The sequence below is a fragment of the Salinibacter altiplanensis genome, from assembly GCF_002894645.1.
GTDB lineage: Bacteria > Bacteroidota > Rhodothermia > Rhodothermales > Salinibacteraceae > Salinibacter > Salinibacter altiplanensis.
Genome location: NZ_NCQY01000020.1, coordinates 299145 through 382715, shown reverse-complemented (window position 1 = coordinate 382715; position 83571 = coordinate 299145). Strand labels below are relative to the sequence as shown.

66 protein-coding genes and 1 tRNA gene (1 of these 67 cut by a window edge) are annotated in these 83571 nt (G+C 65.3%); 26 read left to right on the top strand and 41 right to left on the bottom strand.

All coding sequences use genetic code 11. The features are described from left to right. The first annotated feature begins 87 nt into the window (after positions 1-87). The 5 genes from B7R93_RS09110 to B7R93_RS09090 all read left to right on the top strand — a co-directional run bounded on the left by B7R93_RS09110 (position 88) and on the right by B7R93_RS09090 (position 4486). The gene (locus B7R93_RS09110; RefSeq protein ID WP_232798239.1) at positions 88-489 is read left to right on the top strand and encodes a helix-turn-helix transcriptional regulator; all 402 of its coding nucleotides are present in this window, start codon (positions 88-90) and stop codon (positions 487-489) included. Positions 490-604: 115 nt separating this feature from the next. Next, positions 605-1249 (top strand): sporulation delaying protein family toxin, encoded by a 645-nt coding sequence (locus B7R93_RS09105; RefSeq protein WP_103020450.1) that lies wholly within the window; start codon positions 605-607, stop codon positions 1247-1249. 124 nt (positions 1250-1373) lie between these two features. Further along, on the top strand, positions 1374-1976 hold the full coding sequence (locus B7R93_RS09100) for an SdpA family antimicrobial peptide system protein (protein ID WP_103020449.1): 603 nt from the start codon (positions 1374-1376) through the stop codon (positions 1974-1976). Beyond that, positions 1970-2962: a sporulation-delaying protein SdpB family protein gene (locus tag B7R93_RS09095; protein WP_103020448.1), complete on the top strand. Its 993-nt coding sequence runs from the start codon at positions 1970-1972 to the stop codon at positions 2960-2962. Before B7R93_RS09100 ends, B7R93_RS09095 begins: the two co-directional genes overlap by 7 nt. 132 nt (positions 2963-3094) lie before the next feature. Next, complete coding sequence (locus tag B7R93_RS09090) at positions 3095-4486, top strand: CPBP family glutamic-type intramembrane protease (RefSeq protein ID WP_103020447.1); 1392 nt, start codon at positions 3095-3097, stop codon at positions 4484-4486. Between the two features lie 141 nt (positions 4487-4627). Here the strand turns inward: B7R93_RS09090 and B7R93_RS09085 are convergent, their stop codons facing one another. The 3 genes from B7R93_RS09085 to B7R93_RS15310 all read right to left on the bottom strand — a co-directional run bounded on the left by B7R93_RS09085 (position 4628) and on the right by B7R93_RS15310 (position 8010). Continuing rightward, the gene (locus B7R93_RS09085) at positions 4628-6181 is read right to left on the bottom strand and encodes a MoxR family ATPase (protein ID WP_103020446.1); all 1554 of its coding nucleotides are present in this window, start codon (positions 6179-6181) and stop codon (positions 4628-4630) included. A 450-nt stretch (positions 6182-6631) separates the two neighbouring features. Continuing rightward, positions 6632-7492, bottom strand: a complete 861-nt coding sequence (locus B7R93_RS09080; protein WP_232798238.1) for a hypothetical protein — start codon at positions 7490-7492, stop codon at positions 6632-6634. Positions 7493-7719: 227 nt separating this feature from the next. Then, positions 7720-8010 (bottom strand): hypothetical protein, encoded by a 291-nt coding sequence (locus B7R93_RS15310; protein WP_198598631.1) that lies wholly within the window; start codon positions 8008-8010, stop codon positions 7720-7722. Between the two features lie 571 nt (positions 8011-8581). Here B7R93_RS15310 and B7R93_RS09070 point away from each other — a divergent pair. Then, positions 8582-9055 carry a hypothetical protein gene (locus B7R93_RS09070; RefSeq protein ID WP_103020444.1) on the top strand — a complete coding sequence of 158 codons (474 nt, stop codon included), beginning with the start codon at positions 8582-8584 and terminating at the stop codon, positions 9053-9055. A gap of 6 nt (positions 9056-9061) precedes the next feature. Here the strand turns inward: B7R93_RS09070 and B7R93_RS09065 are convergent, their stop codons facing one another. Next, positions 9062-10201 carry an NHL repeat-containing protein gene (locus B7R93_RS09065; RefSeq protein WP_157942258.1) on the bottom strand — a complete coding sequence of 380 codons (1140 nt, stop codon included), beginning with the start codon at positions 10199-10201 and terminating at the stop codon, positions 9062-9064. Between the two features lie 388 nt (positions 10202-10589). Between B7R93_RS09065 and B7R93_RS09060 the strand changes: the two genes are divergently transcribed. From B7R93_RS09060 to B7R93_RS09050, 3 genes are all read left to right on the top strand, one after another. Continuing rightward, positions 10590-12989: a TonB-dependent receptor domain-containing protein gene (locus B7R93_RS09060; protein ID WP_232798237.1), complete on the top strand. Its 2400-nt coding sequence runs from the start codon at positions 10590-10592 to the stop codon at positions 12987-12989. Between the two features lie 163 nt (positions 12990-13152). Further along, complete coding sequence (locus B7R93_RS09055; RefSeq protein ID WP_103020441.1) at positions 13153-14319, top strand: sensor histidine kinase; 1167 nt, start codon at positions 13153-13155, stop codon at positions 14317-14319. Positions 14320-14346: 27 nt separating this feature from the next. After that, positions 14347-15198, top strand: coding sequence for a LytR/AlgR family response regulator transcription factor (locus B7R93_RS09050; protein WP_103020440.1), 852 nt, complete (start codon positions 14347-14349; stop codon positions 15196-15198). Between the two features lie 9 nt (positions 15199-15207). Here the strand turns inward: B7R93_RS09050 and B7R93_RS09045 are convergent, their stop codons facing one another. The 4 genes from B7R93_RS09045 to B7R93_RS09030 form a co-directional block, all read right to left on the bottom strand. Then, a complete protein-coding gene (locus B7R93_RS09045) occupies positions 15208-16257 on the bottom strand; it encodes an LLM class flavin-dependent oxidoreductase (RefSeq protein ID WP_272482665.1) in 1050 nt (349 codons plus the stop codon). Positions 16258-16302: 45 nt separating this feature from the next. Then, positions 16303-17250, bottom strand: coding sequence for an ATP-grasp domain-containing protein (locus tag B7R93_RS09040; protein WP_103020438.1), 948 nt, complete (start codon positions 17248-17250; stop codon positions 16303-16305). Positions 17251-17541: 291 nt separating this feature from the next. Beyond that, positions 17542-19023, bottom strand: coding sequence for an FAD-binding domain-containing protein (locus tag B7R93_RS09035; protein WP_232798236.1), 1482 nt, complete (start codon positions 19021-19023; stop codon positions 17542-17544). A gap of 222 nt (positions 19024-19245) precedes the next feature. Beyond that, positions 19246-19914, bottom strand: a complete 669-nt coding sequence (locus tag B7R93_RS09030) for a class I SAM-dependent methyltransferase (RefSeq protein ID WP_103020437.1) — start codon at positions 19912-19914, stop codon at positions 19246-19248. A gap of 128 nt (positions 19915-20042) precedes the next feature. On the opposite strand from B7R93_RS09030, the gene B7R93_RS09025 reads away from it, so the two are divergent. Next, on the top strand, positions 20043-21227 hold the full coding sequence (locus B7R93_RS09025) for a CaiB/BaiF CoA transferase family protein (RefSeq protein WP_232798235.1): 1185 nt from the start codon (positions 20043-20045) through the stop codon (positions 21225-21227). Between the two features lie 44 nt (positions 21228-21271). Here B7R93_RS09025 and B7R93_RS09020 read toward each other — a convergent pair whose 3' ends face one another. From B7R93_RS09020 to rho, 4 genes are all read right to left on the bottom strand, one after another. Continuing rightward, a complete protein-coding gene (locus B7R93_RS09020) occupies positions 21272-22711 on the bottom strand; it encodes a glycine--tRNA ligase (protein ID WP_198598644.1) in 1440 nt (479 codons plus the stop codon). Between the two features lie 153 nt (positions 22712-22864). Further along, positions 22865-23239, bottom strand: coding sequence for a four helix bundle protein (locus B7R93_RS09015; RefSeq protein ID WP_103020435.1), 375 nt, complete (start codon positions 23237-23239; stop codon positions 22865-22867). 59 nt (positions 23240-23298) lie between these two features. Beyond that, complete coding sequence (gene radC, locus B7R93_RS09010) at positions 23299-24078, bottom strand: RadC family protein (protein ID WP_103020434.1); 780 nt, start codon at positions 24076-24078, stop codon at positions 23299-23301. A 136-nt stretch (positions 24079-24214) separates the two neighbouring features. Further along, complete coding sequence (gene rho / locus B7R93_RS09005) at positions 24215-25336, bottom strand: transcription termination factor Rho (protein ID WP_232798234.1); 1122 nt, start codon at positions 25334-25336, stop codon at positions 24215-24217. A 677-nt stretch (positions 25337-26013) separates the two neighbouring features. On the opposite strand from rho, the gene B7R93_RS09000 reads away from it, so the two are divergent. Together B7R93_RS09000 and B7R93_RS08995 are read left to right on the top strand one after the other, a co-directional pair. Further along, complete coding sequence (locus tag B7R93_RS09000; protein WP_103020432.1) at positions 26014-26790, top strand: alpha/beta fold hydrolase; 777 nt, start codon at positions 26014-26016, stop codon at positions 26788-26790. A gap of 117 nt (positions 26791-26907) precedes the next feature. Continuing rightward, on the top strand, positions 26908-28539 hold the full coding sequence (locus tag B7R93_RS08995; protein WP_103020431.1) for a UDP-N-acetylmuramoyl-tripeptide--D-alanyl-D-alanine ligase: 1632 nt from the start codon (positions 26908-26910) through the stop codon (positions 28537-28539). 143 nt (positions 28540-28682) lie between these two features. On the opposite strand, the gene B7R93_RS08990 is transcribed toward B7R93_RS08995, so the two are convergent. The 3 genes from B7R93_RS08990 to B7R93_RS08980 all read right to left on the bottom strand — a co-directional run bounded on the left by B7R93_RS08990 (position 28683) and on the right by B7R93_RS08980 (position 31707). Next, positions 28683-29819 carry an acetoin utilization protein AcuC gene (locus B7R93_RS08990; protein WP_103020430.1) on the bottom strand — a complete coding sequence of 379 codons (1137 nt, stop codon included), beginning with the start codon at positions 29817-29819 and terminating at the stop codon, positions 28683-28685. 423 nt (positions 29820-30242) lie between these two features. Continuing rightward, positions 30243-30656: an acyl-CoA thioesterase gene (locus tag B7R93_RS08985; protein WP_103020429.1), complete on the bottom strand. Its 414-nt coding sequence runs from the start codon at positions 30654-30656 to the stop codon at positions 30243-30245. A 43-nt stretch (positions 30657-30699) separates the two neighbouring features. Then, a complete protein-coding gene (locus tag B7R93_RS08980) occupies positions 30700-31707 on the bottom strand; it encodes an acetyl-CoA carboxylase carboxyltransferase subunit alpha (RefSeq protein ID WP_103020428.1) in 1008 nt (335 codons plus the stop codon). Between the two features lie 222 nt (positions 31708-31929). On the opposite strand from B7R93_RS08980, the gene B7R93_RS08975 reads away from it, so the two are divergent. After that, entirely contained in the window at positions 31930-32772 is an 843-nt protein-coding gene (locus B7R93_RS08975) for a TIGR02757 family protein (RefSeq protein WP_103020427.1), read from the top strand. Here the strand turns inward: B7R93_RS08975 and B7R93_RS08970 are convergent. From B7R93_RS08970 to hrcA, 4 genes are all read right to left on the bottom strand, one after another. Then, on the bottom strand, positions 32697-33239 hold the full coding sequence (locus B7R93_RS08970) for a flavin reductase family protein (RefSeq protein ID WP_103020426.1): 543 nt from the start codon (positions 33237-33239) through the stop codon (positions 32697-32699). The two genes, B7R93_RS08975 and B7R93_RS08970, sit on opposite strands and share 76 nt — an antisense overlap. Positions 33240-33374: 135 nt before the next feature. Continuing rightward, positions 33375-34547 (bottom strand): molecular chaperone DnaJ, encoded by a 1173-nt coding sequence (gene dnaJ, locus B7R93_RS08965; protein ID WP_103020425.1) that lies wholly within the window; start codon positions 34545-34547, stop codon positions 33375-33377. A 107-nt stretch (positions 34548-34654) separates the two neighbouring features. After that, positions 34655-35296 (bottom strand): nucleotide exchange factor GrpE, encoded by a 642-nt coding sequence (locus B7R93_RS08960; protein ID WP_103020424.1) that lies wholly within the window; start codon positions 35294-35296, stop codon positions 34655-34657. A 119-nt stretch (positions 35297-35415) separates the two neighbouring features. Further along, on the bottom strand, positions 35416-36507 hold the full coding sequence (hrcA, locus tag B7R93_RS08955) for a heat-inducible transcriptional repressor HrcA (protein WP_232798233.1): 1092 nt from the start codon (positions 36505-36507) through the stop codon (positions 35416-35418). Between the two features lie 305 nt (positions 36508-36812). On the opposite strand from hrcA, the gene sppA reads away from it, so the two are divergent. Continuing rightward, entirely contained in the window at positions 36813-38717 is a 1905-nt protein-coding gene (sppA, locus tag B7R93_RS08950; protein ID WP_103020423.1) for a signal peptide peptidase SppA, read from the top strand. A gap of 46 nt (positions 38718-38763) precedes the next feature. Here the strand turns inward: sppA and gpmI are convergent, their stop codons facing one another. Both gpmI and nth read right to left on the bottom strand, forming a co-directional pair. Continuing rightward, on the bottom strand, positions 38764-40335 hold the full coding sequence (gene gpmI, locus B7R93_RS08945; protein WP_103020422.1) for a 2,3-bisphosphoglycerate-independent phosphoglycerate mutase: 1572 nt from the start codon (positions 40333-40335) through the stop codon (positions 38764-38766). Positions 40336-40442: 107 nt separating this feature from the next. Then, positions 40443-41291: an endonuclease III gene (nth, locus tag B7R93_RS08940; RefSeq protein ID WP_232798231.1), complete on the bottom strand. Its 849-nt coding sequence runs from the start codon at positions 41289-41291 to the stop codon at positions 40443-40445. Positions 41292-41396: 105 nt separating this feature from the next. Between nth and B7R93_RS08935 the strand changes: the two genes are divergently transcribed. Next, positions 41397-42638, top strand: coding sequence for an Lnb N-terminal periplasmic domain-containing protein (locus B7R93_RS08935; protein WP_103020421.1), 1242 nt, complete (start codon positions 41397-41399; stop codon positions 42636-42638). A gap of 111 nt (positions 42639-42749) precedes the next feature. On the opposite strand, the gene B7R93_RS08930 is transcribed toward B7R93_RS08935, so the two are convergent. The 4 genes from B7R93_RS08930 to B7R93_RS08915 form a co-directional block, all read right to left on the bottom strand. Beyond that, entirely contained in the window at positions 42750-43199 is a 450-nt protein-coding gene (locus B7R93_RS08930) for a hypothetical protein (RefSeq protein WP_232798230.1), read from the bottom strand. Positions 43200-43435: 236 nt separating this feature from the next. Beyond that, a complete protein-coding gene (locus B7R93_RS08925) occupies positions 43436-43882 on the bottom strand; it encodes an Hsp20/alpha crystallin family protein (protein ID WP_103020420.1) in 447 nt (148 codons plus the stop codon). 300 nt (positions 43883-44182) lie between these two features. Next, positions 44183-45472 (bottom strand): fumarylacetoacetase, encoded by a 1290-nt coding sequence (gene fahA, locus B7R93_RS08920; protein ID WP_103020419.1) that lies wholly within the window; start codon positions 45470-45472, stop codon positions 44183-44185. An 87-nt stretch (positions 45473-45559) separates the two neighbouring features. Further along, the gene (locus B7R93_RS08915) at positions 45560-46564 is read right to left on the bottom strand and encodes a hypothetical protein (protein ID WP_103020418.1); all 1005 of its coding nucleotides are present in this window, start codon (positions 46562-46564) and stop codon (positions 45560-45562) included. A 677-nt stretch (positions 46565-47241) separates the two neighbouring features. Between B7R93_RS08915 and B7R93_RS08910 the strand changes: the two genes are divergently transcribed. Together B7R93_RS08910 and B7R93_RS08905 are read left to right on the top strand one after the other, a co-directional pair. Further along, positions 47242-48798, top strand: coding sequence for a tetratricopeptide repeat protein (locus tag B7R93_RS08910; protein ID WP_232798229.1), 1557 nt, complete (start codon positions 47242-47244; stop codon positions 48796-48798). Positions 48799-48965: 167 nt separating this feature from the next. Further along, on the top strand, positions 48966-50153 hold the full coding sequence (locus tag B7R93_RS08905; RefSeq protein ID WP_103020417.1) for a cystathionine gamma-synthase: 1188 nt from the start codon (positions 48966-48968) through the stop codon (positions 50151-50153). A gap of 16 nt (positions 50154-50169) precedes the next feature. On the opposite strand, the gene B7R93_RS08900 is transcribed toward B7R93_RS08905, so the two are convergent. The 4 genes from B7R93_RS08900 to glmM form a co-directional block, all read right to left on the bottom strand. After that, positions 50170-50661: a DUF427 domain-containing protein gene (locus B7R93_RS08900; RefSeq protein WP_103020416.1), complete on the bottom strand. Its 492-nt coding sequence runs from the start codon at positions 50659-50661 to the stop codon at positions 50170-50172. A 62-nt stretch (positions 50662-50723) separates the two neighbouring features. After that, complete coding sequence (locus B7R93_RS08895) at positions 50724-52253, bottom strand: AMP-binding protein (RefSeq protein WP_103020650.1); 1530 nt, start codon at positions 52251-52253, stop codon at positions 50724-50726. Positions 52254-52319: 66 nt separating this feature from the next. Further along, a complete protein-coding gene (locus B7R93_RS08890; protein WP_232798228.1) occupies positions 52320-52619 on the bottom strand; it encodes a hypothetical protein in 300 nt (99 codons plus the stop codon). Between the two features lie 163 nt (positions 52620-52782). Further along, positions 52783-54192: a phosphoglucosamine mutase gene (gene glmM, locus B7R93_RS08885; protein WP_103020415.1), complete on the bottom strand. Its 1410-nt coding sequence runs from the start codon at positions 54190-54192 to the stop codon at positions 52783-52785. Between the two features lie 221 nt (positions 54193-54413). Here glmM and B7R93_RS08880 point away from each other — a divergent pair, with 221 nt between their 5' ends. The 4 genes from B7R93_RS08880 to B7R93_RS08865 all read left to right on the top strand — a co-directional run bounded on the left by B7R93_RS08880 (position 54414) and on the right by B7R93_RS08865 (position 58271). Beyond that, positions 54414-55406, top strand: coding sequence for a COX15/CtaA family protein (locus tag B7R93_RS08880; protein ID WP_103020649.1), 993 nt, complete (start codon positions 54414-54416; stop codon positions 55404-55406). 57 nt (positions 55407-55463) lie between these two features. Then, positions 55464-56414, top strand: coding sequence for a heme o synthase (gene cyoE, locus B7R93_RS08875; RefSeq protein ID WP_103020414.1), 951 nt, complete (start codon positions 55464-55466; stop codon positions 56412-56414). Positions 56415-56482: 68 nt separating this feature from the next. Next, complete coding sequence (locus B7R93_RS08870; RefSeq protein ID WP_103020413.1) at positions 56483-57448, top strand: ABC transporter ATP-binding protein; 966 nt, start codon at positions 56483-56485, stop codon at positions 57446-57448. A gap of 40 nt (positions 57449-57488) precedes the next feature. After that, positions 57489-58271 carry an ABC transporter permease gene (locus B7R93_RS08865; RefSeq protein WP_103020412.1) on the top strand — a complete coding sequence of 261 codons (783 nt, stop codon included), beginning with the start codon at positions 57489-57491 and terminating at the stop codon, positions 58269-58271. Between the two features lie 32 nt (positions 58272-58303). On the opposite strand, the gene B7R93_RS08860 is transcribed toward B7R93_RS08865, so the two are convergent. After that, positions 58304-58906, bottom strand: coding sequence for a ribonuclease HII (locus B7R93_RS08860; RefSeq protein ID WP_103020411.1), 603 nt, complete (start codon positions 58904-58906; stop codon positions 58304-58306). Between the two features lie 353 nt (positions 58907-59259). Between B7R93_RS08860 and B7R93_RS08855 the strand changes: the two genes are divergently transcribed. Together B7R93_RS08855 and B7R93_RS08850 are read left to right on the top strand one after the other, a co-directional pair. Next, positions 59260-60675, top strand: coding sequence for an APC family permease (locus tag B7R93_RS08855; RefSeq protein ID WP_103020648.1), 1416 nt, complete (start codon positions 59260-59262; stop codon positions 60673-60675). Positions 60676-60727: 52 nt separating this feature from the next. Next, a complete protein-coding gene (locus B7R93_RS08850) occupies positions 60728-61390 on the top strand; it encodes a potassium channel family protein (protein WP_103020410.1) in 663 nt (220 codons plus the stop codon). A gap of 181 nt (positions 61391-61571) precedes the next feature. Here the strand turns inward: B7R93_RS08850 and B7R93_RS08845 are convergent, their stop codons facing one another. The 8 genes from B7R93_RS08845 to B7R93_RS08810 form a co-directional block, all read right to left on the bottom strand. Continuing rightward, complete coding sequence (locus tag B7R93_RS08845; RefSeq protein WP_103020409.1) at positions 61572-63005, bottom strand: phytoene desaturase family protein; 1434 nt, start codon at positions 63003-63005, stop codon at positions 61572-61574. Positions 63006-63054: 49 nt separating this feature from the next. Continuing rightward, complete coding sequence (ade, locus tag B7R93_RS08840; protein WP_103020647.1) at positions 63055-64701, bottom strand: adenine deaminase; 1647 nt, start codon at positions 64699-64701, stop codon at positions 63055-63057. A gap of 156 nt (positions 64702-64857) precedes the next feature. Next, the gene (locus tag B7R93_RS08835) at positions 64858-65592 is read right to left on the bottom strand and encodes a COG3650 family protein (protein WP_232798227.1); all 735 of its coding nucleotides are present in this window, start codon (positions 65590-65592) and stop codon (positions 64858-64860) included. A 66-nt stretch (positions 65593-65658) separates the two neighbouring features. Continuing rightward, complete coding sequence (gene thrC, locus B7R93_RS08830; RefSeq protein WP_232798226.1) at positions 65659-66975, bottom strand: threonine synthase; 1317 nt, start codon at positions 66973-66975, stop codon at positions 65659-65661. Positions 66976-67278: 303 nt separating this feature from the next. Next, the gene (locus B7R93_RS08825) at positions 67279-67773 is read right to left on the bottom strand and encodes a hypothetical protein (protein ID WP_103020408.1); all 495 of its coding nucleotides are present in this window, start codon (positions 67771-67773) and stop codon (positions 67279-67281) included. 281 nt (positions 67774-68054) lie between these two features. Next, positions 68055-68128, bottom strand: a tRNA-Pro gene (locus tag B7R93_RS08820). Between the two features lie 147 nt (positions 68129-68275). Next, complete coding sequence (locus B7R93_RS08815) at positions 68276-70174, bottom strand: AMP-dependent synthetase/ligase (protein WP_103020407.1); 1899 nt, start codon at positions 70172-70174, stop codon at positions 68276-68278. A gap of 86 nt (positions 70175-70260) precedes the next feature. Continuing rightward, positions 70261-71361: a quinone-dependent dihydroorotate dehydrogenase gene (locus B7R93_RS08810; RefSeq protein ID WP_103020406.1), complete on the bottom strand. Its 1101-nt coding sequence runs from the start codon at positions 71359-71361 to the stop codon at positions 70261-70263. Positions 71362-71483: 122 nt separating this feature from the next. On the opposite strand from B7R93_RS08810, the gene B7R93_RS08805 reads away from it, so the two are divergent. Further along, complete coding sequence (locus B7R93_RS08805) at positions 71484-72296, top strand: PhzF family phenazine biosynthesis protein (RefSeq protein ID WP_103020405.1); 813 nt, start codon at positions 71484-71486, stop codon at positions 72294-72296. A gap of 12 nt (positions 72297-72308) precedes the next feature. Here the strand turns inward: B7R93_RS08805 and B7R93_RS08800 are convergent, their stop codons facing one another. Continuing rightward, positions 72309-75407 carry a basic secretory protein-like protein gene (locus B7R93_RS08800; RefSeq protein WP_232798225.1) on the bottom strand — a complete coding sequence of 1033 codons (3099 nt, stop codon included), beginning with the start codon at positions 75405-75407 and terminating at the stop codon, positions 72309-72311. Positions 75408-75824: 417 nt separating this feature from the next. Between B7R93_RS08800 and mrdA the strand changes: the two genes are divergently transcribed. Then, on the top strand, positions 75825-77762 hold the full coding sequence (gene mrdA, locus B7R93_RS08795; RefSeq protein ID WP_103020404.1) for a penicillin-binding protein 2: 1938 nt from the start codon (positions 75825-75827) through the stop codon (positions 77760-77762). After that, positions 77759-79021 (top strand): rod shape-determining protein RodA, encoded by a 1263-nt coding sequence (rodA, locus tag B7R93_RS08790; protein ID WP_103020403.1) that lies wholly within the window; start codon positions 77759-77761, stop codon positions 79019-79021. Before mrdA ends, rodA begins: the two co-directional genes overlap by 4 nt. A gap of 180 nt (positions 79022-79201) precedes the next feature. On the opposite strand, the gene B7R93_RS08785 is transcribed toward rodA, so the two are convergent. Next, a complete protein-coding gene (locus tag B7R93_RS08785) occupies positions 79202-80575 on the bottom strand; it encodes an ammonium transporter (RefSeq protein ID WP_103020402.1) in 1374 nt (457 codons plus the stop codon). 191 nt (positions 80576-80766) lie between these two features. Next, positions 80767-83571, bottom strand: partial view of an excinuclease ABC subunit UvrA gene (locus tag B7R93_RS08780; RefSeq protein WP_103020401.1) — the 3' portion only. Its footprint extends 246 nt past the window's final position; the window shows 2805 of its 3051 coding nt (coding positions 247-3051); its start codon lies off the right edge, out of view; it ends in the stop codon at positions 80767-80769.

The following is an 83571-nucleotide window of genomic DNA, read 5'->3' as shown; positions in this document are numbered from 1 at the left end:
TTTTTTTTTTTTGGACTACATAAAACCTACATATTCTTGGATTGGCACCTATTTCCTTGTCGAATCGTACTCCACAAGTGAATGGATGTGGCAGAGCGAGTCGCGCTTATTGAGGACGAACTGGCGGCCTTCCGAGAGGGCCTCTCGGTCAGCGATGAGGCGCCGGACTCCGTTCGGCTGGCAACAGCCCGGACCCACGGGAGCCTGTTCGATCCTGCGCTTACCGTAACGGACATCCGGGAAGACCTTAGCCTCACCAGTACCACGTTCTCCGCCCGCTTCCGGCGCCACCACGGCTGCACGCCCGCTTGCTATATCCGCCGACGCCGGGTGGAGGCGGCCAAGTCTCTCCTTCGATACAATGAGTTGCTTATCGCTGACATTGCCTTCCATGTCGGGTACGAGCACTACCGCACCTTTGCCCGGGTCTTCAAGCGCGTGACCGGGCGGTCGCCGCAGGGGTTTCGAGAGCGCGTCGGATCGGTGTGAGGAGAATTGTCCATCGTCATTGTCCAGGCAAATCGTCTACGGCACAGCTCCGCGACGACCATATCTTTTTATTAAGTGTCTCGTTATACTCTCATTCAACCAAGCAACGGAAACAATGATCAACTTCGTTCGAATGTCGGCGCTGCGCTGGCTCACCGTGCCTCTGATATTCTGCGTGATGGCGCTGAGCATCACGGCCTGCGACTCCAGCGGCATAAGTGTCAAGGAGAAGACGCCTCAGCAGCCGACTACGCAGGCCTATAGCGGCAAGACGATCTTCAAGGGGCTGTTCTTCGCCGAAGGTCCGGTGGCGAAGAAATACCCGGAGATCTGGAAGAACCCGTCAGTGACCCAGCAGCTGTCGAAGATGACGACGGAGCAGCAGGCCGAGGCCGAAGAACTGGAGACCAAGATTCTGAACTGGATCGGGGAAGAGCGTCCGCAATTCTTCGGTGAGTTCAGGCAGGCGATTCAGAGTGGGGACCACCTGCAGATTCGAAAGGCGCTTGACAGGTCTTCGACCCTCACGCTGAATGCGATCGAGGACATTACCGGGATAAACCCGGAGAAGGCTGTAGCTAATCCGGCAAAGTCTGCTGGAGAGGGGACGTGTGCTGTCGTCGTCTTTGCAGCCGTGGCAGCTGTCGTGGTGGCTCTCGCGTTCTACGTTGCGGAGATAAGCAAGTCGACCGATTCTTCGCTCCGCGTCGAAGAGTTCGTCGACGAGATTGCGGCGCGTCTGCACAGGCCAGCGGCCTGAGGCGCACCCTGTGAAAACCTGTGGCCTTACCCTGGTGGCACGGTGCCGAATCGCACCGTGTCGCCCTGGACGGCCACCTTCCGCAGCGCGTCCACGACTGAACCTGAGCTCATCCCGTGAACCCATGATGCAGAAGAGAACCACCCTCGAGGAGCAAAACGACGTAGAGCCTGCCGTCGTGAGGAACGTATCCAACACGGCCGCTGTCGCGATTGGACTCGTGATCCTGTTCCTCTGGGGAACGTTCGGGGCCTACATCCTCCAGGCGTCGATGCCCTACAACCCAATCGACCTTCCGTACTCCGATGTCGTGGATATGAGGACGGTGATACCGGAGGGATGGGCGTTCTTCACGCGCAATCCGCGCGAGCCCTCCTCCCGGTTCTACGAAAAGCGCGACGGGACCTGGCAGAGCGCGAGGCTCGGTGCAAATGCTTCTCCGGAAAACCTCTTCGGCCTTAGTCGCCGAGGACGGGGACAGGGCATCGAGGCGGCCCGCCTCATCGAGCAGGCTCCCGACTCGGCGTGGACGAAGTGCAAGGCGTCAGCACGGTCGTGCCTCAAGAGCATCTCGCATGTCCCTACCGTCGAGAATCCATCGCCGCTTCCCACCTTCTGCGGCACAGTTGGGTTCGTTCGCCGCCCGCCCGTTCCGTGGGCGTGGAACGAATCGCGACTAGACATTCACATGCCGGGTCAAGCGTTGAAACTAGACATCCAATGTTAGCAATGGTAGAACGCCTCGGAACTCACTTTCGTAACTTCGCAAGTGCAGACCCTTGGACCAATGCTTACGGTCTAGCCCGAACCTTACTCGCCGTCGGTACGCTGCTCACGTTTCTGTTTAACTCCTCGGCGGGCCTGTTCCGGGAGGCAGTCGGCATCGACAAGATGCCGCCGTGCGACGGGCTTGGGAGCGCGTCCCTATTCTGCCAAGTACCCGGCGACGAGCTGTGGATCGGGCGCATCGCCGCCGTCGTCATTCTGCTGGTCGTCGCCTCCGGCTGGCGTCCCCGCGTCACCGGAGTTCTACACTGGTGGGTGTCGTTCAGCTTCATGACGTCGTCGATCCTGGTGGACGGCGGTGAGCAGATTACGGCCGTCCTTACATTCCTCCTTCTCCCGATTACCCTGACCGACGCTCGGAAGTGGCACTGGTCGACGCGGTCGACTGAGGAGATGGGGGCGTCGACGTGGGAGATGTCGAAGCGCTTCTTGGCGATGAGTGCCTGGATTGTCATCCGGCTTCAGGTCGCTGGCATTTATCTCCACGCCGCCATCGGGAAGATGGCCGTCGACGAGTGGGCCAACGGCACGGTCCTCTACTACTGGTTTACCCACCCGTCCTTCGGGGCGCCCATCTGGCTGGAGCCAGTCGTTATGCCCCTGGTCTCCAACGGGGTCATCGTGTCCCTCCTGACGTGGAGCGTGATCCTGTTCGAACTGACGCTGTTTACCGGGCTAGTCATGGCAAAGCACTGGTGGGGAAAACTGCTGGTTGCCGGCGTCCTGTTCCACACTGCAATCGCGGTCTTCCACGGCCTCATCACCTTCATGTTTGCAATGCTGGGGGCTCTCGTTCTCTTCCTCCGCCCGATTTACGTGCCGTTCGATTTGCCGGAGGTACAGGCGGTCGTCGAGTGGATCCGGTCGGCCATCCGGACCGAAGAAACGGAGGAGCTCGATCTGCCGGAGGTGTCGAAGACCGCTTAGGATTCCTCGCCTTGCCGCCGCTCGCGTCCCCGTCCGCGCACTCCAACGTGTTGACCCGGGCGGATTGCCGCGACGTCGAACCGGAAGGACAATGACCCTCCAGACTCGTTTTGAACCAATAGCCCGCACCGCATGCAGAAGACCTTTTCTGCTGTCCGTACGTTCATCTTCAGCGTTCTTCTTCTCACATGGGGGGTGATGGGAGGACTGCTCTTCGGTCTCCGGCCCGAACCACTGAGCATCGAGTTCATCGCGATTCTCAGCGCCAGCATGCTTCTTCCAGGCCTCGTCGCCGGAGGGGTTCTCCTCGCGAAGGAAGGAGAAACGATTCGCGACCTAGTCCCCTCCATCTCGCTGAGTCCGTGGTTGCTCGTCGCCTGGATCATCCCCGTTCTCGTATGTGCACTCGCCGTCCTCATCGGGGTGAGCACGACTGAGGCGACCTTCACTACGGACCTGTCGGGTCTCGTTAAAAGCCTGAGGGGAGAGGTCTCGCCGGAGCGTATGGAAAGCCTGCGGGCGGAAAACGAGGCGCTTCAGGACTCGTGGCTGGGGCGCCCGTCCGTATTTCTGGCTGTCTCGTTCGTACAGGTGCTAGGGGCTGGCGCCACACTGAATCTCGTCTTTGCGCTCGGCGAAGAGATCGGATGGCGAGGCTTTCTGCATCGCCGACTGGAGGGACTCGGGTTCTGGACAGCGTCCGGCGTCGTGGGCGTCGTCTGGGGTGTCTGGCACGCCCCGGCCGTGTACTACGGCTACAACTTCCCCGATCATCCCTACCTCGGGATCGTGATGATGACGCTTCTGACACTCCTGATGTCGCCGGTTCTGGCCCATCTTCACGCGCAGGCGAGAACGGTGCTTGCTCCGGGCCTGTTCCACGGCACGTTCAATGCCGCAGCTGGCCAGTTGAGCATCATGATCGAGGGGGGGAGCAATCTCGTCGCAGCGCCCATGGGCGCTGCTGGAATAGTCGTCCTTCTGCTGCTGAACGCAGGGGTGTGGGCCCACCGAAACGGGCGGATCTCTTTTCTCACAGCATCCAGTTCAGCCATGCACGACGCTCTGTACAGCCTCTTTCTTGCGGGACTGGCCGCCACGGTGCTGCTCGGGAGTTGCGGCCTCGTGGGAAGCGACGAAAAACCAAAGACTCAGGCCGACAGCACCTTCTTCCGGACCACGCTCAACGGGGAGGAGATATGGAGTGGCAAGCCGGATGCTGCCTTCTCTAAACAGGGAAGATTTGACTGGCTCGCCCTCTTCACCGATTCAATGTACTATCCTGGACTCTACAGGGAAAGTCTATCTTTTCATACACCGTTTCAGGGAACCGGCGAGTACTCAACGGTTGAAATCAAGCGCAAATTGGAAGAGGGTCGATTCCGAACCTCAGGTGCCAGCTTCCATGTGAGCGATGGAGATGCTTTAGTCTCCACCTACTTCCCGACCGAGTGGACGAACCCGGTGAGCCGCCCCGCCGCCGGCCCGACACCCTTCGCTTTACCGATGGAGAGTTCCGCGTGAAGGTGGAGGACCTACGCGACCGGTAGCTCTTCGCGACATCGGGAATGTGTTAATGGGCGGCTCCCATACACCGCAACTCCGAGACGCTCCCTGGCGCGAGCCGTCGCAAATCTCAGCCTTCAACGTGCCATCGTTCCAACGCTACCGGTACCGGCTGAGCGGGTCGTCGTCGTCATCGTCGTCCCCGAAGTCGCCCTCGTCGAAGTCGTCGTCCGGCATGCCGCCATCGCCGATGGAGGAGAGCATCGAGCCCATGATGTCGTCGTAGGTCTGCCCCCCATCGCCGATTTCCTTGCCGACGAGGGAGTGCTGGTGCAGGGCCTCGACGACAAACTCCATTCCCACCCGCGTCTCGCCCTCGGCGTCCGGGGACAGGTGCTCCTCCACGAGCGCCTGCAGGCCATCGATCTGCCCAAGCGTGTCGGCGTAGGCCTGGTTGCTCATGTCCTGATCGATCTCGACGGTGTTCCCCTCCGAGAACCAGCCGAGTACAGCCTCGTACTCGGGCCGCCCTTCCTCCTTGTCGCTTGGGTCGGGAAAGTACTGATTGAAGAGTGCCCGGATGGCCTGTCCGATGAGGGAGAGCGCCACGCTCTCGGCCCCCTCCTGCTCCCCTTCGTAGACGAGCTCCACCTTGCCGGTGATGGCCGGGGCCACGTGCATCAGGTCGCTAACGCGAACGGTGGTCTCGTCTTCGCCATTCAGGAGCGCCCGCCGTTCGGCCGCGGAGATGAGCGCTTCCAATGCCGCCCGCGTCACGCGGACCGAGACGCCAGAGGTCTGGTCGATGTACTCGCTCCCCCGGGCCTCAAATGCCACCTGCTCCACAATTTCGCGGAAGAAGCGCGGGATGTGGACGTCCACCGCCGCCTCGCCGTCGGCACGATCCTGCCACGCCTCCTGCTCGGTGATCGTCATTCCCGTCTCGATCGTCTTCGGGTAGTGGGTGGTAATCTGGCTGTCGATCCGGTCCTTCAGCGGCGTCACCAGGTTGCCGCGGCTTGTGTAGTCCTCCGGGTTGGCGGAGAAAACCATCATGACGTCGAGCGGGAAGCGCACGTTGAACCCGCGGATCTGGATGTCCTGCTCCTCCATGATGTTGAAGAGACCCACCTGAATGCGCGGCTGCAGGTCCGGCAGCTCGTTGATCGCGAAGATACCGCGGTTGGTGCGCGGGACGATGCCGAAGTGGATGACCTCCTCGTCGGCGTAGGTGAGCCGCTCGTTGGCGGCCTTGATGGGGTCGATGTCGCCGATGAGGTCGGCAATCGTGGTGTCCGGGGTCGCCAGCTTCTCGCCGTAGCGCGCCTCTCGGGGCAGCCACTCGATCGGCGTATCGTCCCCATGCTCGTCGACGACCTCACGCCCCTGCTTCGTAATTGGGTTGAAGGGATTCTCATTGAGGGGCGTGTCCGCAATCACGGGGATGTGATCGTCCAGAAGCCGCGGCAACAGGCGAATGAGGCGACTCTTGGCCTGCCCGCGCAGCCCCAGCAGGATGAGGTCGTGCTTCGCAAGGATGGCGTTCTGGATCCGCGGGATGACGGTCTCGTCGTAGCCCAGAATGCCAGGAAAGACCTCTTCGCCGGCCCGAAGCTTCTGCATCAGATTGGCCCGCATCTCATCCTTGACAGAGCGGACCTGGTAGTCGGCCTCTTTAAGTTCGCCAAGCGTCGTGCGATCGGTGAGGGCCATGGAGAAACAACGGTTCGTGGGGAAAGGCAACGACCAAACTAAGACGAGAATGGCACCACAGCCCCCCCTCTGCTGTTCCTCTCATGCGCCGGATGAGCCGCGTATTCCTCCCCAATCCTGTAACGAGTGGACGGCGGTCCCCAGCCCGGACGAGAGCGCCCGATCGAGCCGATCGGCGAGGTCCACGTGGCCGGGCCAGAAGGAGCGGGCCCCTGGCCGTCGCGTGACCGCTGCACGTGCGTGTCACGTGGCGAAAGGGCCTCTGTGATGCGTGGACGAATGCAGGGGACTGCGGCCCGCCGCACCCGCCTCCGCAAACCGCACCCGCTGAGACTTAATTGGGGCTCGGAAAACCGGACATGGCCCCCGAGAGGGCGTTCAGGGCCGGTCTTTCAGAGTCAGTGTTCGGACAAGCGAGGATCCTTCCCCCGGCACGGGTCGGGCGCCACTTTACTGCCCGAACGGAATGGTTACGCCCAGCCAGGGAAGCCCGATGAAGTCCCCCTCGGTTTCTAGCGGCCGTGCCAGGGCAACGTCCACCGCAAAATTCTCAGGGGCCCATCGAACGCCAAACGAGACGAGATTGGCGTCGTCCACGCCCGGGAAGAAGTAGTTTTCGGTAATGAGATAGGTCGTTCGCCCTACACGCGTCATGCCACTCACGTTAATCGCGGGTCGGTCCCCAAATCCACCGTCCGTATAGCCGTAGCCGAGCCCTACGGTGACATTGTGGTCTCGCCCCCCCACCGTGGCGGATCCGTAGACAAGGCCAGCCCCTTCACTATCCCTGGCCCCCAAGACCCCGCCGAACACAGCCCCACCTGCGAGGTGAACGTCGTCGCGAGGCATCGGGATAGACACTTTGGGAAGGAACCAGATCGGTAGGGCCTCTGCGCCGAACAGAAAGATCGGGATCGTCCCGGCCCCCACCGAAAAATGGTCGGTAGCGCCGTAGTTGACATTGTTGAAGAGAATCCAGGTGTTCTGGTAGTACCCTTCTCCCTTTGGAATCTCAAGGGCATTCGGGGCAAAGAAGTAGCGGGTCGACTGCGGGTTCTGAAACCAGTACTCTCCGTCCCGCAAACGACCGGGATCGAGCTCTTCCAGGCGCTCGATGTTCGTCCGCTGGATCGTCACTTCTCCGAGCTGCCGCACGTCGAGGACCACCTCCCCATCGGTCTCGGACACCAACGTGCCCCGGAGGACCTGCCCGTCGGCCGTCTCGACCCTGTACACCGGTCCCTGGGACGTATCCGGCGCCTGAGCATGGACGGAAGAGCCGAGGGCACCGAGAACGAGCAATAATCCCACAACGGCCCACCTGCCCAGTGCGCCCCGAGTGAACCGTACAGTCGTGCCGAGAGACAACGAACATGACATGGATCCTTTGGAATCTATGAGAAGACGGGACCGCAGTGTTATAGTCGCACGGCACAGGATCTTGAGTAACGACTGTGCCGCGATGCACGCTCATAGATGTTCGGCGTCGACCTGAAACACCGGTCACTTCTCCGTAGAGTTCGGCCGTGTCCGGTCTTTCAGGAACCGATGTCCATTTTCTCGAATGCCTCGGACTCCTGCTCGCCGCACTTGGTGAGCAAGCAGCCGATGGTCTCGCGGAAGAGGGGCGAGATGCAGCTCGGGGCGCGGTGGCCCATGGCGTCGGCCACCTCCTCACCCGCCGCGCCTGATGCTGACGACCACGCACCGCGGAGAGCAGGATCGACACGCCGGTCAGGACCACAGTGACGAATCTCGTGCGCATGGGAGGCGCCGCCCTCCTCCGGATCTGCGACCGGCCGCCCGAAGAGCCCTGCGTTGACGGGCACAAGAGCCAGAACCTCGAGAACGCGAAGCAGGCCGCCCCATTGCAGACGCGTCGTGCTCGCTCGATGGATCCGCACGGCTCCAGGATGCCCAAGAACCTGTTTCAATTTCTGTCTCGGGGCTCCGAGCCGCAGTGAGGGCCTGCAAATCGCCTCCGGTCTCAGGCGGTAGCCCCGACCATGACCCGCTTTTCGGCCCATCGATTCTCGCTCTCCCAATCCGATCCAAAATCAACATATAAGGTTCTAAGAGAAGTGGAATTCGTTTCCACACTACACGACAAAAATTCTGAGCAGAGGTCATCCTGAGCGGAGCAACGTCGAAGGACCTCTTTGGCGTCAGCGGAGACAAGACCCGGGACGACGTGCCTCTTTCTGCAGATTCCGCGCTCTTCAAGGAGATTCTTCAGTCGCAGGAGATGAACGTTCGGTCGAGATCCACGGCCCAAGGATCCTTCTCCCCTCGACCGCCGTGACGTCCCGAGGTTTTGCCATCATTTCAGGCACAAACGACGAGACCAAGCCGGCCTGCTCGCCTCTCCCCTCCACCTGCTTCATTCCCCCACTTCCCCTCATGAACTCCTCCTCCCGTGCGATTCTCGGTGCTCTGCTCATTGGATTGTGCGTGGGCGCGCTGCCGGCACAGGCCCAGCGGACCCCTGGTGCCGCCGGGCTCGGAGTTCAGGCCGGCGAGCCGTCGGGCGTGACGCTCAAAATCTACAACGCCGACGGCCCCTCCTACGACGTCCTCGCGGCCTGGAGCTTCGACGACTTTCTCTTCTTGAACGCCCACGCCCTCTTCGAACGACCTCTCGCCATCGAAAACGTGGAGCAGCCGGTGCACTGGTTCGTCGGCCCCGGCGCGTACGTCGGCATCTACGACGATGGGGGGTCGGAGGCAGGCCTGGGCATCAGCGGCACAGTCGGACTCGACATCCTCTTGGCCGAGCAGTTTGAGGTTTACATCCAGGCCACCCCCCGGTTCGAGCTTGTCCGCGAGACGGAGCCCGACATCGGCGGCGGCCTCGGGCTTCGGTACTACTTCTGATTGGTACTACTTCTCCGGAGAGCGCGGCGGGACAGCGCCTGCAGTTCCCGGTCCCGAAGTGCCCGGTGGAGACTGTCCGTGGTCCGTGGGGCCGGGAGGCTTCGGTCGCCACTCCAGCACCTTCAGGCGAGGCTTTGGCGACCGGAGTGTGACGGCGAAGGCGTAGCCGTCCTCCGTGCGGCGCGCATCGAGGTCGAGCGGATAGAAGTTGGGATTGGTCTCCTCGTTTCGCTCCACGAGGCGACGCTGCAGGCGCCCGCGCCGGTCGTAGGCGTCGATCTGGACCCAGCCGGGGCGCAGGTTGAGCACGAAGAGCGTATCGCCGACCGGCGCCGCGGCAGGGCTCAGGAGCGGGGCCTCCGTGGCGTCGCCCTGCCCGAAGGCGTAGCGGCGCTCTAGCATCGGCGAGTCGAACCCCACCAGCGCGAGGCTGTCGGGCGTCGCCTCATCCCGAAAGCCTCGCCGGAGCAGGTCCACTGTGGGCCGAAAGCCCGACAGGCTCACCAGCGTGTCTCCCCACGCCCGGAGAAACCCAGCGTACCGCCAGTGCGGCCCCCGCAGCGGCGCACGGGCCGTCGGCTGTGCATCGGCCCCGAGCCGGGCCACGAACGAGTTTGTGTTCTGTCCTACAACCTTCGCGTACGTCGTCGTATCGGTCGCCAGCATGTAGACGAGGGTCTCCGGGGCGGGGCGCTCGTACGACACCGATCGCTCGACTGAGCGTCGGCCATCGACGACGTAGTCGAGTCGGTTCGACTCGGCGTTGAAGACGACCAGCGTGTCTTCGCGCGTCCCAATTAGGTACGGTGTACGAAACCCTTCGTCCGCCACCTCACGCATGAGGGCCCCGTCGGAGGCAAAACGAAGCAGGCTGTTGCGCTCTACGTCGCTCACGGCCAGCCCCCCGTCTTCCACAAACCGAACCGTTCGCGGATGGGCGAGGGCATGGCCCTCTGTTCCGGTGGTCTGCCAACGCCGTTCCAGGGTGTCCGCCGGCGTGTCCTTCACCACCCGTCGCGAGAGCGAGTCGCTTGGGTACAGGGCCTCACTGGGCTGAGGCTGACAGCTGTACGGCAGGCAGCCCGGAAGGAGCATGCCGCCGACCACAACGACCAAAAGCCCCCGACCAAGGGCGGCAGGGTTCATGAGAAGAGGAAGATTAGAAACGGGTTTACCGTGAAGACTGGGCACTGTACAGCCTGGCCGGGTTGAACGCGTGCACCACCGCTCGTTTCGCCGGTGCAGCCGACACACAGGATTTTCGCTCCGCCTGCATGGGAGCCTCCTGGTTCCTCAGAATATGCAGTTCATCGGCCCGTTCGTGCAGCTCATTCATCAGCCCACTCGGGCGGTGCAGGCCGTAGCGTCCATGTGCACTTCGTAGAACGGGCCGAATCCTCCGACTCGGCTCTCCATCGCACATACTGCATTGACTCGATGAACTGCCCACGGACTCGCCGTGCCGCCCCGCATGCCCACGACTCGTTCCTGGTGCTCTTGGTCCCGATGCATTGGAGCAATCGGAGGCACAGTCATGCTCCTCGGCCTCGCCTCCTGGGTGCCAGCCCTGGCCCAAAACGCGCCGACCGGGACCCTTTCTGGCCGGGTACTGGACGCGGAGGCGGAGGCGCCCCTTGAAAACGCGACCGTCGCACTGTGGAACGAAACCGAGGACGACTCGACGCTCGTCCGGGGGACGGTCACGGGGCCGGAGGGGCGGTTCACCCTTGAGGATGTGGCCGTTGCCTCGTACACCCTCCGGATCAGTTTTGTTGGGTACACGACGCGGCGTGTCCCCGACACGCGGCCGGCCCCGGCCGCCGGCGAGGCCGACCTCGGCACGATCCAACTGGCCCCCAAGACGACTCAGCAGGAGGAGGTGGAGGTCACGGCCGACCGCCCCGCCGCTCGCATTGAGACGGACCGAAACGTCTACAACACGTCCGAGCGGGCCCTGAGTGCCGGCGGCTCGGCCCGCACGGTGCTCGAAGATCTGCCGTCCATCCGCGTCGACATGGACGGGAGCATCAGCTTCCGCGGCAACGAAAGCGTCTCGCTCCAGATCAACGGCGAGCCGGCCTCGCTCCAGGGTCAAAGCCTCGTCAGCTACCTGGAGAGCCTGTCGGCGGACGCCGTGGAGCGCGTGGAGGTCATTCCAAATCCTTCGGCCAAGTACGAGCCCGAGGGGATGTCGGGCATCATCAATATTGTGCTCAGCCGCGACCTCGAGGCGAAATGGAACGGCGGGTTCACGCTCGGGGGCGAGCGCGACGCGAACGACCGGTACGGCGGCACCGGCTCGGCAAACGTGGGCGTCCAGGCCGGGGGCTGGCGCGTCGTGGGCACCTACTCCCATCGCCGCGACCGCGAGGAGGACACCGACTCCCGAATTGTGGAGCGGTTTGCCCAAAACGAAGCAAACACCTGGGTCGACCAGAGCGGGCGCGAGGAAGAACAGGACCGCTCCCACTCCTTCCGGACTAAGGTCGACTACAACTTCGCCGAGGGCACATCTTTGGGCCTGGAGACGAGCGTTAGTCTCCGCCGCGACGAGGAGAACGGACGCACGGACTACTGGGAGTACGCCGGCGGCACCCCCACCGCAGCGACCCGAACGGACCGGTACGTTCGCATCCTGGACAACTCGTCCTCCGACGAGAGCGTGGACGGACGGCTTGACTTCGGGCACGACTTCTCCGAGGACCACAGCCTGGAGGCCCAGGTGCGGTACGACCGGGACTTCGAGACCGAGGACGGCCTCTACAACGTCTACGACATCGAAAATGGAACGCGCCTCGCCTCTCCGCGCAACCAGGAGGTCGACATCGTGAATGAGGACGAGCAGGACGGCTCCCTCGAGATTGACTACTCGCGGCCCCTCGGGGTCTTCTCCCTGGAGACCGGCTACAAGGGCACCCTGCGTCGGCTCGATAGCGATCAGACCTACGAAGACCGGACGACCGTCTTCACATTCGACGAGCAGATCCACGCCGCCTACGGCACGCTGAGCAAGGGCCTCGGCGACTTCCAGCTGGAGGCTGGACTGCGGGCCGAGGCGGTGAACACGACCTTCGACCTCTCCAGCGAAGACGAGGTCACCAACAGCTCGTACGTGAGCGTCTACCCCAGCGCGTTCGTCACGTACAAGCCCACCCCCAAGCAGCAGGCCCGTCTCTCGTACAGCAAGCGCGTGGACCGGCCGAACCTCTGGGACATTAATCCCATCGAGGACAACGAAAACCCAACCTTCCGGGAGCGGGGCAATCCCGGGCTCGACCCAGAGTACATCCACTCCTTCGAGTTGAGCGTGACCCGCCGCTGGGGCATCGGGTCGGTCTCGGTGACTCCGTACCTCCGGCACACCGTCAATGAGATCGAAGAGGTGCGGTTTGAGGAAGAGATCAACGGGCAGACGGTCATTGTCCGCCAGGCGCAGAACCTCTCGACCAGCACCTCCTACGGCACAGAGCTGGTCACAACGTTCAATGCCGGCGACCGTCTGGAGGGCACGATCAGCGGGAACCTGTACCGCTCGGTCACCGACGGCTCCAACGTGACCACCGACCTCAGCCAGGACGCGATCCTGTTCTCGGGCCGTGGCAGCGTCCGCGCCAAGCTGCGGGACGGCCTGCAGCTGGAGCTTAGTCAGTTCTACCGGCCCGCCCGCGACATTCCCCCGCAGGGCCGGATCGACCGCTTCACGAGCACCGAGCTTGCCCTCCAACAGGCGCTGTTCGGAGGGGACGGGAGCCTCACCCTCCGCGTCGACGATCTCCTCAACGACACGAACATGAACATGTGGTACCGGGATCAGGACCTGTATCAGGAGTCGAACATGCAGTGGGGCGCCCGGGAGGTCTCGCTCTCCGTCCAGTACACGTTCGGCTCGGGCTCGAGCGACGACCGGGGAGGACGCAACCGGGACTACCGGTAGGCATTGTTCGGCTCCAGGCAACATGCCCGCACGTCAATGAAGCGGCCGCGCGCGTCCGCCCTGCCTCGTTCACTTCTTCTTTCTGATGCCTCCCCGGAACAGAGCCAGTCTGTTCCCCATCGGGTGTCTTCGATCGCCTCTCCCCCACGGATCCGTTTCGAGAATGAGTGACCGTTCGGGTTTCACATCGCCGAGCCGGGTCGAGTGGGGCCTCGTCGCCGCGTTCTGGGCGACTGTGGCCCTGCTCTCGGTGGGGCAAACCCTTCTCGGCGATGTGTCTGGCGAGGTGCACTGGGGACGGATGGCAGGGGAATTGATTGAATACACCTTGTGGGGCCTCTTCACCCCGGTCGTGTTTTGGTTTGCAAAGGCCCTCCCCGTCGTAGAACCGACCGATACAAAGCAACTGACGGTGGCACGGAACGCGAGCCTACACCTGGCGGTCGCGCTTGCCACGTCCGTCGTGGTCGACCTGAGCGAAGACGCTGTCGAGGCCGCGTTGGGGGAGCGGTCCATCGCCTTTGTCCAGTCGCTGAGCCAATTCTGGTTCACCGACGAGCTGGTCGTCTATCTCGTCATTCTCATGGCTGGCTTTGCCCGGAGCTACTACTTCCAGCAAAAGGCGCGGCAGGAGGAGGCCGCACGCCTAGAAGAGCGCGCCGAGGCCCTCCAATCCCAGCTCACGGAGGCCCGCCTGGAGGCCCTCCGCATGCAGCTCAATCCACATTTTCTGTTCAACACCCTGCACGCAGTGAGCACGCTCGTGGACCGCGACCCGGCCGGTGTGCGGCGCATGATTGCGCGCCTTAGTGAGCTCCTGCGCCACGTGCTCGACGAAGAGGCTCCTCAAGAAGTCCCCCTCTCTCAGGAGCTCGAGTTTCTCGACGACTATTTCGAGATCCAGTCCATCCGCTTTCAGGGACGGCTCGACACGGCGGTGGACGTGCCCTCGTCCCTTCGCGACGCACAGGTGCCCAACCTCATCCTGCAGCCCATCGTCGAGAACGCCATCAAGCACGGGGCCAGTCAGGTGCGCGGCGTGGGGCGCATTGAGGTGCGCGGCCGCCGCGAGGACGATCGGCTCGTGCTGACGGTCACGGACAACGGCCCGGGGCTGCCTGCCTCGCAAGAAGACGGGCTTGGCCTGCGCAACGTCCGGGCCCGGCTGGAAGGGCTCTACGGCGAGCCCCAGACGCTCCACCTGGAGACGGTGCCGGACAAGGGGACGCGGGCCGTGCTCAAATTGCCGTACCACACGCGCGCTTCACTATATGCCGCCGCAGGAACCTCTCCCCCCCCTCCCTCCGTGCCTGACTCCGACCTCGACTAACTCGTCGCACCGTCGTTTCCCTCCGACATGGCCCCCGACGCGACGCCCATCCGTGCCCTCCTCGTCGACGACGAGCCCCTGGCCCGCGAACGCCTGCATGAGCTTCTGGAAGACGCCCCGACGGTCACCGTAGTCGGCGCGGCCGAGGACGGTCTCGAGGCCGTCGAGGCCATTCGGGAACGGGCCCCCGACCTCGTCTTTCTAGACGTGCAGATGCCCGGCAAGAACGGGATCGACGTGATCGAGGAGATCGGGACGGGCGCCATGCCCGTCACCGTGTTTGTGACCGCCTACGACCAGTACGCCATCCAGGCATTCGACCTGGCGGCGGTGGACTACCTGCTCAAGCCGTTCGACGACGAGCGCTTCGAGCAGGCCCTGCGGCGCGCCCGCGAACAGATCGCCAACCAGGCGGATGAGGCCGTGTCCGAGCGGCTCCTGCACCTGCTGCAGGAGCGAGACCCGTCACTGCTAAACGAGGAGCGGTCAAAAGAGAAGCAGTCCCACGACGAGCCCTACCTGCAACGGATCGCCGTACAGGGCCGCGGCAAGGCCCGCATCGTGCCCGTCGACGACCTGACTCACATCACCGCCGACGGCTCCTACGCGGAGCTGCACACCGGCGAGGACACCTACGTCATCCGCGAGCGCATGAAGACCCTCGCCGCCCGCCTCGACCCCGACACGTTCGTGCGGGTGCACCGGTCGGCCATCGTCCGGCTCGACGAGATCGAGATGATCCTGCGGGGGGGCGGGGGCAACTACGCCGTGCGCCTCAAGGGCGGCACACGGGTCAGCGTGAGCCGCAGCCGGGTCGACGAGCTGCAAGACCGCCTCGGCGTCGACGTGCTTCAACGCAACGATGCAGACAACCCGTAGTCCCCAGCGCTATCCCCGCACCGGCGTGGATTTGAGCCGCGGAATGACCTCTCGGCCAATGCGCTGTACCTCCTCCAGCATGGGACTGCATTGCAGCAGCACCAGGTCGAGGCCCGCGTCGGCGTACGCGTTCAGCTTCTCCACGATCTGCTCCGGCGTGCCGACCAGGTCGGGCCGCAGGCCGCGGTTGGAGACGGAGTAGTCCTTCAGGTCCACCTCCGAGTCGAGTTCGGAGTGCTCCACGAAGTCGTCGTAGCTGTCGAAGCCCTCCGCCTCGTGGTCGACCGTGGTAATGCGGTCCAGCTCCTCTCGGGCCTCCTGCTCACTCTCGCGGCAGATCATGTACGCCGCCATCCCGAACTTCATCTCGTCAGGGTCGTGGCCCATCTCGGCGCGGCGCTCACGCAGGTCGTCGATGTCGCCGGCAATCTTGTCGACCGTGCCGCCGTGCATGAGGTAATGGTCGCAGTGGGTGGCGATCATGTTGCGCCCCTCCTCGGAGCCGCCCCCCGCATAGACGGGCACGCCGCCGGGCTGAACGGGCTTGGGCTGCAGGATCGTGTCCTCGATGGTGTAGAAGTCACCGTCGAATGAGAAGCGCTCCTGCGACCAGAGGCCCTTCAGGATCTGCACAAACTCGGCGGAGCGGTCGTAGCGGTCGCTGTGGTCGAGCCAATCGCCGACGTACATCTTCATCTCCTCCTCCCACCAGGCCGACACGAGGTTGATCTCAAACCGTCCGTCGGAGATGTGATCGATGTTGGAAGCCATCTTGGCGGTGACGGCCGGCTCGCGAAAGCCGGGCCGGATGGCGGCCATGATGCGGATGTTGTCCGTCACCGGGGCAAGGGCCGAGGCGGTGGTCCAGCACTCCAGGGCCGGGTGCGACGGGCCGTTGATGTCGTTCAGGTTGAGCTCGGCGATGAGCATCGTCGAGAAGCCGGCGGCGTCGGCCGCCTGCGCGACCTTTCGGTTGTACGCGAACGTGGGCGGCATGCCCTCGTCGTCCACGTTGCGGAGCCAGCCGCCGAAGACGGGAAGCCAGATGCCAAGATCGATCATCGGTGGGTTGAAGGTTAGAAGGTTGGGGATTGGAAGAGGTGATCAGGAAGGAACGTGTTCGCCGGTCGCCGCAGCCTCCAGCTCGCGCTTCAGGAACTCGGCGACGGCGGCCATGCCACTCAGGTCGTGCTCGTCTTCGACCTCGGGCGAGTAGTTGGTGGTGCCGTTGATGTCGTAGGTCCAGCTCTGTCCGTCGGCGTCCTCGATGAACTCGATGCCGGCAATGTCAATCTGCTCGTGGTTGAGGAAGGTCTTGTAGCGGTCGATGAGAGCGGCGGGCACGTCCTCGCGGAGGGCGAAGAGGGAATCGTCCCCGTCCACGGCGCAGCGGTCCGCGTCGGTGCGGCAGGCGTCGGCCGGGCACAGCTCGAAGCCGTCGCTGGTGTCGGACGTGATGGCGTACAGGAACTCGCCGTCCACGAACTCGCAGCGCGTGATGAACGGCTCGGCCGCCTCGATGAACTGCTGCAGGAGCGTGATGTGGGCCGGCGGCGTGGGAATATCGCCGGCGTGCACCGCCTCCTCGAACGCCTCGTGGGTGCGGAAGAGCTGCACCCCAAGTCCCTTTCCGCCCCGATTGTGCTTCGTGACGAACGGCGTGGGCATGTCCTGTGCAGCGTCCAGCAGCGCCTCTCCTCCCCCCGCGACGGCCCGTGTGGCCGGGGTCCGCAGCCCCGCTTGCTCCAGCGCGGCATGCTGCTGCACCTTGCTGATCTCCAGCTCGAAGGCGTGGGATCCGTTCACGACACGCCGCCCGTGCCGCTCCAGCCACGCGATCAGCTGGCGCGTGTGCTCGACGGCTGGGGTGTGCCCCCGCGTGTGGGAGGAGGCGCTCATGCGGTTCAGGAAAACGCCCTCGGGCGGCGTGCCGGTGACGTCGAAGTGCCCGTCGTTCACGAACCACTCCTCGTAGGGCACCCCCGCCGCGTCGAGCGCCGAGCGCAGGGGCGGCATCCAGTCTTCGTTTTCGTAGATGATGTAGGCATTCATGACGTGGGCGATGGCTCGTCGAAGGGAACAAAACTAAAAAAGCCCCCGGCAGAACCGGTGGGCAGAGGCAGCAGTGCCGACCGTTGACCACGCGGCTCACACACGACACGCGGCTCACACACGAGAGGACGGGCAGCAACAACAGTACATGTGCAGGCGGGTGAGCATTGGGGCAGGGGTAATTTGAGAAGACTACCTTCAGCTATCTTCGGGGGCTGTTTGGGTTCCTGTCCGTTACACAGACTTCAGCTTCTCGCTCTCCGGAGATGCCCCATTCCGGCCGACCGCTTCTCAGGCCCGACTTCCGTGCTGCTCCAGCACCGTGTCGGCCTGCGCCTGGATTTCGGGCCGTTGCCGAAGTGCGTGGATGGCGTCCTGGGCGTGGTGGTAGGCGTCGTTGTGGTCCACGACCCGCTCCGGGTAGTCCTTGCCCACCACACACCCGGCGGCGCGCTGCTCGATGGGCGACATCTTCCAGGGCGCATGGACATACGCAGTCGTCTCAAGGGAGGCCAGCTCCGGGACCCAGCGCCGAATGAACGTGCCGTCGGGGTCCTGCTCCCTGCCTTGCTTCACGGGATTGTAGATGCGGACGCGATTGATGCCGGTGGTTCCGGACTGCATCTGCACCTGCGGGTAATGGATCCCCGGCACGTAGTCGGCCATGAGGCCGCCGTAGGGAGGCGCAAAGCGGCGCCAGTCGAGCCAGCAGTCGTAGGCCGCGAACGAGCAGAGCATCGCCCGCATGCGGAAGTTGAGCCAGCCCGTGGTGCGGAGGCAGCGCATGCAGGCGTCGACCATGGGAAAGCCCGTGCGGCCGTGAAGCCATGTGTCGTAGAGCGCCGGGTCCCAGTCGTCGGCGCGAAGATTGTCGAAGGCGGGGATGTAGCTCTCGTTCTCGATCCGGGGAGCGTCCTCCAGCTTCTGCGTGAAGTGGCTGTGCCAGTGCAGGCGGCTGTCGAAGCTGCTCAGTCCTTTGCGTCGTGCCACGGCGGCCGGGCCCCTCTGTCCCTGGAGCTCCTCCTGCCGGCGTCGCAGCTCATAGACCACCCGCCGCAGGCTAATCGTGCCGTAGGCCAGGTGCACCGAGATCCGCGAGCACTCCGTCTGCGCGGGGGCCGGGCGCGACATGGCCCGGCGGTAGGTGCGCCCCCGTTCGCGAAGGAACGAGTCGAGGGTCCGGTGGGCCTCCGCCTCCCCAATCCGCTGAAGGGCGGCGGTCGACGGCCGGAGGCCCAGGTCGGCGTGGGACGGCATGGACCCGGGCTCTACGTTGTCGATCGGTTGGAGCGCATCGGGCGGGTGCACGAGCGGCCGATTCATGAACGACGCCCACTGGTCGGCCCATTCGTCACGGTCGTGCGGCCCGCGCACAACGCCCCGGCTCGGCACCTCCGTGAACGGGACCTCGTGGACGCGGGCCCAGTCGCGCACACGTCGATCCCGTGCGAACGTGCGCTGATTGCCGGTTTCTTCGTGGGCCCAGAGCCGAAGAGGGCCAACGGCCGCCCGCAGCGATTCGAGGACGTCCGGCATCTCGCCACAGCGCACGACTAGCGGCTGCCCTCGCTTCGCAAGACGGGCCCGGAGTTCGATGAGGGCCTCGCGGATCAGGGTCCAGTGGCGTGGGTGGTAGTCCGCCCCCGCCGCAATGGACGGCTCCGCCACGTAGAGGGGCAACACCGGTCCCCGGTCGGCGGCCTCCGCAAGAGGACGATGGTCACCGACCCGCAGGTCCCGTTTGTACCAGACAACGTGCGTGCGTGACGGCATGGATAGAAAGACGGACTGGCGTAAGTGCGACTGTTATACCGCCTCCAGCCTCCCCCGATTCTCCGAAACTCTTCCCATTCTGCAAGATCTGTCGGCGGTCCCCCGAGGACATCGTAGGACAGAGGATCACTGTCCGACCAGGGCCTTTCTGTTTGGCGACCTCCCTCCCCCGCACGTCCCTCTGACGCCGCTCTGAAGCCGGTGGACCGCCCTTCCAGATTCTCAGCCCCCCTGTCCCCCAGGGCCTAGACGCACGACGGAGGCCGTATACAGCCCCCAAAGTCCGGCGTCCCGGTGCGCCACGAGGTGGAGGTCCGTCCCCGCAAGCATCGGCCGCAGCCGCCGGTTGAAGTCCGAGACGAGCACCCGGGCCGCTGGATTGAGCGCCCGGCGCGGCAACGAGGGCGACGTGTCTGGCGGCAGAAATTTGTCGTAGATCGAGACGCGCCCACCCGGGGCCAGCACGCGGGCCGCCTCGGCCAGAACCGCCTCCGGATCCGGGAGCACCGACAGCAGCAGATGGAGCAGGACGACGTCGAACGCGTCCTCCTCAAAGGGGAGTGCGTGCGCGTCCCCGACGTGGGCATCGACTGTTAATCCGAGCGTCCGTGCCCGCGCCTCTGTACGACGCACCATCGCCGGCACCGCGTCGAGGGCTGTGATGGGCGTTTCGGGGGACAAATACCTGAGGTCCAGTCCAGTGCCGCATCCGGAAAGCAAAATGCGGGCGTTCGGAGCTGGATCGAGCCACTCGATGGCCCGCCGCCGCCCGCGCTCCATCGGCCACGCAAGCGCGTCATAGACCGGCGCATAGAGCCGATACCGGGTCCGATTCCACCAGCGTGCCCATGTTCGGGGCGGCGGCGGAAGATCCGTGGGATCCGTGGGCATATCGCGGGGCACGTCGTGCCGGCTTGATCGAACTCAGCAGGGCACTTTCAATTCAAAGGAGGCCAATTGTTCGCCGTGGCGCGCCTCCGGGTGGCCCGATCACACTTCTTCCAAGATACACTTCCCCCGTGCTCGATGATCTCGTCGTTCTGGAACTTGCCTCCGTCCTTGCCGGCCCCAGCGTCGGCCAGTTTTTCGCCGAGCTGGGGGCGACGGTGCTCAAGGTCGAAAATCCCCGCACAGACGGCGACGTAACCCGCCAGTGGCACGCGCCAAACGTCGAAGGCAATGGGCGCGAAGACCGATCGGCCTACTTCTGCTGCTGCAACCACGGGAAGCAGTCGATTGCCCTCGACCTGTCGACGGAGGCGGGGCGGACGCTCCTGCACGAGCTGGCGGAGGACGCCGACGTGGTGCTCGCCAGCTACCGGCCCGGCACGGCGGAGGCACTGGGGGCCGACTACGAGACACTATCCAGCCTCAGCCCCGATCTCGTTTACGGACACGTCACCGGCTACGGCCCCGACCGGGAGCGCGCCGGCTACGACGCCGTCATCCAGGCCGAGAGCGGCTTCATGCACATGAACGGCCCCGCGGACGGCCCGCCGACGAAGTTGCCGGTGGCCCTCATGGACGTGCTGGCGGCACACCAGCTCAAGGAGGGACTGCTGGTGGCGCTCCTGAACCGCGAGCAGGGCGGGGGCGGCGCGTACGTGCCGGTGTCGCTCTTCCAGGCAGCGGTAAGCGGCCTCGCCAACCAGGCCACCAACTGGCTCGTGGCCGGCCACAGCCCGCAGCGCATGGGCTCGGCGCACCCAAACATTGCCCCCTACGGCACGCCGTACGAGACCGCCGACGGTCCGTCCGTCGTGCTGGCGGTGGGCACCGACCCCCAATTTGCGGCCCTCTGCGACGTGCTCGGGCGGCCCGACCTGGCGGACGAGCCACGGTTCGCCACGAATGCCGACCGCGTGGCCCACCGCGACGCACTGCATGCCCTACTGGCGGACCAGATTCAGCAGTTCGACCACGATGCCCTTCTGGCAGAGCTCCACGAACGCGGCGTGCCGGTCGGAACCGTGCGCGACATGCCCGCTGTCTCTGAGCAGCCCGCAGCCGGCGCGATGGTCCTCGCCCCGGACGACGGCCCGCCCGGACTCCGGCAGGTGGCCTTTCCACACTCCAACGACGGTTCTACGTCGCTCCGCCCACCGCCCCGCTACGCCGAGCACACCGCCACAATCCTCCATGAGCAGCTTGGCTACTCTCCGGAACGGATCGATGTGCTGGAAACCGAAGGGGGCGTCCGCTGAAGCGCTCTCGCGTCTGGAGGTGCCGCGCGCCGTCTTCTGAGAGTCTATCTCTTCGCCTCCCAGGTCCGGGTCTGGTCGAAGATGTAGGTGGCGAGCTGGTCGATCGCCACGCGGTCCTGCTCCATCGTGTCCCGGTCGCGGACCGTCACCGTCTGGTCGTCGAGCGTGTCAAAGTCGACGGTGATGCAGAAGGGCGTGCCCGCCTCGTCCTGACGGCGGTAGCGCTTGCCCATCGAGCCGCGGTCGTCGTAGCGGACGTTGAAGTGCTGGTTCAGGTCGGCCTCGATGTCGCGGGCAATGTCCGGCAGGCCCTCCTTGTCCGTAAGCGGGAAGATGCCGGCGCGGACGGGTGCCACCTCGGGGTGGAACTGCAGCACCGAGCGCGTGTCGCCCTTTACCTCCTCCTCGTAGTAGGCGTCACAGAGCACCATGAAGAGCGTCCGGTCGAGGCCCGTGGAGGTCTCCACGACGTACGGCGTGTAGCGCTCCTCCTCCCACGGGTCGTAGTACGACATCTTCTTGCCCGAGTACTCCTCGTGCCGGCTCAGGTCGTAGTCGGTCCGGGAGTGGATGCCTTCCAGCTCCTTCCACCCGATCGGGAAGTCGTACTGAATGTCGACCGCCGCGTTGGCGTAGTGCGAGAGCTGGTCGTGCTCGTGGAAGCGGAGGTTCGACGGGTCGATGCCGAGGCTCTCGTGCCACGCCATTCGGCGCTCCTTCCACTGTTCGTACCAGTCGAGCTCGGTGCCCGGCTTCACGAAGTACTGCATCTCCATCTGCTCGAACTCCCGCATGCGGAAGACGAACTGGCGGGCCACGATCTCATTGCGGAACGCCTTGCCGATCTGGGCGACCCCGAACGGGACGTGGAGGCGCGCCGGCTCGCGGGCGTTGTGGAAGTTTACGAAGATGCCCTGCGCCGTTTCGGGCCGCAGAAACACCGTTTGCCCGTCCACCGGCCCCATCTCCGTCTCGAACATGAGGTTGAACTGGCGCACGTCCGTCCAGTCGAACGCGCCGGACTCGGGCGCCGGAATCTCTTCATCCATGACGATGTCGTGGAGCGCGTCGTTCATCTCGTCGCCCGCGTTGAGCGCCTCCACCAGCCGCTCATGGACCTCCTTGGCGTGCTCCTCTTCGCCCTCTTCGCGCAGGTCCCGGATGTAGTCCTCAATCAGTTCGTCGGCGCGGTAGCGGTGGCCGGAGGCCCTGTCGTCAATAAGTGGGTCATTGAAGGCCTCTGTGTGCCCGGACGCATCCCACGTCTCCGGGTGCATCATGATGGAGGCATCCAGCCCCACGATGTCGTCGTTCTGGTAGACCATCGACTGCCACCACTTCTCCTTCACGTTGCGCTTCAGCTCGACGCCCATCGGGCCGTAGTCGTAGGTGGCGCTGAGGCCGCCGTAGATCTCCGACGACTGCACGATGAAGCCGCGTTGTTTGGAGAGGGAGACGATGGTGTCGAACAGGTCGTCGCTCATGGAGTCGGTGGGCAATCGGTGAGTGCGCGCGGAGACAGGACTAGAACGGAAAGGTATCAACCGTCTTTGCTGGATGCAACGGGCGCCCGCCATTGTTCATTGATCATTGGCGAGCCGAAGCCCAAGCAGAGTAGCTTTCCCCCACCTCCTTCCTCACGAGCGCCGTCCTCCGGTTCGGGCCGTGTGAATCGATTTGGAGAGGATGGCACAGAGCTGGTCGGCTTCGTCGGTAATGTCGGAGAGCCGGTGCGCAGGAAGCAGGTCGGCCTTTCGGATAAACCGGAGCCAGGTTTTGGTCTCACGCAACTCTTTGAGACCGATGCTGAGCTTGTGGGCAAAATCGCGGCGACTTTCTGCAGCACAGCCCTCCGAATAGTTCGGCGCCGGCGAGGTCCCACTCCGCACAATTTGATCTGCTACGTGTCGTCCCATTCTTGTATCCGGCAGTGCATCCGCCACCTTCCCAACTCGCACCGCAAAGTCGATGAGGCGATCTTCCAAGTCCTCCGGCGAGAGATCATCGCTCATTGGCCCATCTTTCCATTTGAATGAACAAATGAAGAAATGCATAGATGACCAATGATCGTCTATCCAATGACGCCGCGCTCCGCCAACGACGTGTGCTGGGTGCCAGCGATGATCAGGTGGTCGTGTACCGGAATGCCCATCGTGTTGCCGGCCTCGGCGAGCTGCCGGGTGATGCGGATGTCCTCGCGACTGGGCTCGGGGTTTCCGGAGGGGTGGTTGTGGAGACAGATAACGGCGGCCGCGTCGTCGAGGATCGCCTGCTCAAAGACCCCGCGCGGCTCCACGACGCTGGAGGAGAGGCCGCCCTCGCTCACGGTGTAGTTGCCAATGATGACATTGGCCGTGTTGAGGTGAACGACCTTAAACACTTCCTTATCCAGATCACACAGGAGCGGGCCGTACACGTCCGCCACGTCGGTGGGGCAGGTCACCTGCACGCGGTCGTCCTGCTGGCGTTGGGACTCAACGCGACGCCCGGCCTCAAACGCAGCGGCCAGCTTGGTGGCCTTGGCCGGCCCCACGCCCTGCGTGCGCGTCAACTCCTTCGGCTTGCGCTGCGAGACCTCGTGCAGCGAGCCGTACAACTGGAGCAGGGCGCGCCCAAGCTCGACGGCAGAGACGGGGCCGTCGTTGGTACGGGTGCCCGACCCGAGCAGAAGTGCCAGCACCTCTGCGTCGGAGAGAACGGTGGGCCCGTGCGTCAGCAGCTTTTCGCGCGGCTGATCGGACTCATCCCACTCGTGGATCGGCACGTGGTACAGCAGGGCGGGTTCTTCCGATCCCTCAGGGGACGACGGGCCCTCGGCGGAAGCGTCAGGGGCAGAGTCGGGGGACGCCATGGGAAGCAGACACAGGACGAGAGTTTGTGTACTCCCCAGACACGTTCCCCCCCACGTTTATAACTGTCAGCCACGATGCATTCTGCCCGTGTCGGCGGACCAGCCTCGCTCCTCCGCCCCGCCGGTGCGTCCCTGGCTACTCAGGAACGAGCTCGTTCAGCAGGTGGGCGTTGGACGGGCTGTTGCGCAGGTGCCGAAGCAGGGCCTGCATCGCCTCGATCGGGGCCCGCGAGTTGAGCGCTCGGAACAGCTGGTTGTGCTTCTTGCGCCGCACCTCGCCCAGGAGCCGCTCCTCGTTCCGGGTTCCACTCTCGCGGAGGTTGACGGCCGGGAAGATGCGCTTGTCGGCCATCTCGCGGTCGAGCACGATCTCGGAGTTGCCTGTGCCCTTGAACTCCTCGAAGATGACCTCGTCCATCCGGCTTCCGGTGTCGACCAGCGCGGTCGCAATGATGGTCAGTGAGCCGCCCCCCTCAATGTTGCGCGCCGACCCGAAAATCTGGCGCGGCACCTTGAGCGCCTCCGCGTCCAGGCCCCCAGACAACGTCCGGCCGCTGCCGTCCACCCACAGGTTGAAGGTGCGCCCGAGACGAGTGAGCGAGTCGAGCAGAACGACAACGTCCTTCCCGGTCTCGACGAGCCGCTTCGCATGCTCCATCGCCAGGGTCGACACGCGAACGTGGTTGTCTTCTCCACGATCGTTGGAGGAGGCAAATACCTGCGCCTCCGTCGTGCGGCGGAAGTCGGTCACCTCCTCGGGCCGCTCATCCACCAGTAGCGAGACGAGTTCGACCTCCGGGTGGTTCTCCGTAACGCCCGCCGCGATGTCTTTTAGCAACACCGTCTTTCCGGCTCGAGGGGGCGACACAATCAGGGCCCGCTGCCCCTTCCCCAGCGGCGCAACCAGGTCGAGCACCCGCATCGACTCGTCGCCGGTTCCGGTAATCAGGTCCAGCTTTTCGTCCGGGTACACGCTCGCTCCCTGCTCGAAATCCTTGAGCTGGGCCCACTCTTCCGGGGGCAGTCCCATCACGGTATCAATCCACCCAACCTGCATGCCCCCCTTGCGGCCTGGCTTCAGGTCGCCCTCGATGACAACCCCGTCGCGAAGATTAAACTTGCCGATGAGCGGTGGCGGCATGAAGGGATCGTCCTCATCCTTCGGCAGGTCCGGCCGCAGCTCGCGCATGAAGCCGTACTTCTTTTCGCCGATGAGTTCGAGGAGCCTCCGAAATGAATCGTTGTCCTTTTCTGACATGATCGGTTCTTCGGTGAGTGATGAAGCCGACAAGCCCCGCTCCAACGGAGCGTGCCTGCCAATACGCAATGCGGTGGCGACAACGTGCCGCCCCTGAACACCAGGCATCCCACAAGCTCAGTGGGCCTTCCCCTCTCGGGGCCTTCGAGGAGACAGTTCGGCCTCGGGGCCCCCAGCGTGCGCAGGGCCAAGGACCAACTCAGCACGCGGGGATGCTGCTTACGGCCGGACGAGAATCTCCAGAGGGGAGAGCACTCGACGCCGTCCCGCTGAATTGCACGGTTGGAGGTCAGCAGTGGGACCAACATCAAAACGGATGTCCCCTGTCCATCACAGCCTTCCCGCAGGACCCGTGCCGCCGATGATGTGCCTTCAGCTCAGCCCGAAGAAGTGGGAGCAAACAGTCCTCCGCTCCTCGGTGCTCCTCTCAGACTGACATGACTCATACGAGGGCCAGCAGCCGCCAGCACCCGTAAATCGACGTGAGGGCGTAGTGCATCTCCACGCTGGTGAGAACCATTCCCGGTGCCTCCGATCCGTAGAGAACCGGGCACGGGAGGAGACTTGGCAGAAAGCCAGGAGACAAGGTGGCATTCGAAAATCGGAACGCCGCCATATACAGATGGTTTCCCGGAAGGCTGCACCACTGCTCTCTTCATCCGACGTTCGGCGTTTCTGTGACGGATTCCAATTTGAACGTCGAGGTTCGGGGAAACCCCGACGATCCCCCCGTTCTTCTGTTGCACGGCTGGGGCCGAAGCCTGCAGGACCTGCGCCCCCTCGCTCAGGCCCTCACCGACGCCTGCTGGACACACGCCGTTGACCTGCCGGGCCACGGCGCATCCCCGCCCCCTCCTGAGCCCTGGGGCGTGCCCGAGCACGCACGGCTGCTGCACGACTACATCCGGACGGAGATTCAGTCGAGTACAACCGTGGTGGGGCACTCGAATGGCGGGCGCATCGCGCTGTACATGGCCGGCACGCCGGAGCACGCCTCTGCCATCGACCGGCTCGCGCTCGTCAGCCCCTCCGGCGTTGAACCCAATCGGTCGTGGGCCTACCACGTGCGGTCGGGGCTGGCCACGGCCCTGAAGACCCCCGTCCGGGCACTCCCGTCGTCTCTCCAGGCCCCAGCCGAGGATTGGCTTCGCCATTCCCTTGCCTGGCGCCTACTCGGCTCCGCAGACTACAACGCTCAGACAGGGGTCATGCGCACAACGTTCGTCAAAACCGTGAACGACCACCTCGACGAAGAGCTGGAGCACATCCAGGTCCCCACCCTTCTGTTCTGGGGAACCGAGGACGAGGCAATCTCGCGGCGGCAAATGGAACGGATGACGGCGAAAATCGACGACTGTGGGCTCGTGGAGCTTGACGGCGCCGACCACTTCGGGCACCTCGACCAGCCAGAAACCGTCCAGGCTGGGCTCCGTCATTTCCTGGAGAACTCGTAGGGCCTCGCCCGATGCGTCTTGCACGGACGCGGCATGCCCCCGATGTTGAGTGTGGATGGATCCCAGGTTCCATGCGTCCACGGGGCCGCACCGTCTTTCCCACCCATCTTCGGCAGCATGACGAGTGCGCTTCTTTGTTTCGGCATCATCGCCACCCTGTTTGCCGGGTGGCGGGTCGGGCGCCGGGTCCGATTTTTCCTCCACATCTTCCAGCTGGAAACATACAAGTTCGGCCGGTATGGACACTGGTTGGCCGAGCACGTGCCGTCGCTGATCGTCCGTCCCTCCCATGGCGCGGGCGCCACCCTGCTCCTCGGCGGAGGACTTGCCCCGTCCGTCGTCGAGACAGGGTGGGGGATGCTCATCCTCCTCCTGGCGTGGACGGGTGCCTTCCTCTCGTCGCGCCGCTACCGAAGCGATCGGGAGAAAACGCCGCTCGCGTTCACGGACCGCATGGTGCGCCTCGTCCTCCCCACGGCCCTTCTGGCCCTTCTGCCCATCGCCGGCGGCGGGCTGTACGGATGGACGCTTGGCGTCCCGACGGGCGTGCTGTGGTACCTGGGCGGCCTCCTCCTGGCCGACCTGGGAGCGCCCGTCTGGGTGGGCCTGGGCGCAGCCCTCGTGCAGCCCGTCGAAACGGCCATCCAGAGGGGCTTCAAGCGGCAGGCCCGGCGGCGGCTCCAGGCACGCCCGGACCTCTCTGTGGTCGGCATCACGGGCTCGTACGGCAAAACGAGCACGAAAGTCATCGTTGCCGAGCTTCTCCGACAGACGTACAACGTGTACGCCACCCCGAGCTCCTACAACACGCCCATGGGGCTCTGCCTCGCCATCAACGAACACGTGAAGCCCGAGCATCAGGTCCTGGTGCTGGAGTATGGCATTCGCTACCCCGGCGATATGGACGAGCTCTGCAACATCGCCGAACCGGATGCATCGGTCGTGACCACCGTGGGGGTGGCCCACCTCGAAACGATGAAGACCCAGGACAACATCGCGGCAGAGAAGGGAGGGCTCGTGGAGCGGACGGCATCGGGCGGCCCTGCCGTTCTCAACGTAGATGATGAGCGCGTGGCCGCCATGGCCGAGCGCGCCCCCGGTCCGGTCTGGCGGGTCTCGACCGACGGACACCCCGACGCCGACATTGCGGTCCACGAGATCCAGTATGATACCGGGGGCACCGCCTTCGACGTAACGGACGACACGGGCACCACGGCAACGTTCGAGACCCAGCTCTTGGGCCGTCACAACGTGCTCAACGTGCTCCTGGCCGTCGCCGTGGGCCGCTCCATGGGACTTCGGCTCCGACAAATGGCCCATGCAATCCGGCGTGTGGAGCCCATCGAGCACCGTCTTCAGCTTCGCAGCCGGGGCGGCGTGACGATCATCGACGACGCTTTCAATTCGAACCCCGTGGGGGCCCGGAATGCGGTTGAGATTCTAGGGGAGATGGGCGAGGGTCAGCGCGTGATCGTGACGCCGGGCATGGTGGAGCTTGGCGATCGGCAATGGACCGAAAACAAACGCTTCGGCCACTTCCTCGCCCGGCCCGACCTCGACCTCGTGGTCCTGGTCGGCGAGGAGCAGACGGCCCCGATCCAGGAGGGGCTCTCAGAGGCCGGTGCTCCGGAGGAGCGAGTGAAGGTCGTCTCCTCACTTGCGGAAGCGCAGGAGGTCCTCAAACAGCAGCTCACCCCGGGCGACGTAGTGCTGTACGAAAACGATCTGCCCGACCAGTACAGCGTGTAGGGCAGTGCGGCGTGCACGGGTCGTCTCTGCCTCAGTCACAGAGCTCCTCAGAACCCATTTCAGTTTGCGCCTCGGGGCTCCGACCCACCGGCCGAGGGGGCTTCGCCTCCACCCCACGTCCATGCCTCAGCGCCCCGCGCCCGCTAGGCATAGCGCCAGTGCGACGCCACCTGTTCCAGGACCTGTTCGCTCGTGCGTCGGTTTTGCGTCTCGATAGAAGATTGCTGGTCCACCTCAAAGTCTCGCGCAGAATCGTGGAGGGTCGGCGTCAGCGAACTGTCAAGGCGCGCCTGCCACCGCTCGCGGTAGTTCTCGGGAAGGGCATCCGGAAGTTCACAGCCAAGAACAAGCAGCGCGAGGAGGCCCCAAACCCGCGACACCGTATCGAGCCGGTATCCCCCACCAAGGGTGCAGAGCAGGCGTCCTTCGGCGTGGTCGTCGGCGAGGGACAGGAGGCGACGAAAGATGGTCTCGTAGGCCTGCGTCGTAAGGAGGAGATCGGCCAGCGGGTCCTTGAAGTGTGCATCGGCTCCGCACTGAGCCACAATTACGTCCGGCTGAAAATACCGGAGCGCAGGCGGGACCACGCGCTCGAAGGCATCGAGGTAACTGCCCGACTCGGTGTACGGCGCCAACGGTACGTTCAGGGCAAAACCTTTGCCAGCCCCTTCGCCAATCTCGTCAGTGTATCCGGTGCCCGGAAAGAGGGCCCGGCCGGTTTCGTGAAGACTGATCGTGAGCACCCCGGGATCCTCGTCGTGCAGGTGCTGCACGCCGTCTCCGTGGTGCACGTCGACGTCTACGTAGGCGACGCGGATGTCGTGCTCCCGCAGCGCACTGATGGCCACGGACAGGTCGTTGTAGACACAAAACCCAGAGGCCCGTGCCCGATGGGCGTGGTGGAGCCCCCCACCAAACTGGAGCACACGAGTCGCGTCTCCGGCGGCAATCAGCCGCGCGCCACGGAGCGTCCCACCGACAAGGCGCCGGGCCGCAGCGTCCATCCCTTCGAACACCGGCACATCGCCCGTGTTGAGCCCGAAAGAGTGGGCTTGTGGGGGCGGCGTTCCGTCCGAGGCCGCCACGACTTCGTCCACAAACGGCTCGCTGTGCACCCGGCGCACGTCGTTCCGGGTCGCCACTGGAGGAGCCTCAGGGGTGAGCGGGACGCCCAGGGCATCGAGCAGGTCCATGGCCATCTCCTGCCGCGTGGGACTGAAGGGATGTTCGGGGCCGAAGTTGTAGTCGGAGTATCGCTTGTGGAAGAGGAGTGTGGCCATGTCCGGGGAAACGGTAGAACGAAGAGTCGTAGAGGAACAGCCCTGGAGCGAAGCCGCACGGCCCCCGAAAGGTAGCCCCCACCGGACCCGTTCGTCAATGGACCGCTCGCCGGTCCGGTCCTTGGGCGACGCCGACGGGTACCACAAAGGCCCCGTCGCTCTGGGCGCAATGTGCACACGCACCGACTCTCAGCTGCCCCCTGACGCAATGCCCAACGCTCCCCCCGACGTTTCCTCGTGCCTGTTCGAATGCTCATGGCCACGGGGTTCTTGATTCTCCTCGGACTCGGCTGTGACGCTGCCGGCCCGAGCAGCCCCACTTCGACGTTGAGGCGACCGGGCTCAGCTTTGCCGAGTCTTTCGCTCTCAAAACGACCCTGAATGCCCTCCTGACCGGCCTCGGAGTGAGGACCGCCCTTCCGGTCAGTCGAGGAGCGGCGCAAAGGCCTCGCGGACCGCGTCCGGGGGATGGGTGGGGCGCCGCGCCTCCGCATCCGTGAAGCAGAGCGTGGTGTGGCCGGTGACCAACACCTCCTCTTCTCCCTCCCGACGCACCGTGTAGTCGATGGGGACCCGCGCGGTGGGCATCTGCTCGAAGCATGCCTCCACGACGAGCGGGTCGTCGTAGTGGGCCGGGCCGTGGTAGTCGACCTCCACGTGCACCACGGGCATGATGATGCCGTGGGCCTCCAGGTCGCGGTAGCGGACGCCCACATGGCGCAGGGCTTCCGTCCGGGCCGCCTCGAAGTAGTCGAGGTAGTGCGTGTGGTAGACCACTCCCATCGGGTCACACTCTCGGTACCGGACGCGGTGGGGGTGCGAGTACGTGTAGGCCATGGGGGAAGACTTGAGAACGCATGAGGCGAGGGGCCCGGGGCATCTACGCAGGGGGGGACATCGGCTCGGCCGACGTGTAGGCCCCCAGGGCGTCGAACTTTTCGAGTCGCCGGTCGAGAAGCGCCTGCGGGGCAAGGGCCTCAAGATCATCGAGGGCCTCCCCGACGGCGGCCCCGACGGCCTGATAGGTCGTTTCCGGGTCGCGATGCGCCCCGCCCACGGGCTCCGGGACAATCTCGTCGACAATGTCCACCTCCGTCAGATCGGTGGCCGTGAGCTTGAGCGCCTGCGCCGCGTCTTCCTTGTGGTCCCACGAGCGCCAGAGGATCTGGGAGCAGCTCTCCGGCGCGATCACCGAGTACCAGGCGTTTTCGAGCATCAGGATGCGGTCGCCGAGCCCGACGCCAAGGGCTCCCCCGGACGCTCCTTCCCCGATGACCACGACGACGACTGGCGTCTCCAGGCGCGCCATCTCGAAGAGATTGTGGGCGATGGCCTCGGCCTGCCCCCGCTCCTCGGCCCCCATGCCCGGGTAGGCCCCCGGCGTGTCGAGAAGCATGACGACCGGCTTTCCAAACTTGGCGGCCATTTTCATGAGCCGCTCCGCCTTGCGGTAGCCCTCGGGGTTGGGCATGCCGAAGCGGCGGTGCTTGCGCTCCTTCGTGTCGCGCCCTTTCTGGTGCCCCATGATCATCACGGTGCGGTCGCGATACCCGAAGCGGCTCCCCGCAAATTGCGCCAGCCCCCCTACAATGGACCGGTCGTCGCCAAACGTGCGGTCCCCGCGCAGCTCCGTAAAGTCCTCCGTCAGCGCCTCAATGTGATCCAGCGTGTAGGGCCGCTGCGGATGGCGGGCAATCTGCACCCGTTGCCACCGGGTGAGGTTGCGGTAGATGGAGGTCCGCAGCTGCTCTACCCGTTCTTCCAAGGCCTCGATCTCCTTGGACAGGTCGTCCTGCGTCTCTGCATTGAGCTCTCGCATCTCGGTGAGCTTGTCTTCAAGCTCGACTAGGGGCTTCTCAAAGTCGAGCAGGTGTTCGTCGTCGGCCATGACGGGGACAGGGGGGTTGAAGACGCATTTTGGGAGGCTCACTCAAATAAGCCGCCTGGCGATGGGAATGGCAATCACTTGGAGAGGGACAGCCCGTGGACACACGAAGTTTTCCAGAAGGGCACGCCCGGCGGGGCTGCGAAACGGAGGTCCGGAACGCGCCCCTACGGTGGCCGTCGGGGTACGGCGCGCCGTGTCCAAATCAGTGCTGAGCCGCCCCCCGTGGCCACCCTCAATGCCCTTCGCGAGTATCTCGACACGCTCGTCGATCAGTACGAGCGTCCTGCCTTCATCAACGACGACCCGATTTCGATTCCTCATGCCTTCGACGCCCCCCGGGACCAAGAAGTGATTGGGCTCTACGCGGCGCTGCTGGCATGGGGCCGCCGCGACGTGATGCTGCGCAAGCTCGAAGAATTGTGCGAGCGGATGGGCCACGCCCCCTATCGCTTCGTGCGCACATTCGACCCATCGGCCGACGCGGAGGCGCTCGACGGATTCGTCCACCGGACCTTCCAGCCCATCGACGCAGTCTGGCTGACGACCAACCTGAGCACCGCCCTCGACCGGCACGAGACTGTCGAGGGCCTGTTCGCGGCGCACCGCCCGGAGGACCCGGACGGGTCTCTCGTAGCGCCAATGCTACAGGGCGTGAGCACGACCCTCCTCACGATCCATGACGACACGCCGCAGCGGCTCCGCAAGCACCTGGCCCGGCCCGAGGCCGGCAGCGCCTGCAAGCGGCTCAACATGTACCTCCGTTGGATGGTGCGGCCGGGCCCCGTTGACCTCAACCTGTGGTCGATCCTGGACCCGGCCGACCTGATGCTGCCGGTGGACGTGCACGTGGGGCGTCAGGCCCGCGCACTCGGGCTGCTAGAGCGGAAGAGCAACGACTGGACGGCGGTCCGCCGCCTCACGACCATTTGCCAACACTTTTGCGCGTCGGACCCCACCCGCTACGACTTTGCGTTCTTCGGGGTGGGCGCTCAGGACGAGTCGTTGGACGCGCGCTTCACGGGGGCCAACCGGGTCGACGGGAGCGCTTTGCCGACGCCCCGGTAGTCGCTCTTGTAGTAGAGCACCGCCCCCTGATCCGGGCGCTCCTCCACCTCCACCACACGCCCCACGTACAAAGAGTGGTCGCCGGCATGAACCGAGTCGTGGGGACGACAGTGAAGAACCCCCGAGCCCCCTTCAAGAATCGGCGTGCCGTGGGAATCACGCTCATGGGGCACCGACTCAAACTGTTCAGGGCCACTAAGGCCGGGAATCGCAAACTGCTTCGCGAGGTGTGCCTGCCCCTCGCCCAACACATGTACCGCAAACCGGTCACAGCCCTCCATCACGTCAAACATGCTGGAGTCGCGGCCCACGTTGAAGCTTACGAGCGGTGGGTCAAGCGCAACGCTTGAGAAGGACCCGATTGTGATGCCGCGTGCCTCGTCGCCCCCTCGGGCTGTTACCACGACAACGGGGGACGGAACCCGTCGCATCGATGCCCGAAACGTACTTGGTTCATCTTCGGCCATAAAGCAGGGTTGTACCCAGGTGTGTGATGCGCATCCCGGAAGGCGCGTCCCGAGATATTCTGCTTGAGAAGGCCTTGAATGGGACGGCGACGGGGCCGTTCGCTCTGGGTGCCGTCCGTTACGAGACCGTGTTCATCACGAGAAGACATCGGACACGCGGCGGAAGAAGGACTTTTGTGTGTCCTCCTCGGAGGGCTGCGGCTGGAAGTTGTCGTGTTCTCGGAGCTGGCCGAGACGCTCTTCCTCCTCTTCGGTGAGCTCCTGTGGCGTCCACACGTGCACACGGATCATCTGGTCGCCCTGGCCGCTCCCCTCCAGGTCCGGCAGGCCACGGTCCCGCATGCGGAGGATCTTGCCGGCCTGTACGCCGGAATCAACCTCCACGCGGGCCTGTCCCTCCAAGGTCGGGACGTCCACCTCGGTGCCAAGCGCAGCCTCCGGAAAGGACAGGTGGAGGTCGTAGTAGATGTCGAGCCCATCTCGCTCGAAGTGCTCGTGGGGCGTCTCCTCAATCTCGATGCGGAGGTCACCGGTCGGCCCTCCGCGAAGGCCCGCATTGCCGGCCTCGCCAAGGGTCAGGTAGTTGCCCTCCATCACCCCCGGCGGCACATTGATCGAAACCGACTCTTCGCCCTGCACGCGCCCCTCGCCGCCGCACTCGTCGCACAGGTTGTCGATGATGCGTCCCTCCCCCTCACACCGGGGGCACGGCTGCACGTTGACCACCTGCCCGAACACGGAACGGGAGACCTGACGGATCTCACCGGTGCCGTCACACTTCGGGCACATCGAGAAATTTTGCCCCCCCATGCCGCCCTCGGCGCCCGTGCCGTCGCACGACTCGCACTCCAGGTACTTCTGAAGCCGGAGGTTCTTCTCGGTGCCCTCCGCAATCTCTTCAAGTGTAAGCGAAAGCGACACGCGCAGATCACTGCCCGGACGTCCCCGTCCCCGCTCCGATCGACCGCGACCGCGGCCGCGGCCTCCGCCTTGGGCTCCCCCAAAGATATCGCTGAAGGCGTCGAAGATGTCTTCAATGTCGTGGAAGCCTTGGCCACGGCCCCGCCGCCCCCCGCCGGCCCCACTGTCAACACCATCATGCCCAAACTGGTCGTAGCGCTGACGCTGCTCCGCGTCCGACAGCACCTCGTACGCTTCGGACGCCTCCTTGAACTTCTGCTCGGCCTCCGGGTCGTCCGGATTGCGATCCGGGTGGTACTCCATCGCCTTCTTCCGGTAGGCCTTCTTGATTTCCTTGTCGGAGGCATCTTCGTCGACCCCGAGAATGTCGTAGTAGTCGCGCGGCATGAGCAGGAGCAGTTCGTTTGGAAGAGCACGGCCGTGGGCCGCTGCGTCAACGTGCAATGAAGCAGGCACCAGCCCGGAGGGACTGGCGACAAACTAGCGATGCAAAATCAACTGTTTTCTGACGGCTCGGCGGCCACGACAACACGGCTGTGACGAAGCACGCGGTCCCCCATGGTGTAGCCCCGCTGGATCTCTTGCAGAACCGTCCCCGGCGCCGCGTCCTCGGACGGCTGCCGCATCATCGCCTCGTGCAGCTGCTCGTCAAACGGCTCTCCCTCGGCCTCAATCGGCTCCACGCCAAGGGATTGAAGCTGGTCCTGAAACTTTCGGTACACCATTTCCACCCCGCCTTCGAGCGTCTCGTAGGCCGATTCCGGGTCGTCGGACACGTCGAGGTCCTGAGCCGCGTCGAGGGAGCGTTCAAAGTCGTCCAGCACCTCGAGCATCGATTCGAGAACCGTCTCCTTCCCGGCCACGTGGCGGCGCTTCTTCTCCCGGTCCATGCGACGGCGTACGTTTTCGAGCTCCGCCGCCTTGCGGAGCAGACGCTCATTCAATTCCTCCCGCTCGTCTTCCAGGCCATCCACCTCTTCACGGAGGGCCTCCACCTCGCCCGCAAGGGCCTCGGCGTCGTCGGGACGGTCGCCGGCAGGGTCCTCACGGTCAACGGAATCGGCGTCGGCAACATCGTCGGCCTCCGGAGGCGAGTCGTGGGTCGTCGGCTGGCTGTCGTTCGGGTCTGCGCTCACAGCTGAGAAGAGGGTTCGTGGGACAATACGTGGAACAGACAAGCGCGAACGGTCGCCGGCATTCGCCAGCGACCGCTGATATCGGTGGGGGCGGCCCCGGGAGCTGAAGGGCAGGTGAGCTAGGAGGGAATGGACGCGTCCGTCGCCTCCTCATCCGCGGGTCGATTCACGACGGCAGCCATGTTTTCAACGAGGGCCACGGCGCGCCCGTAGTCCATCCGCTTCGGCCCAATAACGCCGAGGGAGCCGACCGTGTCGCCAAGCTGGTACGGTGACATGACGATGGAGTAGGCGTCCATCTCCTCTTGATCGGTCTCGCCACCGATGCGGACGACGGCCTGTCCGACGGCATCGGGGTTGGCCTCAAACAGATTCTCGAGTACCTGTACGACACGGTCCTCATCTCCGATGGTCTCGATGAGGCGCCGCATATCGTCCGGCTGCTGGAATTCGGGCTGAGACAGAATGTTCTGCGTGCCGTCAAACTGCAGGCGACCTTCATCTGGCTCGCTGAAGAGGATCGAGGCCTCATCGAGAACGAGGTCGAGAAGCCCCGTCTCGTCGGGCAGGTCTCCGAGGCGTTCCTCGTAGGTATCGCGGATCTCGTGCAGGGTGAGGCCGGCGAGTCGCTCGTTCAGGATCGACACAATGCGGTCGATTTTGGACCGCTGCAGGTCCGGGTCGAAGCCCAGGACGACCGTTTTTACGAGCCCCCCCCGCACACTCAGCACGAACATGAAGCGCGATCCAGACAACGGGACGATGTCGAGCCGGTCCAGCATCGCGGTGGAGAGCCGGGGCGTGAGGGCGATGCCGAGCAGGTTGGTCAGCTTGCTCAGCAGGCGGGTGCTCTCACTCAGTAGCTCGTCGGTGTCGCTGACGAGGCGGGCAAGTTTGACCTTAAGCACCTCCCGCTCTACCTCTGAGAGCTCCGGCGTGTCCATGAGCTCGTCGACGAACGCACGGTACCCGAGCCGGGTGGGCACACGACCGGCGGAGGTGTACGGGTGACCGAGGTAGCCCATGTCTTCCAGGTCCGCCATGGTGTTGCGGATGGAAGCCGGACTCAGGTCTACGTTCGCGTCTCTGGCCAGCGACCGCGATCCCACTGGGCCCGCCGTATCGACGAATTGCTCCACGACGAGGCGAAGGATGTCGCGCTCACGCTCGCTGAGGGACGGCCGGTCGTCGTTCGTATCAACAGGGCTCACAGGGGTGTGAAGGAATTTCTGAAACGGGTGTCCAAGCCGCCGTACAGATTGATCCGTCCTCCCCCCGGCTCACTGAAGGGGCCCCTTCGGCGGGATCTATTTCGGGGGGGTATCGGATCCACAGGTGGGACTGAGTCTATCGTTTTTTGTACTCCACCACCGGGTTCGAGTTTCCCTCACGCGCATGCCTCTCGCAGCACGCGCTGCGTTGAAACGGCAGCCCCCACCACTGAATACATACGCATTGGTCATGCGTCTGCTCTGTCCGACCGTCACCGCCCTTCCACTCCACCCCGCCCTCCTTCATGCGCTTCCTGTCAACTCTCGCCGCCAATGTGATCGGGACGCTCGTCGCACTGGGGCTCGTTGTGTTCTTCTTCGTCTTCTTCTTTTTTGCCGTCTCTCTCTCGGCCGACCAAAGCCCGACCGTCCAGTCCGGCTCGGTCCTCACGGTGCCCCTGTCCGGCGACATTCCGGAGCGCGTGACCGATGATCCCTTTCAGAAGGCCTTCGGAGGGGGGCCGAAGTACGACCTGCGGGCCCTGCAGACTTCGCTCCGGAAGGCGAGCAGCGACGCCCGCATTGAGGCGGTGTGGCTGCGAACGAAGGGCCTGAGCGCCGACTGGGCCACACTGGAAGAGGTGCGGGAGGCCGTCGTCCAGGCACGGGAGAGCGGCCTCCCGGTCCTCGCCTCCAGTGGCGAATTTGGCATGACGGAGAAGGACTACTTCGTGGCCAGCGCCGCGGACAGCGTCTTCACGGCCCCGCAGTCGTCGTTCGAGTACAACGGCTTCGGGACGACGGTCACCTTTTTCGACGGCGCCCTCCAGCGTCTTGAGGTGGAGCCGCAGCTCCTGCGGGCCGGAAAGTACAAGAGCGCCGGGGAGCCGTTCGTGCGCTCGGACCTGTCGGCCCCGAACCGTGAGCAACTGAGGGCCCTTCTGGGGACGACGAACGAGCAGTTCATGACGGCCGTCTCCGAAGCACGAGGGATTTCGTCGGAGGCCCTCAACCGTCTCGCGGAGGAGGATGCCCTTCTCACCTCCTCGGCCGCCCGGGACGAGAACCTCGTGGATGGACTGCGCTACGAAGACGAGGTGCGTTTCTCACTCATGCATCTCATGGGAGACACGGCCGACTCTGTAGCGGATGCGGCCGAGCTTGCGGAAGAGGGAGACGCAGTGGAGATTGATACTGTTCACCAGTCGAACCACACTTGGCCCCCCGAAGACATTCCTGATGTTGATCTGAATACCATCAGTCTTTCAGAGTACAAACGGGTGTCTCCCTCTAGTGCGAGCGTCTCGTATACCGGTACGGGTACCGTCGACATCGTGTACGCGGAGGGCAGCATCGTTGCCGGGGACCCGGACCCGTCTCCCCTTGGGGGCTCGCAGGCATTGGGCTCGACGACCCTGAAGGAGGCGATGGAGACGGCACGGACCAGCTCTCAGACGAAGGCCGTGGTCCTCCGGGTGAACTCCCCGGGCGGCAGCGCGGCGGCCTCCGAGGCCATGTGGCGGGCCGTGAAGCGCACGGCCGACGAGAAGCCGGTGATCGTGTCGATGGGGGACGTGGCGGCGTCGGGCGGCTACTACCTCGCGGCGGGGGCGGACTCGATCCTAGCAGCCCCCACGACCACGACTGGATCCATCGGGGTGTTCGGGCTTCTCGTCAACGCGGAGGGCTTTTTTGAAGAAAAGCTCGGCGTCACCTTCGACGGCGTGCGCACCAGCCCCTACGCCGACCTGTACTCTACCAGCAAGCCCCTGAGTCCGGACGAGCGCCGGCTCCTGGGCGGCTCCATCGACGCGACCTACGATACCTTTCTCCAACGTGTGGCCGACGCCCGCGGCATGGACGTGGAGGCCGTCGACCAGGTGGCCCAGGGCCGTGTGTGGTCGGGGCAGGACGCCAAGGAGGTGGGCCTCGTCGATACAACCGGCACGCTCGCGGACGCCATCTCGGCGGCGGGCGCGGCGGCCGACCTGGGCGAGGGCCCCTACCGGACCCGCGCCCTTCCCCAGCCGAAGACCCTCGTGGAGCGCTTCAGTGAACAGTTTGCGACACAGGCCCGGCAGATGTGGCGGTCCGCCACGACGAATGCCCTGGAGCGCAAGTTCTGGCGCCAAAAGCAGATGCTCGACCGCGTGGTGGGCACGCACGGATCGGTTCAGGCCCGGCTCCCCTTCGAGCCGACAATCGATTAGACCGGGGCGGGGACGCAGGCATGCCGGGGCGGGCGACGGCATCCGGTCATGAGGCGGTGGCACGCCCGGACGGCACGAGGACCTCCCCGTCCATGGCGTCGGGCACGTCTTCGCCGAGCAGCGACAGGATGGTGGGCGCCACGTCGCCGAGCTTTCCGTCCCGCACCGGCCCCTCGAAGTCGTCTTTGAGGATGATGTGGGGGACAAGAGCGGTGGTGTGGGCCGTGTGGGGCGACCCATCCGGGTTCTTCAGCTTGTCGGCGTTGCCGTGGTCCGCGATGATGCTGACGGAGTAACCGTTTTCGCGGGCGGCCTCCACCACCTGTCGTGCGCTCCGGTCCACCACTTCGCACGCCGCCACCGTCGCGTCGAAATCACCGGTGTGGCCCACCATGTCGGGATTGGCAAAGTTGAGCACGGCGAGGTTGTAGCGCTCCTCCCCGAGGGACTGCGAGACGCGATCGGCCAATTCTGGCGCGCTCATCTCGGGCTGGCGGTCGTAGGTATCCACCTTGGGCGACGGTACGAGGATGCGGTCCTCCCCCTCGAATGGCTCCTCGCGCCCGCCATTGAAGAAATAGGTGACGTGGGCGTACTTCTCCGTCTCGGCGGCCCGCAACTGGTGCCCGCCGCGCGCGCTGAGCACCTCCCCCAACGTGCCCTCCAGGTTCATCTTTTCAAAGGCCACCGGCAGGTCAAGCTCGTCGTCGTAGGGAGACATCATCACGAATTCCAGGTCGTCGAGCCGCTCTCGCTCGAAGCCGTCAAAGCCGGCCTCGGTGAAAGCGCGCGTGAGCTGCCGGGCCCGGTCCGATCGGAAGTTGTAGTAGATGACCGCGTCGCCGTCCTCGATGCGGGTGCCATGGTCCCCGAACGCGTCCGCATTGTCGGCCCGAATGCGCCGGGGCTCCACAAACTCATCCGTCACGTCGTCGTCGTAGCTCGCCTCCAGGGCCGCGACGGGATCGTCGAAGCTCTCTCCCGTCCCCTCCGTGAGGAGCTGATAGGCCCGCTCGATGCGTCCCCAGCGCTCGTCACGATCCATGGCGTAGTACCGCCCCACGAGGGAAGCAAGGCGCCCAACCCCAATCTCCTCGGCACGCGCCTGGAACTCGTTCACGTAGTCGACCCCACCATGCGGGTCCGTGTCGCGCCCGTCGGTGAAGGCGTGCACATTCACCTGGGCCGGGGCGAGGCCTTCGCGGCGGGCCAACTCCAACAGGCCGTACAGGTGCTCCAGGTGGCTGTGCACCCCCCCGTCGGAGAAGCAGCCCATCAGGTGGAGCTTCTGGTCGTTGGCCTCCGCGTGGCGGGCGGCCCCCACCAGCGGTTCGTTCTCAACGAAGGAGCCGTCCTCAATGGCGTTCGAGATGCGCAGAATCTCCTGGTACACGACGCGCCCCGCCCCGAGGTTGGTGTGCCCGACCTCCGAGTTGCCCATCTGGCCCTCGGGCAGTCCCACCTCTAGTCCCGACGCCGTCAGGACGCCGTGGGGGTGATCGTCGTAGAGCTGATCAACAAAGGGCGTGTCCGCCTGCTCGACGGCACTGACGGAGGCCTCGTCGGCCAGCCCCCAGCCGTCGAGAATGAGAAGGAGGTGACGTTTTGCGTTGTCCATTGGCATGGGTGTAACGGGTCGGGTCTTGTTGAGATGCGTTGGGCACGGGCCGGGGCGTTCAGTCGCGCTCGGGGTCAAGGGACGTCTCTCGAAGGCCGTTACCGCCGTCACCCGTTTACCCGGTAGTCTTTGACCTGCTTGGTCGGCTCGCCGGTCGAGGTGCGGACGACCTGCATGGAGCCGCAGCGGGGACACGCCACTTGTTCGCGGTCGTGGCGGTCAATGTGCGTCCCGGGCTCGTCGAAGTAGTGGTCGCTGGTGGTACAGTAGTACGTGCCCGCGGACGAATCCAGCCCGTCGACGGGGTCCGGCAGGCGTTGGAGGCGATCGTAGTGCTTGCATGCCTCAGGGAGCGGACAGTCGTCGCAGTCCGGCGACCGAGCCGTGCACGTGTACCGGCCGTGCAGGATAAACAGGTGGTGCGCCTCGCCCCAGTCCGTCTTTGGAATAACGCGCTTGAGCTGTTGCTCCACCTTCTTGGGCGTCGTGGCGTCTTCCTTGACGAGGCCGATGCGGTTGGCGACGCGGAAGACGTGGGTGTCCACCGGCAGCGCGTCGGCGTCGTGGGCCACCTGTGCCACCACGCGGGCCGTCTTTCGCCCCACGCCCGTCAGGGTCTCCAGGTCGTCGATGGTCTCGGGCACCTGGCCGTCGAAGGTGTCGACGACCTGTCGGCCCGTCTTGGCCAGGTAGCCGGCCTTGTTGTTGGGAAACGTGATGGACTGGATGTAGGGATAGATGTCGTCGGCCGTGGCCTCCGCGAGGGCCTCCGCCGTCGGATACGCATCGAAGAGATCGGGGGTGGCTTTGTTGACGCGCTCGTCGGTGCATTGGGCCGACAGGATGACGGCGACGAGGAGTTGATAGGGGGTGTCGTACTGGAGCTCGGTCGCCGGGCGGTCGATGCGCTCGTGGAGCTTCTCGAGAACAAATTGGGCACGGTCGGATCGTCCCACGGGAAATAGCACACTGGTTCGAGAATGATGCCTGCGCAGTGAACCCGCAGGAAGGGCGAACGTTCGAGGCGAGACCAATTTGCCTCGTGCTTCACGTCGTGCCCCATGGCTCCTTTGCTCTCCGTCCGGTCTCTCCTGTGCACAATGGGGATCACGCTACTGCTCGGGGGGGGAGCCGCTTCGCTCTCGGCCCAGCCCCCTCGGCTCTCGGCGGAGTCGGAGGTGTCGATGGTAACCATCCTGCCCGGCGATCCGGTGTACTCGATGTTCGGGCACAGTGCCCTCCGCGTCTACGACCCGGCCCAGGGCATCGACCGGCTTTACAACTACGGCACCTTCGATTTTAGTGACCCACTCTTTATCCCCAAGTTTGCGTACGGACATCTCCGCTACTTTCTGAGCGTAGTGCCCTATCAGAGGGCTCTGCGGGCGTACGAGCAGCAGCGTCGGCCGGTGATCGAGCAAACCCTCAGCCTGACCCGCGCAGACCGAACGGCGCTCTTCCGGGAACTCCAGATCAACGCCCGGCCCGAAAACCGCTACTACCAGTACGTCTTCTTTTTCGACAACTGCTCTACCCGCGTGCGGGATGCGCTGGAGCAGGCCCTGGGCAACGCGGTGCAGTTTGGCGACCGCCCGCGCCCGAACGCAACCTTCCGGCAGCTGCTCGACCCCTACGCGGCCAGCCTGCCGCTCGTCGACCTGAGCTTCGACCTTGCGCTGGGCACTCCGGCCGACCGTCGCGTGACGCCGCGGGAGGCGCACTTCCTGCCCGACTACCTGTTCGAGGCGTTCGCCCACGCCACCGTGCAGTCGGGCGACACGACCCGCGCACTGGTGGCCCGCACGGACACGACGCAATGGATCGACGGCTACGACGCAACGGCCACGGCCTTTGCCTGGCCCTCTGCGGCGGGATGGATCGTTCTGCTCCTCACGCTCGGCTGGACCGGCTGGCAGGCCACAACTGGGCGTCGGCCCGGCGAATACGGCGACGCGTTGCTGCTTGCCGTGGTGGGCATCGTGGGAGCGCTCCTGTGCTTCCTCTGGTTCGTGTCGACCTACACGGTGACCACGTACAACTGGAACCTGCTCTGGGCATGGCCCACGCACCTCGCCGCGGCAGCGGTGCTGCTGGGGCGCCCGTCGGCGACGGGCCTGCGAACGTACCTGGTCGCGACGGCCGTGACGGCGGTGTTCGTGGCCCTCGGCTGGACGTGGTGGCCGCAGGACCTGCACACGGCGGTTTTTCCGGTCGTGCTCGCGGTGGGCATCCGGAGCGGGTGGCGGGCCATGGCGCCTGAAGTGAGCCCCGCCGAGATGGAACGGGGAATGCGGACGGCGTGACGCAAGCAGTGTGCCCTCCGGGGGCAAGGCCTCGTGCCCCCCGTTCATGCCCCGCAGGCCCAACAGCCAGGGGGGCCCTCTCCAGTGAGGCCGGAGCCCTCGACAGCGTGCTCAGTTTTGCCGGGCCTGCACCAACTCATAGCTCCGCGGCGGGGCCGGGGTGCCCTCCACGGCGTAGACGCGAAGCGAGCCGTCGTCGTCGGACATGATGACGACCGCCGACTCGTTCGGGTTGTACGATTGGAAGCGCGTGTCGAGCCACTCCGTGGGGAGTCGCTCCGCGTGGTGCTTCAGCCATCCGCCACTTGCAGGGCTGTAGAGCAGTTTGTGTGTGCCGATGCTCTCGTGAATGGGACTGGAGGCTGGGTCGCGCTGCGTCACCACGGCGGTGCCAATGCCGTGCCGCTTGAACCCCAGGTACGACGCCGCAGCCACATCCATCCAGTAGTCCGTCAGGAAGTCGTGGTGCGCGTCTTCTTTCGGATCGTTGGTTGGCTGCTCGTCCGGCGCCTTCACCGTCACGAGATGCCCGTTCTCGTCGATGAGCGTGGTGCGTCGCATCGGAAGCGGGCGTCGGTGCCGAAAAATTGAGTTCGCGAACTCGAAGGCATGGTCGCCGGCGCAGGTTTCTCTGTGGCCCCCCGAAATCGTGAAACTTGTTGCAGATCCCCTCACTCCGCCCGGACGTTCTGCTCCCTGACAATGCAAATCCCTGACAATGCAAAAAGGCCCCTGCACGGTCTGCTCCGGACAGGGGCCTGAGAGAGAGGGCGTTCAAAACGTTCGGAACGGTGCGCCTACCGGATTTCAATCTGGCGCGGCCTCGCCGCCTCCGTCTTCGGCACGCGGATCGTCAGCACACCATTATCGTGGGCAGCCTCAATGTTGTCGGCGTCCACGGTCTGGGGCAGGGTAAAGGCGCGGCGGAAGTGTCCAAAGGAGCGCTCCACGCGCACAAACTCTTCGTTCTCATCGGTGCGGCTGCTCTCGCGCTCGCCGCTCACGATCAGCTCGTTGTCCTTGTAGCTGATCGTCAGGTCGTCGGTGTTTATGCCGGGCATGTCGAGGTGCAGACGGTAGGCGTCCTCCGTCTCAATGAGATCCATGCGCGGGCGCCAGACGGCCTGCGGGGACGTATTCTCCTCGCTCTCGTCGGAGGACGGAAAGAACCGGTCGAACACGCGGTCGATCTCGTTCTGAAGACCGTTCAGGTTTCGGTTTCGGGTGCGGGTCAAGCGAGTCATAGCTGAGATAAGGGGGTCGGTTGCAAAGTCTGTGAGGACGGCCGGGGCCAGCCCCGCGGACTGGCTCCTTGCGTCGGATTCCATCTATTCACAGAAGCAACTCGTGTACCGCCCCAAATATGCCCCAAAATATTCTGCCACTTCGACGGAGCGATCGGACGAGGTGACAGCCCAGACACAGGGGCCCGAAATTGTGACAACGGTCGCACCCGCGGTGTTGCCACGGTGGCAGCCGTCCGGCCTTCGCCCTGCCAATTCGTCCTGGGGCTGCGCGTTCTCAATTCCCGTAGCGGCCCCGGGTTACGCACGGGAGGCGGGGATCACCTGGCCGTCCGCCGTGCCAAACCCAACCCGGTAGTCGTCCGCCTGCGCGTAGGCCCGCATGGAGACCCGGTCGCCATCTTCGAGGAACGAGCGCGTCTCGCCTCCCGGCAGCGATACCGGCTCTTCGCCACGCCACGACAGCTCCAGCATGCTGCCGTAGCTGTCCTCCGTGGGCCCGCTGATGGTGCCCGACGCCAGCAGATCTCCCGGGCGAGTATTGCAGCCGTTGACGGTGTGGTGGGCAAGCTGCTGGCGCATCGTCCAGTACAGGTGCTTGGTGTTGCTGCGGCACACCGTGTGCGGCTCATCCATCGACGGCGTTTCGAGGTCGACCTCCAGGGTCACGTCGTAGCCCGCGTCGCCGTCGGCCTGCAGGTAGTCGAGCGGCTCGGGGTCCTGCGCGGGCCCGGCCACCCGAAACGGCTCCAGGGCCGCCATGGGCACGACCCACGGCGAGATGGTGGTGGCGAAGCTCTTGCCCAGGAAGGGGCCGAGGGGTTCGTACTCCCAGCCCTGAATGTCGCGTGCGCTCCAGTCGTTGACCAGCACCATGCCAAAGATCTGGTCGTCCGCCTCGTCGATCGAGATGGGCGTGCCGAGCTCATTGCCCTCCCCCACGAAGAAGCCCGTTTCGAGCTCGAAGTCGAGCAGCTGGGTCGGGCCGTAGACCGGCGGGGCATCCGCGTCGGGTCGGGTCTGGCCACGGGGCCGCTGCACGTCGCGGCCACTCAGCAGGACGGAGCTGGCCCGCCCGTGGTAGCCCACCGGCAGGTGCACCCAGTTGTCTTTCAGCGCATTCTCGGGGCCCCGAAACATCGTCCCCACGTTGGTTGCGTGCTGCTTCGAGGAGTAGAAGTCCGTGTAGTCCCCAATGTCGACCGGCAGCCGAAGCGATACGTCCGTCCGGGGGTGGAGGACCCGGCGTCGGAGGGACGTGTTGTCGCGCAGCTCCGGGGTGTCAGCCCGAAGGAGCGTCTGCAGGCGGCTCCGGACGGCCGACCAGGCCGCGGGCCCGAGGGCCATGAAGTCGTTCAGTGTAGATTGCGCGAAGGGGCGCTCATTCTGCAGTTCCGGGACGTCGAAGGCCCCCTCGTTGTTGAGCGTGGCAAGGTCAAGCACCTGGTCTTCGATGGCCACCCCCACCCGCGGCACGGTCGTCTCGGGGGGCGTAAACACGCCGTACGGGAGGTTCTGGATGGGAAACGGATGGTCGGCCTCCACGTCGAGAAAGGACGTGAGGGACGAGTCAGGGGTCGGGTCGGTCATGCAACGAGAACGGTTGGGAGAGGAAAGGGGACGTGTATGGGAAGCGAGTACAGGCTCGATCCCCGACGGTGGGAGAAAGTGCGACGATCAGAGCCACTCCAAGTCGCGCAGGTGATCGACGGGCTCCTCGAAGCTACAACTGCCAAACGAGAGGGCCAGGTTCTCCCGGGCGTACTGAATGTCATCGATCGAGACCGTCAGGTCGCGCCAGGCAAAGGCGTCTTTGAGGAACCGAAAGTTGTCCGCGGTTTCCTCGCGGAGAATGGCCTGCACCTCGGGCGGGTCGAGAGCGTGTTCGGCGGCCAGGACCGCGGCGCCAAAAACGTTGAGAAAGCCGTGCATCTTCGTGTCCAGCCCGTCGTCGTAGTGGCGGACCGGGTGGTGCAGTCCCGCGGTCGCCTTGAACGGGATGCCAGCGTCACGGCAGGCCACGATGAGGGCCGCCACCTCCTCCACGTCGGGCACGTCGGTCGGCTCCGCTCCGCCACAACGCATCTTCAGCCCGACGACGGTCCGGGCAGGGACGGCCTGCTGGCTGTTGTGCTCGGCCACCGCAGCGCACAGGGCCGGGAGGCTCGCGACAGCGTCGCGGCGAAGGGGCACCTCGAAGAAGAGGTCGAGTTTGGCCGTACCGGTGGCTACAAGGGTTCGGGTGATGGATTCTAAGAAGTCGATTCCCTCCGCCTGCGAGCCCCCCACCAGCGCGTCCGGCAACGAAACCTCCATGACGTCAACCTTCGCCTGCTCCGCGTGGGCTTCGTCGAAGGCCTCAATGGCCTCCAGGTCTCGTTCAAACGCCGCCCGGAACGCATCGACCGTGTCTCCTCCCGTTCCGAGGACCGAGAGGTCGTACGGCGCCCCTTCTTTCAGGAGCGGGCGATTCGTCGTCAAATCCGGAAGGCGCCGCACCGGCAGGACAAACCGTGACAGCATCCAGGCCTCCTCCTCGTGCCGATACTCCGCATGGTTCTGGAATGCACGGTGAAGGGACAGGTCCGCCGGAGGAAACAGACCAGCGTAGTCAACCACCTCGTGGAGGAAGGCCCGGAGGCTCGGCGTGATGAGGGCGTCGGACGGGTCGGGAGCTTCCATGAAAACCGAAACGGATTGGGAAAGACAACGAGAAACGGCATCAACGATGCCACCACGTGGCACACAACCAACGCGTTCCCCCTGGACGACCGACGTGCGGAACCGCCGCCGGGGACGCGCTCCCAAAAAAGGAAAGCGGGCGAGCACTTACAACGCACCCGAGGGACCATCCCACACGGGATGGCCCGAGCAACGCGGAAGTCGCTCCAGTCGGAGGGGGCCACACGAAGCGTCCGAACCATACCAGTTGCGAGGGATCACCATGCACCGAATGGCTCTGGGACGTCTCGGAAGGCCCGTCGCGAGGCGCGCCTCGCGACGTTCTCTTCCCGTATCATCCACACAGATGTGCATAATGACCGTCGGCATTTGGTATCAGCACATCACATTCAGAAGCTTCTCAGTACATCACATCAGGCCCGAGACGGCAAGCGAGCGGTCCGTTCGGGCCCTCCACGGCCAGGACACAGGCGCTCGTGCATCGATGAATCGTAAGTTCATGGGCCCAGCCCCAAAACATATTGAATGAGCTCCGTATTTCTACTATCATAGAAAAGCGCACGAATCCTGCTGCTCGCCATTTCACCGGTTCGGTGCACATTTGATAGAACGTCTCGCCCGGTGGACGGCATTCAGTCCCCCCCTCACCTCACTCCCACTGATCACGACTCGACACCATGACGATCCGACAATCAGCGCTCTTTGCACTCGTCTTGGGGAGCCTCGGGCTCGTGGCCCTTTCGGGCTGCTCGGCCGGAAATCCAAACATGAGCGCCGCCGAGGACGCCATGGAACAGGAACGCTATGAACGGGCCCTCGCCAACGTCGACTCGGCAATCGCCCAGGACTCGGCCAACGCCGAGGCCTACACGATGAAGGCCCGCGTCCTGCGTCAGATGGCCGACAGCACGGCGCCCGCCAACGAGTACAAGCGACGCTACCGACAGGCCCGCAAGGCCGAGGAGAAGGCCATCGAGTTCGACCCCGGACGGCGGAGCGACATCAAAAATCAGCGCGAGCTCGCCTTCATCCGGGAATACCAAAAAGGGGCCGACACCTTTAACCAAGCGCAGCAGTCGAGTCAGAAATCCGACTACACACGAGCGGCCGCCTACTTCGGCGCCGCGAGTGCGATTCAGCCGGATTCGACGGGCCCCATTCTGAATGAGGCGTTTGCCCGTCTTCAGGCCGCCCGCCTTGAAGGCGGCGACCAGGGCATGCAGGAAATGTCCAACGTGATTCCCATCCTGGAGCGCTACCTCAAGCGAGAGGACGAACCTACGAAGGACGCCTACAACATCTTGGCTCAGCTGCACCGCCAGGACGACCGGCCGGAGGCAGCCCTCGACGTTACGGAGCGTGCCCTCGAAGACCTGTCGGGCCGCCCCACGCACTTTCGAGTACAGGGCACTCGTGGGCTGAGCTACACCGCGACCATCGAGGCCGGCGGGTCCTCTCGGCAGGTTGAGGGCACCACGCCGGACCGGATTGAGCTCTCAACCCGCGACGGCACCGTCACGGGGGCCTTCCAGAAACAGGACGGCGGGAAGAAGCAGGCGAAGGGGCGCCTGCGAGTCTCCCTGTACACACAGGGCACCGAGGTGTCCAACAGCCAAACCACCGCGCTGGAAGAGATCACGATTTCGGAAGACCTCTCCCGCGCAACCCCTCTCGCGGAACTTCAAAACCAGCGCCTGAGTGCGCTCAACAACACGGGCAACACAGAGGCGGCGATGAAGGCCTACCGGCAGCAGATCGAAAACAACCCGGAGAATGCGCGCTACCGGTACAATTACGGCTCTCTCCTGCTGAACTCGGACCGGTACGAGGCGGCGATTGAGCAGCTCGCGAAAGCCGTGGAGTTTGACGCCGACGACCCCAAGAAGCAGTACAACCTCGGCGCGGCGTACCTGAACAAGGGTGTGGTCCTGCAGGACAGCGTGGTGTCTGCTCGTGACTCCGTGATGGCTAAAAACCGCAAGCCGACCCAGGAGGAGGCACAGATGATTAAGAACTTGGACGAGAAACGCCTTCAGTTCTTCCAAAACGCCATTCCGCCCCTGGAAAAGGCCCGACAGCTCAGTGGACCAAGTGGCCAGTATCGACAAAACGCGTGCTCGGCCCTCCTTCAGGCATACGTGCAGACCGAACAGACAGAAAAGGCCGAAGAGGTCAAGCAGTGTGCCACTGCAGGCACCGGCGGCAATGCGACCAGCGGAAGTGATGAAAACTAGCTCCCTTTCCGTACGGGCCCCATCTCGGCTCGGCACTCGCCCCGGGTCTCTAACAGGAGACTCGGGGCGTTGTATTTTGTGAGGCTCCGTCCCACGCGGCCCTCGAATGCCGCCTCCACCGAGCCCCACCCATCTCCTTCTTTTCCCAATCGTGCACTCCCCCACCCATGTCCGACTCTTCCGCCCAGGACCATGCATCTCATAACGCCGACGGGTTTGGGACCCGGGCCGTGCACGCGGGCCAGCAGCCCGATCCGTCCACCGGCGCGGTCATGACGCCCATCTACCAGACGTCCACGTACGCCCAGGCCGCTCCGGGCGAACACAAGGGGCATGAGTACTCACGGGTGTCAAACCCAACCCGGACGGCTCTTGAGGGGAATCTGGCCTCCCTGGAAGGCGCCGAGCACGGCATCGCGTTCAGCTCCGGCGTGGCGGGCATCGACGCGATCATCAAGAGCCTGCGCCCCGGCGACCACGTCGTGGCGACGGACGACCTGTACGGCGGCACCTACCGACTGCTGCGGGAGGTCTTTGAGCCGCTCAACATTCAGACCTCCTTCGTGGACATGAGCGACCCGGACGCGGTGACGGACGCGTTCACTGAGGACACGGCACTGCTCTGGGTCGAGACGCCCACGAACCCGCTCATGCGGCTGGTCAACATCGAGGCACTCGCCGAGCGGGCCCACGCCCACGACATCACCGTAGCGGTCGACAACACTTTCGCCACCCCCTACCTCCAACAGCCCCTAACCCACGGCGCCGACCTCGTTCTTCACTCCGCCACGAAATATTTGGGCGGCCACTCCGACCTCATCCTCGGGGCCGTGTGCACAAACTCGGACGAGTGGGCGGAAAAGCTCCGCTTTCAGATCAAGAGCACCGGCGCCGCCCCGGGGCCCATGGACTGCTTCCTGACGCTTCGGGGGACCAAGACCCTTCACCTGCGCATGGAGCAGCACTGCTCCAGCGCGCGGCGCCTGGCCCAGATGCTCAACGCCCACGACAAGGTGGGACACGTCCGGTACCCCGGCCTTCCCTCCCACCCCGGCCACGCGCTGGCCCAGAAGCAAATGTCGGACTACGGCGGCATGATCTCGTTCGAGCTGGCCGACGACGAGATGGACAAGGCCCTCGCCATTCTGGACACCACCGAGGTCTTTACCCTCGCCGAGAGCCTGGGCGGTGTGGAGAGTCTCATCGAGCACCCCGCCTCCATGACCCACGCCTCCATCCCCGCCGAGGAGCGCGAGAAGATTGGACTCACGGATTCGCTGATCCGCCTGAGTGTGGGGGTGGAGTCGTTCGAGGACCTGCGCGATGACCTTGACCGCGCACTGTCTCGGGTCTGAACGTTGCCCGGAGGGGCTACCATCCCATCGTGCCGGGCCCGCCCTTGAAGGGCCCCACGACATCGTCGGTGATCCAGCCGCCGTAGAAGTCGCCCTCCTGGGCACGGGCCTCCTCGTCGCCAACGTAGCACGCATCCACCTTGCTGGCGTAAAACGTGACGTAGTCCTGTAGCTCCGTGAACCGGTCCGTCGGACTGGGATAGCCCCAGGCCGCACTCCGCGACGAGCGGTCACCGACCGCGACGGTGTAATACTCGGCACGCCCTTTGAACTCGCACATCGTGGTTTGCCGCTCGCGCTCCAGGTGCTCGGTGGCGATGTCCCCCGGGGGCAGGTAGTACACCGGCGGGTGGCTCGTCTCGAGCACCCGCAGCGCGTCGGTCGTGTCGGCAATGGTGGCCTCATTGAAGACGACGCGGATGCGCCGGTCTTCGGATTCGAGGGCTGGGGGACGGGGGTAGTTCCACACAGATTCCTGGTTGGGACCGGGCGTGGTGGGAGTCGGCATGGCGGGAATGTGCGCTGGGGAGAAGCATGATGGAGCAGCTGGCACCGCGGGTGGCCGTCGCCTCAATTCGCAGACTGTGAGGCCCGAAGCCGACGGGTCATCTCCTCCCGATCGACCGTCCCCTTCCCCCGCCGTACCCAGTCCGTAGGGGCAATGCGGACACAGCCGACCAGCCGTTCGGCCAGGGGACCTAGGACCTCCCGAATCGCCGTCTCGGAAGGGCCGTTCGGGCCAGACGGGTCGGTGCAAAGGGCAACCGAAACGTCGTCTCCGGCTGGTGTAAAGAGCAGGACATCGTGGAGGCTTGGAAACTGGCGCTTGAGCCGCCCCTCCCACGCCCCCGCCCGGACGAAACGCCCGTTCGACAACTTGAACGCCGTGTCCGTGCGTCCTTCAAAGAAGAGATCGGCCCCCTCCCGACGGACAAGATCGCCCGTGCGGACCGTCCGGTTGGGGGAGCGTCGATCGAGCCCCTCGTGCCGTCGCCACACGCCCACACAGGCATTGGGGCCCTCAAACGACAGTTCACCATTCGCCCCCACCGCAACCTGGCACCCGAGGGGCCGGCCCATGTAGTGCGCGGCCCACTCTCCCGGCGCCCCCAGGGCGATGCCGGGCGCCGCCTCCGTCTGGCCGTACCCCGCACGGAGGTGCGTCTCCGCCAGGCGATCCGCGAGCGGCCCCGCAACCGGTGCGCCCCCCACGATGCCCCCGTGCAGGCGACGCAGCAGTGCGGGCCCGCACTCGGTGGCCAACAGGCGCTGAATCGTGCGCGGCACGGCCGAGAGGTGAGTGGCCTTCCAAGCCTCTCCCAGTGCAGTGAGGGAGGCCGGATCACGGCCGCCCGCCGGGTCCCGAATAATCTCGGCGCCGGCCAGGAGTGCCGGCAACAGGTCCAGTACCAGCCCGAACACGTGCGACCAGGGGAGCACGGATAGAACGCGGGCCCGCTGCAGGGTCAGGTGCGGAAGATGACTCGCCAGCACCGACAGCACGTTGCGGTCCGAGAGCGCAATCCACCGGGCCCGTTGCGTGGTACCCGAGGTGCGAACGAGGAAGCGAACGTCGGGGGTCCGCGAGCCCTCGGTGGGCCGGAGCACGTCCGGCACGGAGGCCGGGCCCGCGTACGGATCTGCGGTCCAGCGGAACGGGCCCGGCTTGAGCGCAACCGCGCCCCGAGCGTCCAAGGCCGCGCACGCGTCGCCAATGTTGTCGTTTGGGGGAACCAATGCAATGGTTAGTCCCTCCCAGAGCGCCGCAACCAGAACCTGCACAAACGCCGTCGACGGCGGGAGGGCGAGAACGATCCGGTCTCCGGCCTGCAGTGAGAACTCGCGGAACGATTTCGTCCAGAGACGAGCCCCTGTCCAGAGCGACCCCGCCGGCGTCACGGCGTCGTTCTTCACCAGGGCGGGCAGACCTTCATCTCGAAGGTGTTCGTAGAAAAGGGATCGCCACGGGTTCTCGCCGGCCCCCGCCTCGGTCGCTGAACACTTCGCGAGCGCGGCCTCCAGGTGCTCGACGGTCTCACGGGGCGATGCGGGTGCGGGCCGCGCGGCACTGCCCGATCGGGATGGGGGAGCTGTCTGCATGAGAAACCGGGCAGCAACGCCCGTAGGCTGCAATGGGACCGGTAGATGGCGGCACGGCCCTGTTCTTTATTCGGACGCGGACGCCTCGTCAGCCTCCCCGTTCGGCTTGACGGGCAATTCAGGGCGATCTCGTTCGGCATACAGCTCTTCAAGCTGGTCCGCCATGTTGTCGATCATGCAGAGGGCCTTTTCGGGGTTTTCCACCCCCGCCTCCGCAAGGGCCTCGTGCTGGACGGACAGTGCCTCCGCCCGCTTTCGCAAACGCTGCACCTCGGGCACAACGTCATCGGAGTTCTCGACTGAAAGAACGTCGACCAGCTCGTCCCACTGTGCTCGGTACCAGGCGAGGTCGTGATCGTTGCTCATCAAACTGGCGGTCTTGAACGCAAAACTGGAGCGAGACCTCCCTCACTTCTGAGGGCAAGCGTTTCTGGTTCGGAGGAGACCCTCGTCGTGAGCGGTTAAATTTGAATCTTCGATGGGCAGTTCCCCCCCACGGCACAACGATCCCGAAATAGATTCTCGCGTTCTACGCCGCGTCGAGCGTCTCGACGTGCTCCTGAAGCTCGTCCCGAAAGCGGTTCGCGAGGGCGTGTGCGTCTGAGCGGGTCGGGGCCTCCGCGTAGACCCGAAGAACGGGCTCGGTGTTGGACGGCCGCATGTGCACCCAGGACTCGTCGAAGTTGATTTTGAGCCCGTCGAGGGTCGACAAATCGTCGTCGTCATACTCCTCGCCCAACGACGCGAGAAGCCGGTCGGGGGCAACGTCGGGGAGCGGCAGGCTGTCCTTTGCCATGGCGTAGTGGGGCAGGTCGTCGTGAAGCGCCCCCAGGGACTGCCCGGTGTCGGCCAGGTGCTGGAGGACAAAGGCGGTCCCGACGAGGGCATCCCGGCCGTGGTGCAGGTCCGGAAGAATGACGCCCCCGTTGCCCTCTCCTCCCAGCACAGCATCGACTGCTTTCATCCGTTGCACCACGTTGATCTCACCGACGGCGGAGCGGTGGACCGGCTGGCCGTGCCGGGCCGCCATGTCGTCGATGGCCCGGGAGGAGGAAAGATTGGTGACGAAGGGCCCCTCGCGGTGCCGCCACAGGAAGTCCGCCGCGAGGACCTGTGTGAGCTCTTCAAGCAGGAAGCGTCCTTGCTCGTCGACCAGGGCAAGACGATCCACATCGGGGTCCACCGCCAGCCCGAGGTCGGCCCCGTGCTCGGGCACCGCCGCCGTCAGCTCGGTGAGGTGGTCGGGGCGGGGCTCGGCGGGATGGGCAAATGTGCCGGTGGGCTCGCAGTGAAGGCAGTGCACGTTCTCTTCGGCCACGCCCAGGCGGTGCAGGAGGCGTGGCAGGGCAACCCCCCCTACGGAGTTGATCCCGTCAACGACCACACTCAGGTTCTGCGCGGCGATCCGCTCCGGATCGATGAGGTCGAGCGCCAGAATCTCGTCGATGTGCTCGGGAAGGGCGTTGCGCGAGCGATACTCGCCGAGGGCGTCGTGGGCCGCGGGGGCAGCCTCCGCTCCCTCAGCACGTTCGATTACGGCCTCCCCCTGCGCCGGCGTCAGGAACTCCCCCGCCTCATTGAGCAGCTTGAGGGCATTCCATTCTTCTGGGTTGTGGGAGGCGCTTATCACAATGCCCCCGGCGGCATGCTCCTGCAGCACGGCCATCTCGACGGTGGGCGTGGAGGCCATCCCGAGGTCCATCACGTCGCACCCCATTCCGCGCAGCGTCCCAATGACGACCTGAGCACAAGCGTCCCCGGAGGAACGGGCGTCGCGGCCGACCACGATGCCGGACGGCTGTTCTGTGGAGTCGGCTCGCTCACGACACCACGTGCCGAAGGCCCCGGCATACCGCACCAGAACCGAGGGATCGAGCCCCCCACCGACGATACCACGAATGCCAGAAATGGACGCAATCAGGGTATCATTCGTAGCCATGGGGCAGGAGGCTGTGGGGCTGGAATTGACCGTACAGGAAAAACAGGTGCGCGGCCCAAGAGATGGGAAAAGGCCGCAAAGGCGTAGGAAAAACCCTACCAATGGTTCCGTTTGCGGCCTCTTTACGGAACCGGGGCGCCTCTCTCTTGGTGACATCGTCGAGGCCAAAATTCAAGGGAGAATCTCTACTTTATTCGAGCGCCGACGGCATCGTTGCAGTCATGTCTTCCTCACGTTCTCGTGCTTCCGACTGGACCTGGCGCCGCCGACTCTCGGCGTGCACTGTCTTCCTGACCATCCTCCTGTTGTCCTGGGGCGGGGCGGTGACCAGCATCGGTGCCGGGATGGCATTTCCGGACTGGCCTACCTCGCTCGGCTCCTACAACCTCATCAATCCTGTTGACGAGTGGTGGCAGGTCCCGGCCTACCTCGCGGAGCACGGCCACCGCCTCCTCGCGAGCCTCGTGGGCGGCTTCACGGTGGCCTTAGCAGCGTGGACCTGGTGGGAGGACCCCCGGGCCTGGATGCGGAGGCTAGGCCTTGGGGCCGTCGCGCTAGTCCTCCTTCAGGGCATTCTGGGGGGGCTGCGTGTCCTCTGGGTCTCGCTGAACCTCGCGATGGTGCACGCCTGCGTCGCGCAGCTCTTCTTCGCGACCCTCGTGGCCATGACGCTGTTCGTCACCGACACGTGGCGCCGCCGGGACGGCATACTGCCGCGCATCGATTCGGCCGACCATCTGCGAAGGTGGTCGTACGCCGCCGCCGTCGTCATCTACCTGCAAATTGTCCTTGGGGCTCTGCTACGACACCCCGGGGCGGGCATGTCGGGCGGCTACACGGCGCTGCACGTAACGGGGGCCTTCGCGGTGGTCGGCATCGTCATCGGGGTCTTCGTGGTCGCGGAGAAACACTTTGATTCGGTGCCCGCGGTGCGCCGAACGGCATGGGTGTTGTTCGGCACCATGGGAGTTCAATTTGCCCTCGGGCTCGCGTCTCTGCTCCTTACCCTTTACGAGACAGCCGGTCAAGGGAGTGTGGTCGCGTACGTGATCCTCACAGTGGCCCACGTGGTAGTCGGTGCCGTGCTGCTTGGGGCGTCGGTTGTGATGAGCCTGCTGGTCTCACGCAGCCCTCAGCGCCCCCCCCAGACCGAACCAACAGACGGCACGACAAGGAATGTGCCCGAGCGGTCGCTCGCACGAGCGAACTCCTAGCCGTTGCTGCGACGTCCGCCTCCCTTCGCTGCTCCTCCTGCCTAACTGTTCTCGTTCATGGAGTCCCCACCCGACGGGTCATCGGACGCGCCCGTGGCCGTTACGGTTGCCCCCTCCACGGCCGACGCACAGGCCTCCGAGCGTTCCCTGAGGGCCGTGCTTCAGGACTACCTCACAATGGCCAAGCCCGAAATTTCGTCGGTGGTCACCCTATCGGCGTTTGCGGGCTTTCTGATTGGCTCCCCGGCCGGCCTGGACGCCAGCGTGCTGTTCTGGTCCATGCTTGGAACGGCCCTCTGCGCCGGAGGCGTCGGCATGCTCAACCACGTGCTCGAGCGTCGGTACGACGCGCAGATGAAACGGACGGCACAGCGTCCCCTTCCTGCCGACCGCGCCAACCCCGACATGGCCCGGCGGGTGGGCATCCTTCTGATTTGTCTCGCCGTCGGTCTCTTGGGCCCGCTTGTCAACGTGCTCACCGCCGTCCTGGCGGCGCTGACGGCCGTGTTGTATCTGTTTGTCTACACGCCCCTAAAGCGGACGACAAAGTGGAACACACTGGTCGGGACCGTGCCGGGGGCGCTTCCGGCCCTGGGCGGCTACACGGCCGCAACCGGACACCTCGGAGCGGGCGGATGGATCGCCTTCGGGATCCTCGCGACGTGGCAGATGCCCCACTTTTTGTCCCTGGCCTGGATGTACCGGAGGGACTACGCACGCGGGGACTACGCCATGCTGCCGGTCGTGGAGCCGGACGGCGACTCCACCGCGGCCCAGATGATTGGCTTTGCCGCGCTCCTCGTGCCCGTGAGCATTCTGCCGATTCTCACCGAGACAGCCGGGTGGATCTACGGCACCGGCGTGCTGCCCCTCGGCCTGTGGTTCCTGTGGACGACCGTCGTCTTTCACGGAGAGCGGACCGGGCAGCAGGCCAGACGCGTCCTGAAAGCATCGGTGCTCTACATCCCCGTCCTCGTGGCTCTCCTGCTCGTGGACTGGATTCTTTGACGCCCCGATGGGGCACGCCATCGTCCTCCCAACACTTCCCTGTCTGAACGCCCACACGCTCCCCATTCATGCCTGCCCCCGCCGTCAACATTCAGAAGGTGAGCCACCACTACGGCTCCCATCAGGCCCTGCGGGACGTCACCTTTCAGGTGACTCCGGGCACGCTCTACGGCCTGCTCGGCCCCAATGGCAGCGGAAAGACGACGCTTTTTCGGATCCTTTCTACACTGATGCCCCCGTCCGAGGGCCACGCGCAGGTCTTTGGGCTCGACACGGCCCGGGAGCCCAGCGCCGTGCGGCGACGGATCGGGACGGTCTTTCAGGAGGAGGCCCTCGACGAGGCATTGACCGTTCGGCAGAACCTCCGGGTTCAGGGCGCGCTCTACGGCCTGCATGGCGCGGAGCGTCGCGAGCGGGCCAAAGATCTGCTGCGACGCCTCGACGTGGCCGACCGCGCCACCGATCCGGTCGCCGACCTGTCAGGAGGGCTCCGGCGCCGCGTAGACCTTGCCCGTGGCCTGCTGCACCGCCCAGACCTGCTGCTGCTCGACGAGCCAACCTCGGGCCTTGACCCTGCTGCCCGGCGCACATTCTGGTCCGCCGTGCACCAGCTGCGGGCGGAGGAGGGGACCACCCTGTTGCTCGCAACCCACCTCATGGACGAGGCGGAGCGCTGCGACCGCGTCGGGATTCTCTCGGACGGCGCCCTCGTGGCCAACGGGGCACCAGACACGCTCAAGGCCAACCTGGGCGACGAGACCATCTGGCTAAAAACGGACGCCCCCATCTCGTTGCGGGACCGAATTGAGGCACAGTTCGGCGTGTCAACCCGCATTGTGGGCGCGACCGTTCAGGTGGCCCCGGCCGCTCCCCCAACGTTCCTGTCGTCGCTCTACGACGCCCTGAGCGATCACATTCGGAGCGCTACGATCCGGACGCCGACCCTGGAGGACGTGTTCATGGTTCATGCCGGGGTTTCTCCCACGGACTCTCGCGAGCATGTCCTCGCCCACAGGGACACGTCGGACGAGTAGGCGTCTTCCATTGTCTTCTGTCTTGGTCCTCTCTCCCAGAATGAGCGCACTGCGCACCATCGGGGCCCTCACGGCCCGCGAAATGCTCAAGTTTGTCGGCGACCGGAGTCGCGTGCTGGGCGCCCTTGCCCAGCCACTGGCCCTCTGGGGGCTGTTGGGGCTGGGGTTCCAGAACACCTTTCGGCCCCCACAGGGCACCGCAGAGGCAAGCTACGTGGCGTTCTTGTTTCCGGGCATTCTTGCGCTGGTCCTCCTTTTTACCGCCATCTTTTCCACCATCTCCATCGTGGAGGAGCGCACGTCGGGCTTTCTTCAGGCCGTCCTGGTGGCCCCCACGCCGCGCACTGCACTCGTCTTTGGCACCACCCTGGGGGGCACCCTGCTGGCCACCGCACAGGCCCTGCTGTTTCTGGGCGCCCTCCCGCTCATTGACCATGCCCCCGGCGTGGCCGGCGTGGGCATGATCGTCGCCGTGTGCCTTCTGACGGGCCTGGCCTTCACCGCCCTCGGCTTCGCCATTGCGTGGCGCATGGAAACCACCCGGGGCTTCCACGCGATCATGAACCTGTTCCTGCTCCCACTCTGGTTTCTCTCGGGAGCCCTGTTTCCGGTAGAGGGGGCAGCGCCGGTGCTGCAGGTCTTGATGTGGGGCAACCCGGTCTCCTATGCCGTTAGCGGCCTCCGGCACGGGTTCCACGGGTTTGCCGATGCGCCCACTGCCCTGGCGGGACCGGGCGTCTGCCTCGCCGTGACCGGCGCCTTCGCGGTGCTCATGACCGGGCTCGCAGTGTGGCAGGTGCGTCGCCCCTTCTTCCAGACCTGACTATGGACGAGGCCTCCCGTTCCTGCACTCTCTCAGTCTCGAAAGAGCGTAAACGACTCTCGGTGGTGGGGCGTCGCGCCGTGCCTGCGGAGGGCATCGTAGTGCTGCTGGGTGGGATAGCCGACGTTCGACGCCCAGTCGTATTCGGGATGCTCCTCGTGCAGATCGCGCATGAACGCGTCCCGCTCGGTCTTCGCGAGGATGGAGGCGGCGGCGATGGACTGGCTCGTCGCATCTCCCTTCACAACCGTCTCGGAGGGCCATGGCGCGTCCACAAGGTTTCGGTCCCACTGGTTGCCGTCCACGAGCACGAAGTCGGGGGACGGCCGACAGTCGGCTGCGGCCCGGCGCATCGCTTCGAGGGCGGCCTGGAGGATGTTGCGATCGTCAATCTCCGCGGGGGAGCAGCTCGCAACGGCCGCGGCCACGGCCTTCTCTTCGATCAACGCCCGGGCATCGAGGCGCTGCGTCTCCGAAAGCGCCTTGCTGTCTTGGATGGTCGCACTCTCGACCCGCGGCGGCATGATGACGGCGGCGGCGACGACCGGCCCGGCCAGGCACCCTCGCCCCGCCTCATCGAGACCGGCCACACGCTCGTAGCCGTCGGACCAGAGCTGACGTTCGTAGGAAAGCATTCGAGATTCCTCCGGACGAGTACGTGGCGACGAGACAGTCGGGCCCACTCCCGGCCCACCGGTTCACCGGCCTGCCGCGGAATGATGCCCGACCCAAGATACAGAGCGGCCCCCACATCGATCCGCACGCTCACGAGGAGGAGGCCGAGCGACCCGCCCATCCCCTAAATGCATCTCCTAGATGATCGCCCCGAGCAGTAGGGGATGAGCACTCCTCTCGAAATTGCGGCGGCCGGAACGCCCGACGTATGCATTTCGGGATTGTTATATCGCAGAAAGGCCCAAACCGACCAGGGGAGTTGTCGTTGAGACATTATCCTTTGCCTCTGTTCGTGACGAATGCAGACCTGCACATGGCCCAAACCGGGACCCGGGAGCCCGCTGCTCAGCTTAGCCTCCTCGACGCGACGATGGTGGGAATGGGGGCCATGATCGGGGCGGGCATTTTCGTGCTTACCGGCCTGGCCGCCGAGATTGCCGGGCCGGCCGCGATTCTGGTTTTTGCCCTGAACGGGGTGGTAACGGCCTTTACAGGCCTCTCGTACGCCGAACTTGCGAGCGCCATTCCCAAAAGCGGAGGCGGATACGCGTTCGTCCGCGAGGTCTTTTCGGGGCCGACTGCTTTTCTCATGGGGTGGATGCTCGGCTTCGCATACATGATTGCCGGCGCCCTCTATGCCCTCGGGTTCGCGTCGAACTTCATCGAGTTCGTCCACCTGTACTGGATGGGCCTACCCGCTGGACCGGTGTGGAACGTCTTCTACGCCCTCGTGGTCGTGGGCCTTCTTGTGGTTCTGAACGCCCTCTCGACGGCCGCAAGCGGCGGGGCCGAGACGATCGTGACGATCATCAAGATCATCATTTTGCTGATCTTTTCAGCGTTCGGGGCCGCGGCGGTGGACATGGGCAATTTTCAGCCGTTTGTCGCCGAGAACAAAACGGCCCTCTCCATCCTGCCGGCAATGGGACTCACGTTTATCGCATTTGAGGGATACGACCTCATCACGACGGTCACGGAGGAGGTAGAAAATCCCCGAGAGAACGTCCCGAAGGCGATCTTCATTAGCCTCGTCGCCACGGTGTTCATCTACCTCGTCGTGGTGTGGGTGGCCCTCGGCACGCTCGGGGCCGAAGAGCTCGGGGTGGCCGGAGAAACGGGCATCGCGGCCGCCGCCGGAAACTTCATGCCCCCTATTCCCCTCATCGGGGACGGGGCGGCCCTCATCGTGTTCGGGGCCGTGTTTTCTACGCTCAGCGCCCTGAACGCCGTCATCATCGCGTCGAGCCGCGTCGTCTTTGCGATGGGCCGCGAGAACCAGCTGCCCGACCCCATCGGGCAGATCAGCGCATCGTTCGGCACGCCGCTCACCTCCATCCTGATCTGCGGCGCCATCATGCTGGCCAGCGCCACCCTTCTCCCGATCCGGCAGGTGGGACGTGTCTCGAGCTTCTTCTTCCTGATCTCGTTCGTGGTCGTGAACTGGAGCGTCATCCGACTTCGGCGCCGCCGGCCTAACATGCGGCGCCCCTACGAGATGCCTCTCTATCCGGTCGTCCCCGCACTGGGCATCGCGCTCAACCTGCTGCTCGCATTCTTTCTGCTACGCAGCGACCCGATGACGCTCTACATCGGGCTCGCCTGGATGGCGGTTGGTGGCCTCGTGTACGTCGGGCTCCAGTGGCGCAAATCGCGGAGGCCCCCTGAGGGCTCCCCGTCCGCAAAAGACGTGGAGGCTCCGCTTGAGGCGGCCGAAGGCTCGGCCTCGTAGGGTCTCCCTTTCGTCTCTCTTCAGCGATTTTCCAACACCTCTTTTTTGTCCCATGGCGACTCCTGGCAAGGACCTGCGTGTTATCGTGGCCGGTGGAGGCACGGTCGGCTTCCGTACCGCCGAGCTTCTCGATGAGCGCGGGCACGACGTCTTCGTCATCGAAAAGGATCCGGTCCGCTGCGGAGAGCTGGCCGACGCGTACGTGGCAACGGTCATCGACGGCGACGCCACCATTCCCTCCATCCTGCGGCAGGCCGGCCCCGAGGACGCCGACGTGGTGGCCGGCCTCACCAACGACGTGGCGGCCAACTTGGCCATCTGCATGATGGCCCAGCAGATGAACCCTTCCCTCCACACGGTCCTGCGCACCGACCCTCAGGTGGGCGACGCGCACGCCAACCTCGTAGGCGCGGTTATCTACCCGGAGCGGGCCAGCGCCCTTCTGGCCGTCAATGCCATCTACGGCGGCGACGTGCGGTCCCTGGAGCACGCAATGGGAGAACTCGAGATCATCGAGGTGCGCGTTGAAGAGGGGGCGCCCGCCGTGGGCAAGTCGCTCGAAGAGATCAGCTTCCCCAGCGGGAGCCTCATCGTGTCCGACGCCGCCGGCTCGCGTGTGGCCCGCCCCGCTACCGTTATCGAGGCCGGCCACCACTACATCGTAGCCGCCGAGCCCTCGGTCACCGACGAGGTGATGCAACTTTTGCGCGGCTGAGCTGCAGCGGACCGGCCTGAGTCGGACCAGCGATTGGGACACACGCACGCATCATGCGAGAATCGGTGCCGCGCGGAGAGTGGGACCCAGTTCTCAACACCATGGCCCTTCTTTGCCAGGAGGGCCGACGTGGGCCCGTCGCGCACGCCATCTCTTTGTCGGGGCCGTCTCCCCGAGTGGCTCAGTCGTCCGCCAGGACCGCCTGCGCGGCGTGCCGTCCCGCCATGCCGTGCACACCTCCCCCTGGTGGGGTCGATGCAGACGCCATGTACAGCCGCGCCCCGGTGGCCGTGCGGGCCGGAATGCGGTAGGGGTTCCACCGGAGGGCCGGGCGTGCGATGAGCTGTCCCAGGTCCAGGGCGCCCCCGTTGATGTCGCCCCCCACGAGGTTCGGATTCCAGGCCTCCAACGCCTGTGGGCCCATGGCGTGCCGCTCCAGGATCGTGTCCCGGAAGCCGGGCGCGAACCGTTCAATCTGTCGCTCAATTTGCGCCGTAGCGTCCCCGCTCGACCCATTGGGGACGTGGCAGTAGGCCCAGGCGGTGTGCTGATCGCCGGGAGCTCGGGTCTGGTCGAAGCGGCTGTGCTGGGCAAGCAGCACGTACGGCCGCTCCGGCACGCGCCCCTCCGCCACGGCTCGCTCCGACGCAGCAATCTCGCGCAGCGTGCCCCCCACGTGGACCGTCCCCGCCCGCCGGCACGCCTCCGCGGCCCACGGGATGGGATCGCTCAGGGCGTAGTCGACCTTGAACGCCGCCGCGCCGTAGCGGTACCGCTCCAGCTGCGTGACGTAGCGGGCCGGCAGCCGGGGGCGGGCGACCCGCAGCACCTGCCGGGGCGTGAGGTTGAGCACAACAGTCCGGGCATTCGGCAAGGCATCCACGTCGCGCACACGACGCCCGGTCTCGATGGTGCCGCCCAGGTCGCGCAGGTAGTCCGCCAGCGCCTGCGTGATGGCGCCCGCCCCGCCCTTCGGAAAGGGCCAGCCCACCGCGTGCCCGGCCATGCCGAGGACGAGCCCGAAGGCCGTCGACCCGAGCGCCGACAGCGGCAGGTTGGAGTGAGCCGCCAGTCCCGCGAGCAGGGCCCGTGCCTTCTCCGTCCGGAAGAGCCCATTCCCCAAAAGCTGTGCGGGCCAGATCGCCCGCAGCCCGAATCGAGCCAGGAGCAGCGGGGCGCGCGGCACATGGAGCACCGGTTGGAGCACCTCGTTGAGGACGGGCCGCCACCGATCCGCGAGCGGCCCGTTGAGCCACCGGTAGCGCCCTGCATCGCGCCCAAGGGACCGAGCGGTGTCGTCCAGCGAGCGGTGCATTGTTGCGGCACGCCCCCCGTCCAGCGGATGGGCAAGCGGCAGGTCCGGGTGCACCCACGACAGCCCGTACTCGTCGAGGGGCAGTCGTCGGAACAGGGGCGACGCCGCGGCCAGCGGGTGGATGGCAGAACCGAGATCGTGGACGAAGCCCGGACGCGTCACCTCTTCCGATCGCGCCGCACCTCCGACAGTGTCGGCCTGCTCGATCACGTGCACGTCCCGCCCCGCCCGGGCCAGCACGACGGCCGCCCCGAGCCCATTCGGGCCCGAGCCCACGACAATGGCGTCAGCGTTGGACATACGAAACAGTGGTTGTGAAAAGCAGCACGGAGCCCACCCCCACCTGCCTTCAGTCGACGAACAGATCTACAAACCCAAATGCATCTCCGTCAAAGAGGCCCTGGTCGCTGAGCTTGAGGCTCGGAATGACGAGCAGGGCCGTGAACGAGAGCGTCATGAACGGCGCGTCCATCGGGCTGCCCAATTCCGCCTGCACGTAGGTACTGAGGCGCGTGTAGCGCCGGGCCACCGCGTCGTATGGGTCGTTGCTCATGAGCCCGGCGATGGGCAGCGGCAGTGCTCGACCGCTGTCGTCGTCGTTCCCCACCGCGCTGATCCCCCCGTCCTCCTGCACCACCGCGTTGACGGCGCGGGCCAGCGCCTCGTCACTGGTGCCCACCGCCACGACATTGTGCGAGTCGTGGGCGACACTGGAGGCGAGGGCCCCATGGTCGAGCCCGAAGCCCCGGATGAAGGCGACGGAAGGCGCACGCTCTCCAGTGTACCGGTTGACCACCGCGAGCTTGAGCACATCGCGGTTCGGGTCCGCCACGGCCCGCCCGTCCTCAACCGGCGTCGCCACGACCTCTTCCCCTGTCACCAACTGATTGTCGGCGGCCGTGATCACGCGCAGGCGGTCGCCCGCCACCGCCACCCGAAAGTTCTCCGGCGCCACCGGCTCCGCGTCAAAGCGGTTGACGACCGCAGAGTCCACACGTTCGATGTTCGTCTTCCCCGCCTCGGCAACAAGCTCTCCTTCGACGTACGTCCGCTGCACAGTCAGCGCATCCAGGTCGTCGACCACGATGAGGTCGGCGGGATCGCCCTCACGCAGCAGCCCCACGTCCAGCCCGTAGTGCTCCACCGGGTGCACGCACGCAGCGCGGAGCACGTCGAACCGGTCGTAGCCACGGGCGAGGGCCCGACGCACGAGGCCGTCGATGTGTCCGTCCGCGAGGGCATCCGGGTGCCGGTCGTCGCTGCAGAACATGAGCCGCTCCGGCGCCTCGTCCATCAGCGGAATCAGCTCGTCGAAGTTCCGGGCGGCCGAGCCCTCGCGAATCGCGATCTTCATGCCCGCCTCCAATTTCTCGCGGGCCTCTTCGATCGAGATGCTCTCGTGGTCCGTCTCGATGCCCGCCGCAGCGTACTGCTCCACGTCGTCGCCGCGTATGCCCGGCGCGTGGCCGTCCACCGGCTTGTCACGCACCTGCGCGGCCCGAATTTTCGCCAGCACGTCCGGGTCCCCGCCGATGGCGCCCGGATAGTCCATCACCTCGCTGAGGTAGGACACGTCGTCGCGGCCCAGCAAGTCCGACACCGCGTCCGGCCCCAGTGCCGCCCCGCTCGTCTCAGCGGGCGTGGCCGGGACGCACGACGGAGCGCCGAACGCAAAGTGAAACGACACGGAGCGACCGTCATCGATCATGTACTCGACCCCGTCCACGCCAAGCACGTTGGCGATCTCATGCGGGTCGCTCACCGTGCCCACGGTCCCGTGCGTGACGGCCGCCCGGGCAAACTCCGACGGCGGCAGCATCGCGCTCTCGACGTGGACGTGGGCGTCGATGAACCCCGGCAGCAGATACCGATCCGGCGCCTCTTCGGTCGGCTCGATGCGATCGATCGTGCCGTTCTGAACGTACACGGTGGCCGGCCGAATCTCGCGGGCATGCAGGTCGACGAGGCGACCGGCGACGGAAAAGGACTTGGGCATGCAAACGATGGGAGAATCAAACAAGTACGGCGGAAGGGCCAACATACGGAGGGACGGGCAGAGCATCGAGGAGCGTCTGTCGGCCCGCAGGTGAATCGGGGGACGCCGTTCGTCCGGCCGGAACGAGTCAGGGGCCTCTAGCAACAGAGGCCCCGACTACGGCGTCGGGTGTCCACAGCCGGCGTGGAGGTCGCCATCGAGGGTGACCGTGACCGTATGGCTGAACAGCCGCCCACTCATGGGATCCGTACAATATTGGGGAGTGGCCACAACGCGCACCGGGCCGCGGTCCGTGTCGGCCTCATAGACGATGCGCCCGCCGTCCGTTTCCTCGTCGAACTGCGATGTCGTCACCTCGTGCTGTGCGTAGGCCCAGGCGAAGCGGAGGCGATCCTCGGTCACCTCCACGATCCATCCCGGCTCCTGTCCGGTTGCCCGAAACCGCAGGCCTGGATGCCGGTCGTCTTCTCGCCGCTTGGGCGTTGGGGCGAGGGTGCAGTCCTGGAAACACCGCCCATCGATCTCGACGGTGGCCCTGCGTCCCTTGCTCCACAGCCAAGCGCCATCTCCTTCGTACTTGGCCCCACTGGCCGCCCGTACTGATCTGAGGCGGCGCGTGTCTCCTCCAAACGACGCAGGGACCCGCAACACCAGCACGTTGGGACGAACGAGCGCCCGAAACGTCCCCCCGTCTCCGTCCGCCCGTGTACACTGCACGACAAACCGCCGCGCCGGGGCGTCCTCCTCGTTCGTCAGGGGCATCTCCGTGGCGTCCTGAGACGCCTGGCCCCCGCCACACCCACCGCCGAGCAGGACGATCTCCAGCAATGCGCTTCCCACGACATACCGGAGGCCTTTCCATCCGGCGCTCATTTCCTTCCCTCGAAGCATGCAGAAAAGACCGTGCGTTGAGTACGTGTCGGGGGACCCTGTGCCGACAGAACGGGAAGCATTTCCCTACACCTGCTCTTCCGGGTCAGATCTGCGGTCCTCAAACACCACATCCGCCACCGCCTGGAGCGAGGGCGCCACCTCGGGCACGGGATGCGACCGGGCCATCACCTCGGCCAGCGGCCCGGGCACGTCGACCTCGTGCCCTACGAGCGGCTCCACCCCCTCCGGAAACTTGGCCGGGTGCGCCGTGGCCACCAAGATCCACTCGTGCTTGTCGTCGGGATCACGGTGCTCGCGAACCTCGACCGCCGTCGCCGTGTGGGGATCCCACACCGTGTCCCACGCCTCGGGGCCGCGGCGGAGTTGCCGTCTGATCTGGTCGTCGGTCACGCGCTCGGCACCCATCGCGTCCCGTAACGCCTCGGCCGAGGACCAGTGGTGGCGCAGGCGTTCCATGTTGCTGGGATTGCCCACGTCCATCGCCGTCGCGAGAGTTTCCTGCGTCTCAAACGCCTCGTAGTCGCCGGTTTCCAGGTAGTGCGTGACGGGGCGATTCTCGTTCGTCGCAAAGATAACCTCTCCAATCGGCAGCCCGCACTCGCGGGCATAGAGGCAGGCGAGCCCGTTGCCCAGGTTGCCGGACGGCACGATCACGTTGGGGCACGTGCCATGGGAGCGCCAGTGCTGAAGGCTCGCGTAGGCGTAGTACGTCATCTGCGGCAGCAGGCGCCCGATGTTGATGCTGTTGGCGGAGGAGAGGCGCAGGCGTTCCTGCCAGGTGTCCTCCTGAAACGCCTCTTTCACGAGCATCTGGCAGTCGTCGAACACGCCACGGACGGCTACGGTCTGTACGTTGTCGCTCCACCCGGTGAGCTGTCTCTCCTGCCGGGCGGACACCTTGCCCTTCGGGTAGAGGACGACGACCTCGACGTTGGGCTTCTTCCAGAAGGCCGCCGCCACAGCTGCGCCGGTGTCGCCGGAGGTGGCCACGAGGATGGTGAGGGGCCGGTCGGCCTCTTCGTTGAGTCGGGCGAGACTGTCGGCCAGGAAGCGCGCGCCCACGTCCTTGAACGCCGCCGTAGGGCCGTGAAAAAGTTCGAGGATGCTCGTCTGTCGGCCGATCTCGCGCAGCGGCACGGGGAAGCCGTACATTGCCTCGCAGATTTCGGGCAGGGCCTCCGCCAGCACGTCCCCATCCACAAACGGGCGAAGGAGCCGCTCCGCCACCGCCTCAATCGTCTCGCATCCGTCGAAGGCCTCCGGGCTGAGGTCCGGAAAGTGCTCCGGCACGTAGAGGCCTCCGTCCGGCGCCAGGCCATTCTGCAGTGCCGTGGACAGGGAGACGCGATGGTCGGGCGTGCGGGTGCTCAGGTACTGCACAGCAGGAAGGCGTAAAGGAGATGTGTGTGCGGAACGTCAATGTTGAACCACTTCAACATAGGAAAGACGGCCCCTAACAGCAGGCAGCAGCCTGCGGGGACAGGCCCCCAACGTTTAATTTTCAAATTTGATGCGATCTCTCTCGGGTTCGTCGCCGGGGAGCGGGGCGGCACGCCTGGGCGCTTCAGATGCGCACAGGGGTCCAACGAGAAAGCGGCCGTTGCCACAGGGCAAGGGCCGCTCTCCATCCAAACACAATGTGCAGAAGCCCTCGCCCGTGTCGACGAGGCGTCCCGAGCGTCGCTACTTGTTCTGGGAGTTCGGGTTTTGCTGCATCTGCGACTGCTGCTCCTTCATTTGCGCCTTCATGGCCTGCTGCACCTGCTTCTTCAACGTGGAGTCTGACTGGGCCGACCGCATGATGCGACGAAACATCTGAGGGTCCATGTTCTCCTTCTGCGACTGCTGCTGCATCATCTTCATCTGCTGCTTTCGCATCTGCATCTGCTGGCGTTTCATCTCACGCCGGGCGTTGGCCTTCTGCGTGGAGTCCATCTCCTGCGGGTTGCCGTACTTCTCCTTCATCTGCTTCCGCATCTTCATCTGCTGCGCCCGCATGGAAGACTGCACGGCCGCGGCGATGCGGGCCGCCTTATCAATTTGCTCCTGGCTTACCTCGGAGGCCGAGAGGGTGGTCGTGTCCGGCTGCTGAGGCATCTGGCCGAACGCGGGGGCGGTGACGGCAAAGGCGAGGGCAAGCAGGCCGATGCACGACGACTGAAACAAGCGTTGTAGCATAAGAATGGGTCGTAATGGAAAGAGCATAGAGGAAGAAGGCCGAACCGGGGCCTCCATGGAGGAAGCCGTGTGTACGACTCCGAAAAGACCAGGGCCGATCAGTGTGTTTCGTGACCCGGCAAGGGTCCCTCGACCTTTGCACAACTGGATTGCCCAATGCAAACGGGCCTCCGGACGGGATTATTCTTGAAGCCCCCGGAAAGTCTTTGTCGAGGCAGAAGACCGGGGCCCTTCGCAAAGCAAAAGCGGCCTCCACCAATCGTGAAGGCCGCCTTGGAGAGTCGGGGCAGCCGGATTTGAACCGGCGACCTCGTCGACCCGAACGACGCGCGCTGCCGGACTGCGCCATGCCCCGTGGAGAATGTTCGAATGCGTTATAGGGCCGATGCGGAGTCGAGATCCAGAATGGCCGCCCCGACCATAGGGGCTGAGCCTCTTCTGAAGAGGAGTTCAACGGTTATCCACACTCGATCTTGGGGTGCAGGGCCCGGTCGGGGGGGCATCACATCCCAAACTCTTCGTACATCTCGTCGATGAGGTCGGCGTTTCGCTCCCTGATGACGCTGCGACGGAGCTTGAGGGTGGGCGTGAGCGTGCCCTCTTCGACGGAGAACGGCTCTTCGAGGAGGCGGAAGTTGCGAATTTTCTCGTGGGCCGCCGCGTCTCGGTTGTACGCCGTGAAGATGTCCCCAAACAGGGCCTGCGCCGCGTCGTGCCCCAGCAACTCTGCGTCGTTACAGGTGGTCTCATCGAATCCTTCGTCTCGGGCGCGCATCCGGAGCGACTCGAAGTTGGGCACCACCAGGGCCGCGAGGAACGGGCGTCCCTCCCCCACCACGACGATCTGGTTGATCCACCCTTTGGTCTTGAACGTCTCTTCGATCGGACCGGGATATACGTTCTTTCCCCCTTCCGTGACGATCATGTGCTTGATCCGATCCGTAATTTTGAGGTAGCCCTCATCGAAGCGCCCCACGTCGCCGGTGTGGTACCAGCCGTCTGGATCGAAGGCCGCCCGGGTCTCTTCGGGCTGGTTCCAGTATTCCTTCATCACGTTCGGGCCCTTCACCAGGATCTCTCCCTCTGGGGTGGAGAGGGACGTGGGGTAGTCGCTGCCGCTAATCGCTCCGACCGGCGCGGTCTCTTCCAGCGGCTGAATGGCGACCGTCACGCCGGGCATGATGTGTCCCACGGTGCCGTAGCGGGGGGTGTCCATAGGATTGATTGTAAGGACAGGGGCCGTCTCCGTGAGGCCGTAGCCCTCAATAATGGTCACGCCCGCGGCCTGGAAGAAGGTGCCAATCTCTTCGGGCAGCGCCGCCCCTCCCGAGACGGCAAACCGAAGATTCCCGCCGAGCTTTTCGTGCAGCTTGGAAAAGACGAGCCGGTGGGCCACCGCCCGCTGCCCTCGCAGCAGCAGGCTCGGCCCGGCGCCGTTCGACCGCTGGGCCTCTGCGTACCGCTGCCCCACGTCCACCGCCCAGTCGAAGAGCTTTTGCGTGAGGCTCCCCCCCTCGCTGGCCTGTTTCTTGACGCGCGTGTACACCTTCTCGAACATGCGCGGCACCGAGATCATGAGGGTCGGCCGTACCTCCTGCAGGTTCTGGCTGACCGCCTCGATGCTCTCCGCGTAGCTGATGGTGGCCCCGGCGGCAAGCACGGCCGTGTGGCCGGCCGTCCGCTCGAAGGCGTGCGAGAGGGGCAAAAACGACAGGTGATGATCGTCTTCGCCGAAGGGAACGCGCTGCAAGGCCCCCTTCACATTGGAGCAGAAGTTGCGATTGGTGAGCACGACGCCCTTCGGCTGGCCGGTGGTGCCGCTCGTGTAGATGAGGGCGCTCGGGTCTTCGGGCGCAATCGCCTCCGCAATTGCTGTAAGCTCCTCCTCGTGTGTGGACCAGTAGTCGCGGCCCGTCGCCAGGGCATCGTCCCAGTGCGTCATGGGCACGGGCGGGTCGTCTGCGGTCTCGCTCATCACGACCACCTCGTCGAGCTCGGGGCACGTGTCCGCGATCTCCTCAATCTTCTTGCGCTGGACAGGCACGGACACGATGCACACTTTCGCCCCCGCATCGCGGAGGATGTGGGCCACCTTCGACGGGGGCAGGGACGTGTAGATCGAAACGTTGGCCGCCCCAATGAGCTGCGCACCCAGGTCACTGACGGCCCACTCTGGGCGATTCTCCGAGAGCAGGGCCACCCGGTCGCCCGTGCGCACGCCCTGCCGGTGCAGATAGCCGGCCAGCGCCTGCACCCGATCCTGGAAGCCCTCCCAGGTGATCTCCTGCCACCCCTCGCCCCGCACCTTGTGCCGGAGCACAGGCCGCTCTCGCCCTCGATACCGGGCACAGAGGCGACGAAACAGCTGGGGAATGGTATCGAACTCGACCTGCGCGGGCATGAGCCTGGAGCGACCTGTGCGAAAAGCACGAGCACGCAGCCCCTACCTACAAGCCCAGGGGCTGTTTCTGAGAACCGTGGGGCCAGTCACGCATCCACCCCCACAACATTTTCGACGGACGCGTACCCGTCGTCGCGGAGCCGCGCCACGAGCCCTTTCTTAATCCGCTGCACGAGCCCGGGCCCCTCATAGACGAGCGCCGTGTAGAGCTGCACGAGCGAGGCCCCCGCTCGGATCTTGGTGTAGGCGGACGCCGCATCGTGCACCCCTCCAACGCCGATGATGGGAATCTCGCCGTCGGTCGCCCGGTACAGGTACTGCACGAGGCGCGTCGCTCGTGCCTCCAGCGGCGGCCCACTGAGCCCGCCCGCTCCGATCTCTTCGAGCCGATCGGCGGACGTCTGCACGCCCTTCCGGTCCGAGGCCGTGTTCGTCGCGATGAAGCCGTCTATGTCGTGGGCCGTCGCCACCGCCAGAATTTCTTCCAGTCGCGTGTCGAACCGAACGCGATCACTGAAGGGCGGACTCAGCTTGACCAGGACGGGCACCGCCAGCCCCGGCGCCTTTTGCTCCGCCATGATGGCGTCGAGCAGGGTGTCGAGGGCCGCCGGGTCCTCGAAGGTGCCCCCGTCTGGTGTATTCGGACACGACACGTTGAGGGTGACATAGTCCGCCTGTCCCACCAGGTGCCGAAAGCTCGTCCGAAAGTCCTCCAGGGCCGCCTCTCCCATAATGTCGGGATCGTGGGTCTTGGCCAGGTTGATGCCGAGGGGCCGCGTCCGGGCGGCCCGTCTCTGTTCCAGCCGCTCGGCGACGGCCTCCGCCCCGTCATTGTTGAGGCCCAGGCGGTTGATGAGGGCCCGGTCTTTGGGCAGCCGGAAGGCGCGCGGGGTCGGGTTGCCCGGGGCAGGCCGGGCGCTCACGGACCCCACCTCCACAAATCCAAACCCAACGGCCTCCCAAAAGGGCACCGCCCGGGCATTTTTGTCGGCGCCGGCGGCCAGCCCTACGGGATTGGGGAAGGTGTTCCCCCAGAGGCGCTGCCTGAGCCGCTCGTCCTCGAACTGGTATTGCGACGCCACGAGGGGCAAAGCCGTGCGCTGTGCCACCCGGGCCGCCCACAGGCTCGCCGTGTGCGCCCACTCGGGACTCAACCGAAACAGAAGCGGCCGAAGAAGATGGTACATACGAACTTAGTGTCGTCGGGCAGGAGGAGGACACGCCAATTGCTCCTTCCATTGGACCCGTACTCGGGACGCTTCGTTTCTCCACGGCCTGCAAGGTTCTGATTGATCACCGCGCTGCCTCTGTGCCTCTTCCCTTCTATCAGGTCGATGCATTCGCCGCCACTCCGTTCACCGGAAATCCCGCCGCCGTGTGCCTCCTCCAAGGCGACCGCGACGCCGACTGGATGCAGGGGGTGGCCGCCGAAATGAACCTGTCGGAGACGGCCTTCTTGGCCCCCCAGGACGACGAGGCCACCTACCGGTTGCGCTGGTTCACGCCCACCGACGAGGTCGCCTTGTGCGGCCACGCGACCCTCGCCAGCGCACACGCGCTCTGGACGCACGAGCAGGCATCCTCGGAGGCCCCGCTTCACTTCGAGACCGCAAGTGGGCGCCTGACCACACGGCGCGACGACGGATGGATCTGGATGGACGTTCCGACCGACCCGGTGGCCCCCACCGACCCGCCCGCTCCACTCCTCGATGCCCTTGGTGGCACGCCCCCGAAAGAGGTTGGATGGAGCGGACGCGACTACCTCGTTCGCCTGCCGGACGCAGACGCCGTGCGCGCCCTGCAGCCCGTCTTTTCATCCCTGAACGCCCTCGAGGAGGCGCGTGGGACGATCGTGACCGCTCCGGCCCCGGCCGACGAGGTCGACTTCGTGTCGCGCTTCTTTGCCCCACAGGTGGGCGTCCCTGAGGACCCCGTAACGGGCTCGGCCCACTGCGCCCTCGGCCCGTACTGGGCCGCCCGGACGGGGCACACTACGCTCACCGGGCGGCAGGTGTCGGCGCGCGGGGGCACCGTCCGGGTGCGTCTCGACGCGCCGGACGCAGAGCGGGTGACGCTCGGGGGCCAGGCCGTCACCGTCGTTGAGGGCCGTCTCAACGCATGATTGTCCATCGGCCTACCATCCGGGCCGCAGGATGAGCCCGAAGTCCCAATTCTTGGTGCGCTGGAACGTGCGGGCGTAAAACGCCTCCATGACGATCGCGCCCAGCACATTCACGCGTGCCGAGACCCCCGCACTGGTCACGGGCTCGGCCGACACGGAGCTCTCTGAAGTGCCCGCCCCCAGCCGCCCATTCGCGCCCGTCCCAATCGTGTTTGAGGAAAACGACAACTCCGTCAGGTCTTCGCTCGTCCACGCCACACCGGCGTCGGCAAAGAGCACAAGGTCGGTCGGCAGGTACTCGAAGGTCGAGAGGCTCAGGACCTCCGGGCCCAGCAGCGGGAGGCGCACCTCGGCGCTGCCGAGTGCCATTCGGGTTCCGAGAAGTCGTCCCACGTCACAGGCAGAGGTTTGCTGCCGACACTTCGGCTCCTCGAAGATCGAGTTGAAGCTATAGCCCCGCACGAAGCCCGACTGGTAGGGGTCGCCGAGCGTCTCGCGGACGAAGCTGTCCGTCAGCCCCCCACTAAACTCGCCCGCCCCGTAGTTGCCGCGGTGCAGGCCCCGCACCGCAAACGTGACCGGCTCACGATAGAAGTAGCGCCGGTAGTCCGCCAGCACCGACACGAAGTTTCGGGACCCGAACTGGGGCGTCACCTGGAAGCGGTAGCGCCCGCCCTGCAAGGGGGACGTCAACCCCGAGCTGGAAAAGTCGCCGACGTACGCGAGGCTGGCCCGCCCGAAGTAGATGGGATCACGAACCGTACCGCCGTCGATCTCCTGGGACTGTCCGAATTGACGGACGGTCTGGCTAAATCCGTACCGCGTGCCCCCGAGGCCCAGCTCGAGCCGATTCGTTTGGGAGAGCGGGTAGCTCGTTTGCACCCCCGCCTGCGTTCGGAAAATTCGCTGCACAACCTGCACGACGCCTCCGTTGCGTGTGCGCCCGACCTGCCCGAAGGCCGACGACTGGTGCGAGAGCCCCACGCCGTAGTTGAGTCGGTTCTCTTGGTTGGAGTAGGAGACGCCCCCCCCAATGTCCTTGATCGTCCCGTTCGCCTGCACGAAGACGCTCAGGTTGCGGTGCCCAAGCATATCGCTAAACAGGAAGCCGATCCCCCCCGCCACCTGGGTGCCAACGGGCCCACCGACGGAGGCGCCCACCGAGGGCGGCACAATCCGGTCAAGGTACAGCCGGTCGCTGGCCTTCGACGTTTGGGTAGAGTCCACGTCCTTCAGTCCTGTCGACGGGTCCTCCAGGTAGCTGCCCACCAGCCCCTCGCCCTTCGGCTGCACGGGAGGGAGCAGCGCCGCGGTACTGGCGTCCTCCTCTGGCGTCATCCGCTCACCTTTCGTCTCCTCCGGCGAGAGCCCCACGATGGAGTAGCCCCCGTTCGAGAAGACCGAGAACATCATCCGCCCGCTCCGCCGGGCCACCGACAGGGTGGGGGAGAGGGCCGTGATGCCGCTCACACCGGTCTGCAGCTCCGTAACACGGTAGGTGGCCTCCTCGTCTAGGTCGTAGCGGTACACGTCCTTGAACCCGTCCTGGTCGGCGACGAAGTAGATGCTGCGGCCGTCCGGGCTGAACTGCGGATTGTGCTGCATGCCCTCAAAGAAGGGCCGGAGCGTCCGCATCTCCCTGGACTCGACATCGATCAGCCCAATGCGTTCTTCCGCGTATTCGAGCGTCTCAAAGTTTGTACCGTTCGGTCCGCGGTCGGTCGTGAACGCGAGGGTCTCCCCGTCCGGCGACCACGTCGGCTGCAGGGCCGCGTACCGGTCGTTGGTGAGCTGGCGCACGCTTTTCTGCTCCAGGTCGTAGACGTACAGGTCACTCAGTCCGCCCTCCAGCCCCGAAAAGGCGATGGACTGCCCGTCGGGAGACCAGGCCAAGTTGTGGATCGCGCCGATGTCTTCCACCGCCGTGCGCGTCTTGATTTCGCCGGTCTGGACGTTAAAGGTATTGATCTCGTTGCGGCCGTCCGCAAACGTGATGAACGCAAACCGCCGCCCGCCGGGCGACCACGCCCCCGCCGAGTTGATAAACCGGAGCGCATCGAAGCGTGGATTCGACCGGGTGCCCTCCAGTTCCTGCACAATCTCGCCGGTCTCCGCGTCGGCAACGAAGAGGTTGGTGTTGAAGAGATTGCGACGCGAAATGAAGGACACGTAGCGCCCGTCCGGGCTCACCGCCGGAGAAATGTTAAGCTGATTGTCGCCGCCCGGCTCTCCAATGACCGCCGTGCCCACCGAGTCGACCGGCGTTCGGTCCTCGGTGCTCGGCAGGAACGCGTCGCGGGTGGACTGCTTCCACTCCTCCGACAGCGAGTCCGCCGTGATGCCGAGCGTGTAGACGAAGGCCGAGTCGAGCCCCACCCGGCCGCTCATTTTGTAGAGGTCGGTGACGGTGGCGTCGCCGTACTTGCCGCCGATGTAGGCCATGTACGCTTGGCCGTAGCGGTAGGGAAAGTAGGACTGCTGATCGCGCGTGAGCTGCCGGATGGTGGGCAGGTCCTCACGCACAGCCGCGTCCCGCATCCACATCGCGGTGTGGGAGTCCTGCCGCCCCACCGAGAGGTACTCGGCCATGCCCTCGATGAACCACAGCGGCAGGTTGCGAAGCGAAAACCCCTCGTTGTCTTTGCGCAGGGCAATGTCGTACTGGAAAGAGTGGACCAGCTCGTGCCCGAGCACGTGATCGGTTTCCCCGTAGCTTCCCGTGAGCGGCATGATGACGCGCTCCTTAATGCTCTCCGTCACCCCGCCGGTCCCTTGTCCCAGCTGCCCACGCACAGCGTTGGTCTGCTGAAAGTCAGGACTGTTGGCGTAGAAGATCAGCGGCTTCTTCTCTTGGAACTCGCGGAGGAAGGTGCGGGAGTGGCGATCGTACCATCGCTCCGCCATTCGGGCCGCGTCCTCAACGGCCTGCCGCTCCTTCGGATAGAAGTAGATGTCAAACTGGTCCGTCTCGAAGGACTGGAAGTCAAACTGTTCGTACTGGACCTTATTCTGTCCAAAGTACTGGGCCGACGCCGGCCCCACGGCCCCAATCATCGAGGCAACCGAAAGGGCAACAAAAGCGTAGGAGAAACGGGCAAGAAATCGCTGCATGGCGGCCAAGGACATCAACGAGGCTTTACGAAACCTACACCCGAACCGGGGCCCCAGGTGTATTGGTTAGGATGGGGAAGGGTTCGATCGTTACGCCCCCGAAATGGGAACGCACGCGGAACGGAACTTGCTGTCCCCAAACACTGGTGTCTGTGTTTTCTTTACCAACGCCCAGCTTTTGGCCGGGATGCCTGTCTGGGAAGCGGTGCGCTCAAGGTCCGCCTTCTCCAGGAACTAAAACCTTTCGATAGGAACGAGGGTCCACCGCGGATGGAACGAGGCTGTTTGCTCTCGCACCGGCACAGGACCTGTGGACCTATGTTGTTCCCCTCGCCGTTTGGAAGGCGATTTTAGACAGCAGCCCAGCCCTTCTACCATCGCTGCCCTGCGCACACCTGTTCTTCCCACTGCACCCGCATGGATGAGTATCGCACCCGGGTCCGGATCTACGCCGGGGTTGTCGTGTTTCTTTTCCTTCTTCTCGGGCTTCGTCTGGTGCAGTTGCAGGGCTTCAACGGAGCCACCGAGGGCGGCACGCCCCCCGGCAGTGCCGTGCGGGAGCAGTCGGTGGAGGCGGCCCGAGGGGCCATGTACGCCCGGGACAGCACACTCCTGGTCGACAACCGGCCCACCTACACGATCCTGCTGACGCCCCGGTACTTCGATGCGTCGAAGGGCCCGCTACTGGCCGATTTGCTGGGCGTGGCCGACTCGACGGTGCGCCGCCGATTGCGGGAGGCACGTGACCGAAATGCCTTTCGTCCTACCCCCTCGTTCCGGGAGGTCTCGTTTGATACGTTCAGCCGCGTGCAGGAGCACCTCTACGAGCTTCCCGGCGTATCGTACGACGTGGAGCTGCGGCGGCGCTACCACACGGCCGCCCGGGCGGCCCACGCCCTCGGCTACGTCCACGAAATTGATCGCCAGACGCTGTCCGGCATGCCCACCGGCTACCGGGCGGGGGACCGCGTCGGGCGCACGGGGGTGGAGCACGCCTACGAGTCGATGATGCGGGGCGACCGGGGTCACGAAATGGTGCTCGTCAATGTGCACGGAACGGAGGTCCGGCAGTACCAGAATGGCACCATGGACACCCCCCCGGTGGGCGGCCACGACCTGCACCTGACCCTCGACCACGAGGTGCAGGCCCTTGCCGAATCGCTCTTCGTGGGCAAGCGCGGCGCGGCCGTCGCCCTCGACCCCGACACCGGCGGCATCCTGTCCCTCGTCAGCACGCCGGACTTCGACCCGTCCTTGTTTGCCCGGTCGGTGACCACGGCGGCCTGGGACAGCCTCCGCTCGGACCCGCGCGACCCGCTTTACAACCGCGCCACCCAAAGCGGCTATCCCCCGGGCTCTACCTGGAAGCCATTCATGGCCCTCGTCGCCCTCGAAACCGGGATGCTCACTGCTTCGGAACGCATGGACTGTCCGCCGAGCTACCGGATCGGGCGACGGGCGTTCAAAAACCATGACGGGCAAGACGAGGGGCGCATCACCGTGGCAAAGGCCCTGGAGGTGTCGTGCAACACCTTCTTCTACCAGGTCATGGAAGAGATGACCCTGGCCACCTGGCACGATTGGGCCTTGGAATTTGGGTTCGGACAGGAGGTGCCCCTCGACGAATTCCGGCAAGAAAGAGGGCTCGTCCCCGATTCCTCCTACTTCGACCGCATGTACGGCCGCTGGACGGACGGCTATACCATCAACCTCGGCATCGGCCAGGGCGACATGTCCGTGACGCCGCTCCAACTGGCCCGGTACGCGGCGGCCCTCGGAAACGGCGGCCGCCTCCCCCCTCCCCACTTCGTCCGCAAGGCCGTTCATCCCGAAACGGGCGCGTCTCAGCGCCCGGAGCTTCCGCCCCCGGATCCAATCCCGGTCGATCCGTCGCACTTTGGGGTCGTGCAGGAGGGCATGCATCGCGTCATGACCGACGGCACCGGCCAATGGGTCCAGATCCCCAACATCCCCAGCGCCGGCAAAACGGGCACGGCCCAGAACCCACACGGCGAGGATCACTCACTGTTTATCATGTTTGCGCCGTACGACGACCCCGAGATCGCCCTTGCGGTGGTCGTCGAAAATGCGGGCTACGGGGCCACCGCCGCGGCCCCCATCGCGAGCCTGATGGCCGAAAAGTACCTGACGGGAACGATTGCGGACACGTGGGAGCGGCAATACTGGAAACGGCGCCTGCGCGAGGAAGTGCGTAGCACCCCGGAGGAAAAGCCCCCGTCTTCCCCATCCTCTTCCCAGCCGACACCCGCCGTGCAAACCGCCCCCCAGTCTACCGCCCCGACGCCCCCTGACTCCTCCCGCCCCAGCGCCTCATCGCCGAGCGATCGTCCATGAAAGCTCCGAGCTGGAAACTGGATCCCTGGACCCTGCTGCTATGGATCGGGCTCGTGGCCGTCAGCCTCGTGGCCCTCTACAGCATCACCCACGGCCCAGCGGCCGAGTACATCGGCCAGGGCGCCCAGAGCAACTTCGCTCGCCAGTTCCTGTGGATCGGCGTGTCGACCGTGGGGATTGGGGGGACCCTCCTGCTGCCCGTCCGTTTTTTGCGGTACGCGGCCTACCCGATCTACGCCGCGACGCTCGTCCTCCTTGTGCTGTCTCTCGTGATGGGGGTGGAGGTGCACGGCACCCGCGCATGGCTCGCCCTCGGTCCGCTGCGGCTACAGGTGTCGGAGCTGGCGAAGGTCGGGACGGTCCTCGCCGTGGCACAGCTCTTGTCCGAGCGCCACACCCGAGCTGGACAGGACCTGCGGTTTGCTCTGAAGGCCGCGGCCCTGATCGTCGTCCCGGCCGTGCTCGTCATCCTGCAAAACGACCTGGGCACCGCCCTCGTCTTTCTTGGCCTCGTGCCCATCATGCTCTTCTGGAGCGGCTTGTCCCTCTCTGTTCTGCTGCTCATGATCTCGCCCCCCATTGCGGGCTACCTCGCACTCGTGTCTACCCCGGCCGCCCTCGCGTTTGCCGTCCTGCTCACGGGCGGGCTCTGGATGTATTCCGGCCGACGCTCCATCGCCGTCCTGGCGGCCACCTTTACCGCCGGCATCACCGCCGTCGTCTCGTTTGTGCTCCGCAAGGTCCTGCAGCCCTATCAAGTGGAGCGGCTGTTGTCGTTTACGAACCCGGAGGCCGAACAATTTCGGCAGGGCGTGGGCTTTCACCTCGTACAGTCGAAGGCAGCCCTCTCTTCCGGCGGGCTCTGGGGAACCGGATTCATGCAGGGGCCCCAGACGCAGGGCGCCTACGTGCCGGAGCAGACGACCGACTTTATCTTCAGCGTCGTCGCCGAAGAGTTTGGCCTCGTGGGATCGCTGCTCGTGTTGGGCCTGCTGGCCGTCCTCCTGCTGCGGTTGATCAAACTGGGAGCAGACGTCAAACACCCGTTCGGCAGCATCGTGGCTGCGGGGGCCGTGGGGGTTTACCTGATCCACATCTTCATCAACATCGGCATGGTCACCGGCATGCTGCCCGTCATCGGGCTTCCGCTGCCGTTCCTCTCGTACGGGGGCTCGGCCATGCTCGCGAACACGGCCCTGCTGGCCATCGTCCTCAACACCCACATGCGACGCGAGGACCTCTCGATCTACGGATACTGATCTCTTCAAGCCCCACACAAACGTCCACGAGGACCAGGCCCCCATTGGGTTCGTCCCTGCGGCCGTCGCGTTTGCCGTGATGTTGGGGAGCCTGTCCCCCGCATCGCCAAGCGCTCCCCCCGGAGGAAAACACCGCTCGTTCCCCCCCGGGCACGAGGGGATGGTGGAGGGGCCGCGCCGCTACCGGGCAACCACCTCGTCCGTCTCGGGCGCCGGGGCCTGAGGGTCCCCATCCGTCGTGAACTCCGGGTACGCCTCGATGTCGTGCTCCATGCGATCGAGCCCGACCGTCTCCTTCTTCCCGTTGAGGCGAAGGCCAATCGCGGCGTCGACGCCCGAGAAGACGAGGTAGCTCACGGGAAAGGTCCACAGGAACGCCGCCGCCACGCCCACGAACTGCACGCCCACCTGCGACAAGCTGAAGCCGGCGGAGTTGAACAGGCCCGCGGCGATGGTCCCCCACGCCCCGGCCAGCCCGTGCACGGCAATGGCCCCCACCGGGTCGTCGACGTACCATTCCAGTGCGCGGGTGCCGTAAACCACCACGGCGCCCGCGATGGCCCCCGTGAGGAGGGCGTACGGCGGCGTGAGGGCCGCGCACCCCGCGGTGATGCCGACCAGGCCGCCGAGCACGCCGTTCAGCGTCATCGTGGCGTCCGGTGTGCCGCCGTCGATCCAGGTGATGGTCATGGCCGCCACCGCCCCGGCCCCCGCCGCGACGAACGTGTTCATGGCAATCTTGGCGATCGCGGGGGACCCGGCCGTCGTGGAGCCCGCGTTAAAGCCGAACCACCCGAGCCACAGGATGAACACGCCGAGTGCCGCCAGGGGAAGGCTGTGCCCCGGAATGCTGCGCGGCGTGCCGTCGTCCGCGTACTTGCCGACTCGGGGCCCCACGACCAACGCGCCGGCCAGCGCCGCCCAGCCGCCGACGCTGTGGACGACCGTCGACCCGGCAAAGTCGATGAAGCCGAGCGCCTCCAGCCAGCCGCTTCCGTTGAAGAGGCCGCCCCACGCCCAGGCCCCGAACACCGGATAGATGAGCCCCGTGATGGTGACGGAGAAGATCAGGTAGCCGCTGAACTTGATGCGTTCGGCGACTGCCCCGGAGACGATGGTGGCCGCCGTGGCCGCAAAGACCGCCTGGAAGAAGTAGAAGGCATAGACCCAGGTCTGCGGCTGGTCGCCCGTGCCGGTGAGGAAGAAGCCGTCGGTGCCGATGAGGCCGCCCCAGGAGGGGCCGAACATCAGCCCAAAACCGACCGCGAAGAAGACCAGCGCCCCGGCCGAGGCGTCCATCACATTCTTCATGATGATGTTCACCGCGTTCTTCGCCCGCGAGAAGCCGGACTCCAGCAGCGCAAAGCCCGCCTGCATGAAGAAGACCAGCGCCGCGGCGAGGATCGTCCAGACGTAGTTCAGATTCGTCTGCGTCTGCCCCGCCGATTGCAGCGTCTCGGCAACGTTTGTGGGATCCGAGGCCGGCATGGCGTCGACCCCGATGGGAACGAGCAGAAGCCCAACGACGGAAAGAAGGAGAGGGCGTTTTCGCATCCCGAAGAGAAGTATTTTTTGTAATGGGCGACGATTACGCCATTTACTCTACCAATACTCCCCTAAAACCACAAAAAGTCGGCCTGTATAAAAGCGCTCCCACTAGACCCGAACCCGCTTCCGATCATTCATTTAACAGGATCACCACATTTCAGAATCTCTCGTGCGAATGAGACGGCCGCCCGACATCGTCACTCTGCCGCCGGCTCTGGCTGTCCCGAAGAGATTCCGTCGCCCGATTCGCCCACGGGGGCCGTCTTCTCTGCGTCGGTCTGCGCGGTTCGGGTGCGCTCCAGTTCCTCCCGCAGATAGGCAGACGTGTGCGTGTCGGCCTCGGCCAGGGCCTCGGGCCGGCCCTCAAACAGGATCTCTCCCCCCTCACGCCCGCCGTCAGGACCGAGGTCGATCACGTGGTCGGCCTGCTTGATGACGTCCATGTTGTGCTCGATGACCATCACGGTGTTGCCCTCATCGACGAGCCCGTGCAGGACGTTGAGGAGATGACGCACGTCCTCGAAGTGCATCCCGGTAGTCGGCTCGTCGAGAATGTAGAGCGTGTCGCCGGTGCCGGGGCGAGAAAGCTCCTTCGACAGCTTCACGCGCTGCGCCTCCCCGCCACTGAGCGTGGTGGACGACTGGCCGAGGGTGAGGTAGCCGAGGCCCACCGCGTCGAGCGTCTTCAGCGCGCGGACGAGGCGCGGCTGGTTTTCGAAGAAGTCGACCGCCTCCGCGACGGTCATGTCCAGCACCTCGGCGATGTTCTTGCCCTTATACTCCACCTCCAGCGTCTCGGGCCCGTAGCGCCGACCGTCGCACTCGTCGCAGGTGACGTCCACGTCCGGGAGGAAATTCATCTCCAGCGTGACCGTGCCGGTGCCCCCGCACTTGTCGCAGCGGCCGGGGTCCGTGTTGAAGCTGAAACGGCTCTTGGTGTAGCCGCGGATCTCGGCCTCCGGCAGCTGGGCAAAGAGGTCCCGCAGGTAGTCCATCAACTTCGTGTAGGTGGCCGCGTTGGAGCGTGGCGTGCGGCCGATGGGCTGCTGGTCGATCTCGATGACCTTGTCGACGTGGTCGATGCCCTCGACGCGGTCGTAGGGCAGCGGCACCGTCTTGGCGTTGTGGTGGTGCCGGTGTAGAATCGGAAAGAGCGTCTGGTTGACGAGGGTCGACTTGCCGGAGCCGCTGACCCCGGTGACGCAGGTCAATGTGCCCAGCGGGACGTCCACGTCCTCTCCCTTCAGGTTGTGGCCCGTGGCCCCCTTCAACGTGATCGACTCGCCGGTGCCGTCGCGGCGCGTATCGGGCAGCGGGATGACGCGCTCGCCCTGCAGGTAGGCGGCGGTAAAGCTCTCAAAGTCGTAGTGGTCGCTGTCGTAGTCCGCGGCGCGCTCGGCCACCTGCTGGCGCGCCACGCCATTGTCTTCGATCTCGTGCTCGGCCGTACGGTTGGTCGCCGCCCCGTTGGGCTGTTCCGCCGGATCGACCGTCAGGACGGACGGCGGGCCCGTGGTGATGACGTGCCCCCCGTGGACGCCGGCCCCCGGGCCGAGGTCGACCACGTGATCGGCGGCCTCAATCATGTCGCGATCGTGCTCCACCACCACCACCGAGTTGCCGAGGTCGCGTAGGCTTTCGAGGCTCTCGATAAGGCGGTCGTTGTCGCGCGGGTGCAGGCCGATGGTCGGCTCGTCGAGGACGTAAAGGACACCGGTGAGCTGCGTGCCCACCTGCGTGGCAAGACGGATCCGCTGGCTCTCGCCCCCGCTGAGGGTGCGGGCCGGGCGGTCGAGCGTGAGGTAGCCCACGCCCACCCCGATGAGGAAGTCGAGCCGCTCGCGCACCTCCTTTACGATCGGCGCCCCGATGCGCGTTTGTCGCTCGGTATCGAACGGGACCTCCTCCACGAAGTCGCGGAGCTGGGTGAGGTCCATCTGCGCCAGGTCGGCGATCGACCGGTCGCCGATGCGGTAGTGAAGGCTCTCGTCCTTGAGGCGCCCGCCGCCGCACGCCGGGCAGTCCATCTCGCGCATGAACGACTCGGCCCGCCGCCGCTTCTTCGACGAGCTCGTTTCCTCGTAGGTGTGCCAGATGTGGTCGTAGAGGCCGTCGAAGCGGTGCTTGTACTGCACCTCACGCCCCTTGTAGCCGTATTCGATCTCGAACTGCTCGTCGCCGGCCCCCTCCAGGATGACCGCCCGCTGCTCGTCGCTCAGGGCCTCGATCGGGGTGTCGAAGTCGAACCCGTATGCCTCTGCGACCGCCTCCAGCTGGTTGAAGATCCAGATGTCGCGCGGCTCCCCAAGCGGGGCCAGCGCGCCCTCGTCGATCGTCTTCTCCGGGTGGGGAACGACGAGGTGCGGGGCAATTTTCTTCGCCGTGCCCAGGCCTTCGCACTCCGAGCACGCGCCGTACGGCGTGTTGAACGAAAACATGTTGGGCGAGGGCTCCTCGTAGGACAGGCCCGTCTCGGGATCGACGAGGTCGCGGCTGAAAAGGTGGTCCCCCGTCTCTACGCCCGCCGGCCCATCGACCACGTCCGTGATGAGCGTGCCGCCCCCCATCTCCAGGGCGGTCTCGACGGACTGGCCCACCCGCGAGCGGATGCCGTCCTTGATGGCGAGGCGGTCGATGACCACCTCCACGTCGTGCGTCTCGTATCGCTCCAGCTTCATGTCCTCCTCGTAAACGCGCATCGTGCCGTCCACGCGAAACCGCTCAAAGCCCTGCGCGGAGGTCTGCTCGAAGAGCTCGCGGTAGTGGCCCTTGCGCCCCCGGACCACCGGCGCCAGGATCTGCAGGCGGGTGCCCTCCGGAAAGTCGAGAATCCCGTCCACAATCTCGTCGTCGCTCTGCTGCCGCATCCGGGTGCCCGTCTCGTAGGAGTAGGCCGTGGCGGCCCGGGCGTAGAGCAGGCGCAGGAAGTCGTACACCTCCGTGACGGTCCCGACCGTGGAGCGCGGGTTGCCGGAGACGGTCTTCTGCTCGATGGAGATCAC

Bases quoted from the DNA above. Each gene is read 5' to 3' on its own strand.
- B7R93_RS08995 (WP_103020431.1), top strand. From the start codon at position 26,908: ATGACGAGTGCGCTTCTTTGTTTCGGCATCATCGCCACCCTGTTTGCC.
- B7R93_RS08880 (WP_103020649.1), top strand. From the start codon at position 54,414: ATGTCTTCCTCACGTTCTCGTGCTTCCGACTGGACCTGGCGCCGCCGA.
- B7R93_RS08910 (WP_232798229.1), top strand. From the start codon at position 47,242: ATGACGATCCGACAATCAGCGCTCTTTGCACTCGTCTTGGGGAGCCTC.
- B7R93_RS09050 (WP_103020440.1), top strand. From the start codon at position 14,347: ATGGCCCCCGACGCGACGCCCATCCGTGCCCTCCTCGTCGACGACGAG.
- B7R93_RS08855 (WP_103020648.1), top strand. From the start codon at position 59,260: ATGGCCCAAACCGGGACCCGGGAGCCCGCTGCTCAGCTTAGCCTCCTC.
- dnaJ (WP_103020425.1), bottom strand. From the start codon at position 34,547: ATGCCGCGCGACTACTACGACATTCTCGGGGTCGACGAAGATGCCTCC.
- ade (WP_103020647.1), bottom strand. From the start codon at position 64,701: ATGCCCAAGTCCTTTTCCGTCGCCGGTCGCCTCGTCGACCTGCATGCC.
- B7R93_RS09035 (WP_232798236.1), bottom strand. From the start codon at position 19,023: ATGCCGTCACGCACGCACGTTGTCTGGTACAAACGGGACCTGCGGGTC.
- B7R93_RS08810 (WP_103020406.1), bottom strand. From the start codon at position 71,361: ATGTACCATCTTCTTCGGCCGCTTCTGTTTCGGTTGAGTCCCGAGTGG.
- B7R93_RS08990 (WP_103020430.1), bottom strand. From the start codon at position 29,819: ATGGCCACACTCCTCTTCCACAAGCGATACTCCGACTACAACTTCGGC.
- B7R93_RS08860 (WP_103020411.1), bottom strand. From the start codon at position 58,906: ATGCTTTCCTACGAACGTCAGCTCTGGTCCGACGGCTACGAGCGTGTG.
- B7R93_RS09020 (WP_198598644.1), bottom strand. From the start codon at position 22,711: ATGAGCGACGACCTGTTCGACACCATCGTCTCCCTCTCCAAACAACGC.
- radC (WP_103020434.1), bottom strand. From the start codon at position 24,078: ATGGCGTCCCCCGACTCTGCCCCTGACGCTTCCGCCGAGGGCCCGTCG.
- B7R93_RS08925 (WP_103020420.1), bottom strand. From the start codon at position 43,882: ATGACTCGCTTGACCCGCACCCGAAACCGAAACCTGAACGGTCTTCAG.
- B7R93_RS08930 (WP_232798230.1), bottom strand. From the start codon at position 43,199: ATGCGACGCACCACGCTCATCGACGAGAACGGGCATCTCGTGACGGTG.
- B7R93_RS08970 (WP_103020426.1), bottom strand. From the start codon at position 33,239: ATGGCCGAAGATGAACCAAGTACGTTTCGGGCATCGATGCGACGGGTT.
- rho (WP_232798234.1), bottom strand. From the start codon at position 25,336: ATGTCAGAAAAGGACAACGATTCATTTCGGAGGCTCCTCGAACTCATC.
- B7R93_RS09040 (WP_103020438.1), bottom strand. From the start codon at position 17,250: ATGAATGCCTACATCATCTACGAAAACGAAGACTGGATGCCGCCCCTG.
- B7R93_RS08890 (WP_232798228.1), bottom strand. From the start codon at position 52,619: ATGAGCAACGATCACGACCTCGCCTGGTACCGAGCACAGTGGGACGAG.
- B7R93_RS09015 (WP_103020435.1), bottom strand. From the start codon at position 23,239: ATGAGCGATGATCTCTCGCCGGAGGACTTGGAAGATCGCCTCATCGAC.
- cyoE (WP_103020414.1), top strand. From the start codon at position 55,464: ATGGAGTCCCCACCCGACGGGTCATCGGACGCGCCCGTGGCCGTTACG.
- B7R93_RS09030 (WP_103020437.1), bottom strand. From the start codon at position 19,914: ATGCCCACGGATCCCACGGATCTTCCGCCGCCGCCCCGAACATGGGCA.
- B7R93_RS08825 (WP_103020408.1), bottom strand. From the start codon at position 67,773: ATGCTACAACGCTTGTTTCAGTCGTCGTGCATCGGCCTGCTTGCCCTC.
- B7R93_RS09055 (WP_103020441.1), top strand. From the start codon at position 13,153: ATGAGTGACCGTTCGGGTTTCACATCGCCGAGCCGGGTCGAGTGGGGC.
- B7R93_RS09060 (WP_232798237.1), top strand. From the start codon at position 10,590: ATGCTCCTCGGCCTCGCCTCCTGGGTGCCAGCCCTGGCCCAAAACGCG.
- B7R93_RS08915 (WP_103020418.1), bottom strand. From the start codon at position 46,564: ATGGAAGCTCCCGACCCGTCCGACGCCCTCATCACGCCGAGCCTCCGG.
- B7R93_RS08785 (WP_103020402.1), bottom strand. From the start codon at position 80,575: ATGCGAAAACGCCCTCTCCTTCTTTCCGTCGTTGGGCTTCTGCTCGTT.
- B7R93_RS08845 (WP_103020409.1), bottom strand. From the start codon at position 63,005: ATGTCCAACGCTGACGCCATTGTCGTGGGCTCGGGCCCGAATGGGCTC.
- B7R93_RS09105 (WP_103020450.1), top strand. From the start codon at position 605: ATGATCAACTTCGTTCGAATGTCGGCGCTGCGCTGGCTCACCGTGCCT.
- B7R93_RS08895 (WP_103020650.1), bottom strand. From the start codon at position 52,253: ATGCAGACAGCTCCCCCATCCCGATCGGGCAGTGCCGCGCGGCCCGCA.
- B7R93_RS09100 (WP_103020449.1), top strand. From the start codon at position 1,374: ATGATGCAGAAGAGAACCACCCTCGAGGAGCAAAACGACGTAGAGCCT.
- B7R93_RS09085 (WP_103020446.1), bottom strand. From the start codon at position 6,181: ATGGCCCTCACCGATCGCACGACGCTTGGCGAACTTAAAGAGGCCGAC.
- rodA (WP_103020403.1), top strand. From the start codon at position 77,759: ATGAAAGCTCCGAGCTGGAAACTGGATCCCTGGACCCTGCTGCTATGG.
- B7R93_RS08800 (WP_232798225.1), bottom strand. From the start codon at position 75,407: ATGCAGCGATTTCTTGCCCGTTTCTCCTACGCTTTTGTTGCCCTTTCG.
- B7R93_RS08865 (WP_103020412.1), top strand. From the start codon at position 57,489: ATGAGCGCACTGCGCACCATCGGGGCCCTCACGGCCCGCGAAATGCTC.
- sppA (WP_103020423.1), top strand. From the start codon at position 36,813: ATGCGCTTCCTGTCAACTCTCGCCGCCAATGTGATCGGGACGCTCGTC.
- B7R93_RS08835 (WP_232798227.1), bottom strand. From the start codon at position 65,592: ATGCTTCGAGGGAAGGAAATGAGCGCCGGATGGAAAGGCCTCCGGTAT.
- B7R93_RS09070 (WP_103020444.1), top strand. From the start codon at position 8,582: ATGAACTCCTCCTCCCGTGCGATTCTCGGTGCTCTGCTCATTGGATTG.
- B7R93_RS08870 (WP_103020413.1), top strand. From the start codon at position 56,483: ATGCCTGCCCCCGCCGTCAACATTCAGAAGGTGAGCCACCACTACGGC.
- B7R93_RS08985 (WP_103020429.1), bottom strand. From the start codon at position 30,656: ATGGCCTACACGTACTCGCACCCCCACCGCGTCCGGTACCGAGAGTGT.
- B7R93_RS08900 (WP_103020416.1), bottom strand. From the start codon at position 50,661: ATGCCGACTCCCACCACGCCCGGTCCCAACCAGGAATCTGTGTGGAAC.
- B7R93_RS08905 (WP_103020417.1), top strand. From the start codon at position 48,966: ATGTCCGACTCTTCCGCCCAGGACCATGCATCTCATAACGCCGACGGG.
- B7R93_RS09090 (WP_103020447.1), top strand. From the start codon at position 3,095: ATGCAGAAGACCTTTTCTGCTGTCCGTACGTTCATCTTCAGCGTTCTT.
- B7R93_RS08815 (WP_103020407.1), bottom strand. From the start codon at position 70,174: ATGCCCGCGCAGGTCGAGTTCGATACCATTCCCCAGCTGTTTCGTCGC.
- B7R93_RS08935 (WP_103020421.1), top strand. From the start codon at position 41,397: ATGGCTCCTTTGCTCTCCGTCCGGTCTCTCCTGTGCACAATGGGGATC.
- fahA (WP_103020419.1), bottom strand. From the start codon at position 45,472: ATGACCGACCCGACCCCTGACTCGTCCCTCACGTCCTTTCTCGACGTG.
- B7R93_RS08850 (WP_103020410.1), top strand. From the start codon at position 60,728: ATGGCGACTCCTGGCAAGGACCTGCGTGTTATCGTGGCCGGTGGAGGC.
- B7R93_RS09065 (WP_157942258.1), bottom strand. From the start codon at position 10,201: ATGAACCCTGCCGCCCTTGGTCGGGGGCTTTTGGTCGTTGTGGTCGGC.
- glmM (WP_103020415.1), bottom strand. From the start codon at position 54,192: ATGGCTACGAATGATACCCTGATTGCGTCCATTTCTGGCATTCGTGGT.
- B7R93_RS09095 (WP_103020448.1), top strand. From the start codon at position 1,970: ATGTTAGCAATGGTAGAACGCCTCGGAACTCACTTTCGTAACTTCGCA.
- mrdA (WP_103020404.1), top strand. From the start codon at position 75,825: ATGGATGAGTATCGCACCCGGGTCCGGATCTACGCCGGGGTTGTCGTG.
- gpmI (WP_103020422.1), bottom strand. From the start codon at position 40,335: ATGGACAACGCAAAACGTCACCTCCTTCTCATTCTCGACGGCTGGGGG.
- B7R93_RS08980 (WP_103020428.1), bottom strand. From the start codon at position 31,707: ATGGCCGACGACGAACACCTGCTCGACTTTGAGAAGCCCCTAGTCGAG.